Source organism: Mesorhizobium sp. P3_A8 (assembly GCF_056402995.1).
Genome location: NZ_JBFUGI010000001.1, coordinates 456796 through 566696, shown reverse-complemented (window position 1 = coordinate 566696; position 109901 = coordinate 456796). Strand labels below are relative to the sequence as shown.

The 109901-nt window shown below is 62.6% G+C and carries 114 protein-coding genes, 1 tRNA gene and 1 pseudogene (2 of these 116 only partly in view); 45 read left to right on the top strand and 71 right to left on the bottom strand.

The features are described 5' to 3' along the window. The 4 genes in view from truA to def are tightly spaced (at most 23 nt apart) and all read right to left on the bottom strand, a layout consistent with a single transcriptional unit that may run on beyond the window. Positions 1-242 carry the 5' portion of a tRNA pseudouridine(38-40) synthase TruA gene (gene truA / locus AC1DX4_RS02635; protein ID WP_477218829.1) on the bottom strand. 505 nt of this gene lie to the left of the window's left edge, so 242 of the gene's 747 nt are visible here — the first part of the coding sequence; the start codon lies at positions 240-242; its stop codon lies beyond the left edge, outside the window. Between the two features lie 23 nt (positions 243-265). Next, positions 266-772 (bottom strand): GNAT family N-acetyltransferase, encoded by a 507-nt coding sequence (locus AC1DX4_RS02630; RefSeq protein ID WP_477218828.1) that lies wholly within the window; start codon positions 770-772, stop codon positions 266-268. Next, on the bottom strand, positions 769-1722 hold the full coding sequence (gene fmt, locus AC1DX4_RS02625; protein WP_477218827.1) for a methionyl-tRNA formyltransferase: 954 nt from the start codon (positions 1720-1722) through the stop codon (positions 769-771). Before fmt ends, AC1DX4_RS02630 begins: the two co-directional genes overlap by 4 nt. Positions 1723-1728: 6 nt before the next feature. Beyond that, entirely contained in the window at positions 1729-2259 is a 531-nt protein-coding gene (gene def / locus AC1DX4_RS02620; protein ID WP_477218826.1) for a peptide deformylase, read from the bottom strand. A 103-nt stretch (positions 2260-2362) separates the two neighbouring features. On the opposite strand from def, the gene AC1DX4_RS02615 reads away from it, so the two are divergent. Then, a complete protein-coding gene (locus AC1DX4_RS02615; protein WP_477218825.1) occupies positions 2363-3631 on the top strand; it encodes a DNA recombination protein RmuC in 1269 nt (422 codons plus the stop codon). Positions 3632-3653: 22 nt separating this feature from the next. On the opposite strand, the gene AC1DX4_RS02610 is transcribed toward AC1DX4_RS02615, so the two are convergent. The 4 genes from AC1DX4_RS02610 to AC1DX4_RS02595 form a co-directional block, all read right to left on the bottom strand. Continuing rightward, a complete protein-coding gene (locus tag AC1DX4_RS02610; protein WP_477219106.1) occupies positions 3654-4466 on the bottom strand; it encodes a class I SAM-dependent methyltransferase in 813 nt (270 codons plus the stop codon). Between the two features lie 80 nt (positions 4467-4546). Beyond that, positions 4547-4951, bottom strand: coding sequence for a GFA family protein (locus tag AC1DX4_RS02605; RefSeq protein WP_477218824.1), 405 nt, complete (start codon positions 4949-4951; stop codon positions 4547-4549). A 78-nt stretch (positions 4952-5029) separates the two neighbouring features. After that, a complete protein-coding gene (locus tag AC1DX4_RS02600) occupies positions 5030-5983 on the bottom strand; it encodes a cation diffusion facilitator family transporter (protein ID WP_477218823.1) in 954 nt (317 codons plus the stop codon). Between the two features lie 122 nt (positions 5984-6105). Further along, on the bottom strand, positions 6106-6915 hold the full coding sequence (locus AC1DX4_RS02595; protein ID WP_477218822.1) for a transglutaminase-like domain-containing protein: 810 nt from the start codon (positions 6913-6915) through the stop codon (positions 6106-6108). Positions 6916-7129: 214 nt separating this feature from the next. Between AC1DX4_RS02595 and AC1DX4_RS02590 the strand changes: the two genes are divergently transcribed. Together AC1DX4_RS02590 and sugE are read left to right on the top strand one after the other, a co-directional pair. After that, a complete protein-coding gene (locus AC1DX4_RS02590; protein ID WP_023772267.1) occupies positions 7130-7255 on the top strand; it encodes a hypothetical protein in 126 nt (41 codons plus the stop codon). A 203-nt stretch (positions 7256-7458) separates the two neighbouring features. Then, the gene (sugE, locus tag AC1DX4_RS02585; RefSeq protein WP_064990686.1) at positions 7459-7773 is read left to right on the top strand and encodes a quaternary ammonium compound efflux SMR transporter SugE; all 315 of its coding nucleotides are present in this window, start codon (positions 7459-7461) and stop codon (positions 7771-7773) included. A 158-nt stretch (positions 7774-7931) separates the two neighbouring features. On the opposite strand, the gene AC1DX4_RS02580 is transcribed toward sugE, so the two are convergent. Then, positions 7932-8360 (bottom strand): DUF6481 family protein, encoded by a 429-nt coding sequence (locus AC1DX4_RS02580; RefSeq protein ID WP_477218821.1) that lies wholly within the window; start codon positions 8358-8360, stop codon positions 7932-7934. 219 nt (positions 8361-8579) lie between these two features. On the opposite strand from AC1DX4_RS02580, the gene AC1DX4_RS02575 reads away from it, so the two are divergent. The 5 genes from AC1DX4_RS02575 to AC1DX4_RS02555 all read left to right on the top strand — a co-directional run bounded on the left by AC1DX4_RS02575 (position 8580) and on the right by AC1DX4_RS02555 (position 13715). Beyond that, entirely contained in the window at positions 8580-9641 is a 1062-nt protein-coding gene (locus tag AC1DX4_RS02575; RefSeq protein ID WP_477218820.1) for an LLM class flavin-dependent oxidoreductase, read from the top strand. Between the two features lie 121 nt (positions 9642-9762). After that, positions 9763-10932, top strand: a complete 1170-nt coding sequence (locus AC1DX4_RS02570; protein WP_477218819.1) for an AI-2E family transporter — start codon at positions 9763-9765, stop codon at positions 10930-10932. 73 nt (positions 10933-11005) lie between these two features. After that, complete coding sequence (locus tag AC1DX4_RS02565; RefSeq protein ID WP_477218818.1) at positions 11006-11839, top strand: arylamine N-acetyltransferase family protein; 834 nt, start codon at positions 11006-11008, stop codon at positions 11837-11839. After that, the gene (locus AC1DX4_RS02560; protein ID WP_477218817.1) at positions 11836-12837 is read left to right on the top strand and encodes an LLM class flavin-dependent oxidoreductase; all 1002 of its coding nucleotides are present in this window, start codon (positions 11836-11838) and stop codon (positions 12835-12837) included. Before AC1DX4_RS02565 ends, AC1DX4_RS02560 begins: the two co-directional genes overlap by 4 nt. Before the next feature lie 83 nt (positions 12838-12920). Next, the gene (locus AC1DX4_RS02555; protein WP_477218816.1) at positions 12921-13715 is read left to right on the top strand and encodes an inositol monophosphatase family protein; all 795 of its coding nucleotides are present in this window, start codon (positions 12921-12923) and stop codon (positions 13713-13715) included. A gap of 32 nt (positions 13716-13747) precedes the next feature. Here the strand turns inward: AC1DX4_RS02555 and AC1DX4_RS02550 are convergent, their stop codons facing one another. The 6 genes from AC1DX4_RS02550 to AC1DX4_RS02525 are packed head-to-tail and all read right to left on the bottom strand — an operon-like array spanning position 13748 to position 20992. Then, positions 13748-14209 (bottom strand): MarR family winged helix-turn-helix transcriptional regulator, encoded by a 462-nt coding sequence (locus tag AC1DX4_RS02550; protein ID WP_477218815.1) that lies wholly within the window; start codon positions 14207-14209, stop codon positions 13748-13750. Beyond that, positions 14206-14790: an amino acid synthesis family protein gene (locus tag AC1DX4_RS02545; RefSeq protein ID WP_477218814.1), complete on the bottom strand. Its 585-nt coding sequence runs from the start codon at positions 14788-14790 to the stop codon at positions 14206-14208. The genes AC1DX4_RS02550 and AC1DX4_RS02545 overlap by 4 nt, the downstream gene beginning before the upstream one ends. After that, a complete protein-coding gene (locus tag AC1DX4_RS02540; protein ID WP_477218813.1) occupies positions 14783-15667 on the bottom strand; it encodes a UPF0280 family protein in 885 nt (294 codons plus the stop codon). Before AC1DX4_RS02540 ends, AC1DX4_RS02545 begins: the two co-directional genes overlap by 8 nt. Beyond that, entirely contained in the window at positions 15667-17208 is a 1542-nt protein-coding gene (locus tag AC1DX4_RS02535; protein WP_477218812.1) for a 6-hydroxynicotinate reductase, read from the bottom strand. Before AC1DX4_RS02535 ends, AC1DX4_RS02540 begins: the two co-directional genes overlap by 1 nt. Continuing rightward, a complete protein-coding gene (locus AC1DX4_RS02530) occupies positions 17205-20039 on the bottom strand; it encodes a molybdopterin-dependent oxidoreductase (RefSeq protein ID WP_477218811.1) in 2835 nt (944 codons plus the stop codon). Before AC1DX4_RS02530 ends, AC1DX4_RS02535 begins: the two co-directional genes overlap by 4 nt. Beyond that, on the bottom strand, positions 20036-20992 hold the full coding sequence (locus tag AC1DX4_RS02525; protein ID WP_477218810.1) for an FAD binding domain-containing protein: 957 nt from the start codon (positions 20990-20992) through the stop codon (positions 20036-20038). The genes AC1DX4_RS02530 and AC1DX4_RS02525 overlap by 4 nt, the downstream gene beginning before the upstream one ends. A 178-nt stretch (positions 20993-21170) precedes the next feature. On the opposite strand from AC1DX4_RS02525, the gene pncA reads away from it, so the two are divergent. Further along, positions 21171-21785, top strand: a complete 615-nt coding sequence (gene pncA / locus AC1DX4_RS02520; protein WP_477218809.1) for a bifunctional nicotinamidase/pyrazinamidase — start codon at positions 21171-21173, stop codon at positions 21783-21785. A 157-nt stretch (positions 21786-21942) separates the two neighbouring features. Further along, complete coding sequence (locus AC1DX4_RS02515) at positions 21943-23385, top strand: sodium:proton antiporter (protein WP_477218808.1); 1443 nt, start codon at positions 21943-21945, stop codon at positions 23383-23385. Here AC1DX4_RS02515 and AC1DX4_RS02510 read toward each other — a convergent pair whose 3' ends face one another. The 8 genes from AC1DX4_RS02510 to gcvA (AC1DX4_RS02475) all read right to left on the bottom strand — a co-directional run bounded on the left by AC1DX4_RS02510 (position 23386) and on the right by gcvA (AC1DX4_RS02475) (position 32380). After that, positions 23386-24108, bottom strand: a complete 723-nt coding sequence (locus tag AC1DX4_RS02510; protein ID WP_477218807.1) for an ABC transporter ATP-binding protein — start codon at positions 24106-24108, stop codon at positions 23386-23388. After that, complete coding sequence (locus AC1DX4_RS02505) at positions 24105-24830, bottom strand: ABC transporter ATP-binding protein (protein ID WP_477218806.1); 726 nt, start codon at positions 24828-24830, stop codon at positions 24105-24107. Before AC1DX4_RS02505 ends, AC1DX4_RS02510 begins: the two co-directional genes overlap by 4 nt. After that, positions 24827-25789, bottom strand: coding sequence for a branched-chain amino acid ABC transporter permease (locus tag AC1DX4_RS02500; RefSeq protein ID WP_477218805.1), 963 nt, complete (start codon positions 25787-25789; stop codon positions 24827-24829). The genes AC1DX4_RS02505 and AC1DX4_RS02500 overlap by 4 nt, the downstream gene beginning before the upstream one ends. Further along, complete coding sequence (locus AC1DX4_RS02495) at positions 25786-26667, bottom strand: branched-chain amino acid ABC transporter permease (protein WP_477218804.1); 882 nt, start codon at positions 26665-26667, stop codon at positions 25786-25788. The genes AC1DX4_RS02500 and AC1DX4_RS02495 overlap by 4 nt, the downstream gene beginning before the upstream one ends. Positions 26668-26848: 181 nt before the next feature. Beyond that, positions 26849-28171 carry an ABC transporter substrate-binding protein gene (locus AC1DX4_RS02490; RefSeq protein WP_477218803.1) on the bottom strand — a complete coding sequence of 441 codons (1323 nt, stop codon included), beginning with the start codon at positions 28169-28171 and terminating at the stop codon, positions 26849-26851. 154 nt (positions 28172-28325) lie between these two features. Further along, positions 28326-29765, bottom strand: a complete 1440-nt coding sequence (locus AC1DX4_RS02485) for a hypothetical protein (protein WP_477218802.1) — start codon at positions 29763-29765, stop codon at positions 28326-28328. A gap of 199 nt (positions 29766-29964) precedes the next feature. Then, positions 29965-31269, bottom strand: coding sequence for a nicotinate phosphoribosyltransferase (gene pncB / locus AC1DX4_RS02480; protein ID WP_477218801.1), 1305 nt, complete (start codon positions 31267-31269; stop codon positions 29965-29967). A gap of 136 nt (positions 31270-31405) precedes the next feature. Then, positions 31406-32380, bottom strand: a complete 975-nt coding sequence (gcvA, locus tag AC1DX4_RS02475) for a transcriptional regulator GcvA (RefSeq protein WP_477218800.1) — start codon at positions 32378-32380, stop codon at positions 31406-31408. A gap of 208 nt (positions 32381-32588) precedes the next feature. Between gcvA (AC1DX4_RS02475) and speB the strand changes: the two genes are divergently transcribed. The 8 genes and pseudogenes from speB to AC1DX4_RS02435 form a co-directional block, all read left to right on the top strand. Then, positions 32589-33650: an agmatinase gene (gene speB, locus AC1DX4_RS02470; RefSeq protein ID WP_477218799.1), complete on the top strand. Its 1062-nt coding sequence runs from the start codon at positions 32589-32591 to the stop codon at positions 33648-33650. A gap of 80 nt (positions 33651-33730) precedes the next feature. After that, a complete protein-coding gene (locus AC1DX4_RS02465; RefSeq protein ID WP_477218798.1) occupies positions 33731-34540 on the top strand; it encodes a transporter substrate-binding domain-containing protein in 810 nt (269 codons plus the stop codon). A gap of 6 nt (positions 34541-34546) precedes the next feature. After that, complete coding sequence (locus tag AC1DX4_RS02460; RefSeq protein ID WP_477218797.1) at positions 34547-35203, top strand: amino acid ABC transporter permease; 657 nt, start codon at positions 34547-34549, stop codon at positions 35201-35203. Beyond that, complete coding sequence (locus AC1DX4_RS02455) at positions 35200-35847, top strand: amino acid ABC transporter permease (protein ID WP_477218796.1); 648 nt, start codon at positions 35200-35202, stop codon at positions 35845-35847. Before AC1DX4_RS02460 ends, AC1DX4_RS02455 begins: the two co-directional genes overlap by 4 nt. Before the next feature lie 188 nt (positions 35848-36035). After that, complete coding sequence (locus AC1DX4_RS02450; RefSeq protein WP_477218795.1) at positions 36036-36938, top strand: VOC family protein; 903 nt, start codon at positions 36036-36038, stop codon at positions 36936-36938. A 34-nt stretch (positions 36939-36972) separates the two neighbouring features. Beyond that, positions 36973-37575: a sulfotransferase family protein gene (locus tag AC1DX4_RS02445; protein ID WP_477218794.1), complete on the top strand. Its 603-nt coding sequence runs from the start codon at positions 36973-36975 to the stop codon at positions 37573-37575. Between the two features lie 162 nt (positions 37576-37737). Next, entirely contained in the window at positions 37738-38601 is an 864-nt protein-coding gene (locus tag AC1DX4_RS02440) for a dienelactone hydrolase family protein (protein ID WP_477218793.1), read from the top strand. Between the two features lie 48 nt (positions 38602-38649). Further along, positions 38650-38892 (top strand): annotated as a pseudogene (locus AC1DX4_RS02435) (amino acid ABC transporter permease); the annotation flags it as partial. 181 nt (positions 38893-39073) lie between these two features. On the opposite strand, the gene AC1DX4_RS02430 reads toward AC1DX4_RS02435, so the two are convergent. From AC1DX4_RS02430 to AC1DX4_RS02420, 3 genes are all read right to left on the bottom strand, one after another. Next, the gene (locus AC1DX4_RS02430) at positions 39074-39802 is read right to left on the bottom strand and encodes a hypothetical protein (protein ID WP_477218792.1); all 729 of its coding nucleotides are present in this window, start codon (positions 39800-39802) and stop codon (positions 39074-39076) included. Positions 39803-39808: 6 nt separating this feature from the next. Beyond that, positions 39809-43183, bottom strand: a complete 3375-nt coding sequence (locus AC1DX4_RS02425) for an HsdM family class I SAM-dependent methyltransferase (protein WP_477218791.1) — start codon at positions 43181-43183, stop codon at positions 39809-39811. Positions 43184-43728: 545 nt separating this feature from the next. Further along, positions 43729-45132 (bottom strand): MATE family efflux transporter, encoded by a 1404-nt coding sequence (locus AC1DX4_RS02420; protein ID WP_477218790.1) that lies wholly within the window; start codon positions 45130-45132, stop codon positions 43729-43731. A 308-nt stretch (positions 45133-45440) separates the two neighbouring features. Between AC1DX4_RS02420 and AC1DX4_RS02415 the strand changes: the two genes are divergently transcribed. The 6 genes from AC1DX4_RS02415 (at position 45441) to AC1DX4_RS02390 (ending at position 51809) form a co-directional block, all read left to right on the top strand. Next, a complete protein-coding gene (locus tag AC1DX4_RS02415) occupies positions 45441-46358 on the top strand; it encodes an AraC family transcriptional regulator (protein WP_477218789.1) in 918 nt (305 codons plus the stop codon). Between the two features lie 241 nt (positions 46359-46599). Then, positions 46600-47871: an ABC transporter substrate-binding protein gene (locus AC1DX4_RS02410; RefSeq protein WP_477218788.1), complete on the top strand. Its 1272-nt coding sequence runs from the start codon at positions 46600-46602 to the stop codon at positions 47869-47871. Positions 47872-47983: 112 nt separating this feature from the next. After that, entirely contained in the window at positions 47984-48850 is an 867-nt protein-coding gene (locus tag AC1DX4_RS02405) for a carbohydrate ABC transporter permease (protein ID WP_477218787.1), read from the top strand. After that, positions 48847-49659, top strand: coding sequence for a carbohydrate ABC transporter permease (locus AC1DX4_RS02400; RefSeq protein ID WP_172221141.1), 813 nt, complete (start codon positions 48847-48849; stop codon positions 49657-49659). The genes AC1DX4_RS02405 and AC1DX4_RS02400 overlap by 4 nt, the downstream gene beginning before the upstream one ends. Before the next feature lie 15 nt (positions 49660-49674). After that, on the top strand, positions 49675-50721 hold the full coding sequence (locus AC1DX4_RS02395) for an NAD(P)-dependent alcohol dehydrogenase (protein ID WP_477218786.1): 1047 nt from the start codon (positions 49675-49677) through the stop codon (positions 50719-50721). A gap of 2 nt (positions 50722-50723) precedes the next feature. Further along, positions 50724-51809: an ABC transporter ATP-binding protein gene (locus AC1DX4_RS02390; protein ID WP_477218785.1), complete on the top strand. Its 1086-nt coding sequence runs from the start codon at positions 50724-50726 to the stop codon at positions 51807-51809. A gap of 9 nt (positions 51810-51818) precedes the next feature. Here AC1DX4_RS02390 and AC1DX4_RS02385 read toward each other — a convergent pair whose 3' ends face one another. The 9 genes from AC1DX4_RS02385 to gcvA (AC1DX4_RS02345) form a co-directional block, all read right to left on the bottom strand. After that, positions 51819-53405, bottom strand: a complete 1587-nt coding sequence (locus AC1DX4_RS02385; protein ID WP_477218784.1) for an FGGY-family carbohydrate kinase — start codon at positions 53403-53405, stop codon at positions 51819-51821. Next, on the bottom strand, positions 53402-54085 hold the full coding sequence (locus AC1DX4_RS02380; RefSeq protein ID WP_477218783.1) for an HAD family hydrolase: 684 nt from the start codon (positions 54083-54085) through the stop codon (positions 53402-53404). Before AC1DX4_RS02380 ends, AC1DX4_RS02385 begins: the two co-directional genes overlap by 4 nt. 15 nt (positions 54086-54100) lie before the next feature. Further along, positions 54101-55579 carry a mannitol dehydrogenase family protein gene (locus AC1DX4_RS02375; protein WP_477218782.1) on the bottom strand — a complete coding sequence of 493 codons (1479 nt, stop codon included), beginning with the start codon at positions 55577-55579 and terminating at the stop codon, positions 54101-54103. 157 nt (positions 55580-55736) lie between these two features. Further along, complete coding sequence (locus tag AC1DX4_RS02370) at positions 55737-56507, bottom strand: L-iditol 2-dehydrogenase (protein ID WP_477219105.1); 771 nt, start codon at positions 56505-56507, stop codon at positions 55737-55739. A 2-nt stretch (positions 56508-56509) separates the two neighbouring features. Then, positions 56510-57508 carry an ABC transporter ATP-binding protein gene (locus tag AC1DX4_RS02365; protein ID WP_477218781.1) on the bottom strand — a complete coding sequence of 333 codons (999 nt, stop codon included), beginning with the start codon at positions 57506-57508 and terminating at the stop codon, positions 56510-56512. Positions 57509-57559: 51 nt separating this feature from the next. Continuing rightward, positions 57560-58384, bottom strand: coding sequence for a carbohydrate ABC transporter permease (locus AC1DX4_RS02360; protein WP_477218780.1), 825 nt, complete (start codon positions 58382-58384; stop codon positions 57560-57562). A gap of 11 nt (positions 58385-58395) precedes the next feature. Continuing rightward, positions 58396-59268: a carbohydrate ABC transporter permease gene (locus AC1DX4_RS02355; protein ID WP_477218779.1), complete on the bottom strand. Its 873-nt coding sequence runs from the start codon at positions 59266-59268 to the stop codon at positions 58396-58398. A 124-nt stretch (positions 59269-59392) separates the two neighbouring features. Next, complete coding sequence (locus AC1DX4_RS02350) at positions 59393-60703, bottom strand: ABC transporter substrate-binding protein (protein WP_477218778.1); 1311 nt, start codon at positions 60701-60703, stop codon at positions 59393-59395. A 222-nt stretch (positions 60704-60925) separates the two neighbouring features. Further along, complete coding sequence (gene gcvA, locus AC1DX4_RS02345) at positions 60926-61831, bottom strand: transcriptional regulator GcvA (RefSeq protein WP_477218777.1); 906 nt, start codon at positions 61829-61831, stop codon at positions 60926-60928. A 109-nt stretch (positions 61832-61940) separates the two neighbouring features. On the opposite strand from gcvA (AC1DX4_RS02345), the gene AC1DX4_RS02340 reads away from it, so the two are divergent. Then, positions 61941-62126: a hypothetical protein gene (locus AC1DX4_RS02340; RefSeq protein ID WP_477218776.1), complete on the top strand. Its 186-nt coding sequence runs from the start codon at positions 61941-61943 to the stop codon at positions 62124-62126. Between the two features lie 43 nt (positions 62127-62169). Here AC1DX4_RS02340 and AC1DX4_RS02335 read toward each other — a convergent pair whose 3' ends face one another. Next, positions 62170-63129 carry a sugar-binding transcriptional regulator gene (locus AC1DX4_RS02335; RefSeq protein WP_096452553.1) on the bottom strand — a complete coding sequence of 320 codons (960 nt, stop codon included), beginning with the start codon at positions 63127-63129 and terminating at the stop codon, positions 62170-62172. Between the two features lie 246 nt (positions 63130-63375). Here AC1DX4_RS02335 and AC1DX4_RS02330 point away from each other — a divergent pair, with 246 nt between their 5' ends. Further along, entirely contained in the window at positions 63376-64008 is a 633-nt protein-coding gene (locus AC1DX4_RS02330; RefSeq protein WP_477218775.1) for an HAD family hydrolase, read from the top strand. On the opposite strand, the gene AC1DX4_RS02325 is transcribed toward AC1DX4_RS02330, so the two are convergent. The 9 genes from AC1DX4_RS02325 to ureC all read right to left on the bottom strand — a co-directional run bounded on the left by AC1DX4_RS02325 (position 64005) and on the right by ureC (position 70719). After that, positions 64005-64772 (bottom strand): class II aldolase and adducin N-terminal domain-containing protein, encoded by a 768-nt coding sequence (locus AC1DX4_RS02325; protein ID WP_477218774.1) that lies wholly within the window; start codon positions 64770-64772, stop codon positions 64005-64007. The two genes, AC1DX4_RS02330 and AC1DX4_RS02325, sit on opposite strands and share 4 nt — an antisense overlap. 87 nt (positions 64773-64859) lie before the next feature. Continuing rightward, on the bottom strand, positions 64860-65501 hold the full coding sequence (gene ureG, locus AC1DX4_RS02320; protein ID WP_477218773.1) for an urease accessory protein UreG: 642 nt from the start codon (positions 65499-65501) through the stop codon (positions 64860-64862). Continuing rightward, positions 65498-65938, bottom strand: coding sequence for a DUF3995 domain-containing protein (locus AC1DX4_RS02315; protein ID WP_477218772.1), 441 nt, complete (start codon positions 65936-65938; stop codon positions 65498-65500). The genes ureG and AC1DX4_RS02315 overlap by 4 nt, the downstream gene beginning before the upstream one ends. Then, a complete protein-coding gene (locus AC1DX4_RS02310) occupies positions 65935-66606 on the bottom strand; it encodes an urease accessory protein UreF (protein ID WP_477218771.1) in 672 nt (223 codons plus the stop codon). Before AC1DX4_RS02310 ends, AC1DX4_RS02315 begins: the two co-directional genes overlap by 4 nt. Continuing rightward, positions 66599-67207 (bottom strand): urease accessory protein UreE, encoded by a 609-nt coding sequence (gene ureE / locus AC1DX4_RS02305; protein WP_477218770.1) that lies wholly within the window; start codon positions 67205-67207, stop codon positions 66599-66601. The genes AC1DX4_RS02310 and ureE overlap by 8 nt, the downstream gene beginning before the upstream one ends. Then, a complete protein-coding gene (locus tag AC1DX4_RS02300) occupies positions 67204-67809 on the bottom strand; it encodes a glutathione S-transferase family protein (RefSeq protein WP_477218769.1) in 606 nt (201 codons plus the stop codon). The genes ureE and AC1DX4_RS02300 overlap by 4 nt, the downstream gene beginning before the upstream one ends. 44 nt (positions 67810-67853) lie before the next feature. Beyond that, a complete protein-coding gene (locus tag AC1DX4_RS02295) occupies positions 67854-68447 on the bottom strand; it encodes a hypothetical protein (RefSeq protein WP_019862533.1) in 594 nt (197 codons plus the stop codon). A gap of 3 nt (positions 68448-68450) precedes the next feature. Next, on the bottom strand, positions 68451-68945 hold the full coding sequence (locus tag AC1DX4_RS02290) for a DUF29 domain-containing protein (RefSeq protein ID WP_477218768.1): 495 nt from the start codon (positions 68943-68945) through the stop codon (positions 68451-68453). 61 nt (positions 68946-69006) lie between these two features. Continuing rightward, entirely contained in the window at positions 69007-70719 is a 1713-nt protein-coding gene (gene ureC / locus AC1DX4_RS02285) for an urease subunit alpha (RefSeq protein WP_477218767.1), read from the bottom strand. A 161-nt stretch (positions 70720-70880) separates the two neighbouring features. Here ureC and AC1DX4_RS02280 point away from each other — a divergent pair, with 161 nt between their 5' ends. Then, entirely contained in the window at positions 70881-71258 is a 378-nt protein-coding gene (locus AC1DX4_RS02280; protein ID WP_477218766.1) for a hypothetical protein, read from the top strand. Between the two features lie 123 nt (positions 71259-71381). Continuing rightward, the gene (locus AC1DX4_RS02275) at positions 71382-71876 is read left to right on the top strand and encodes a hypothetical protein (RefSeq protein WP_477218765.1); all 495 of its coding nucleotides are present in this window, start codon (positions 71382-71384) and stop codon (positions 71874-71876) included. A gap of 80 nt (positions 71877-71956) precedes the next feature. Here AC1DX4_RS02275 and AC1DX4_RS02270 read toward each other — a convergent pair whose 3' ends face one another. From AC1DX4_RS02270 to AC1DX4_RS02250, 5 genes are read right to left on the bottom strand one after another with little or no spacing between them, the layout of a single operon-like run. Beyond that, positions 71957-72262 (bottom strand): urease subunit beta, encoded by a 306-nt coding sequence (locus AC1DX4_RS02270; RefSeq protein WP_258588070.1) that lies wholly within the window; start codon positions 72260-72262, stop codon positions 71957-71959. Between the two features lie 6 nt (positions 72263-72268). After that, positions 72269-72856, bottom strand: coding sequence for a HupE/UreJ family protein (locus AC1DX4_RS02265; protein ID WP_477218764.1), 588 nt, complete (start codon positions 72854-72856; stop codon positions 72269-72271). A gap of 34 nt (positions 72857-72890) precedes the next feature. After that, positions 72891-73145, bottom strand: coding sequence for a DUF1272 domain-containing protein (locus AC1DX4_RS02260; RefSeq protein ID WP_477218763.1), 255 nt, complete (start codon positions 73143-73145; stop codon positions 72891-72893). A gap of 10 nt (positions 73146-73155) precedes the next feature. After that, positions 73156-73458 (bottom strand): urease subunit gamma, encoded by a 303-nt coding sequence (locus AC1DX4_RS02255; RefSeq protein WP_477218762.1) that lies wholly within the window; start codon positions 73456-73458, stop codon positions 73156-73158. Between the two features lie 28 nt (positions 73459-73486). Further along, a complete protein-coding gene (locus AC1DX4_RS02250; protein ID WP_477218761.1) occupies positions 73487-74320 on the bottom strand; it encodes an urease accessory protein UreD in 834 nt (277 codons plus the stop codon). 210 nt (positions 74321-74530) lie between these two features. On the opposite strand from AC1DX4_RS02250, the gene AC1DX4_RS02245 reads away from it, so the two are divergent. From AC1DX4_RS02245 to AC1DX4_RS02235, 3 genes are all read left to right on the top strand, one after another. Further along, on the top strand, positions 74531-74785 hold the full coding sequence (locus AC1DX4_RS02245; RefSeq protein ID WP_477218760.1) for an acyl carrier protein: 255 nt from the start codon (positions 74531-74533) through the stop codon (positions 74783-74785). Between the two features lie 4 nt (positions 74786-74789). Further along, positions 74790-75998, top strand: a complete 1209-nt coding sequence (locus AC1DX4_RS02240) for a beta-ketoacyl-[acyl-carrier-protein] synthase family protein (RefSeq protein ID WP_477218759.1) — start codon at positions 74790-74792, stop codon at positions 75996-75998. A gap of 228 nt (positions 75999-76226) precedes the next feature. Continuing rightward, positions 76227-76931 carry a glutathione S-transferase family protein gene (locus AC1DX4_RS02235; RefSeq protein ID WP_477218758.1) on the top strand — a complete coding sequence of 235 codons (705 nt, stop codon included), beginning with the start codon at positions 76227-76229 and terminating at the stop codon, positions 76929-76931. Between the two features lie 57 nt (positions 76932-76988). Here AC1DX4_RS02235 and AC1DX4_RS02230 read toward each other — a convergent pair whose 3' ends face one another. The 4 genes from AC1DX4_RS02230 to AC1DX4_RS02215 all read right to left on the bottom strand — a co-directional run bounded on the left by AC1DX4_RS02230 (position 76989) and on the right by AC1DX4_RS02215 (position 81098). Continuing rightward, the gene (locus AC1DX4_RS02230) at positions 76989-77297 is read right to left on the bottom strand and encodes a hypothetical protein (RefSeq protein WP_477218757.1); all 309 of its coding nucleotides are present in this window, start codon (positions 77295-77297) and stop codon (positions 76989-76991) included. A gap of 93 nt (positions 77298-77390) precedes the next feature. Then, on the bottom strand, positions 77391-78002 hold the full coding sequence (locus tag AC1DX4_RS02225; RefSeq protein WP_477218756.1) for a nucleoside triphosphate hydrolase: 612 nt from the start codon (positions 78000-78002) through the stop codon (positions 77391-77393). 97 nt (positions 78003-78099) lie between these two features. Beyond that, a complete protein-coding gene (locus tag AC1DX4_RS02220) occupies positions 78100-79200 on the bottom strand; it encodes a hypothetical protein (RefSeq protein ID WP_477218755.1) in 1101 nt (366 codons plus the stop codon). An 83-nt stretch (positions 79201-79283) separates the two neighbouring features. Continuing rightward, the gene (locus AC1DX4_RS02215; RefSeq protein ID WP_477218754.1) at positions 79284-81098 is read right to left on the bottom strand and encodes a methyl-accepting chemotaxis protein; all 1815 of its coding nucleotides are present in this window, start codon (positions 81096-81098) and stop codon (positions 79284-79286) included. A 397-nt stretch (positions 81099-81495) separates the two neighbouring features. On the opposite strand from AC1DX4_RS02215, the gene AC1DX4_RS02210 reads away from it, so the two are divergent. The 4 genes from AC1DX4_RS02210 (at position 81496) to AC1DX4_RS02195 (ending at position 85068) form a co-directional block, all read left to right on the top strand. Further along, positions 81496-82389 (top strand): D-alanyl-D-alanine carboxypeptidase family protein, encoded by an 894-nt coding sequence (locus AC1DX4_RS02210; RefSeq protein ID WP_477218753.1) that lies wholly within the window; start codon positions 81496-81498, stop codon positions 82387-82389. 431 nt (positions 82390-82820) lie between these two features. Then, the gene (locus AC1DX4_RS02205; protein ID WP_477218752.1) at positions 82821-83747 is read left to right on the top strand and encodes a DUF1003 domain-containing protein; all 927 of its coding nucleotides are present in this window, start codon (positions 82821-82823) and stop codon (positions 83745-83747) included. A gap of 373 nt (positions 83748-84120) precedes the next feature. Next, a tRNA-Arg gene (locus AC1DX4_RS02200) sits at positions 84121-84197 on the top strand. 118 nt (positions 84198-84315) lie between these two features. After that, positions 84316-85068, top strand: a complete 753-nt coding sequence (locus tag AC1DX4_RS02195; protein WP_477218751.1) for a DUF5131 family protein — start codon at positions 84316-84318, stop codon at positions 85066-85068. Here AC1DX4_RS02195 and AC1DX4_RS02190 read toward each other — a convergent pair. The 4 genes from AC1DX4_RS02190 to AC1DX4_RS02175 all read right to left on the bottom strand — a co-directional run bounded on the left by AC1DX4_RS02190 (position 85065) and on the right by AC1DX4_RS02175 (position 87122). Next, positions 85065-85889: a three-Cys-motif partner protein TcmP gene (locus AC1DX4_RS02190; RefSeq protein WP_477218750.1), complete on the bottom strand. Its 825-nt coding sequence runs from the start codon at positions 85887-85889 to the stop codon at positions 85065-85067. The two genes, AC1DX4_RS02195 and AC1DX4_RS02190, sit on opposite strands and share 4 nt — an antisense overlap. Before the next feature lie 39 nt (positions 85890-85928). Further along, entirely contained in the window at positions 85929-86357 is a 429-nt protein-coding gene (locus AC1DX4_RS02185; protein ID WP_477218749.1) for an N-acetyltransferase, read from the bottom strand. A gap of 34 nt (positions 86358-86391) precedes the next feature. Continuing rightward, positions 86392-86643: a hypothetical protein gene (locus tag AC1DX4_RS02180; protein WP_477218748.1), complete on the bottom strand. Its 252-nt coding sequence runs from the start codon at positions 86641-86643 to the stop codon at positions 86392-86394. A 263-nt stretch (positions 86644-86906) separates the two neighbouring features. Continuing rightward, on the bottom strand, positions 86907-87122 hold the full coding sequence (locus tag AC1DX4_RS02175) for a hypothetical protein (protein ID WP_477218747.1): 216 nt from the start codon (positions 87120-87122) through the stop codon (positions 86907-86909). Positions 87123-87211: 89 nt separating this feature from the next. Here AC1DX4_RS02175 and AC1DX4_RS02170 point away from each other — a divergent pair, with 89 nt between their 5' ends. From AC1DX4_RS02170 to AC1DX4_RS02155, 4 genes are read left to right on the top strand one after another with little or no spacing between them, the layout of a single operon-like run. Further along, entirely contained in the window at positions 87212-88096 is an 885-nt protein-coding gene (locus AC1DX4_RS02170) for an ATP-dependent DNA ligase (RefSeq protein ID WP_477218746.1), read from the top strand. Further along, a complete protein-coding gene (locus AC1DX4_RS02165; RefSeq protein ID WP_477218745.1) occupies positions 88071-88280 on the top strand; it encodes a hypothetical protein in 210 nt (69 codons plus the stop codon). The genes AC1DX4_RS02170 and AC1DX4_RS02165 overlap by 26 nt, the downstream gene beginning before the upstream one ends. Before the next feature lie 13 nt (positions 88281-88293). Further along, positions 88294-88527, top strand: coding sequence for a hypothetical protein (locus AC1DX4_RS02160; protein WP_477218744.1), 234 nt, complete (start codon positions 88294-88296; stop codon positions 88525-88527). 24 nt (positions 88528-88551) lie between these two features. After that, positions 88552-88773: a DUF768 domain-containing protein gene (locus AC1DX4_RS02155; protein WP_477218743.1), complete on the top strand. Its 222-nt coding sequence runs from the start codon at positions 88552-88554 to the stop codon at positions 88771-88773. Between the two features lie 191 nt (positions 88774-88964). Here AC1DX4_RS02155 and AC1DX4_RS02150 read toward each other — a convergent pair whose 3' ends face one another. After that, positions 88965-89657 carry an SOS response-associated peptidase gene (locus AC1DX4_RS02150; RefSeq protein WP_477218742.1) on the bottom strand — a complete coding sequence of 231 codons (693 nt, stop codon included), beginning with the start codon at positions 89655-89657 and terminating at the stop codon, positions 88965-88967. Then, positions 89597-89959, bottom strand: a complete 363-nt coding sequence (locus AC1DX4_RS02145; RefSeq protein WP_477218741.1) for a hypothetical protein — start codon at positions 89957-89959, stop codon at positions 89597-89599. The genes AC1DX4_RS02150 and AC1DX4_RS02145 overlap by 61 nt, the downstream gene beginning before the upstream one ends. 121 nt (positions 89960-90080) lie before the next feature. On the opposite strand from AC1DX4_RS02145, the gene AC1DX4_RS02140 reads away from it, so the two are divergent. After that, positions 90081-90290 carry a hypothetical protein gene (locus tag AC1DX4_RS02140; protein ID WP_477218740.1) on the top strand — a complete coding sequence of 70 codons (210 nt, stop codon included), beginning with the start codon at positions 90081-90083 and terminating at the stop codon, positions 90288-90290. After that, entirely contained in the window at positions 90291-90752 is a 462-nt protein-coding gene (locus tag AC1DX4_RS02135; RefSeq protein WP_477218739.1) for a hypothetical protein, read from the top strand. Positions 90753-91088: 336 nt separating this feature from the next. Here AC1DX4_RS02135 and AC1DX4_RS02130 read toward each other — a convergent pair whose 3' ends face one another. The 5 genes from AC1DX4_RS02130 to AC1DX4_RS02110 form a co-directional block, all read right to left on the bottom strand. After that, positions 91089-91544: a Ros/MucR family transcriptional regulator gene (locus AC1DX4_RS02130; protein WP_477218738.1), complete on the bottom strand. Its 456-nt coding sequence runs from the start codon at positions 91542-91544 to the stop codon at positions 91089-91091. Between the two features lie 106 nt (positions 91545-91650). Then, positions 91651-92946, bottom strand: coding sequence for a hypothetical protein (locus AC1DX4_RS02125; RefSeq protein WP_477218737.1), 1296 nt, complete (start codon positions 92944-92946; stop codon positions 91651-91653). Positions 92947-93126: 180 nt separating this feature from the next. Then, positions 93127-93540, bottom strand: a complete 414-nt coding sequence (locus AC1DX4_RS02120) for a Rap1a/Tai family immunity protein (protein ID WP_477218736.1) — start codon at positions 93538-93540, stop codon at positions 93127-93129. Beyond that, positions 93537-93869, bottom strand: coding sequence for a hypothetical protein (locus tag AC1DX4_RS02115; RefSeq protein ID WP_477218735.1), 333 nt, complete (start codon positions 93867-93869; stop codon positions 93537-93539). Before AC1DX4_RS02115 ends, AC1DX4_RS02120 begins: the two co-directional genes overlap by 4 nt. Before the next feature lie 61 nt (positions 93870-93930). Beyond that, complete coding sequence (locus tag AC1DX4_RS02110; RefSeq protein ID WP_477218734.1) at positions 93931-97080, bottom strand: hypothetical protein; 3150 nt, start codon at positions 97078-97080, stop codon at positions 93931-93933. A 1129-nt stretch (positions 97081-98209) separates the two neighbouring features. Between AC1DX4_RS02110 and AC1DX4_RS02105 the strand changes: the two genes are divergently transcribed. Further along, positions 98210-99313: a tyrosine-type recombinase/integrase gene (locus tag AC1DX4_RS02105; protein ID WP_477218733.1), complete on the top strand. Its 1104-nt coding sequence runs from the start codon at positions 98210-98212 to the stop codon at positions 99311-99313. 544 nt (positions 99314-99857) lie between these two features. On the opposite strand, the gene AC1DX4_RS02100 is transcribed toward AC1DX4_RS02105, so the two are convergent. The 6 genes from AC1DX4_RS02100 to AC1DX4_RS02075 form a co-directional block, all read right to left on the bottom strand. Continuing rightward, positions 99858-100169, bottom strand: coding sequence for a hypothetical protein (locus AC1DX4_RS02100; protein WP_477218732.1), 312 nt, complete (start codon positions 100167-100169; stop codon positions 99858-99860). Then, entirely contained in the window at positions 100166-100732 is a 567-nt protein-coding gene (locus AC1DX4_RS02095) for a hypothetical protein (protein WP_477218731.1), read from the bottom strand. Before AC1DX4_RS02095 ends, AC1DX4_RS02100 begins: the two co-directional genes overlap by 4 nt. 358 nt (positions 100733-101090) lie before the next feature. Continuing rightward, positions 101091-103778 carry a DUF5906 domain-containing protein gene (locus AC1DX4_RS02090; RefSeq protein ID WP_477218730.1) on the bottom strand — a complete coding sequence of 896 codons (2688 nt, stop codon included), beginning with the start codon at positions 103776-103778 and terminating at the stop codon, positions 101091-101093. Between the two features lie 94 nt (positions 103779-103872). After that, positions 103873-104232: a hypothetical protein gene (locus AC1DX4_RS02085; protein ID WP_477218729.1), complete on the bottom strand. Its 360-nt coding sequence runs from the start codon at positions 104230-104232 to the stop codon at positions 103873-103875. Between the two features lie 11 nt (positions 104233-104243). Further along, positions 104244-104558 carry a hypothetical protein gene (locus AC1DX4_RS02080; protein ID WP_477218728.1) on the bottom strand — a complete coding sequence of 105 codons (315 nt, stop codon included), beginning with the start codon at positions 104556-104558 and terminating at the stop codon, positions 104244-104246. Between the two features lie 239 nt (positions 104559-104797). Beyond that, positions 104798-105994, bottom strand: coding sequence for an integrase (locus AC1DX4_RS02075; protein ID WP_477218727.1), 1197 nt, complete (start codon positions 105992-105994; stop codon positions 104798-104800). 794 nt (positions 105995-106788) lie between these two features. Here AC1DX4_RS02075 and AC1DX4_RS02070 point away from each other — a divergent pair. The 3 genes in view from AC1DX4_RS02070 to AC1DX4_RS02060 are tightly spaced (each overlapping or abutting the next) and all read left to right on the top strand, a layout consistent with a single transcriptional unit that may run on beyond the window. Beyond that, positions 106789-108438 (top strand): type I restriction-modification system subunit M, encoded by a 1650-nt coding sequence (locus tag AC1DX4_RS02070; RefSeq protein ID WP_477218726.1) that lies wholly within the window; start codon positions 106789-106791, stop codon positions 108436-108438. Further along, positions 108428-109750 (top strand): restriction endonuclease subunit S, encoded by a 1323-nt coding sequence (locus AC1DX4_RS02065; protein ID WP_477218725.1) that lies wholly within the window; start codon positions 108428-108430, stop codon positions 109748-109750. The genes AC1DX4_RS02070 and AC1DX4_RS02065 overlap by 11 nt, the downstream gene beginning before the upstream one ends. Continuing rightward, positions 109747-109901, top strand: partial view of a hypothetical protein gene (locus AC1DX4_RS02060; RefSeq protein WP_477218724.1) — the start only. It continues 397 nt past the right edge of the window; the window shows 155 of its 552 coding nt (coding positions 1-155); its start codon is at positions 109747-109749; the stop codon falls past the right edge of the window. The genes AC1DX4_RS02065 and AC1DX4_RS02060 overlap by 4 nt, the downstream gene beginning before the upstream one ends.

The window sequence follows — 109901 nt, the reverse complement described above, 5'->3', positions numbered from 1 at the left end:
GCGTTGATGGCATCGCGCACCTTGTCTTCAGGCCATGCCTTGGCGAGGTCGACATGTGCGACCTGGGCGGTCGCATGCACGCCGGCATCGGTGCGGCCGGCGGCGCGCATCCGCACCGCCTCGCCACTGAATTTTTCGATGGCCTGCTCGATCGCCTGCTGCACCGAAGGCTGATCGGCCTGGTGCTGCCAGCCGGCAAACAGGCGGCCGTCATATTCGATGTCGAGGCGAAAACGCGGCATGCCGGAGCGCTATACGCACTCGCCTACGCGGCGAGTGCGGTGAAGGCGGAAGCGTAGACCAGCCGGCCGGCCTCCGGAGCGTCGCCCCAGGTCAACGCCTGCAGCGCTTCGCCCTGGTATTCGCTCTCGAACTTTTCGGCACGCGCATGGCTGTAGCCGAAACGGCCGTAATAGGCCGGGTCGCCTAGCACCACGGCCAGCGTCTCGCCGGCATCCCTGAGACGGATATGCGCCTCGCGGATCAGCGCGCCGCCAATGCCGCTGCCATGGAACGACGGCTCCACCGCCAGCGGCGCCAGCGCCACGGCCGCAAAGCTCTTGCCGCCATTGCTGACGAACAGCCGCGAAAACAGGATATGGCCGACCACCTGGCCGTCTTCTTCCGCCACCAGCTCGACGACGGCGTCGCCGCCAGTCACCAACGCGTCGACCAGCCCGGCCTCCGCCTGTTGGCCGAAAGCGTGTTCTTCGACGAGGCGAATGGCCTCGCGATCCCGCGGCGTTGCCGCGCGTATCGACATCATGCTCATGAGAACTTCATTCCTTTTACGATCTTGGCTCCGCGCAGGAATTCCGACGCGGCGGCGGGCTTTCCGCCCGCACGTTGAACTTCGACCAGCCTGACCGCGCCTGTTCCGCAGGCGACCGTCAGCCGGTCATCGAGAATTCCTCCCGACTCGCCCAAATCTTCCGAAAGCGACAAGCCATCGGACAGTGTTGAGCGAAGCAGTTTCAGCCGTTCCATGCGGCCGCCAATTTCAATTTCGGACCAGGCGCCGGGAAAGGGCGACAGGCCACGAATGTGGTTATGAACCTCGGCCGCAGGCCGCGTCCAGTCCACGTGCGTCTCGGATTTATCGATTTTTCTGGCGTAAGTCACCCCTTCCGCCGCTTGCGCGGTAAATGTCAGGGTATTCCTTTCCAGCCGCGCCAGCGCTTCCACCATCAGGGCAGCACCGACACTCATCAACCGATCATGCAGATCGCCGGCAGTCATATCGGGTTCGATGGCGCATTTTTCAAGCAATCCCACCGGTCCGGTGTCCAGCCCCTCTTCCATGCGCATCACCATCATGCCGCTTTCCAGGTCTCCAGCCATGATGGCGCGCTGGATGGGGGCGGCACCGCGCCAGCGCGGCAAAAGCGACGCATGGCCGTTGATGCAGCCAAGCCGGGGTGCGTCGAGAACAGCCTTCGGCAACAGCAAACCATAGGCGACGACCACGGCGATATCGGCGCCGAGGGCGCTGAAGGCCGCCTGCTCGGCCTCGCTCTTGAGGGATGTCGGCGTACGTACCTCGATGCCCAGCCGTTCGGCCTCGCGCTGCACCGGCGACGTCGTCAGCTCCAGCCCGCGCCGGCCGGCGGCGCGCGGCGGCTGCGTGTAGACGGCTGAAATCTCATGTCCGGCCTCGGCGATCGCGCGCAGCGTCGGCACCGAAAACTCCGGCGTGCCCATGAAGATGACGCGAAGGGGCATTTTCCCCTATCCCACCAGCTTGCCCGGCGCCTTGTCCTTGGCGAGCTTCTTGAACTTCTTCACCACCATGTCGCGCTTCAGCTTCGAGATGTGGTCGATGAACAGAACGCCGTTGAGATGGTCAATCTCATGCTGCAGGCAGGTGGCCATCAGGCCTTCGGCCTCCATCTCCTGCAGCTTGCCGTCGCGATCGAGATATTTCACGCGAACGGAAGCCGGGCGTTCGACCTCGGCGTAATAGTCGGGGATCGACAGGCAGCCTTCCTCGTAGACCGAACGCGCGTCGGCGCTGCTCAGCACCTCCGGGTTGATGAAGACATGCGGCGCCGGCGTTTCGTCTTCCTTGGCGAGGTCGATCACCAGCATGCGCACGGGCTCGCCGATCTGGATTGCCGCCAGCCCGATGCCGGGCGCGTCATACATGGTCGCCAGCATGTCGTCGGCGAGTTTGCGCAAAGGAGCGTCGACGCGCTCCACCGGCTTGGAAAGCTGGCGCAGGATGGGATCGGGAAGGATGATGAGCGGCTTGATCGGCATGGCGTCCCACGTAAGACGTCCAGCGAAAAGCGTCAACCGGGGCATCCAAGCCGTGTTCTTGTTTTGATCTGTGCGATCAGGCCGAATCGGCTATGCTGTCCACATGAATGATCTGAGTAGCATCCTTTCGCAGCCTGTCGCCCGGCTTGGCGCCTCGACAATCACGCTCGGCCACGCCCTGGCCTTCGGCGCCTTGCTGTTTCTCGGCCTGTTCGTGGCGCTGGTCATCGCGCTGTGGCGGTCGGCCAAGGCGCGCGCGGTCGCTGCCGCGGAAGCCGCCGACCATGCCCGCGACGCCGAGGCGCGGATGGCCGGCATATTGCAAAGCCAGGCCGAGATGCAGGGCCGCATGGGCGCCATCGCCGAAGTGTTCGGCGCGCGCCAGGCCGAGCTGACGCAGTCGATCGGCCAGCGGCTCGACGCCATGACCGGCCGGCTCGGCCAGACCATGACCGAGCAGACCAAATCCACGCATGAGAGCCTGGCCAAACTGCAGGAGCGGCTGGCGATCATCGACGTCGCGCAAGGCAACATCCAGTCGCTTGCCGGCCAGGTCGTGCAGTTGCAGGCGATCCTCTCCAACAAGCAGACGCGTGGCGCCTTCGGTCAGTCACGCATGGAGGCGATCGTCGCCGACGGCCTGCCGATGGGCGCCTACGAATTCCAGGCGACGCTGTCGAACGGCAGCCGGCCGGATTGCCTGGTGAAGATGCCCAACGGCGCGCCGTCGCTGGCCATCGACGCAAAATTTCCACTGGAAGCCTGGAATGCCATCCGCGCCGCCGACGGCGCCGATCTGCAGAAGGTTGCTTCGCAGGCTTTCCGCCGCGACATCGAGATCCATGTCCGCGATATCTCGGAGAAATACCTGATCCAGGGCGAGACGCAGGACACCGCCTTCATGTTCGTGCCGTCGGAATCGGTGTTCGCCGAGATCCACGAAAACTTCGAGGCGATCATCCACAAGGCGCACCGCGCCCGAATTGTCATCGTCTCGCCATCGCTGCTGATGCTGTCGATCCAGGTCATCCAGGCGATACTCAAGGATGCCCGCATGCGCGAACAGGCGCATCTGATCCAGGGCGAGGTGATCCGGCTGATGGAGGATGTCGCGCGTGTCGACGAACGCGTGCGCAAGCTGCAGGTCCATTTCGGCCAGTCGGCCAAGGACATCGATGACATCCTTGTCTCGACATCGAAGGTGACCAAGCGCGGCCAGAAGATCGAGGCGCTGGAGTTCGGCGTGCAGCCCGATGGCGATGCGGCCCCGGAGACACCGTCAAGGGCACCTGCCAAACTTGACCCCGGCCCGCGCGTTGCCGATTCAAAGACCGGACAGCTCAGGCTGCGGGTCGTCGAGGGCGACGACTGAACCCGTTTCGACGCGATGCGCTTTAGGCCACAGCCACGATGACATGTGCCTGAATTTTGGCGGCAACCTCGCCGCTGCCATGCCTGGCCGCAATCGCGGCTGCGGCATAGTCCGTGGCGGCGTCGAGTTTCCCCGGATCACGGGCCACGATCTCGGTGCGAAGCACGGTTCCCTGACAATAGGCAACGGCCGGAATGCGCGGCGAGGGCGCACGGCTTTGTTCAGCCCTCGTCTCGATCGCCACGCTGGAAAAACCTGCCTCCTCAAGGTCGCTGCGGATCAATGCCGTATCGTGGTAGCCGTGCGGCGTGCGGGCCAGAAAGCGGGGTGGATCGTTCGGAAACATCCTGGCCAAGGCATTCGTCACATCATCGGCAAACACATTCTCTTCGATGCGATCCCATACGTTGAACAGAAAATGGCCGCCGGGCTTCAGCACCCGCCTTGCCTCGCGGTAGGCGGCGGGGCGGCTGGGAAAGAACATCGCACCGAACTGGCAGCAAACGAGATCGAAGGCCGCATCTTCAAATGGCAGCGCCATGGCGTCAGCCTGGCGCCATCGGATGCGACTGTCGGGCGCTTGACGCGACGCAGCGTAGTCGAGCATCGGCTGGTTGAGGTCGGTCACGACATAGCTTGCGTCAGGGGATAGTTTTGGCGCCAGGGCTCGGGTGACGACGCCGGTGCCCGCGGCGACTTCCAGCACGGCGCTGGGCGAGAGGGACGCGGCTCGCCGGGCAAGGTCCGCGGCAAACGGCTCGAAAATCAGCGGCACCATATAGCGGTCGTAGTTTTCCGGGATCGAGCCGGCAAACAACTTGTCCGTTTCCAACATCGCTATCCCCGCCCGTTTGATGGCGAGTGACGCTAGCACATAATTGCGTGTCTGGGCGGCTTTCGACCCGAGAAACGGGGCTACTGCTCCTCCACGGTTGCCATGCCTTCGAATTCCGGAAGCCAGTGCAGAGCCGATCTGTGCCACTTCTGTTGTCTTGGGGTCAAATCCTGGCGTTGCCGCGCGGTGCCGACCCTGATCCCATAGATTTTCGGGCCATCGCCGACCGACGTTGCGTAAAGATGTGAACCGCAGTCGGCGCAGAAGGCCTGAACGCGCTTGGCGCCACTCGCTACGGTTTTGATATAGACTTTCGGCGTCCCCCGGGTGATCCGATAATGTTCCTCAGGCGCGGGAACGGTGACGCGAAAGGCCGTGCCGGTCAGTTGCTGGCAGTCAGTGCAATGGCAGATCGAGGTCTTTGCCGGGTCGACTTCCGCTTCGTAGGTGATGGCGCCGCAATGGCACCCGCCATCGATCTTCATGGTTGTTCCTCCAAAAATCCACCCACTGATCTTAGCGGAGCAAGGCGCCGGAGCAAACGATGCACCTGTGGTCCAGGACTAGTTGGACGCGGCTTCGATCAGCTTGCGCCGCTGCTCCCAGGTGCCTGTCGTCTGCGGCTTGACGAACAGCCGCGTGATCTCCGGCATCTCCTTCTTCAGCAGTGCCTCGAGGCGCTCGACACAGGCTTCGATCTCGGGCGCCGTCAGATGGTCCTCGAACTCGATGCTCAAGCCGGCAACGATCTCTTGCGGTCCCATGTGGACGGTCAGCACGCCGTTGGCCCGCTGCACCGCCGGATCCTGCTGGACGATCGCCAGCACCTTTTTCTGCACCTCGGGGGAAGCCGGCTCGCCGATGAGCAGCCCCTTGCTTTCGCGGGCCAGGAAGATCGCTGTTGCACCGAGGATGAGTGCGATGCCGATCGAGGCGGCGCCGTCGAGCTCCGGCATCTCCAGCAACTCCGCCGCCAATATGCCGACAAAGGCGACGATCAGGCCGAGAAGCGCCGCACTGTCCTCGAACAGCACCGTATAGACGCTCGGATCCTTGCTCGATTGTACGGCCTGCAGCCAGCCCTGCTTGCCCTTCTCTCGGCGAAATTCCTTCAGCGCCACCATCCAGGAGCTGCCTTCGAACAGGAAGGACAGGCCGAGAACGATATAATTGACCTTGGCGTTGGCGACAGGTTCCGGCGCCATGATGTGGATGATGCCCTCGTAGAACGACACGCCGGCGCCCAGCGCGAACACCAGCAGGGCAACGATGAAGCTCCAGAAGTAAAGTTCGCGGCCGTGGCCGAGCGGATGCGTGCGGTCGGCCGGTCGCGCGGCCCGGTGCATGCCGTAGAGCAGCAGGCCGCCATTGCCGGTATCGACCAGCGAGTGCACGCCTTCCGACAGCATCGCCGAGCTGCCGGTGAAGAAGGCGGCGGCGAATTTGGTCAGCGCGATCGCCAGATTACCGGCGAGCGCCGCGTAGATAACCGTTTTCGAGCCACCATGCCCGGCCATGCAGTCTTGTCCCCTTCAGCATGCCCATTGTAACGGCCCTGCCGCCGAAGCTCCACAGGCAGCACAACGCGCGAACCGTCCAGCCGTTCAGACGGTTGAAGACTTGCGAGCAGGAACGCCTTCTATTCGACGATCTCGTCGGTCCACACCTTGAAGCCGGCAAGTGTCCCTGGTCCGAAAATATGGGTTAGCGGCACATCTGCCGCATCGCGCCCGGAGGCGATCAGGATGCGACCGATGCGCGGTGCGTTGTTGCGCGGGTCGAAAGCGTGCCAGCGGCCGCCGAGATAGACCTCCATCCAGGCGCAGAAATCCATGCTCGACCACGGCTTCGGCATGCCAATATCGCTGATGTAACCGGTGCAGTAACGCGTCGGGATGTTGAGTGCCCGGCAGAAGGTGACGGCGAGATGCGCGTAGTCGCGACACACGCCGCTCTGCTCGCGATAGGCTTCCGCCGCGGTGCGCGTCGGCCGCGCGTTGCCGTAATTGAAGATGATGTGGTTGTGGACGAAATCGCACACCGCCTGCACGCGCGGGATGCCGAGCGGCGTATGGCCGAACAGCCGCCACGCTTCGCTGGCCAAAAGGTCGCTCTCGCAAAACCGGCTGGGCAGCAGGAACAGCAGCGTTTCCGCCGGCAGGTCGCGCACCTCGTGCTGCCAGGCCATCAGTTCGCTCATCTCGAATGTGCCGGGCGCGCGGATGACCGCATCGGTGCCGAATGTGAACCGGCCGGGTGGAGCAACGAAGCGGTTGCACCAATTGCCGAAACTGTCGCGGTAGCTCTCGATCGGCACCGGCGGATTCGATGTCAGAAAATCCGGGCGCTCGAGATCGGAGGCGCGGGAATAGTGGACATTGAGCATCGCGATCAGCGGCGTTTCCTGCGGGAAGTCGAAACTCATCTCGCAGCCAATGTGGATCCGCATTGTCGTCCTGACCGGCCTGCCCAGCGATCACCCGGCGAAAGCGCGGGTCGATGCTGCAGTGCGAAGATGAGAATGGCACGGACCGCCATGGTTTACGAGCAAATTAGAAACCGGTTGAAAGCAGCCTGCCGGCCGCCGCGACGGGCGCGCTGCCCCCTTGCAGCAAAGCGTTTCTCTTGTTTCACTCTGCATCCCGCAACTGGAGGAACGAATCATGGCTAAAGGTGCGATGAAGGCAGGCAAGGAAGCCCGCAAGCCGAAGAAGGATGCCAAGAAGCCGGTAGCCGCTCCCGCCCTGAAGGCGCCGCCGGTCAAGGCGATGCGCATCAAGGAAAAGTAGGCTCGGCAAGTCAGGCGCGGCAAAATCCCGCCGGCGGCGTCAGACAATGCCGCCGGGTTGATCGGGCGTTTGGGCAATCCTATATCTATGGCGCGGGGACGACCCCGCGCCTCCCCGAAAATTCGGTCGGGACGACCCGCCATTATGATCAGCATCTCAGGAGCGGATTTGTCTCCGGCCTGATGCTGGATGGAGCGTTCCCGATGTCATGGATTCTTCTGTTTTTCGCCGGCCTGTTCGAAATCGGCTGGGCGATCGGGCTCAAATACACCGATGGCTTCTCGAAACTGGTGCCGACGGTCCTCACCGTCGCTTCGATGATCGTCAGCCTTACTTTGCTTGGCCTGGCGCTGAAGGCGCTTCCCGTCGGCACCGCCTATGCGGTGTGGACCGGCATCGGCACCGTCGGCACGGCGCTGCTCGGCATCTGGCTGCTCGGCGAGCCGGCCACCGCGATCAGGCTCGCCTGCATCGCGCTGATCGTCTGCGGCATCATGGGACTGAAGTTCGCGGCCTGATTGCGTCCGGGCGTTCGTCCTCGGGCTTGGCCCGAGGGGGCGCGGCCGCCGACATGACCTGCCTCGGAGACGCTCAAAGCCTTGCTTTCACGCAAACGCCTTCAGGGCCGCTGCAAGGCGACCCTGGTTCCAAATTTCGAAGCTTGGCCGCTAAGGCGTTAGCGGGCTGAGAAGCCTGGAGGCGTTCTGCCGGTGCGCTGCTTGCGCGCCGCATAGCGTGCGTCGCGTTTTGCTTTGCGTTCGGCTTCGTCGGCCAGCAAACGGGCGATGCGCTCGTTCTCTTCGGCTTCCTTGATCTTCGCTTCAGCCTGTGACGCTTCTTCGGCCGCAATGCGTGCCGCTTCGGCCGCTGCCTCGCGCTCGGCCTTCTCGACCGCCTCGCGTGCCAGCTTCTCCTGCTTCAGCCTTGCCTTTTCAGCTTCGCGAATCTCGCGGGCCTCGAGGATTGCCTTGCGTTCGGCCTGTCGCGCCACGACTGCAGGGTCATCTGCCGCCGGCTTCGACTTGAAGCGCTCCAGAAGCGCCTTCTTTGCCTCGTTCGCGGCATTGCGCCGCTCGAAAATGTCTTTTTCCCTGTAGATAGCCAAGTCCACTTCCCTGAAGTCAATTCGCGACGCTTACATACGCGCGAATGCCGAGAGTTCAAGCGCCAAAACGGTATGCCAGCCATGAAATTCCGCGATGTTGCGCGCGGGAGACGCCTTTTTCACCAAATCAACATGCACTGTTCACCGCCAGCCCCTCTGGCGGCGAGGCGGGGCGGTGGCTACTTCTAGCGGCAAAACCCAACACCAGGATGACATCACATGGAACTCGGTCTCTACACCTTTGCCGACGTCAGCCCGCAGCCGGGCCCCGGCGCCATCGGGCCGCATGAGCGGCTGCGCAACCTGATCGAGGAGGTCGAACTGGCCGACCAGGTCGGTCTCGACGTCTTCGGTCTGGGCGAGCATCACCGGCCTGACTATGCCGCCTCTGCGCCGGTCGTGGCCCTGGCGGCGGCTGCCGAACGCTCGAAACGCATCAAGCTGACCAGCGCGGTCACCGTGCTCTCCTCGGACGATCCGGTGCGCGTGTTCCAGCAGTTCGCCACGCTCGATCTTCTGTCGGGCGGCCGTGCCGAGATCATGGCCGGGCGCGGTTCGTTCATCGAATCCTTCCCGCTGTTCGGCTACAATCTTGAAGACTATGACGAACTCTTCGCCGAAAAGCTCGATCTGCTGCTTGCCATCCGCGATCAGGTGAAGGTCACCTGGTCCGGCAATCTGCGTGCACCGATCAACGATCGTGGCGTCTATCCCCGGCCGTTTCAGGACAGGTTGCCGGTCTGGATCGCCATTGGCGGGACGCCACAGTCCGCTGCCCGCGCCGGCGCGCTCGGCTTGCCGCTGGCGCTCGCCATCATCGGCGGCGAACCGGCGCGCTTCGCGCCGCTGTTCGATCTTTACCGCGAAGCTGCCAAGCGCGCCGGCAGTGACCCGGCAGGGCTTGCCACCAGCATCAACGTGCACGGCTTCATTGCCGAGACGACCGAGCAGGCTGCCGACGATTTCTACGGTCCGCAGGCCGAAGTGATGAACCGCATAGGCCGTGAGCGTGGCTGGGGCCCGACATCGCGAGCGCATTTCGACCAGTCGCGTGGTCCCAATGGCGCGCTGTTCGTCGGCAGTCCGGAGCAGGTGGCCGAAAAGATCGTCGCCCAGCACAGAATCTTCAACAATGACCGCTTCCTGCTGCAGATGGCGATCGGCACCATGCCGCATGCCAAGACCATGAAGGCGATCGAACTTTACGGGACCAAGGTGGCGCCGATCGTGCGCAAGGAAACGGCGAAAACCGCGCCGGCCGTGGCAGCGCCCGTCGCTTGAGTTACGTGAGCAACGGCTAGGGCTGCGGACGCGGGCCTGCCGGCTAACGGAACCTTGAGGCCACGCTAGCGTTTTCGGTCAACGGTTTGCACCAATTGCGGTGCGCCGCTGAGGGACCGTGATGAAAGCCGAACCCGCCGTTCTGGGCACAGGCGTTGCCGAGGCCGAAGAATCGCGCGAGGTGGCGCGTGCCGATACGCATCTGATGCGCACGCTGCTGGTCGGCATTTTCATCTTCATGACCGTTTATACGCTCTATTTCGCCCGCGCCTTCTTCATGCCGGTCATGCTGGCCTTCCTGCTGGCGCTGACATTGACGCCGATCGTGCGGCTGCTGCGCAAACGCGGCATTCCCGAAGCGGTGTCGGCGACCTTGCTGGTGCTGCTGTCCATCTGCGTCTTCGCCAGCGCCGGCTATTTGCTCTCAGGCCCGGTCATCGATCTCCTCAACAACACCTCGTCGATCGGCCAGCAGCTCACCGAGCGGCTGGCGCAGTTGCGGCGGCCGCTGGAAAAGATCATGCAGGTCTCGCATCAGATCGAGCAAATGACCGAGACCTCGCAGGAGCCGGGCATCCAGAAGGTGGCGGTCGCCCAGTCCGGTATTCTGTCGGCGGCCGCCAGCAACATCCTCTCGGCGGGCACAAGCCTCACCATCATCTTCGTGCTGTCGCTGTTCCTGCTCGCCTCGGGCACGATGTTCTACGAGAAGATCATCCAGTCCTTCGCCAGCCTCAGCGAGAAGAAGCGGGCGTTGCGCGTCGTCTATGACGTCGAGCGCGAAATCTCGCACTATCTGCTCACCGTCACCATCATCAATGTCGGCCTCGGTGCCGTCATCGGCCTTGGCCTGTGGGCGCTCGGCATGCCCAACCCGCTGGTCTGGGGCGTCGCCGCCGCGCTGTTCAACTTCCTGCCCTATGTCGGCGCGCTGCTGACCATCGTTTTGGTCGCGGTGATGGCGCTGATCAGCTTCGACACCATTTCCTACGCGCTGCTGGCGCCGGCCTTCGTGCTGTTGTGCGATATTGTCGAAGGCCAGTTCGTGACACCGATGGTGGTCGGCAGGCGCCTGGAGATCAACGCCGTGGCGATCTTCATCGCCATCGCCTTCTGGTCATGGCTGTGGGGTTTCGTCGGCGCCCTGATGGCGGTGCCGCTGCTGGTCGTCATAAAAGTGTTCTGCGACCATTTCGAGGGGCTCGGCCCTGTCGGCAATTTCCTCGCCGCGCAGCAAACCGTCGTGGTGGAGGACGAGCCCGCCGAGGAGAATGGCAAGGCCGCCGCCTAACCGGCTAGCCGTGTTTGCGGCGCCCGGAGCGAATGCCTATATCCGGCCGGACAATGGCCGGTGCTCCTTCCCGATGAACGACGCTTCCTTCGACCTCGACGCCTATCTCGCTCGCATCGGCTACGCCGGTCCGCGTGACGCATCGCTGGACACGCTGAAGGCGCTGCATCTCCTGCATCCGCAGGCGATCCCCTTCGAGAACATCGATCCGTTTCTTGGCCGCCCGGTCCGGCTCGACCTTGCCGCTATGCAGGACAAGATCATCCTTGGCGGGCGTGGCGGCTATTGCTTCGAGCACAACCTCCTCCTCATGCACGCGCTGAAGGCGCTTGGCTTTCAGGTCATCGGCCTGGCCGCACGCGTGCTTTGGGGCCAGCCGGAAGATGCCATCACCGCGCGCAGCCACATGCTTTTGCGCATCGAGCTTGATGGCCGGACCTATATCGCCGATGTCGGCTTCGGCGGCCTGACCCTGACCGCGCCGCTGCTGCTCGAGCCAGGCCTGGAGCAAAAGACCCCGCACGAGACATTCCGCATCGTCGAGGCCGACGATCATTTCCGCCTGCAGGCTTCAATCGGTGGCGACTGGCGCTCGCTCTACCGCTTCGACCTGCAGCCGCAACACGAGGTCGACTATTCCGTCACCAACTACTTCCTGTCGACCAGCCCGACATCGCATTTCCTGTCCACCGTCATTGCGGCACGCGCCACACCGGACCGGCGCTACGCGTTGCGCGGCGTCAAGCTGTCGATCCATCACCTTGGCGGCCGCACCGAGCAGACAGAGATAACCACCGCCGCCCAACTCGCCGACACGCTGGAAGACCAGCTCGGCATCATCATTCCCGACCGCACGGCTTTCGAGGCCAAGGTGCGTGAGAAGAAGATCGTGGAGACCAACGTATGACCGAACTGTCCGTTCTCGACCTGTCGCCGATCGTCGAAGGCAGCAATGCCTCGCAGTCGCTGGCCAACTCGCTCGATCTCGCCCGCCATGCCGAACAGCTGGGTTACAAGCGCTACTGGCTGGCCGAGCACCACAACATGCCGGGCATCGCCAGTGCAGCAACGGCCGTGGTCATCGCCCATGTCGCCGGCGGCACCAAAACCATTCGCGTTGGTGCGGGCGGCATCATGCTGCCCAACCATGCGCCGCTGGTCATTGCCGAGCAGTTCGGCACGCTGGCCGCCTTGTTTCCCGGCCGTATCGATCTCGGCCTCGGCCGGGCCCCCGGCACCGACATGAACACCGCGCGCGCCTTGCGCCGCAACCTTGAGGCCGGCGTCGACAATTTTCCGCAGGATGTCGTCGAGCTGATGGGCTATTTCCTCCCCGCAGAGGAAGGCCAGCGCCTCAGGGCCGTGCCGGGCGAGGGCCAGTCCGTACCGATCTGGATCCTCGGTTCCAGCCTTTATGGCGCGCAGCTCGCCGCCATGCTCGGCCTGCCCTATGCCTTCGCCTCGCATTTCGCGCCGGCCGAGCTCGATCATGCGCTGGACATCTACCGCTCGCGCTTCCAGCCGTCGGAACAGCTCGACAGGCCGCATGTCATGCTCGGCCTCAATGTCTTTGCAGCACCCACCGATGCCGAGGCGCGTCTGCTGTTCACCTCGCTGCAGCAGGCTTTCGTCAATCTGCGCACCGGCCGGCCCGGACGCTTGCCGCCGCCGGTCGAGAATTATGACCGCGATCTCGATCCGATGGCGAAAACCATGCTGGGCCAGGCGCTGTCCTGCGCCGTTGTCGGTTCTCCCGAAACGGTCCGCCAGGGCATCGACGCCTTCGTGCGCCGCACCGGCGCCGATGAAGTGATGGTCACCGCGCAAATCTTCGACCACGCGGCGCGGGTGCGGTCGTTCGAGATCCTGGCCGACGCGCACAAATCGCTGTCGCAGGCGGCCTGACATTTTGTCTCTCGCCGGGTCCTTTTGCCGGTAGCGATGCTCTGCTAAGTGCGGAGCATCCAGAGGCAAGAGCGAGCTTTCCCGTGACCCATGATCTTGACGCCCGCACGCAGTTTGCCATCGATCTGGCGCGGCGGGCAGGCGAACTCGGCCTCAAATATTTCCGCGATCTGGAAAGCCTGACCATCGAGAGCAAGGGCCATCAGGACCTGGTCTCGCAAGCCGACCGCGAAGTCGAGCTGTTCATCCGCGCGGCCATCGCCGCCGATTACCCGCAGGACGGCATCGTCGGCGAGGAGCATGCCTCGGTCACTGGTTCGACCGGCTATGTCTGGGTCATCGACCCCATCGACGGCACCGCCAATTTCGTACGCGGTATTCCGGCCTGGTGCGTGGTGATCGCTTGCGCAAAGGACGGGGAGACGGTCGTCGGCGTCATCCACGAGCCATCGACCGGTGAAACCTTCCACGGCAGGCTCGGCGGCGGCGCCTTCGTCAATGGCAGGCCGATCAAGACAAGTGCCGCGACCAGCCTGGAGGAAGGCTCGGTGGGAACCGGATTTTCAAACCGGGCTGAGGCCGAGAACATCGCCGTGCTGATCAGCAGGATCCTCGCCGAAGGTGGCGTCTTCTTCCGCAACGCATCCGGCGCGCTGATGTTGGCCTATGTGGCCTCGGGCCGGCTGCTTGGTTATGTCGAAGAGCATATGAACGCCTGGGACTGCCTGGCCGGGATGCTGTTGATCGAGGAGGCCGGCGGCACTGTTCTGAAGGCCGATCCGAAGACGGTGCTGCAGAGCGGGACGCAAGTCATCACGGGCGGCAAGGGCGTCTTTTCGAAACTGCAGGCGCTTTGTTCCGGGGTGTTCAGGCCCTGATCAGGATCGATACGGCAGATATCTGATAGACCTCACGCAAGCTTCGCCAGCAGCTTCGTGAAGGTGGTGATCTCCTTGGCCGAGAGCGGCGCCAGCGTTTCTCTGGTGATATCGCGCGCCAGGGGTATCAGGCGTTCGATGGCGTCGCGGCCTTCGGGGGTCAAATTGACCAGCAGCCGCCTTTTGTCGACCTCGTGCTTGGAAAGCTCGACCAGGCCGCGCGCCTTTAGGCGGTCGATGACGCCCTTCACTGTTGCCGCATCCATGGCGATCAGCGTGCCAAGCTGGTTCTGCGAGGTCTCGCCGACATCGCGCAGCTTGGCCAGTGCCGCGAATTGCGGTGGCGTCAGGTCGCCGATATGCGCGGCGAAGATCGAGACATGGCGCTGATGCGCCTTGCGCAGGATGAAGCCGACCTGCTCCTGCAGGAGATAATCCTGATCGTCCGGCGCCTCGACCTCGACCAGCTTGAGCAGATTATCCTCGCCGCTCACCGCAGCCCGTCCCAGGCCTTGATGCCGTCGGCCGCAAGGCCGCCCATGCGGTTGTGGATGCGCGGCCCGCAGGTCATGGCCAGACAAAAAAGAATCTCATCGGGGCGCGGACCATCGCTGATGCCGACTTCCATGGCGTCGAAATGGCTGCGCACATAGGCGGCGTTGATGTGGCCGAGCGGCACGTCGAGCTTCGAGCCGAAGGCGCCGACCTTCTTGGCCGAGGGAACGATCGCCTTGGCGTCGCCGAGCCGCTCACGCATGGCGTAGCCGCCCGGCACATGCCACAGCGCGCCGTGCTCCAGTTCGCCCGCAATGCCGACGATGGCGCCCTTGCCGTACCCGTCGATCTGTTTGACGTCGCCGCCGAGCGCTGCGATCAGGCGGTCGGAAAGCAGCAGGCCGAGCGGCTTCAGATCGTCCATGGCGCTCTGCAAATCCTCGACATAGCGCCCGGCGAACGGGTTCCTGACCACGGCCATGGCCGCAGCACGCCGGCGCGGCACGTCCGCGACCGGACCGCCCTCGTGAAAGATCTCTTCGCTCAGCACCGCGATCTTGCGGATCGGAAACTCAGGCATGGGCAACTTCCTCCCTCGGATTTTTGTTGGGCGCGGCAAGCGCAACCGAGCCACTGATGCGGGCCTCACCGCCAAGAAACAGCGCCGATGCGGCAATCAGGCCGCGCCGGCGAAAATCTTCGGCGACAGCAAGGCCGTTGTCCAGCGCCCGCGCCACTTCGCCAAGTGCAAGCGTGCCGACGCCTTGTGTCACCAGCCGCTCGCCGAGATCGCTGTCGGGCGACAGTTCATGTGCGGCAATGCGCCTGATTGCGGGATTGCCGGGCAGGTCTACCGCGTTGGCAATGAGCGTCGCCGCAGCATCGGCCTCGGCACCGGTCCGCGCCAGCACGGTGACGGCGTCGGCAATGCCAAGCGAGAAGGAGCGGCCGCGCCAACCGCTGGTGGCGACGCCGCCAACGCCATCTTCCGCGCGGATCGTGATCCGGTCGGCCATGCCATTGCCGGTGCCGGCCACCGCCAGACCCATCGACTGGCCCGTGCCGATATGGAGAGCGCTGTCGCCGCCATTGTTGACATAGGCGCGCTCGAGCTTGCGACCGGTAAGCAATGCGGCGAGCATTTCGTCGGCTACCGATCCGGCAACGGCGGCCATCGGTGTTATGAAGCATTCCGCCAGGGGCATGACGGCTGCTTCCATGCGGCGCGCCGTCGGGCCGGCAAAGGTGCGTGGCGCCAGGAAAAATGCCGGGAGCCGCAATTCGGGAAGCTCCTCGACCAACTCGATCAGGATCGTCTGGAAGCGTGCAATCGCCTGCTCATAGGCCAGCTGGCATTCGTGCGCCTCGCCAAAGGCCTCGACGATCAGGTCGATCGGCCCGTGGTTGAGATGCAGCCGCTTGCCGTCCTGCAGCCAATGCGCTTGCGGGCCGTCCATCATCCGGTCCCGTTTGAAGCATCGCGCCGCAACTGCGCCAGCGGCGGCCATGGATTGCTGGCCGCGGCACCGGTGCCGCTGCGTGCATTGAGGTATTCGCCGCCCTTGGCGACGATGTCCTCGACGCTGCGGATTTCGGCTTCGTAGCCGCCGAGCCTGATATAGTCGTCACGGCGCAAGGTGAATTCAATCGGCGCCACCAGCGCCGGCGTCGGCACATAGCCGAAGGCACCTTCAGGCACGCGCGTGACATCGACCATCAGCGTGATGCCGCCGCCGGGCCAGACATAGACCGGCGCGCCGCCGACCGTCACATAAGTCTTCAAGCCTTGTACTGAGCGGGTGAGGTTGACCGGGTTTTCGGTGACGCCGGCGCGCAGCGAGCCACCGGCGCCGCCGATGAACAGCACGGTGCACAAAGCCGGCTCGCAATTGTCCTCGATCAGATTGACTGACTTCTGCAGCCGCTCCGGGAACGGTTTCTCGACCGGCTTCAGCTCGTCGTCGAGCTCGTAATAGGCGAACTGCTCGCCTGTCGTCGAAACCATCAGCAGCGACAGCCCCGGCCGCGCTCCCTTCTTGGCGTTCCAGTCGCCAAGGATCGACAACGGGTCGGAAATCGAGGTGCCGCCCCAGCCGAGGCCGGGCTCGGAAACCTTGAAATAGCGGCCGGGCGTCGAACGCCGGCCGACGATTTTTATGCCCGTATCCTGCCAGCCCAAGACCTTGCCAGCCTGGTGCTCGGAAACCACGCCGGTGATGTGGTCGTCAACCACCACCACCTCGTCGACCAGCCCGCGCCATTGCGTGGCGAACATGCCGATGGTGGCCGAGCCGCAGCCGACGCGCATGCGGTGTTCCTGCTTGCCATCGATGACGGGTGGTTTGCCGGCTTCGACGATGATCGTGGCGCCGCCATCGATGATGAGTTCCACCGGCTTGCGGTTGCACAGATTGAGCAGCGCGTCGCAAGTCGCGCGGCCTTCCGACTTGGAGCCGCCGGTCAAATGATGCACACCGCCGAGCGACAGCATCTGCGAGCCATACTCGCCTGTTGTGACATGCCCGATCGCCTCGCCTTGCGAACGCACGACAGCCGTTTCCGGGCCAAGGTGACGGTCGGTGTCGATCTTCACCTTGACGCCGCAATACGAGAAAATGCCTTCGGTGACGACGGTGACGAGATCGACGCCCTCGACCTCCTGGCTGACGATGAACGGCGCCGGCTTGTAGTCGGGATAGGTGGTGCCGGCGCCGATTGCCGTGACGAAGCGACGGCCGGTGTTGACCAGTTCGCCATCCCATGCCTCGCCCTCGGCAATGAAGGGCACCATAGCCGCGCCAGTCTCGGCCGCATGGTCGAGGATGGTCAGCGGGTCCATGCGCACGATCCGGCCGCCGGTATTGCCGTAGCGGTCGCAGGCGCCGGTGCGGCCATCGGCGATGTAGCACATCACCGGGCAGGCATCGCAGCGGATCTTCTCCGCCACCAGCTTCTCGCCGGGATCATGGGTTTCGAAACGTTCGGCAAGCTCGCTCATTGGCGTGCCTCCTTTTCGCGGATGCCATCTTTTTCACGAATGCCAGCGCGGATACGCGTCGGCGTCGCCGGAACCTTGGTGACCAGGACGCCGGTGGCGTGGCGGATGGCGTTGAGGATCGCCGGCGCCGTCGGGATCAGTACATGCTCGCCCAGCCCCTTGGCGCCGAACGGCCCTTCGGGATCGGGAACCTCGACCAGAATGGTCTCGATCGGCGGCACGTCGCCGATGGTCGGGATGAGATAATCGTGCAGGTTCTCGGTGCGGCCGGGAATGTATTCTTCCATCAGCGCCATGCCGATGCCTTGGGCGATGCCGCCTTCGATCTGGCCTTCGACCAATAGCGGGTTGATCGCCTTGCCGACATCGTGCGCCGCGGTGATTTTCAGCAGCTTCACCGTGCCGAGCTTGAGATCGACCTCGAGTTCGGCGATCTGCGCGCCGTAGCCATAGAGGGCGTAGGGCTTGCCCTGGCCCTTGGCATCGAGCGGCAGCGTCGGCGGGTCGTAAGTCTCCTCGGCGCGGAAGACGAAGCCGTCGGCATCGGCGTCGAGTGAGGCGAGATCGATGCGGCGGGTGGCGTCACCCTCGCGAATGACGATCGCCGCACCGTCCAGTTGCAGGGATGCCTTGTCGGAGACATTGGCGAAGCGCAGGATCTTTTCACGCAAGGCGCGGCCGGCTTTTTCGGCCGCCTTGCCGGTGACAAAAGTCTGGCGCGAGGCCGAGGTCTTGCCGGCGTCCGGGCTGATCGCCGTATCGGCGCTCTTCAGCCGGAATCTTTCCAGCGGCAGGCCAAGTGCATCGGCGCAGATCTGGGTGATGACGGTGTTCGAACCCTGGCCGATATCGACGGCGCCCTGGTGCAGGATGACGTCACCCGAAGCCACAATGCCGACGCGGATGGTCGACGGGTTGGGCAGCGAAGTGTTGCCGCAGCCATACCAGCACGAAGCGATGCCAACGCCGCGCTTTTTGTCCACATGAGCACTGTTGAAAACGTCTGTGTCAGCCGTCGCGCGCGCCCAATGCGGCTGCAGCGCCTCAAGGCATTCGGCAATGCCGACACCGGACTCCAGCCTCTGTCCGGTGACCGTTTCGGAACCGTTCCGAAGGCAGTTTCTCAAGCGGAAGTCGAGCCGGTCGATGCCGAGCTTGTCGGCCAGCTCATCATAGAGCGTCTCCTGCATGATGGTCGCCTGTGGCACGCCGAAGCCACGGAAGGCGCCGGAGATCGGACCATGCGTGTGGATGGCGCGGCCCTCGGCGCGGTAGTTCGGCGTCGCATAGGGGCCGGATGCATGTACCGGCACGCGGTTGGCCACGGTCGGTCCCCAACTGGCATAGGCGCCGGTGTTGAAATCGCCGGCAAAGATCATGCCGGTGACATGGCCGTCGGCATCGGCGCCGATGGTCGCTTTCATTTCCGAGGGATGGCGCTTCGTGGTCGACATCATCGATTCGTTACGGGTGTAGGTGAGCGCCGCCGGCCGTCCGGTCTTCAGCGCCACGAGGCCGATCAGCGGTTGCAGCGAGACATCGAGTTTCGAGCCGAAGCCGCCGCCTGTGGCGGTCGGCACGATACGCACCCTGTCGACGGCAAGGCCGAGCACCTTCGCCGTGTCGTCGCGGTCCATGTAGGGCGCCTGGGTGCAGGCGACGACGACCAGCGTGTCGCCGTCCATATAGGCATGGCCGGCCTCCGGCTCGATATAGGCGTGCTCGACATAGGAGGTGTCGATGGCGCCGGAAACCGTGATGGCGGCGGCAGCAAGCGCCGCCTCGGGATCGCCGCGTTCGACAAAACCGGAGGTCAGCAGGTTCGAAGGGCGATTTGCATGGATCAGCGCGGCGCCGTCAGCCTGGGCTTCGGCAGGCTGGAGAAAATGCGGCAGTTCGGTCCAGCGGATCGGAAAATCCGACAAATCGAGATCGAGCATCGCCTCGCGCTCGCCGGCGACCAGCGCCACCGCTTCGCCGCGCAGGCGCGCAAAGCCTTCGGCGAGCGCCGGCTGGTCGGCGAAAGGGCCGATGACGCCAAAACAGTTCTTTCCCGGAATATCGGCTGCCGTGAAGACACCGACGATACCGGGACGCGCCTTGGCCCAGCCGTCGAGATCACCAAAGGCGAAGCTGGCGTGATAATGCGGCGAGCGGATCACCAGCACCGCAAGCGCATCGGCGGGGAAGGAATCGCCGCCGAATTTCTCAGCGCCGGTGACCTTCGGCACGCCGTCGAGCCTGACGGGTGACGCGCCAACGGCGTGGCCGGACTGGGGCAGGCAGAAATCGAGGCTGGCTGCCTGCAAGGAGGCCTCCATCACCGCCGCGATGATCTTCCGGTAGCCGGTGCAGCGGCACAAAATACCGCCCAGCGCATCCTGCACCTCGGTCTCGGTGGGTCTCGGTTTGGTGTCCAACAGCGCTGTTGCCGCGACCAGCAGCGCCGGCGTGCAGATGCCGCATTGCGCCGCGCCATGGGCGAGAAAGGAGGCCTGCAACGCTGAAAGCCGGTCATTGGCAAGCCCCTCGACTGTCGTCACCGATGCGCCGGCGGCCGAGGCCGCCGACATCAGGCAGGCGCAGACGGGGTCGCCGTCGACCAGCACCGTGCAGGCGCCGCAATCACCGGCGTCGCAGCCGACCTTGGTGCCGGTGAGTTGCAATTCATCGCGCAGCACCTGGGACAGCCGGCGCAGCGGTGGCACATTGACCGAGACGGCTGCGCCATTGACCGCGAAGGCGATATCGGCGCGTTCAAGGCCGAGGCCAAGTTGGACACCGCTCGGATAGAGCAGAGCTTCACTGACTTCAGGCAGAACCTGGCTCATGCTGCCACCATATGGTCGTTCATCGGTCCGGCGGCCATCAATACGGCCCGGGCAACAATCTCGCGCACCGCATCCAGCCGGTATTCGGCGCTGCCGCGAACATCGGCGATCGGCGACAGCTCGGTCATCGGCGCGGACTGAACCGCAGCCGCGAGCCCGCCATCTGCCGGCAACCCGCGTATCGCGGCCTCGACACCGGCAAGCCGTTTGGCGACAGCCGAACACGATCCCACGGCAATCGCTGCTTCAATGACAGTGCCGTTTTCCACGACCAGACGGGCCGCCACCATGGCGATGGAAATGACGAGATAGCGCCGGGCGCCGAGCTTGACGAAAGCGGACGTGCCGCTGGCGGCAGGTTTTGGCACACGGATAGCCGTGACCATTTCACCTGGCTGCAAGGCCGTGCGGCGATTGCCGAGAATGAAATCCGGCAAGGGCAGATGGCGCGTCGTCGTTGCCGAGCGCAGTTCGACCTCGGCATCAAGGATAAGCAGGCCCGGCACACCGTCGGCGGCTGGCGAGGCGTTGCAGAGATTGCCGGCGACGGAAGCGACATTCTGGATCTGCGGCGAACCCACCTCGCGCGCCGACTGCTTCAGCGCGTCGAAGGCGGGAGGCAAGGGGTGGCGGATGATGTCGGTCCATGTCGTGCGCGCGCCGATGACGAAATGGTCATCCGTCTCGGCGATGCCGCGCAGCGCCGCGAGGCCATTGATGTCGAGGACATTGTCGCGGAACGGCTTCGCGCCCTGCGCCGGATAGAAATCCGTGCCGCCGGCAAGCATGCGCCAGGCGCCCTCGCCAAGCAGCGCGAGCGCCTCGTCGACCGTGGTGGGTTTCGCGTAACGGATCACGCTTTGCCTTCCCAGAGATGGGGCCTTCCCCTGAATTGGCCCACCCAGGGCGTTTACCCCGGGATTGTCTTGCCGGTTTTGAAACCGGAAATTCATTCGTATGCAAATGATATCAAGCCGGCAGAAATTGTCAAAGCCAGAGTTTGCCGCAACTACACCGCCACGCATTTGTTATACCGCCAGAGGTTGACGCAGCCGGCCATCTGGTCAAGTTTCTGCCTCCGGTCGCGTTCGCGGCATTTCCACTGGAGCATGACATAGAAGAGGGAAGCCCATGGCCGACGAAGCGCTTGTTGTCATCGACCTGCAGAACGACTTTTGCCCGGGCGGCGCGTTGGCCGTGACCGGCGGCGACGAGATCGTGCCGCTGGTCAACGATATGATCCGCCACGCCGACCATATCGTGCTGACGCAGGACTGGCACCCCGCCGGCCATTCCAGCTTTGCCTCCAGCCATCCGGGTGCGCAGCCTTTCACGATGATCGAAATGCCCTATGGCCAGCAGACATTGTGGCCGGATCATTGCATCCAGGGCAGCCTCGGCTCGGATTTTCATTCCGGCCTTGCCTGGACCAAGGCCGAACTGGTCATCCGCAAGGGATTTCGCCCCGCCATCGACAGCTATTCGGCCTTCTTCGAGAACGACCATTCGACGTCGACCGGCCTCGGTGGCTATCTCAGGGAGCGCGGCATCGACACCATCACCCTGGTCGGCCTGGCGACCGATTTCTGCGTCGGTTTTTCGGCGCTGGACGCCGTCAGCCAGGGGTTCAAAACCACCGTCCGGCTCGATGCCTGCCGTGGCATCGACCTCAACGGCTCGCTCGATGCCATGCTGCAGCGCATGCGCGAAGCCGGCGTGACGCTTGAAGACCATCTGTCGGACTGATCCGTCCTTTGGGAAAGAACCCCCTCACCCGGATTGCCAACCGAATTGCGAAAAGCAATTCGGGGCAATCCGACCTCTCCCCGAGGGGAGAGGAGATGGCGAGCGCTGACGCCAGTCTCTTCTCCCCTCGGGGAGAAGGTGGCCGTGTAGCGGCCGGATGAGGGGGCCTTTTTCATATTCGCTCCCCCTGCGCGCGGCATGCGTCGTGGCCGTCGCTATGCTGGTCCCGGGAGCAGCCTTCGCGGCCGAGGAACACGCGCTGCCCGGAGCCTCGATGTCTCTATGGTGGGCGCTGCCCTTTGCCGGCCTGCTGCTGTCAATCGCCACCGGCCCGCTGCTGTTTCCCCACGTCTGGGAGCATCACTACGGCAAGATCGCGGCCCTTTGGGCGGCGCTGGTGATCGTGCCGCTGGCGCTCGCCTTCGGTGTCCCCTCGGCGACCGAGGCGGTGCTGCATGCGCTGCTCACCGAGTACATGTCGTTCATCATCCTGCTGTTTGCGCTGTTCACCATTTCGGGCGGCATCCTGGTCGCCGGCAACATCCACGGCACTCCGCTGGTCAATGCCGGGCTGCTGCTGGTCGGCGCGCTGCTTGCCTCGGTCATCGGCACGACCGGCGCCTCGATGATCCTGATCCGGCCGATCATCCGCGCCAACGACAACAGGCCGTTCAACGCCCATGTCGTCATCTTCTTCATCTTCCTGGTGTCCAACATCGGCGGCTCGCTGACGCCTTTGGGTGACCCGCCGCTGTTCGTCGGCTTCCTGCGCGGCGTCGACTTCTTCTGGACGACCGCGAACCTCTGGCACGAGACGCTGTTCGTTGGCGGCCTGGTGCTTGCGGCGTTCCTGGCGATCGACATCATCCTGCACCGGCGCGAAAACGGCGCGCCGAAGATCAAGGATCCGACGCCGGATTCGAAAATACGCATCCGCGGCCTGCCCAACGTTCCGCTGCTGGCCGGCGTCATCGGCGCCATCCTGCTGTCGGCGACATGGAAGCCGGAGGTCAGCGTCTCCATTCAAGGCGTGACCCTCGAATTGCAGAACCTGGTGCGCGATGCCGTCATCCTGGCGCTGGCCTTCGTTTCGCTGGCGATTTCCAGCCGGGAGTACCGCGAAGCGAACGGCTTCAACTGGGGACCGATCGCGGAAGTGGCAAAATTGTTTGCCGGCATCTTCATCTGCATCGTGCCGGTCATCGCCATCCTGAGGGCCGGTCATGACGGCGCGCTGGCGCCGCTGGTCGCGCTCGTCACCTCAGCGCAAGGCACACCCAACGACCTCGCCTATTTCTGGCTGACCGGGGCGCTGTCGTCTTTCCTCGACAACGCGCCGACCTATCTGGTGTTCTTCGAGCTGGCCGGCGGCGATCCACACCACCTGATGACGGAGTTTGCCTCGACGCTTGCCGCGATCTCGGCGGGCGCCGTGTTCATGGGCGCCAACACCTATATCGGCAATGCGCCCAACTTCATGGTCTATGCCATCGCCCGGCAGCGCGGCGTCGAGATGCCCGGCTTCTTCGGCTATATGCTGTGGTCCGGACTGGTGCTGATCCCGACCTTCTTGATCGCGGGCTTTCTGTTTTTCGGCTGATCAGCCGACGCCGACATAGCGCCTGACCGCCGATGGATCGGCGCGCAATTCCTCGACATCCACCGTTTCGCGGTTGCGGCCGTTCTCAATGAACGAGACCCGGTCGGCGACCGACAGCACCGCGTCGACGCGCTGTTCGACCAGGATGGTCGAGACGCCCATGTCGCGCAGCTTCGCCACCGTCTCGCGGATTTTTGCGATCATCGACGGCATCAGACCTTCGGTCGGCTCGTCGAGCAGCAGCACTTGCGGTTCGAGGCAGAGAGCGCGCGCCATGGCCAGCATCTGCTGCTCGCCGCCCGACAATGTGCCCGAGCGCTGCCGCAGCCGCTGGCGCAGCAATGGGAAGAGGTCGAGCACGGTTTCCCGTGTCGTCTTGCCCTTGCCGCGCGCCATCAGCCCGATCTCGATGTTTTCGGCCACAGTCATCTCGGCGAACAGCCGCCTGCCCTGCGGCACATAGGCGACGCCGGCCTTCGGCACCTCATGCGCCGGCAGGCCGGTCAGTTCCTGGCCGGCGAGTTTGATCGAGCCGGCACTTGAGGGAACCAGGCCCATGATCGCCTTCAGCGTCGTCGTCTTGCCGGCGCCGTTGCGGCCGAACAGGCACAGCACCTCGCCCTTGTTCAGCACGAGGTCGAGCCCGTACAGCACTTGGACCTCGCCATAGAAGCATTCCAGTCCCGCGATCCGCAATGCTTCCGCCTTGTTCGTCTCAATCATGGGGCGGTCCCCAGATAGGCTTCCTGCACCGCCGCGTTTTCGCGGATCGCCTCGGGCGTGCCTTCAGCCAGGATCTTGCCGGCATTGAAGACGGTGATGCGGTCGGCTAGCTGCATGACGACAGGCATGTTGTGCTCGATCAGGAGCACGGTGGCGTTTTTCGCGATCTCGCGCACCAAGGTGATGAAATTGTCGATCTCAGAGTCGGCCAGGCCTTGCGTCGGCTCGTCGAGGATCAAAAGGCGTGGCTTCAGCGCCAGGCCCATCGCCACCTCCAGCAGACGCTGGTGGCCATAGGACAATTGCCCCGCCGGCATATGGGCGCGATCGGCTAATCCCGTGCGTTCGAGCGCTGTCATGACGCCGGCCCTGACCGCGCCTTTCGAGCGGCCATCGCTCAGTGTCCGTTGCACCGGCAGCGCGACGTTCTCGTAGGCGCTGAGATTGGCGAAGACACTGGTGATCTGGAAGGTGTAGGCGATGCCCTGGCGCACCCGGATATACGCCGGCAGGCCGGTAATGTCGGCGCCGTCGAAGACGATCGCACCCGAAGAGGGCTGGATGCGGCCGCTGACCAGGCTGACGAAGGTCGTCTTCCCCGCCCCGTTGGGACCGATGACAGCGCGGATCTCACCGGGCATCAAGGTGAAGTCGACGCCATCGACGGCGCGCAGGCCGCCGAAATTGCGTGACAGGCCCTTTGTGGTCAAAAGCGGCGTCATGGCAGCCACCCGAGCCAGCGCTGGCGAATGGTGCCAAGAATGCCTTTGGGGAAAAACAGCACCAGCAGGATCAGCGCAACGCCGACGATCAGCAGATAGGCCGATGTGTAGCCGCTGGTGACGTCGATGACATAGTACATGAAGACCGTGCCGATCAGCGGCCCGAGCGTTGTGGCAGCACCCCCGAGCAAGACCCAGAGCAGCGGCAGGATCGAATATTGCACCGATGCGAAGCTCGATCCGACATAGCCGAACAGCAGCGCATAGGCGGCACCCGACGCCGCACAGATCGTACCGGAGACGACCACGGCTATGAGCTTGTTGGAGAAGGTGTCGTAGCCCAGCATCTTCGTCCTCTCTTCGTTCTCACGAATGGCGACCAGCACGCGGCCATAGCGGGAGCGCACGATCGCCAGTGTGATCAGCAGCACGATCGAGAACAGCGCCAGCGCGCTCATGTAGCGCACGGTCGGATTGGTGAGATCGAGCGAGGCCGCACCGAAAGTGAGAACGCGCGCCGGCTGCGGCACAACCTGACCCTGATCGCCGCCGGTCCAGGCCGCGAAATAGAGGATCAGGAGATAAAACACCTGCGCGAACATCATGGTGACGATCATGAAGGCGACGCCCGTGGTGCGCAGCGCCAGCAGGCCGATCACCAGCGCCAGCACCGCGCCGCAGGCAATCCCGCTGAGGAAGGCCAGTGGCACACCCCAACCAAGCTGGATGATGGCAAGGCCGGCGCCGTAGAGCCCGGCGCCGAAGAACATGGCATGGCCGAGGCTGAGCAGGCCGACATAGCCAAACAGCATGTTGTAACCCATGGCGAACACTGCCAGCACCATGATGCGGGCGAGCAGGCCGTGATAGTAATCCGGCAGCAGGAAGCTCAGCACGAAGAGCAGGGCGATGACGCCGAGATGCAGCGCATAGGCCTTTGCCGGCGAAGCTTCGCTCATCGCGACGCCGTCCCGAACAGGCCTTGCGGCCGGAACACCAGCACCATGGCGACCAGCAGCGTGGCGATGATCTTGGCCAAGGTCGGCGAGAAGAACATCGAGATGATGCCGTCCGACATGCCGATCAGCACGGCGGCACCGACCGTGCCGCGCAGCGAGCCGAGACCGCCAATGATGACGACGATGAAGGACAGCAGCAGCGGATCCTGTCCCATCAGATAATGCGCCTGGCTGATCGGCACGATCAACACCGCGGCGATCGCCGCCAGCATGGCGCCAAGCGCGAAGACGCCGCCATAGACGCGGCCGACCGGGATGCCGAAGGCCTGCGCCGTCTCGCTGTCATATTGCGTGGCGCGCATGACGAGGCCGATCTTCGTGCGCGTCAGCACCAGCCATGTCGCGATCAGGAGAAGCGCGGAAGCGGCAATGATCGACAGCTTGTAGCCGGAATAGCCGAACCACGGCAAAAGGATGCGGTAGTTGAACGGCGGCTCGACGGGCCGCGCTTCCGGACCATAGAAGGTCAGCGCCAATTGCTGGATGATGTAGAGCATGCCGATGGTGGCAACGATGGTGGCTTCCGGATTGTAATTCAGCCGACGCAGCACCAACCGCTCGGCGACCAGCGCGATGGCGCCGACGATCAGCGGCGCGATCACCAGTGCCGCCAGGAAGCCGAGCGCCGGATGGCCGCCGATCGCCGTGGTGATCGCCCAGGCGAGCACGGCACCCAGCATGAAGAACTCGCCATGCGCGACATTGACAACCCGCATGACGCCGAACACCAGCGACAGCCCCAGCGCCGTCAGCGCCAGCACGGCTGAGGTGACGAGGCCTTCGAGGGCGGCAAGGAGGAGGTGAGGTCCGAAGTGCATCGGCTAGGCACCGAGGGATGCGCGAGGCACCCCCCTTGCGGGGGGTGAGAAGTGGTCCGCGTAGCGGACGGAAAGCCAATTGCTTGGCTTTCCGAACGACGAACGCCCGGAGCGACAGCGAAGGGCCGGGTCCGGCAGGACAGAGGGGGGTGCCTTGGCGCTCACGCTGCTGGAGCTAAGCTCACAGCGCCTGCGTCGTATAATCCCCCTCGGCCTCGTAAAACCCGTCTTCGATCTTGGTCTTGTGCACAACCTTCAGCTTGCCGCCTTCGACCTTGGAGATGTTCTGGATGCCAAAGCACTGGTGGATCTTGCCGTTGAAGGTTTTCGCGCCTTGCGGATGCTCAGGGCCTTCGGCGAAGGCGGTCAGGGCTTCGGTGGCCTCAACCAGCTTGGCGCGGTCTTCCGGGCCCTTGTAGCCGGCGTCTTCCATCGCCTTCTTGACGACATAGAGCGTTTCCCAGCAGCCGAACATATGCGCGGCGGTGGAAACGTCCTTTGGGTCGCCGACGGCGGCGCCATTGTCGTCGATGCCGACAGCGGCGCGATAGGCCTTTTGCGCTTCGCTGTCATCGGCCTGCGCGTAGCGCGGAGAGCCTTCCCAGAAATGGCTGCCGTCCAAAAATTCCAGGCCGGGGCTGTTGATGTCGGTGGCCTCGAGCGAATCGATGAAGCCGAACAGCTGCGGCCGGTTGGAGCCGTAGAACTCGCCGAGTTCCTTGACGAAGGTGAGCACCGCCGGGCCGACCATGACATGGTAGATCACTTCGGTCTCGGGCGGGATCTGCGGAAAATATTTGGTGAAGGACGATTCCGTCGGCGGGATGGCAATCTGGGCGATGACCTCAGCGCCCTGCGCCTTCAGCGCCGGCGGCAGGTAGTCGCGGTGGTCGTAGCCGAAGGCGAAATCGGGGAAGATCTGCGTCACCTTCTTGCCGGCATTGGCCGCGATCCACGGCGCCATCGACTGGATCTGGCTCTTCACGTCGGTGATGCCGGGCTGGAAGACGTAGCGGTTGAGCTTGGTCGAAGCGACATGGTGGCCTTCGCTGACGACGAAATAGGGCATCTTGTTTTCGCCGGCGGCGGGCGCCGAGCCGATCACGACATGCGAGAACAGCGTGCCGAAGACGATGTCGGTCTTGTGCTGGGTGGCGAACTTGCCGACCACTTCGGCGCCGCGTCCGGGATCGGTGCCGTCATCCTCGATGATGACCTCGACCTGACGGCCATTGATGCCGCCGGCGGCGTTGATCGCCTTGACGGCGGCAGCGGTGGTCTTCTCGTACCAGCGGCCATAGGCAGCGCCGATGCCGGTGCGGTGCGACTGGAAGCCGATCTTGATCGGCGCCGAGCTCTGCGCCTGGGAATAGCGAACGAAACCTGGCGCCACGGCAAGGCCGGCGCCTGCGGCCAGGCCCTTCAGCGCCGTGCGGCGGGTGAGGCCAGTCTTGGAGGTGAAGGCGGTCTTGGAGAGGTCGAAAAATCCGTTCTTGTCAGCCATGTTCGTTCCCCTGTTTTTCGGTTTTGACCAACGATAAGGCGGCTTCGGCATCCTCGCTCAGAGGGTGCAAAAAATTGCATGTGTACAAACTAAATCACCAAAGCCTTGATGTGGCAAGCGAGCTTTCCCCAACGACATCGGGGCCGCCCTTTTCTCATCCGGCGGTCGGCGTGGCAAGCAACCAGAGGCCGAAGACGGTGTAGGCGATCATCAGCAGGGTGAGCGGAAACTGGCTGAGTGCGGCGCGGGCAGGCTGCGGATGCAGGCGCCAGGCAAAGCCGTGGGCGATGAGGACGGCGAGCACATGGCCCAGGATGATGGCGCCGGCCTGGATGTTCCACAGCCACCACGCCGACTCCGCGCCGGCGACGATGCCGGCCTCGACCTGGATGTCGGCGGTACCGAACAGGTTCCAACCCAACGCGAACGGGTCGGACAGGGAGGCTAGCGCATACTGGCCGTCGACCAGAAGCGCCGTCAGATAGTGCGCGACGTGATAGGCGAGTGCGATCGGCACGATCGACCACACCAGCAGGCCGGCCGCTTGTCCGAGTGGCTGATCACTGCCCGCAAGACGCTGGCCGAGGATGACGGCGAGAAGGAACACCGCCACCAGCAGAACGAATGTCAAAACGAGCCCGAAAGTGGCGCTGCCGATCACGGCGGTGCGGCCGGGGAATTCGAGCGGATTGACGCCGAACAGGCCGAGCCAGAAGAAGGTTTTCGACAGGCCGTCGAAGGAGACCGAGGACAGGGCCAGCAGCAGGAAGGCGATGCCGCTGGACGAAAGTGGCTCCGCCGCGAGCAGCTTGGCGCCCGGCCAGCACAGTGCAAGCCGGCCTTCCTCGTCGCGCTCAACCGGCGCAAAGCGCGCCACCATCGCGAAGAAGATGGTCAGGAACTCGCCGCTGCGGCTCCACTGGGGATAGCCGAATACCAGCATCGCCAGGAAAGAGAACAGCCAGTAGAGACCGGCGGCCCATGCAAGGCGGGCCGGATCGTCAGGCGCCGGATCGATGAGTTCGAACCAGGCAAAGGCGAAAAACAGGATGACGGCAGGCCAGCAGCCGAGCCATCGAGGGAGGCGCCATGGTCCCTCATCGTTTGTGCCGAGCAGGCGAGAGGCGAGGCGCCATGGCCCATGCCAGGGATTGAGCCATAACCAGAGGTCGCCGAAGACGCCTTGCAGCAGCGTGCCGCCGGCCCACAGCAGCGTCCAGATCACTAGAGGCAGCGGGTTGGAGAGCGGGTCGCGGCTGCCGAAAAAGCCGGCGGCAATGAGAATTGCAAAGCCGGCAAAGGATGCCAGGCTGATGGCGGTGCGAGCGTTGTCACCGAAGGCGAAAAGCGGCCGGCGCCGACGCCAGAATTTGTCGAGCGAAGCCGCCGGCAGCAGCGCCAGCACGAGGAAGCTGACGGCCACGGCGAAGGCGCCGCCGATCAGATAGTAGCCTGTTGGCAGGAGCAGGACGTGGCCTCGATCGGAGGCGTGGGCGAAGGCGGGGGTGGGGGATATGAGCGATACGGCGGTAAGCAATAAGGCCAACGACAGAGGGCCGCGCTCTACGGCGCCCCCCTCTGTCCTGCCGGACATCTCCCCCACGAGGGGGGAGATTGGCAGYTCGCGCGATCGGCGCCTCTCTAGCGACGTTGCAGATTGGCGAAGGCGGAGATGAAGTCCAATCTCCCCCCAAGTGGGGGAGATGTCCGGCAGGACAGAGGGGGGCGCCAAGGAACTCAGCCTATCCAATTTTGCGGTCTCGTGTGGCGATGCCGGAAGCACCGGTCGCCCCTCACACCTTGACCAGTTGCTCCACGCGGTCCTTCTGGCCAAAAATCCTGATATAGCGCTCTATCTCCTTCTTATCCCCCGTCGCTTTGGCCGGGTTGTCGGATAGCTTCACCGCCGGCCTGCCATTGGCCTCGGTGACCTTGCAGACCAGCGATATCGCATCGAGGCTGTTGGTTTCGATCGGCGCGCAGCCTTCGAAATCATTGGTCAGGTTGGTGCCCCAGCCGAAGGACATGCGCACCTTGCCCTTGAAATGACGGTAGGTCTCCTCGATGGTTTCCACCTCAAGCCCGTCGGAGAAGATCAGCAGCTTCTGCTTGGGGTCCTTGCCCTTCTCGCGCCACCACGACAGGATTTTTTCGCCGCCCTCGATCGGCGGTGCGCTGTCGGGACGGAAGCCGGTCCAGTCGGCCACCCAGTCCGGCGCGTCGCGCAGGAAGGAGGCGGTGCCGAAAGCATCGGGCAGCACGATCAAGAGGTTGCCGCCATAGTAGCGCTGCCAGTCCTGCAGCACCTTGTAGGGCGACTGTTTCAGCTCTTTCTCGGACTTGGCAAGGGCGGCAAACACCATCGGCAGTTCATGCGCGTTGGTGCCGAGCGCTTCGAGGTCGTTGTCCATGGCCAGCAGCACGTTGGAGGTGCCGGTGAAGGCCTCGCCGATGCCTTCCTTCAGCGCTTCGACGCACCAGCGCTGCCACAGGAAGGAATGGCGCCGGCGCGTGCCGAAATCCGATATGCGGATGCCGGGCAGAGCCTTCAGCCGCTCTGTCTTGGCCCACATCTTGGCCTTGGCGCGGGCATAGAGCACATCGAGCGCGAACGGCCCGAAGGCCCGCATGGCCGCGCGAGATCGGAGTTCGTTGATGATGGCGAGCGCCGGGATTTCCCACAGCGTGGTGTACATCCACGGCCCGCTGAAGGTCAGCTCATACTGGCCGTCGCGCTTCGACAGCTCGTAGTCCGGCAGCCGGAAGCCTTCCAGCCAGGCCAGGAATTCCGGTTCGAAGATCTGTTTGCGGCCATAGAAATTGTTACCGCCGAGCCAGATCATCTCCTTCTTGGAGAAGCGCAGCGTGCGGGCATGGTCGAGCTGTTCGCGCAACTCGCCTTCATCGATCTCGTCGGCCAGGTGCACCGAGGTTGTGCGGTTGATCAGCGAGAAGGTGGTCTCCACCTTGGGGTACATGCCCCAGATCATCTGCAGCATCAAAAGCTTGTAGAAGTCCGTGTCGAGCAGGCTGCGCACGATCGGGTCGAGCTTCCAGGTGTGGTTGTAGACGCGCCGCGCAATATCGGTCTTTGCCATGTCTGGTTACCGCCTTCGCTGCCTGCCACCCACAATCGCGACAGGCCTCATAGCATCGAATTGGCCAGAACGCTGCCCGCTTTCAAGCTGGCCCGACAAAAAGAACGGCCTGCATATGGCTGTGGACAGGCCAATCTCAGCTCCCGGTCTTTGCGCCGATGACCTTGAGTTGCGGACGCTTGCGGCGGCTGATGATGCGGCCGGCGACCGGAGCGTCGGCGCGGCCGTCATCCCCGGCCTTTTCGGCGAACAGCCAGTCGATGAACACCTGCACGATCGGCGTCGTCCGCATTTCGTTGCGGCAGACGATGTAGAATTCGTCGACCGCCGGCACCGACAGGCTGAATGGCGCGACCAGCATGCCCCTGGCCAGCAGCGCGCTTGCCGTTACGGAATCGCCCAGCGCCACGCCATGGCCGTGCACCGCGGCCTCGGTCGCCATGCGTGCGTCACCCAGATAATGGCGGCGGCCGCGCTCGAGATCCAATGCATCGGCGGTTGCCAGCCAGGTGTGCCATTCGCGTCCGTCATCGCCATGCAGGAAGACATGATCGGCGAGATCGCGAACGCTGCGGATCGGCCGGTTGTTGATCAAGGTCGGGCTGACCACGGGAAACAGTTCGAGACCGGACCATTTGCGCATCCAGCAATCGGCCCAGCTGCCATTGCCATAGTGTACGCAGACATCGATATGCGGCGCGCGGATATCCCTGGGATCGTTGGAGGGGATGAGCGTCAGCTGGATGTCGGGATATTGCGCGGTGAAGCTGCCCAGCCTCGGCGTCATCCACAAAAGCAGCAATGCCGGCACGCAGGACACCGACAGCGCGCCGCTGCTGGCCGGCCGTGTCAGCCGCTGGGTGGCGGCGGCGATGCCGTCGAAGGCTGTCGACACCGCCGGCAAGAGCTCGGCGCCATGCGGCGTCAGTTTGACCCGTTGGCCGACACGCTCGAACAGCTTGACACCGAGCGACTGTTCCAGCGCCTTGATCTGGTGGCTGATGGCGCCATGCGTGACATTCAGCTCACCCGCCGCCTTGGTCAGCGAGCCATGGCGCGCCGTGGCCTCGAAGGCGCGCAGTGGGTTCAGGGGTGGCAGGCGCTTGGCCATGATGCTCCACTTCTTTGTGAGATTTTCTCACAGAAAACACCCTAACAATATCAATTGATTTTTCAATGCGGCTGCCGGACACTTCAGCCCGGAACAGCATCAAGACGTGAAATCTGCAGGCAGCCAGCGGGACAGCGACCCGGCCGGATGACGGTCAGTTCGCCTGGGGTCGCCGACGGTCATACAGCATCAGCCAGGAGGAACGGATATGGGTTACGATCGCGGCAAGCTCGACGCGTTGCGTCGCAAGTATGGCGAGAGCCATGGCGGCGAAATGTTCGACCCGAAGTTCCGCAAGGTCGCCGACAAGATCTTCTCCAAGAGCGGCACCAGGCTGGCGCCCTATTCCGGCATTCCGACCTTCCTCGCCGCGCCCTACCGTGAAATCGCTGCGGAGAATCCGGATTTCGGCGACCTGCAGGTGGCCATCATCGGCGTGCCGATGGACCTCGGCGTCACCAACCGGCCGGGCTCCCGCTTTGGGCCGCGGGCGCTGCGCGCCATCGAACGTATCGGCCCCTACAATCACGTGCTGGAATGCGCCCCGACGCATGAGCTTCGGGTGGCCGACATCGGCGACACGCCGTTCCGCAGCCGTTACCGGCTGGAGATCAGCCATGAGGATATCGAGCGCCGCACCAACCAGATCGTCGATGCCGGCGTCATTCCACTGTCGGTCGGCGGCGATCATTCGATCAGCCATCCGATCCTGAAGGCCGTCGGCAAGAAGGCCCCGGTCGGCCTCATCCACATCGACGCCCATTGCGACACCAGCGGCCTGTTCGACATGACCAAGTTCCACCACGGCGGACCGTTCCGCAACGCGGTGCTCGATGGCGTGCTCGATCCGACCCGCACCATCCAGATCGGCATTCGCGGCTCGGCCGAATATCTGTGGGAGTTCACCTACGAGTCCGGCATGACCGTGGTCCACGCCGAGGAGGTGACCGGTCTCGGCATACCCGCCATCATCGAGAAGGCGCGCAAGATCGTCGGCGACGGCCCGACCTATGTCTCCTTCGATATCGACAGCGTCGACCCGGCCTTCGCGCCGGGCACCGGCACGCCGGAAGTCGGCGGCCTGACGACGCGCGAGGTGCTCGAACTGCTGCGCGGCCTCAAAGGCATCAACATCGTCGGCGGTGACGTCGTCGAGGTGGCGCCGCAATATGACGCCACCACCAACACCGCGCACGCCGGCGCCCAGGTGCTGTTCGAAATCCTGAGCCTGATGGTGTTCAGCCCGGCCATTACGGGCAAGGGAGCCTGACGACCAAAACCAAGGCGGCCGCCGCGCTGGAGCCGGCGGTCGACCCAGACAATCAAAAAGCTTCCAGAAGGGGAATACCAATGACAATCCAAAAAACACTCAAATCATCCATCGCCGCCATCCTGGTGCTGGGCGCCGCCGGTTTCGGCTTCGCCACGCAGGCCGCCAATGCCGACGCGCTGGCGGATATCACCAAGGCCGGCACCATCAATGTCGGCGTCTTCGCCGATTTCCCGCCCTTCTCCTCGGCCAGCGCCGATATGAGCCTCAAGGGCTATGACATGGATGTCGCGCAGTACATCGCCGACACGCTCAAGGTGAAGCTCAACCCGGTCGCCGTCACCGGCCAGAACCGCATCCCCTATCTGAACGACCATCGCGTCGACATACTGATGAGCGTCGGCTACTCGAAGGAGCGTGAGCAGGTCATCGACTTCGCCGCTGCCTACGCACCCTATTACATCGCGGTGATCGGGCCGGCGGCGATGACGGTCAAAGGCAAGGAAGACCTTGCCGACAAGTCGATCGCCGTCAACCGTGGCACGCTCGAGGACACCTCGCTCACCGAGGCAGCACCGGCCTCGGCCGACATCAAGCGCTTCGACAACTACAATTCGGTCATCCAGGCCTTCATCTCCGGCCAGACCCAGCTGATGGTCGTCGGCAACGATGTCGGCGCCCAGGTGCTGGCCAAGCAGGATGCGCTGAAGCCGGAGCAAAAATTCCAGCTGCTGACCTCGCCCTCGCATATCGGCCTCAACAAGAACGAGGACGGCTTGAAGAAGGCGGTCAACGACGCCATCGCCAAGATGCTGGCCGACGGCAAGCTGGACGAAAGCTCGAAGGCCTGGCTGAAGACGCCGCTCAACCCCGACAATCTCAAGGATTGAGTTTCCGTGGCCTTTGCCTGGCTCCCGGGTGCTGTGGGCGACATCGCGCATGGCGCGGTGACGACGATCCTGCTGATCGCCGTCACCACGCTGGCGGGGACGCTGCTCAGCATCCTCGGCGCCGCCGGACGGCGCAACGGCCCCGTGCTGCTCAAGCGGGCCATCGCCTGGTATGTCGAGGTGATGCGCAACACACCGTTCCTGGTGCAGTTGTTCTTCATCTTCTTCGGCCTGCCCAGCCTCGGCATCAGGCTCGACCCGATCCTGGCCGCCATGCTGGCGATGACGCTCAACATGGCAGCCTATACGATCGAGATCGTCGGCGCCGGGCTTGATGCCGTGCCGGGCGGGCAGACGGAAGCCGCCCTGGCGCTGGGTTTGAGGCCCCGCCAGGTCTTCATCAAGATCGTGCTGCCTCAGGCGCTCAAGATCATCTATCCGGCGCTGACCAGCCAGATCGTCATCATGATGCTGGAATCGGCCGTGGTCTCGCAGATCGCGGTGCGCGAGCTGACCTATGAGGCCGACATGCTGCAGGCGCGCACCTTCCGTTCCTTCGAGACCTATTTCGTCGTGACGCTGGTCTACCTCGCTCTGTCGATGGCCTTGCGACGGCTGCTGGTCACCGGTGGGCGCCGTGTTCTCGGAGCTGGTGTGTCATGATCGAATTCACCTTCTGGGACATCGTGCGCAACCTTCTGCTCGCCGCCCGCTGGACGGTGCTGCTGTCGCTGGCCGCCTTTGTCGGCGGCGCTGCCGTCGGAATGGCGGTGCTGTTCCTGAGGATATCCAAGAATAAATGGAGCCGGCGCTTTGCCTCCGGCTACATCGCCCTGTTCCAGGGAACGCCGCTGCTGATGCAGCTTTTCCTGATGTTCTTTGGGCTTCCCATGCTCGGCCTGCGCATCGAACCGTGGACCGCGGCGGTGCTCGGCCTGACCTTCTTCGCCAGCGCCTACCTCGCCGAGATCTGGCGTTCCGGCGTCGACGCGCTGCCGCGCGGCCAGTGGGATGCCGGCGCCAGCTTAGGCCTGCACTATCTCCAGGAACTCAGGCTGATCATCCTGCCGCAAGCCTTCTCGATCACCCGCGCGCCGACGGTCGGCTTCCTGGTGCAGCTGATCAAATCGACGGCGCTAACCTCGATCATCGGCTTCGAGGAGCTGGTCAGGACCTCCAACGCCATCAACAACGCCACCTTCGAACCCTTCAAGGTCTATGGGTTGGTGGCGCTGATCTTCTTCCTCATGTGCTTCCCGCTGACGCAATACGCCCGTTCGCTGGAGAAGCAGGCGGCGGCGCGCTGAGCAGAAGGCATGTTGTGTTCTGCAACATCGACGGCGACTAACGCCGGATATCGGAAGTGACAGCAGGGCCGACAACGACCCGCCTGCCCCAGGTGAATACGCGCCCGGTGGCGGTCGTCCCCAACTATGCGCAAGACAGGTATATCATTCACGGCTAATGTTATCCCGCTGCAGGGAGACAACGGCCGATGAAGAGCCAAGAAACTCTGGCCACCACCACCCGTCTCGGCCCGGTTCATTTGCGCGTCGTCGACATTCCAGCCGCTTTGCCGGTCTGGCGTGACGTCATCGGGCTCTCGACGCTGACCAGGGATGGCGGGATCGTCGAACTCGGCGTCGACGGCAAGACCCTTATTGTGTTGCACGCCGGAGCAACAACCGTCCTGCCGCCAAAGTCCCGCGATCTGTTTCATGTCGCCATTCATGTCACGAGACGCAAGGAACTGGCCCGGGTCGCCGCCCGGCTGCGTGCCTCCGGCCTGAGGCACGGCGCCCAGGATCATCTGATCTCGGAATCGCTCTACGTTTCCGACCCTTCGGGCAACGGGATCGAGATCTGCTTCGACACGCCCGGGCGCCTCGCCTCCAGGGAAGAGACGGCTGGCGGCGGTGTTTCGCTTGTCGCCAAGGACGGTACAAGGCATTCCGGTCTCGAGCCCCTGGATGTCGATCGATTGCTGCAGGAGCTCGGCACGGCGGACCGTGCCAAGGTTCCGCTGGCGGTGGACAGCTTCATCGGTCACGTTCATATGCGCGCGCGGTCGCCCGAAACGCTGATGGCGTTCTACCTCGGCGTGCTTGGCTTCAGGCCACATATCCAGTCCGCAACGTTTGGCCTGTTCGACTGTGGTACCGAGGAACGCCCACACATGGTGGCGTTCAACATCTGGGCGCGCGGCGAGCTGAAGGAGCCACCCCTTGGCGCGGCAGGTCTGGAGCATTTTACCGTTGTGCTTCCGAGCCGGGGAGACCTCGCCGCCGTCACGCGTCGTCTCCGCGATGCGCAGGTGCCCTGGCTGGAAACGGAAGGTGCGCTGGACCTCGCCGATCCCGAGGGAAACCGCCTGCGGATGGTGTTCGCAAGGGGCTGATCTGGCTGCGGGCCTGAACCCCGGGAGGGGGACAATGGTGATAAGGGTAATCGGAACGGGCTTTGGCCGGACAGGAACGGACTCGATGCGCGAGGCGCTGACGATCCTTGGTTTCGGCCCCTGTCACCATATGTTCGAAGTCATGGCCAATGAAGACCAGAAGCGGCTTTGGCGGGCTCTGGCGAAGGGCGCGGCACCAGACTGGAATCAACTGTTTGCCGGCTACGCCTCCTGCATCGATTGGCCCTCGGCGCACTATTGGCGTGATCTGATTGAGTTCTATCCGGACGCCCGGGTCATCCTGACATACCGTTCGCCGGAAAGCTGGTGGGAAAGCTTCGAGAAAACGATCGTGGCAGGCATCAGCCAGAGCACGGATCAGGAATCGCTGGGTCTTGCCTTGATCTCCAGGCAGGTCTTCGGCGGCCGGCCGCACGATCGCGCCCATGCCATAGCCGTCTACGAAGCCAATATAGGCGCGGTCATTGCGACAGTGCCGCCGGCTCGGCTGCTGGTTCACAATCTGGGAGATGGATGGGAGTCGCTTTGCCTGCATCTCGGTGTGTCGGTGCCGGACCAGCCATATCCCAATCGCAACAACACCAAGGACTTTCAGTCGACTCTCGCACTGAATTAGTTCCTCGCGTCTGCAAGGGCTGATGACCACCTCGCAACTGCGGACGTCGATGTTGGCCTGGTTGGTCTCGTCCTTCCTTTGCCACGCAACCGTGATTTGCGGTCAGTCGAAGTCCGCCTCACTGTGAGCATAACGGCTTTCGGCGGGGAGGGCGCTTCAGCGATGCAGGCGAAACATCTTGTCGCTCTCGCGGGCCTGTTTGCCTTTTGGATGGCACAGCCGGCTACGGCCGCCAGCCAGGAACCCGATCGCGTCAGCATTCCGGCCGACGGCAAGAACGAGCCGGCGACACTGGACGCAATGCTGTTCAAGCCGCAAGGGCAAGGGCCGTTTCCGGCAATCGTCGCCATGCATGGCTGCAGCGGCCTGTGGAGCAGCAAGAACGACGCGGAGCTCAGTCCGCGCCATGCCGATTGGGGCCAGCGCCTGGCCGCTCTCGGCTATGTCGTGATCTTTCCGGACAGCTATGGTTCCCGGGGACTGGGCCCGCAATGCAAGAACGGCGACCGCGAGGTGGAGCCGTATCGCGAGCGGGTGGAGGATGCCAACGCCGCCCGCCGCTATCTGCAGACGCTGTCCTATGTGAAGTCAGCCGCCATCGCCTTGCTCGGCTGGTCGAATGGCGGCTCGACCGTCCTTTACACGGTCCGGCCGAAGGACCGGCCAAAGGCTGGCTCGCTTGACTTCCGCGCTGCGGTCGCTTTTTACCCCGGCTGCACGGCTTCGGTCGAAAAAGGCGATTGGGCGACCCGTGTGCCGCTTCTCATTGTAATGGGCGAGGCGGACGACTGGACTCCGGCCGCGCCGTGCAAGAAGCTGGCGGACGCCAACGCCGACAGCGTGAAGCTCATCCTCTATCCCGGCGCCTATCATGATTTCGACAATGAGGCGCAGAAACTGCACGAACTGCATGGGTTGGCCTACACGGCCAATGGCAACGGCGTTGCGCATGCCGGACTGAACCCGGCAGCCCATGCGGCGGCGCTCAAGGACGTGCCCGATTTCCTCGCCGTGCTGAAACAGTAGGGGGACATCAGATTAACCTGACTGTCGCCGGGCAGATGCCGCTTTCGATCACGCGCGCCGACCGTCGGCTTGCTGGTGCAGCTGATCAAATCGATGGCGCTGACCTCAATCATCGGCTTCGAGGAACTGCTGCGGACCTCCAACGCCGTCAACAACGCGACCTTCGAACCGTTCAAGGTCTACAGACTGGCGGCGCTGACCTTCTTCGTCATGTGCTTCCCGCTGATGCGATACGCGCGTTCGATCGAGAAGCGGGCGCCGGTGCGCTGGGCCGCGAGTATGATTTCTTGACGGGCGTCGACGGCAATTACAAACGATGAAGCTGTCTCTGCGGCAGCGCTCGAATGGGCCCTTTGGGGTCAGAGCCGGAATTGGCGAATGGCAGGCCCTGACCCTGTAGGCGAACTTTCTGAAGCTCACCCAACAGCGGCTTTGCGCCTCGCGCGGTGACAAATCCGGCAGCAGGTGCACCTCAAGATGATGACCGGAGATCGACCCAAAAATGATGGAGTTCAAAGGGTGACATCGCGTCTAGCCGGGTCAGATCATGCGAGGCAAAATGCAATACCGAGGATTCGGAAAATAGACCCGGTTTAGGGAGCGCCGTGAGGCCTGCCTGAGCGAGTTCCTGCGTGACTTCACTCCAGATCGGCTCGACATCCATCGACTGAACATAACCGATCATGGCGCCTCCGATGTCGTCCTTCCCATAGAGGTGAGATTGATCGACAAATCGGTTGACGCCGTGGGCGACATAGTTCGCGTTCAATGCCCATGTTCCGATCGCTTGACCTAGGCGTTTGCACTCGACGACATATGCGCGTGTCGCACGAGCAAGATCCTCTGCCTGATCGTCCTGAAAGCTCCACTGAAAGTCTGGGCGTTTATTTTCACGCGGCGTTCTTTCCGGGTCGTCTGGGCTCGGCTGATTATTGGCCTCAGCCGCTGGCGCGAGTGTCCATGTATGTTCGCGGCTCAGCGTCGGGCGCGGAAGGATATTGAAGAGCGCCTTCTGCCGTTCAGCGGCAATGCGATGCATTCGGAAAAATAGATCGCGGTTGAGATCGTTTTCGCATGAGTTACCGAAGCCGCTGTCGTCCGCCGCCGCGGCGAGACTCTCAAGCCCCGCACGAACGACGTCCTCGACTTTCTCGACGAACGACGGCCATAAATTGATCGCAATAGCGGCCAACCCGGTCATTCGCGGTCACCCATTGGTACGCGAAGCCAGCTGAAAGAATAACGCTTCTGCGTCCTCACGCGCAGTGCTGGCGGTCCATAGTCGTCGTGCATTTTGTCTGACGATAATGAAACTGTCTGCCGACACCGTCCTAATGGCACGCTTCGTGTAGAAAGCCGGCGAAAGCGGTTGGTCGAGAGCGTCTGCGCAACGAGTGACGACAGATCGCCAAAAGTCGGCGTCCTGCTCCTTTTCGTGCCGGGGAGCGGCCAGGGAAAATACGACCGCGATTGCGTCGCGACTTGGCGAGGCAATCGCCTGCCAATGCAGTTCGGAACCCTTTGGCAATTGGGCGTTCCACGCATCCAAAAACGCTCGGAGATAAGGCTGCAGTCCGCCGCGTAAAGGGGCCTTCGGAAGATCGGCGCCGGTTCCATGTGCGACCTTGGGGAATGACAGACGGTTTGTCGATTTCGCTTCTGCCCCTTTCCAATACAGGTCGTGACTCTCGGCCCAGAAGTCTTCAACTAAGTCCCGCTCTGCCTGGGAAAGCTCAAACAGGTCAAAAATGGCGTTATCAAGCTGGCAGAGCCACGGCTCTTCAGGTACTTTTTGCGGAAGAATGACGAATAGGCCAGATGTCGAACGGGATTGCGGTGGAAGTTCGCGCAACTGATCTACCGCCCGCACGACGCGTTTTGCCGCATCGTTATGTTCCGATCTGGACATGCCCCAGGAGGGCCTGAGCCGAACAGGAACGCGCAGCAGGTCGCGTGCCGTCACCTTGTCGTGCCATCCGCCCCAGCTTCCTGCAGTCATGAACAGAAGATACCGTCCGAGCGAGGACCACAACACACCCAGCGCCAGCTTCGCCTCAGTTTCGGAGAGATGCGGCAGTGGAATGCAATAAAAGCTGTGGCGGAATGAGAATTCCTGGCTTTCGAGCCTGGCTACAGGGCCGATCGGTTCTCTGACTCCGTGGGTGATTACTAGACGCTGCCCGTCATAGATTCGCTGATCGGGATCCCGTTTGATCCCAGTCGGCGGCGGGAGAAACCAGCTGTCATCTAAAGGGCCAAAACGCTCAACCTTTCTGTTATTAAGCTCAAGCAAGACCGCGAGCTTCCCCGTCGGCGCGGTGCTGCCACGCTGCCAACCGTAGCTTGGCTTCGGCTCCGTACCCTTGACGACCTCCCCAAGTGACCGCTCGAGCATAAGTCTGGACACCAGCGCCGCATCATGATGCCCGCCCCACCAGAAGACTTTCCAGAGATGATCCCCGTCTGCCAGGTCGCGTTGCGCCACGACCCGCCGGTCGAGCGGGACGGCAGCCATGGACCGCAATCGCGCGACAGGCCCCGCCCGCCTCGCGTTCCAGAGCACTACCCTCTCATCGGGGGAGGGGGAACGGTTCTCGGCCAGAAGAAAGGCGAAGGGCGCGACGGCCTTCGCGAAAAATACGCGCCGCACATGTGCCATGTTCACCACCTGCCTGAGCGCCGCGCGCTCAAGGAGATTTTGGCGAAACCCCCTGCTCGTATCCCGGTCGTTCCAAAATATCTTCATGCCGATGAGCAGGCCAAGGGTCCCGCCTTGCCGTAGCATCGTGAGGGAGCGATGAATGAATAGCTGGGAATACGACCCTTCGCCTGCGGGGAACTTGAATGCGGCTGCCCAAAGGCGGGGAATCGATTTCTCGGATGGCGCCTCTTGCCAAGGTGGGTTCCCAACCACCACGTCGAAGCTGCCGAGAGAGAGATCGAGTGTTCCGCCGCTGGCGAGCAGGCGGCTGTCGTCCGCACGACCTTTATAGGCCTTGTTGGCCTTTACACGCTCGGTAAGGAGCTGTTGCTCGCCAACAGTAAGGGCAAAGGCGTCCGAGACCAGAAGAATGCCATAGTGGCTCTCGTCGCGCACGCCGCTGTGCAGGAGATGGGGCAGGGGACCGCCCGAGGCGATGTCGGGTGGCTCCTGTTGGTCCAGCAACGCCAGATACAGGCTGAAGGCGGCTACGCGTGCGGCCTCCGCATTGATCTCCACCCCGAAGATGCGATTCTGCAGAATATGGCGTAACTCGTCGGGCGAAAGATTGCGTTTTCGCCCCTGTGCTTCGTAGCGAACAATCCGCCGAAAGGCCTCCACGAGAAATATGCCTGATCCGCAGGCCGGATCAAGGATCGTCGGTTTGAGTGCCAGACACGCCGGCGTCAGGGTGCGGCGCAACGCATCGTGAACAAGGTTTGCGGGCGTATAGTGGGTACCGGCGCCGTGCTTAAGCTCATCTTCCTCGGGCGCATCCTCTTCAAGCACCTCCTCAATATGCTCGACGAAGGATATCTTCGACTCGGACTGAACGTCTCGGCTACTCTCACCTTCCCCCGGAGCGGCCTCGTCGCCCGGCTTTTGACTGAGGGAGTCGTGATAGAATTGCTCGTAGATGCTGCTGATAAGTGCGAGAGGAACTACTTCAAAATCATAGGCCCAGAAAAAGAGAGGCTGCTGCCCGGCTTGTATTTCTCCAAGAAGAAATGCCCGTAACAGCTGCAACGCGGCATCGTCAAACCGTTTCTCCCGCGCCTCTCCAAGCGCAAATAGGTCACCGTTGAAATCGTGAGCCAAGCTCTCGAACAACGCGTGCGTGAAGCCTGCGTCACGAAGCACCCTGTCATATAGACGCTGCTTTCCCGGTGGTCCAAGCACAGGTATGGCGCCCTCATCGTTAAGCACACGCTGCCAGGCTACGTGTTTGCCAGCCACCCGCTCGAAATAAGCCCGCGTCAGTACTCCGCGATCCTCCAAGTACCGCACGAGGATGGATCGACCGATAAGCGCATGGGCCTCAGCCATAGACAGGCCTGTCGACTCTAGCTGCGCGCGCACATGCCTCAGGTCCTCGATCAGCCGGCGGTCAGCACGCGCAGGTGCGGAACCGCCCACTTCCATGAGCCCCTGCAGATCGGGACCATATTCGTCGATTTCTCGCGTAAGGCTAAGCACGTCAGCAGCTGAGGACAGCACCCGCCACGGATCTTTTGGGGGGCTTCCGCGCCTAGGCGGCAAATTGAGATCGTAGATGCGAAGCTCGTTGGGAAGTGCCACGAACAGGCAACGCGGCTCTGACATGCACCAAGCACGTCGATAAAGCTCACCCAGTGCTGCTTCATCCGGCGCCCTGCGGGCATCAGTGAACACCGCAACAGGATCGCCGCGAACAAAGAGCACCTTTTCGGCACCGAGTCTTTCAGCGAGGCTCAGCCAATCGCCGAGGTCAGTCCAGCGCTCAACGGAACTGTCGTGTTCGCGAAGCGCATTGGGTTCTGACACCGCATCAAGGAGGTCGTCCGACCGATCCGAAAAGCTGCTGTATATCTGATCAAGGAGCGTACGGCCTTGGTTATTCACGGTGTGCTCCCGTCGCGAACTGCATGGCTCGCTGTTCCCTCAGATGGGGCCGCCATCCAGAAAGATGGGCGGTGTGCTCAGCGATCTGCATCATGTCCGGTCCGCAGGACCAGCGGGAGTTGTTTCGTTTCATCGCATCCAAGAGGCGAACGAGGGCTTACTCCACGAGAGCCTCGGGCACCGTGCGAGATCCCAATGGCCGTGGTCTTCGCATCTAAGCTGACGGAAACCTCACTTTGGAAGATATGCTGATCAACCCGATATGCTGCACTATGCACCACTATGGTGACGAAGGGAATCCCGTTTCCTGAGCCGCGCCTATGCTGTTCGGAAACTTTGCGGCTGGTAAACAGCGCAAGACCGAGCGACGCGGATTGTTCGGGTCGAGTTGCTCAGCCACAGCAAAGGAAGCGGAGACGGCCCAAAAGGCGAGGTTAGGATGGCCGCGTCGGGCGCTTGCCGGATGGCTTTCGCAGGCCGATCAGAAGGCGCCGTATGATGAGCCGCATTGTCAGGAGATGACGGCTACGCGGCAGCCGTTTCGTTCAATGCCCGAACGCCAACGGCGGCGCGATGCGGTCGCGCCGCAGCCAGCGCCCCAGCAGCAGCGCCGCTACCACCGCCAGCCCCGTCGACAGGCCCATCCAGATGCCGACGCCATGGAAGCCGAAATGGAAGGCGAGCAGCACGCCGAGCGGCAGGCCGACGCCCCAATAGCCGATCGCGGCGTAGATCATCGGCACCTTGGTGTCGTGCAGGCCACGCAGCATGCCGGCGGCGACCGCCTGTGCGCCGTCGAAGACCTGGAAAAGCGCTGCAAAGGCCAGGAACGACACGGCAAGCGCGATCACCCTGGCATTGGCCGGGTTGCTCAGATCGATGAAGGCACTGATCAGCGGATGCGGCCACAGGATCATCACCAGCCCCATCAGCGCCATGAACGACACGCCGATGACGAAAGCGGTCCAGCCGGCACGCGACACGCCCTCCGGATTGCCGGCGCCATGCGCAAGCCCGACGCGCACCGTCACCGCCTGGTTGAGGCCGAGCGGCACCATGAAGGAGATCGAAGCGATCTGGATGGCGATCGCATGTGCGGCCAGCGAATCAGCGTCGATCAGGCCCATCAGCAGCGCGGCCGCATTGAAGATCGTCACCTCGAAAGCCAGGATGCCGGCGATCGGCAGGCCAAGCCGCAGCAGCCCCTTGAAGCGCGGCCAGTCGGAGCGCCAGAAGCGGCCGAAGAGATGGTAGCGCCGGAACCTCTTCTCCAGCATCACCACCGCTGCCATGCCGACGAACATCAGTGTGCTGGACAGCGACGTGGCAAGGCCGGAGCCGGAGATGCCCATGGCCGGAAAGCCGAGATTGCCGAACATGAACACCCAGTTGAAGAAGACGTTGCAAGCGACGGCGACGAAGACGATGACCAGCGCCCAGCCTGGCCGTTCCAGAGCCGAAATGAACGAGCGCAGCACGATATAGCCGTAGAAAGGCAGCACCGCCCATTCGAGCCAGCGCAGATAGATGCCGGCCTGATGCGCCAGTGCCGGCTCCTGGCCCATCGCCAGCAGAATGGCCTCGCCATGCCAAAGCACGAGCCAGATCGGGATCGAGATCAGGATCGCCAGCCACAAGCCCTGGCGCACGGTGCGGCGCAGGTCGCGCACCGAATAGCGACGACGGCCGAGCTCGGTCGCGATCATCGGCGAGGTTGCCAGCATCAGGCCAAGCCCGAAGATCAGCGGCATGAAATAGAGGTTGGCACCCAGCGCGCCGCTGGCCAGCGTATCCGCTCCGAGACGTCCCATCATCATGACGTCTGTGGCCGTCATCGCGGTCTGGCCGAGATTGGTCAGCACCATCGGCCAGGCCAGCGCCAGCGTCGCCCTGATTTCCTGACGCCAAAGGTTTTCCGGCGCGCGAGCGCCGGCTTCGATCGCAGACATTGTTCCGCTCTTTCCAGATACGGCACGTCGGCAAAGCGCCGGAAGCCGCATGTCAAACGGCAAAACCTTCGGTTCCGCAGCGTTTGCGTCAGCTTTTGGACGAAACGCGACATGAAGGCAAGGGAGGAGGAGCGGGCACCGATTGAGCCAGCCTGACGCCAGCAGAGCCGGCGACTGCCGCATCCAGCGCCGAATGGCTCGCCATTGCCGGGAACCAACGTCCATTTCACATGCGCGCCATGGGCTGCTACGGATTGAGTGGAGGAGCGAGGGTATCGTCACGGATCCCGGATTTTCCAGGAGGCAGCATGCAGTTCAAGCGCAGGAGGAACCCGGTTGCCACGCTGCGCACGGCGCCGGCCTTCGAACATATCGTCACCGAGGCGAGCGACAGTTTTCTGTGGCGGCTCGACGACTATCCCTGGGAACGCAATGTCTGGAACTTCCATCCGGAATTCGAAATCCATTTGCTAAAAAAATCGTCCGGCGTGGTCCTGGTCGGCGATCACATCGGTGAGTTCGGCCCGGGCTATCTCTCTATTGTCGGTGGCGGCCTGCCGCATGACTGGGTGACGGCGGTGCAGCCGGGCGAGCTGATCGAAGGCCGCGACATCGTCCTGCAATTCGATGCGCAGCGGCTGCGCGGCTCGGCAGGCCTGTTGCCGGAACTGCGCGAACTCGAGCCGTTCCTCGAACGGTCACTGCGCGGCATCGTCTTTCACGGCCGCACCGCTCTGGAAGGCGCCGAACTGATGGAGCGCATGGGAACGGTGCATGGGCTCGCCCGCCTCTGCCTGTTCCTCGAACTGGTCGACCTCCTGGCGAGGACCGACGAATATGAGCTCTTGTCCTCGCCGGATTTCTCGCCGGTTCTCGACGCCGCTTCGCTCGACATCATCCAGCGCACGCTGACCTATCTGTTCCAGCATTTCGCCGAGGATCTGAAGCTGCCCGATGTGGCCGAATTGGCCGGAATGACCGAGAGCACATTCTCGCGCTTCTTCCAGAAGAACACCGGCAACGCCTTCAGCGACCACCTCGCCAAGCTCCGGCTCTGGCAGGCCTGCAAGCTGCTTGCCGACACCGATGTTGCGATCACCGACATCTGTTTCCAGGTCGGCTACATGAACATCTCGAACTTCAACCGCGCCTTTTTGCGCAAGCACAAGATGACGCCGTCCTCCTATCGCAAACTGTCGCGCCAGCGGCTGACGCTACGCGCATAAGCGCGCCCTAAAATCAACGGCTTAGGCGGGATCGATACTCGTGTGAAGGACTTCGCCGCGAGGCGCCGCATTTTGCGCTGCACAATGCATAAAAGTACAGGTTTGCTGCAACGGGGCTTCTAGCTTGCCCTGATTGAACTCCTCATTTTGGCGATGGGTGGCATGTCGTTCGGGCGATGGTGAGGATCGCATGACCCGAGGACTTGCGCTTCCTGCGAATATTCCTGGAGGAGAAAAGATCATGAAACCAGTTAGGCTCGCTGCCAGCCTCGGCGCAGCTTTCGTGCTTTCCGCTACCGTTTCCACCATCGCCTTGGCGCAGGCGCCGGTCTGCTCTGCGCCGGTCAAGGTGCTGGCGCAGCCACGTGACGGCCTGACGCTTCTGGAGGACTCCAAGGCCGAGTTCCAGAAGCTTGCCGGCGCCAGCTTCCAGATCGACTATCTCAACGAGAACGACCGCCGGGCAAAGTCGCGCGCCGATGCGTCCACCGTCGGCAATTACAACGTCTATTATGTCGACGAAGCCAATGTCGCTTTGTTTGCGTCGTCGAAATGGATCGTGCCGCTGACCGATTATTATCCGGCTGACTATGATTATGCCGACTTCGATCCCGGCCGCCAGAAGGTCGCCACCTATGACGGCAAGGTCTGGTTCGCGCCGCTGACCGGCGGCGGCGACCTGATGGTCTACCGCAAGGATGTGCTCGAGGCCGCCGGCATCCAGCCGCCCAAGACGTTGGACGAGCTGATCGCCGACGTGCCGAAGCTGACCAATCCGGACAAGGGCATGTACGGCATCGCGCTGCGTGGCGCACGCGGTTCGGGCGCCAATGTCTGGCGCTGGATGCCCTTCTTCAAGGCCTATGGCGGTAAATGGTTCGACGGCGACAAGCCGGCTTTCAATTCGGAAGCGGCCGTCAAGGCGACCGAGACCTATCTGAAGCTGTTCAAGGACTCGGCCCCCGGCACGCAGACCGGCAGCTGGGATGAATCGACCGGCGCCTTCCTGTCGGGCCAGGTGGCGATCCTCGTCGAATCGACGCCGCTGTCGGGCATGGCGGTCGATCCGAAAACCTCGCAGGTGGTCGGCAAGATCGGCTTCCTGCCCCCACCGTCACCGCTCACCGGCGGCGGCTATGGCCATGGCCTGGCTATCGCGGCAAAGGCCAATGCCGACGACGCCTCGAAGAAATGCGCCGGCCTGTTCATCGCCTGGGCGACATCGAAGGAAAACGAGAAGCGCCGGCTCGACGCCCATCAGTTCGGGGAACTGAACCGCACCAGCATCCTGTCCAGCAAGGAATTCGCCGACATCTATGGTGCCGATCTCGGCCAGGCGCTGGCCGAGACCGGTAAGGTCACGGCGGTCAACTTCTGGCAGGATCCGCGCTGGCCCGATCTCGGCGATCGCTGGGGCATCATCCTTGAGGAACTGGTCACCGGCACCCGCACCGACGTCAAGGGCGGCCTCAACGAACTCGAGGCCTATGCCAACGAGCTGGTGAAAAAATAAGCCATCCTCCCCCTGCGGCGCGCGATCCGCGGCATTCAAGCGAATGTCGGGATCTGTGCGCCGCAGGTCTCCCTTTTTTCGTCGCTGCCGAGACGCAGCCAGGGATAGACAGATGCCTCGACGCTCTTCCTTGCCGGTCACTTTCGTCGTGCCGACGCTCGCCATCCTGCTGGTCCTGTCGATGGTGCCGACGCTCTACGCGATCGTCATCGCCTTGCAGAACCGCGAGCTCTCCTCGACAACCTATTCCTATGTCTGGTTCTCGAACTTTTATGACCTGTTCTTCGACCGCCGTTTTCTCAATGCCGTCTGGGTGTCGGTGAAGTGGGAGTTCGTCACGGTCATCGCGACGATGGTCGTAGCCATCGGGCTCGGCGTGCTGATGTTCGAGGTCGCCAGCCCGCGCCTGCGCAACGTCTACTGCCTGCTGTTCATCATCCCGGTGCTTTTGCCGCGCGTTTCGGCGGCCTTCGTCTGGAAGTTTGCCTACCATCCGCTCTACGGCATCGCCACCTATCCCTACAGGCTGATCACCGGCGGGTTGATCTTCGATCCGCTGTCGAAGCCGGCGACGGCCTTGTTCGCCGTCGCGTCGGTCGATGTCTGGCAGTGGGGCCTGTTCTTCGCCGTCATCGTGCTGAAGCTGCTCGAAACCCTGCCGCCGCAGCCGATCGAGGCGGCACGGCTCGACCACGCCAAACGCTGGCAGATCCACGCTTATGTGACCTTGCCGATGCTGAAAGCGCCGCTGATCAGCCTGATGTTCGTCAAAATGATCGAGTCGTTGCGCTCCTTCGACCTGATCTATGTGATGACCCGTGGCGGCCCCGGCGTGGCCACCGAAACGCTCGACATGTACGCCTTCTCGCAAGGCTTCATCGAATCCGGCAAGGTCTCCTACGCCTCGGCGATGGCAGTGCTGATGATGATTGCCACCGTCATCACCTTCACCATGCTGTGGAAGCGGGTGCAGGCATGAGGCCGGGACGTCTGATCGGCAGGATCGTGCTGGCATTTGCCGGCTTCATGGCCGTGTTTCCGCTGCTGTGGACCGCGCTCAATGCGCTGAAGAACAATGTCGACATCATCACGCGCGTGCCGCGCCTGGTGTTCACGCCGACACTGGCCAACATCAGCTACATCATCGGCCGCGACAGCGTGCTCACCGGGCTCTACAACTCGGTCGTCGCTTGCGGCTCGGCCGTGCTGATCGGTGTCGTGCTCGGCCTGCCGGCAGCCTACGCCGTGGCGCGCTATCCCAACCGCTGGGCCGGCGACATTCAGTTCTTCGTGCTGTCGCTGCGCTTCCTGCCGCCGGTGGCGGTCGCCATCCCGCTGATGGTGATCTGGCTGCAGGTCGGCCTCTACGACACTTTGCCGGCGCTGATCATCACCTATTCGCTGCTCACCATCTCGGTGATCATGTGGCTCGCCATCCCCGCCTTCCAAAGCGTGCCGAAGGAAATCGAGGAAGCAGCCTTCGTCGACGGCTACGGCGCCTATTCGGTGTTCTGGCGGATCGCGTTGCCCGTGGCCGCCCGCTCCCTGGCAGGGGCGGTCGCCTTCAGTTTCGTTTTGGTCTGGAACGAGTTCCTGATCGCGCTGATGCTGTCGAGTTCCAACGCCAAGACCTTGCCGATCGTCGCCTCCGAACTCTCCCAGCAAGGCATGAATGTGCCGTGGGGCATTCTCAACGCGTCGGTCGTGCTGCTGTCACTGCCGCCGCTGCTGTTCCTCGGCGTGCTCAGCGGCTTCCTGAATTCCGTTTTTCGACAAAAAAAGACTTGATGCGAGGATTACCCGATGCGGGCTTTGGTGCTTGAGAAAAAAGGCGAACTGTCGCTGCGCGAGATCGCGTTGCCGCTCGATGTCGGGCCTGACGACGTCAAGATCGCCATCCACACGGTCGGCGTCTGCGGCAGCGACGTGCACTATTACACGCATGGCGCCATCGGCAGCTATGTCGTGCGCGCGCCCATGGTGCTCGGTCACGAAGCCGCGGGAACGGTTGTCGAGACCGGCGCCAATGTCGAGACGTTCAAGGTCGGCGACCGCGTCTGCATGGAGCCGGGCGTGCCGAACCTGTCGTCGCGCGCGACAAAGCTCGGCATTTACAATGTCGACCCCGACGTCAGTTTCTGGGCGACGCCGCCGGTGCATGGCGTGCTCGCGCCCTACGCCGTGCATCCGGCCGCCTTCACCTACAAACTGCCGGACAATGTCTCCTTCGCCGAGGGCGCAATGGTCGAGCCCTTCGCCATCGGCATGCAGGCGGCAAGCCGTGCCCGCATCGTCCCAGGCGATGTCGCTGTCGTCGTTGGCTGCGGCCCGATCGGCATCATGATCGCGCTCGCCGCGCTTGCCGGCGGCTGTTCGAAAGTCCTGATTTCCGATTTTTCCGCGCCCAAGCTGAAGATCGCCGCGCAATATGCCGGCATCGTGCCGGTCAATATCGGCGAGCAGTCGCTGGTCGATGCCGTCGCGGCCGCGACCGACAATTGGGGTGCCGACATCGTCTTCGAGGCCAGCGGCAGCCCGAAGGCCTTCGCCAACCTGTTCGATGTCGTACGGCCGGGTGGCGCGGTGGTGCTGGTCGGGCTGCCGGTGGAGCCGGTGGTCCTCAACGTGCCGGCGGCGATCTCGAAGGAGGTGCGCATCGAGACGGTGTTCCGCTACGCCAACATCTTCGACCGCGCCTTGCAGCTGATCGCCTCCGCCAAGGTCGACCTCAAACCGCTGATCACCGGCACCTATGATTTCGCCGACAGCATCAAGGCATTCGAGCGGGCTGCCCAAGGCAAGCCGGAAGACGTCAAGCTGCAGATCCTGCTCACTGGCGAGAAGGGCTGACCATGTCCGCGATTGTTTGCTCCCATGTCGACAAGGCCTATGGCGCCACATCAGTCATCCGCGATCTCAACCTCACCATCGAGGAGCACGAATTCGTCGTCTTCCTCGGCCCGTCCGGCTGCGGCAAGTCGACCTTGCTGCGCATGCTGGCGGGGCTGGAGGATATCAGCGGCGGCGAGGTCTCGATTGGCGGCAAGGTGGTCAACGACCTCGATCCGGGCGACCGCGGCATCGCCATGGTGTTCCAGAACTACGCGCTCTATCCGCACATGACGATCTTCGACAACATCGCCTTCGGGTTGCGGCGCCAGAAGGTGCCGGCGGCCGAGATCCGGAAGCGGGTCGAAGCGGTGTCGGGGACGCTCGGGCTGGAGCCCTATCTCGGCCGCAAGCCCGCCGAACTCTCCGGCGGCCAGCAGCAGCGCGTAGCGATCGCACGGGCCATGATCAAGACGCCCAAAGTGTTCCTGTTCGATGAGCCGTTGTCCAATCTCGACGCCAAATTGCGCAACCATATGCGCGTCGAGATCGCGCGCCTGCACCAGTCGCTGAAGACCACCACCGTCTACGTCACCCATGACCAGCTGGAAGCAATGACGCTCGCCGACCGCATCGTGCTGCTCAAGGAAGGCGTCATCGAGCAGATCGGCTCGCCGGCGGAAATCTACCGCCGGCCCGGCAACATGTTCGTGGCCGGCTTCATCGGCACGCCGAACATGAATTTCGTCGAGGTCACGGTCAGCCGGGCCGGCAACGGCTGGACACTGACCGGCGCGGGAACGGTGCTGTCGATAGACGGCTCAGGCTTTCATCTCGAGGCAGGCCATCGCGCCGTGCTGGGGATCCGGCCGCCGGACCTGAAGACGGCCGGCGCCGGGGTCGCCGGCATCTTGCAAGGCACGGCCGATCTCATTGAATTCCACGGCAATGATGCGCTGGTGACATTCGGCTCCGGCGGCAAGGAGGTCAGCGCGCTGGTTCCGGCACGCGAATGCCCGCTGCTGAATGCCCCTGTCCGCTACACCTTCGAGGAAGAAAGCATCCATTTGTTCGACGCGACGTCAGGCGCGTCGCTGCGCAAGCAATAGCGCAAAAAACTACCGAATCGCGTCGAGTGCCTGTCGCTGGCGGTGCATCTCCAGGAAAATCCGGTAGTCGCGATCGAAGCGGGCGCCGGCAGCCGGGTTGGCGGCGCGCCTCTTGCCGCCCTGCTGCATGGCAAGGCAGGCGGCGTTGAGGTCGGGGAACAGCCCGGCGGCGGTCGCGGCAACCATACCGGTGCCGAGCAGCACCGCCTCGTCGGCCAGTGGCTCGACCACCGTGCAGCCGGTGGCGTCGGCATAGAGCTCCATCAGCAGCGGGTTCTTGGTGTGGCCGCCGGTGACGTGCAGCGTGTCGATCAGGTAACCGTTCTCGTTCAGCGCCTCCAGCACATGGCGCACGCCGAGCGCGATTCCGACGGCGGTGCGCCAGTAAAGTTTGCACAGGCTGTCGAAGGAGGAATCCAGCGTCAGCCCGCTGACGACGCCGACGGCGTGCGGATCGGCGAGCGGCGACCGGTTGCCGTGAAAGTCAGGCAGCACATGCAGGCGTGCGGCGAGGTTCTCGCCCTCGGTGGCGCGCAGTTCGGCGACACGCCCGGCGATCTTGGCATGCATGGCGGCGTCCGGCTCGCCGCCGGCGCCGTGCCAGCGGATGATGTGGTCGAGCAAGGCGCCGGTGGCCGACTGGCCGCCTTCCGACAGCCACAGCTTCGGAAGGGCTGCGCCGTAATAGGGACCCCATACGCCGGCGAAAGGTTGCGGGTCGGGCGACATCGCCATGACGCAGCTCGATGTTCCGGCGATCAGCGCCAGATGCCGGCCGATATCCTGATCGTCACCGGCAAAGCCGCCGAGCACGCCAAGCGCGCCGGCATAGGCATCGATGACGCCGGCGCCGACCCGGCAGTTTTCCGTCAAGCCGAGCTCCGCCGCCGCTTGCGCCGTCAGCGGACCAATGTCGGCGCCGACCGGACTGGCCCGCTCCGGCAAATTGCCGTGTTCAAAGAGATCGTCGAGGCCAACGATTTCGAAGAAATCGCGCTGCCATGCGTTTTCCTCATGCGCCAGATAGGTCCACTTCGCTGTCAGCGTGCATTGCGAGCGAGCCAGCGAGCCGGTCGCCTGCCAGGTCAGGAAATCGGCGAGGTCAAATAGGTAGCCGGCTTCATTCCAGCTCTTTCGCAAATTGCGCTTCAGCCACATCAGCTTCGGCGTCGCCATCTCCGGCGACATGACGCCGCCGATATAGTTGAGCACTTCGTGGCTGCTCGCCGTGCATTCGTCGGCTTCGGCAATGGCGCGGTGGTCGAGCCAGACTATGGTGTCCCAGCGCTTGTCGCCGGTGGTCGAAACGCTGAGCTGTTCGCCGTGCCGGTCGCGCACGACCAGCGAGCAGGTGGCATCAAACGAGATGCCGACAATATCTTGCGCCGCAACGCCGGCTTTTTCGCGGGCGGCACGTACTGCAACGCAGACCGCCGACCAGATATCGCGCGAATCATGCTCGGCGTGATCAGGCTTTGGCTGGTTCATGGCGATCGGCCGATCGGCACGGCCGAGCAAGCTACCACTGGCGTCGAGAATGCCCGCACGAGCGCTCCCGGTGCCGACATCGACCGCGCAAACAAATTGTTTCGTCAAGATGCTCTAACTCTCGCTCCCAGGCCTGCAATCAGATCGGGCAATTGCAGCATGTCAGCGAATATAAAGTCCGGTTCACTCGACGCAAGCCGCGCTTTTAGTGCGGGGTTGCCGGCATGGGCGCCGCCGGTGAAGGCAAGGACGCGCATACCTGCCGCGCGCGCCGCCGCGACGCCGGCCGGACTGTCCTCGATGACGACGCATTCGCGCGGATGGGCCTTCATGCTGGCAGCGGCGTGGAGGAAAAGATCCGGCGCCGGCTTTCCCTTGGCCACCATGGCGGCGCTGAACAGATGCGGCTCCATCAGCCCGAGCAGGCCGGTGACGTCGAGCGCATAGCGGATGCGCTCCAGCGTGCCGGAGGAGGCGACGCAGAACGGCAGGCCGAGCTTGGGCAACATCTCCTTGACGCCGGGGATCGGCTTCAACTCCTCACGGAATTTGCGCATCAGGTCGACACGCATGGCGGTCAGATGCTGATCGCTGATCTCCAGGCCGAAGTTGCGGCGGAGAATCTCGCGCACGCTTTTCATGCTCTTGCCGAGGAAATGCTCGTAGGCGGCGTCTTCGTCGACGCTGCCGCCGGCAAGTTCGATCATGCCGAGCAGCGCCGAGACGGAAAGCGCTTCGCTGTCGACCAGCACGCCATCGCAGTCGAAGATGACCAGTTCAGGCGTCATGATGCCTGATAGCTCTCAGAGCTTGCCGGCGATGTAGCGCGTCAGCGTGGCGCGGGCGCCATTGGCCCACAACACGTTGAGCGCATGGCCGAAGGCCTCGACGAAGGCTGTGGCGCGGCCGACATCGCCATAGATGTCCTCCATCGCCAGCCACGCGGCGGGCACATCCTTTGCCGCCTTCGCTGTCGCCTGCAAACGGTCCCAGCTCGGGTCGTTGGGTTCGATGACGGCACCGCTGTCTGATGTACCGAAGCAATAGCGACACCACAGCGCCGATTCCAGCGCCAGCCCGGAGACACTCTTTCCCGCCTTCAGACGGTCGGCGATGGTCGGGATGATGAATTTCGGCTGGCGGTTGGAGCCGTCGAGGCAGAGCCGGCGGATGGTGTCGCCGATCTTGGGATTGGAGAAGCGCTTCTCGATGAGCTGGTAATACTCCTCCAGCACCGTGTCCGGCACCGGCGGCACCGTCGGAATGATCTCGTCATGCTCGAGCTTGTCGAGAAAGCTACGCACCAGCGGCTCCTGCATCGCCTCATGGACGAAATGGATGTCCATCAGCCCAGCCGGGTAGGCGATGGTGGCGTGGCCGCCATTGAGGATGCGGATCTTCATCAATTCGTACGGCGCGACGTCCTTGACGAACTGCACGCCGACCTTTTCCAGCGGCGGACGGCCGTCGGTGAAATGGTCTTCCAGCACCCACTGCCGGAACGGCTCGCAGAACACCGGCCAGTTGTCCTCGACGCCAAAATCCTTGGCCAGGATGCCGCGTTCGCGATCCGTGGTGGCAGGGGTGATGCGATCCACCATGCCGTTCGGGAAGGCGACGTGCTCGCTGACCCAGTTGGCCAGATCCTCGTCGATCAGCCGTGCCAGACCAATGACGCCGTCCGACGTGACATGGCCGTTGTGAGGGATGTTGTCGCAGGACATCACGGTGAACGGCACGGTGCCCTCGTCGCGCCGGCGCACCAGCCCGGCTAGAATGAGGCCGAACACCGTTTTCGGCGTGGCGCCCGGCTGCGCGTCGGCGACGATGTCGGGATGGGCGGGGTTGAAGACGCCCGACGCCGGGTCGATGAAATAGCCGCCTTCGGTGATGGTCAATGAGACGATCTTGATCGCCGGGTCGGCAAGCCTTTCGATGATGCCGGCCGCATCCCCCGGCATCAGGAAGTCGATCATGGCGCCGGTGACACGGGCGCTCATATGGCCGTCATCCTGCTCGACCACCGTGGTCAACCAGTCCTGCTCTTCCAGCTTGCCGCGGCCGATCTTCTCGCCGTCGAACACACCGGCGCCGACCAGCGCCCAGTCATGGCCGATGCCTGCATTGAACAGATCGTCGAGATAGACGGCCTGGTGCGAGCGATGGAAATTGCCGACGCCGAAATGCACGATGCCGGCCCTCAGCTTGGCACGGTCATATTTCGGACCGGCGACCTTGGCGGGGAGGTTGGCGAGAGTGGCGGAAGAGAGTTTCACGGTCATCTGTTTTACCCTTTGGCCGGGCTTCGGCCTCGTTACTCCGCCTCTCCCCGTCCCATCGGGAGAGGGCAAGGGCGGCACATGCCTTGCGAGGCCGATGCGGCCTCTGATGTTGGCCTCTGCTTCTCGCGGAGGAACGAGAAGCAGAGGCCGGCCCCCCTCAACTCATCCACTGGCCGCCATCGACATTGTAGGTCTGGGCGACGATGTATTCGGCTTCATCGCTGGCCAGGAACACGGCCATGCCGGCGAGGTCCTCGGGCTTGCCCATGCGGCCGTAAGGCACCCCTTCGCCGACGAGCCTCTTCTTCTCGCCCTTCGGCCGGTTCTCGTATTTGGCGAACAGGGCGTCGACCTGGTCCCACATGTCGCTGTCCACGACCCCGGGCGCGATGCCGTTGACGTTGATGCGGTGCTTGATCAAGTCGAGCCCCGCTGACTGGGTCAGCGAGATGACGGCTGCCTTGGTGGCGCAATAGACACCGACCAGCGCCTCGCCGCGCCGCCCGGCCTGGCTTGCCATGTTGATGATCTTGCCGCCCTTGCCCCGCGCGATCATCGAGCGGGCGGCCGCCTGCAGCATGAACAGCGTGCCGGCGACATTGACGGAGAACAGTTTCTCGTAGCTCGCCCGCGATATCTCGATGATCGGCGCCAGGTCGAACAAAGCGGCGTTGTTGATCAAGATATCGAGCCCGCCGGCCTTGCTTTCCACCGTCTTCACCGCGGCATCGATCGATGCCTGGTCGGTGACATCGAGTTTCACCGCATAGGCTTTGCCGCCGATCTCGCCGGCTGTCTTCTCGGCGGCTTCCGGGTTGATGTCGGCAATTGCCACGACAGCACCTTCGCGCGCATAGGCCTCGGCGAACGCTTTGCCAATGCCACGGGCCGAACCCGTGATCAGCGCCGATTTGCCGGCCAGGCGCATGCTCACATCGCCTTTCCGTCGGCACCGAACCGGTGCAGCTTGGCCTTGTCGGGCGTCAGGTAGATGGTGTCGCCGTGATGGACGGCGAGCTCGCCATCGGCGCGCACCGTCAGCGGCCCGACGCCGTCAGCTTGAACGTGCAGGAACGTGTCGGAGCCCAGATGTTCGGCGACGCCGACGGTGGCCTTCCATTCGCCTGCCGTGGTCGAGATTTCCATGTGTTCCGGACGGATGCCGATGGTCTTGGTGCCGTGTTTGGCGGCCGGCGCGCCTTCGATCAGGTTCATCTTCGGCGAGCCGATGAAGCCGGCGACGAACAGGTTCTTCGGCGTCTTGTAGAGTTCCATCGGCGAACCGACCTGCTCGATATTGCCGGCATTCAGCACGACGATCTTGTCGGCCATGGTCATGGCTTCGACCTGGTCGTGGGTGACGTAGATCATCGTCGTCTTGAGCTGATGGTGCAGCTCGCTGATCTCCAGGCGCATCGTGCCGCGCAGTGCGGCATCGAGGTTGGACAGCGGTTCGTCGAACAGGAATGCGGTCGGCTGACGCACGATGGCACGACCGATGGCGACGCGCTGGCGCTGGCCGCCGGAAAGCTGGCCGGGCCGGCGTTCCAGATAGTTGGTAAGGTTGAGCACGCGCGCCGCGTCTCCCACCTTCTTCTCGATGGTGGCCTTGTCTTCGCCGGCCATCTTCAGCGGGAAGCCGATGTTCTTGGCCACCGTCATATGCGGGTAGAGCGCGTAGGACTGGAACACCATGGCCAGCTTGCGCTTGGCCGGTGCTTCGCCGGTGACGTCACGGCCGTCGATGTTGATGGTGCCGCCGCTGGTGTCTTCGAGACCGGCGATCAGCCGCAGCAGCGTTGACTTGCCGCAACCCGACGGGCCGACGAAGACGACGAACTCGCCATTCTCGATCACCAGGTCGAGGCCGGGGATGATGGACGTCGATCCGAAGGACTTGGAGACGTTCTTGAGCGTGATGTTTCCCATGGTTTCCTCCCCGAGGGGTTATGTCCTGCCGATTGCTTCAGGCAAATTCCGTTACTTCACGGCACCGAATGTCAGGCCGCGCACCAGCTGCTTCTGGCTGAACCAGCCCATGATCAGGATCGGTGCGATGGCCAGCGTCGAGGCCGCCGAAAGCTTGGCCCAGAACAGGCCTTGCGGGCTGGAGAACGAACTGATGAAGGCGGTGAGCGGTGCAGCTTCGGTGGTCGTCAGCCGGATCGTCCAGAACGCTTCGTTCCAGGCCAGGATGATGTTGAGCAGCATGGTCGAGGCGATGCCCGGCACCGCCATCGGTGTCAGCACATAGACGATCTCGTTCCACAGCGAAGCTCCGTCCATGCGCGCCGCTTCCAGGATTTCGCCGGGGATTTCGCGGAAGTAGGTGTAGAGCATCCACACCACGATCGGCAGGTTGATCAGCATCAGCATGATCATCAGGCCGATGCGGCTGTCGAGCAGGCCGAGATTGCGGAAGATCAGGTAGATCGGGAACAGCACGGCGACCGCAGGCATCATCTTGGTGGACAGCATCCACATCAATATGTCCTTGGTCCGCTTGGTCGGCGAGAACGCCATCGACCATGCCGCCGGAATGGCGACCAGCAAGGCCAGGATGGTCGAGCCGACCGAGAGCAGCACCGAGTTCAGGAAGAACTTGAAGTAGCCGCTCTGCGCCTGAACCTCGGTATAGCTCTCGAATGTCCCCGACGGGATCATGCTGAAGCCCTGGATGGCTTCCTGCTCTGACTTCAACGAGGTGATGATCGTATAGAGGATCGGGAAGAAGATCAGCAAAGCGACGATCCAGGCCGCAACGGTCGCGATTGTCTTGTGCTGGGTGGTGACTGAGCGTGCCATCGTGTCCTCCCTTACTTGTCCAGGTTCTTGCCGACGGCGCGCATGGCGAAGAAGGCAACGATGTTGGCGAGAATGACAGCGATGATGCCGCCGGCGGATGCCTGGCCGATTTTGAACTCGAGCAAGGCCTTCTGGTAGACGAGGAAGGGCAGGTTGGTGGAGGCGTATCCCGGACCGCCATTGGTGGTGACGAGGATCTCGGCGTAGACGGAGAGCAGGAAGATCGTCTGGATCAGGATGACGACGGTGATGGCGCGCGACATGTGCGGCAGCGTCAGATGGATGAATCGGCTGACAAAGCCGGCGCCGTCCATCTCGGCGGCTTCCTTCTGCTCACCGTCGAGCGACTGCAGGGCGGTCAACAGGATCAGCGTTGCAAAGGGCAGCCATTGCCAGGCGACGATGATGATGATCGCCAGCATCGGATGCTGCCCGAACCAGTCGATCGGTTGCGCCCCGAAGAAGCGCGCTATATCGGCGAAAACGCCATATTGCGGATGCATGATCATGTTCTTCCAGACCAGTGCGGCCACCGGCGGCATGACGAAGAACGGCGAGATGACGAGGATGCGCACGATCCCCTGTCCCCACATCGGCTGATCGATCAAAAGCGCCAGCAGGATACCGCCGATCACCGTGATCAGCAGCACGCTGATCACGAGGGTAAGCGTGTTGAGGATCGACTGCAGGAAGGCCGGGTTGGAATAGAACAGCGCGTAGTTCGACAGGCCGACAAAGCCATCACGAACCGGGTTGAGCGGATTGTACTGCTGGAAGGAGAACCACAGCGTGAGTGCCAGTGGAACAACCATCCAGACCAGCAGCAGGACGACAGATGGCGCCATCATGAAACGGGCAAGCGAACGGGTCTGCTGAGTAGCCATGACGGTCACCCTTCAATGGTCAGACGGAATTTTCAGAGGCGTTGGAAAGGCGGCCGCCCGAACTGGGATTCGGGCGGCCGTTGCCGGTCAAGGAGGCGACCGGCATTCGGCACCGGGAGGAGCCTTACTTGATGTAACCGCCTTCGGTCATGGTCGCGGTGGCCGCGTCCTGTGCCTGCTTCAAGGCATCGTCGACGCTCGACTGGCCGGCAAGAGCCGCCGAGAAGAGCTGACCGACGGTGGTGCCAAGGCCCTGGAACTCAGGGATGGCGACGAACTGGACGCCGACATAGGGCACCGGCTTCACGGTCGGATGCGTCGGGTCGGCAGCGTTGATGGAGTCCAGCGTCATCTTGGCGAACGGAGCCGCCTTCTGGTACTCGGCATTGGCATAGAGCGAGGAGCGCGTGCCCGGAGGAACATTGGCCCAGCCTTCCTTCGAAGCGACGAGCTCGGCATAGTGCTTGCTGGTCGCCCACGAGACGAACTTCTCGGCGGCGTCAGCTTTCTGCGTGCCGGCCGGAATGGCCAGCGACCATGCCCACAGCCAGTTGCCGCGCTTGCCGAGCCCATTGTCGGGCGCCAGGGCGTAGCCAACCTTGTCGGCGACGGTCGAGTTCTTCGGGTCCGAAACGAAGGACGCGGCGACGGTGGCGTCGATCCACATGCCGCACTTGCCCTGCTGGAACAGCGCCAGGTTTTCGTTGAAGCCGTTGGAGGATGCGCCCTCGGGGCCGTCGGCCTTCATCAGGTCGACATAGAACTGCAGTGTCTTCTTCCACTCGGGCTGGTCGAACTGCGGCTTCCAGTTCTCGTCGAACCAGCGGGCGCCGAAGGAGTTCGACATGGCGGTCAGGAAGGCCATGTTCTCGCCCCAGCCGGCCTTGCCGCGCAGGCACACACCGTTCACGCCATTGGCGCGATCGGTCATCTTGTCGGCGGCCTGGCGGATGAAGTCCCAGGTCGGTGCGTCGGGCATCTTCAGCCCGGCCTTGTCCATCAAATCCTTGCGGTACATGACGAAGGAGCTTTCGCCGTAGAAGGGCGCGGCATAGAGCTTGCCGTCGACCGAAAGGCCGCCGGCGATGGCCGGGATGATGTCCTTGGCGTCGTAGTCGTCGCCGAGCTTGTCGAGCGGCAACAGCCAGCTCTGCTTGGCCCAGATCGGAACCTCGTAGGTGCCGATGGTCATCACGTCGTACTGGCCACCCTTGGTGGCGATGTCGGTGGTGACGCGCTCGCGCAGCACGTTTTCTTCGAGCGTCACCCAGTTCAGCGTGATGTCGGGGTTAGCCTTGGTGAAGTCTTCGGTCAGCTTCTGCATGCGGACCATATCGCCATTGTTGACGGTGGCGATGGTGATGGATTCGGCATGTGCGGCAAAAGCGAGAGCGCTGGCCGACAACAAGCCCAGGGTGAGCGTGCGCAGTTTCATCAAATTCCTCCCATGAACCAAGATGAGCATTTGCCTTGGCTCTGAGCAATTACTCACTTGCCGTGAATTATGTCAAGCCGGATTCGATGCTGCAGCGCAGCACTCGGCCTTGCCGGCGCACGACGCAGGCATGGAAATTTGGGACGGCAGGCCGCGCCCGCGCCGGATATCAGGCGACGGGGCAGGAAGGCGTGGAAGCTTGGATCGGGTGAAACGGGCCTGTCAGCAGGCGATCTCGGCCAGCAGCCAGTCGCGGAAGGCGCGGATCTTCGGCACGTTGCGGCGCGCTTCGGGATAGACCAGCCAGTAGGCATGGCCATCGTCGCCGACCAGGTCGAAGGGCTGGATCAGGCGACCTTCGGCGAGTTCGGCCTTGAACAGCGCCCGGGTCAGGATCGCCACGCCATGGCCGGCGATAGCCGCATTGGCCTCATAGGCTTGCGCGCCCATGCTGCTGCCGGGCCGCTTGGCAAGATCGTGCGCATGGACGCCCGCGGTCTCGAACCATTGCGACCACCAGACGTCGCCCGGATCGAGGATCGGCAGCCGCAACAGGTCGGCCGGCTCCTTGACGCCGCCAATGCTCGCCGCGAGCTTCGGGCTCAGCATCGGCGTGAAATCGGCATCGAGCAGCTTGTGCGCTTCCAGCCCCGGCCATTTGCCGCCGCCCGAGCGGATGGCGATATCGGTATCCTCGCGGGCGAAATCCGTCAGTCGGCTCGATGTCTCGAGCCGAACAGCAAGGGCTGGATGGGCCATCTGGAAGGAGCCCAGATGATGCGCCAGCCAGTTCGAGGCGAAGGTCAGCACCGTGGTGACGCACAATAGCCCGTCGGCGCCGCCGCGCGCCGCGGCATAGGCCTGGCCAAGAATGGCAAAGGCCTCGCTGACCGCCGGCGCCAGCCGTTGCCCGGCTTCGGTCAACTCGATCTGCCGCGGCCGGCGCAGGAACAGCGGTGAACCGACACGCTCTTCCAGCACCTTGATCTGATAGCTGACGGCAGCCTGCGTCATGCCGAGTTCGACGGCGGCCTTGGTGAAGGAAAGATGCCGCGCCACCGCTTCGAACACCCGGATCGCCTGCAGCGGGGGGAGTTGCGAAAGCTGTGGCGAGCTCAGATCCGGCATAAGGCCTCCTTATGGGTCCTTATCGACGTTCGATTGGCAAAGCTGGCCGGCAAGACCGACATTCCTGTCAACCCGTCATTCGGGTTCAGGATAGCGAAGGTTGACGATCATGACCATGACGCAGCAAAAATGCACTCCGGCTCCCGATCACCGCTGGATTTCGTGGCTTACGGACGGATTCGGCTGGTTCGCGATAAGGAAAAGGGCACATCTCGACATCAGGGACCTGTCGCCGCATCTGCAACGCGACGTCGGTTTCCTCGATGGCAACGACCCCTTTGGCAGGCACAGATAGACTTGTTGGCTTTATCGCAAAAGCACGCGGCAGGGCTTACCGGTCAGATGCTGGCCAGCAGGGCGGTCGCCGTCCGCTCATCGGTGATCAGCCCATTGACCAGCCGGCGGTTCACGGCCGCCAGGATCCCCGGCAGCTTGCGCTCGCCCATGGCCAGCGCAATCACCAGTGATTTTTCGCGCGACGGCAGCGACGCCGACGACACCCGGTCATTGGTGATGCCCTCGATCATGCGGCCATCGCGATCGAACACCCAGCCGACGATCTCGGCGATGCCGCCCGCTTTCTGCAAGGCCTTCAACTCGCTTTCGGAAATGAAACCGTCCTCATAGAGCGGCGCCTTCGGGCCGAGGTCGCCGATGCCGATGAAGGTGACGTCGGCTTCCGCCGCAAGCGCCAGCGTCGGCTGGATCATCGGCTGATTGAGCAGCATCTCGCGCTCCTGCGGTGAGGAAGCGATGACCGGCAATGGCATCGGGAAGGAGCGTGCCTTGACCCGGTCGGCCATGGTGAAGATGACGTTGTAGAAGGCGGCCGAACCATCCGGCGAGATGTTGCCGGTCAAAGACACCACCTTGTGCTGCGGGCATTCCATCGGCGGCAATTGCTCGATCGCCGCCTTCAGCGTGCGCCCGGTGCCGATGCCCATGACGATCGGCGTCGGCGAGCGCAGCCGCCGCTCGATCTCGGCGGCCGCCGCCTCGGCGATGCCGATGGTGGTGGAGGATGAATTCGGATCGCTCGGCACCACTTCGACCAGGTCGAGCGCGAAGCGCGATCTCAGCCGGGCCGCCAGGTCAAGGCAGTTGGCGATCGGATGGTCGACACGAACCTTGATCAAGCCTTCCGACACCGCCAGCGACACCAGCCGCTGCGCCGTCTGCCGCGAAATGCCGAGCGTGGCGGCGATCTGGTCCTGTGTGTTGCCGGCAACATAATAAAGCCAGCCGGCGCGCGCCGCGTCGTCCAGCCTGTTGCTGCCGCCATCCTGCCGGGTATTCACGTCCTGCCTCCCCAAGGCCGCCGGTTATCAAGGCGGTCCGCTCTTAGTTTCGCAGGGAACGGCAGTCTGCGCAATTGTCAATATCAAGGGCAATTGTTCGCAACTGCGAGACAGGGATTGTCCCGCCGACAATCTTTGGCTGGAGAAAGCAAGGCGGCTTCGGCTCCAGTCGCAGCCACCTTCTGTGATCCCGACGGTTTATCTCCCGGCGCAAACCCTTTAAGGGGATCGCAAAAGGAGCGCTGCATGACACCGAAGGCGGTTTTCTGGGACATGGACGGCACGCTGGTCGACAGCGAGCCGCTGCACGAGGCGGCCCTGGTGGCAGCGATGCGCAATGTCGGTCTAAAGCCGCCGACCGACCTGCATGAGCGCGTGCTCGGCGTCGCCGCCTGGCCGGTCTACGAGATGATGCGCGACGAGTTCGGCCTGGACTTGGCCTTCGACGATTGGATCATGCGCAAATACGAGCACTATCTGCCGCTGGTCGAGGGCCTGAAGCCGCGCCCGGGCGCAATCGAGGTCTTCAACGAATTGCGGGCGCTTGGCGTGCAGCAGGCGGTGGTTTCCAATTCGGACCGGATGATCGTCGACGCCAATCTGCGCATGGTCGGCCTCATCTATCCCGGCATGAAAACGATCAGCCGCAACGATGTGCGCGAAGGCAAGCCGCACGCCGAACCCTTCCTGCGCGCCGCCTATCTGGCTGACGTCGATCCAGCGCACGCGGTCGCGGTCGACGACAGCTGGCCGGGCGCCATGGCGGGTCTGGCGGCGGGCATGAAGACGATCTTCTGGCCGGAAAAGCCGATGGAAGGACCGCCCGGCGCCGTCGTCATCAACAGCGCCGAGGAATTGCGGGCCGAGCTCGGTCTTTAATTCCGGTAGACGGGTTCCTGCTCGTCGAGGATCGCCTTCAACTCGGCGAGATGACGCTCGGCCTGGCCGGGATAATCATCCATCTCGCTGGCCGCCTTCTCGGCGATCGCGTCGGACAGCGTGCGCAGCGGGCGGCCGGTCCACAGCGCCTTGATGTAGGTCTCGGCGGCACGCTCAAAATAGAACATGCGGTTGAAGGCATCGGCGACCGTGTCGCCGATGACCATCACACCGTGATTACCCATCACCATCACCTTGACCTTGGGATCGGTCAGAAGCTGCGAGCAGCGCTCGCCCTCTTCCTCGAAGGCCAGCCCGCCATAATGGGCGTCGACGACATGGCGCTTGAAGAACATCGCCGAATTCTGGTCGATCGGCGGCAGAGTTGAATCCGCAAGCGAGGCCAGCACCGTGGCGTGGATGGAATGCACATGCATGGCGCAGCGCGCATGCGGCACGTTGCGGTGGATGGCGCCGTGCAGGCCCCAGGCGGTCGGATCGGGCGCGTTGGGGCCGGTCAGCGTTTCGGGATCGTTGGCGTCAATCAGCAGCAGGTCACTCGCCTTGATGCGCGAGAAATGCACCTGGTTGGGGTTCATCAGGAATTGCGTGCCGTCCTCGTTGACCGACAGCGAGAAATGATTGGCCACCGCCTCATGCATGTTGAGCCGCGCCGTCCAGCGGAAGGCCGCGGCGAGATCGACGCGCTCCTCGTAGTAGGGCAGATTGGTCAGCGTTTCCTTCTGCAGGCGGGCAATGCTCATCGAAAATCCTCCGGTTTTGGCCAGAATGCCGCGACCGACGGCCACCCGCAACGGGTTTTGGTTGGTGCAGGGAGAGCTTCTTGTCTGTCAGGCTGCGGTACTGGTGACCGTCGCAACCCTCAGACCGCCATGCTCGACGATGAAATCGATCACTTCCTGCAACCCCTTGCCACGTGAAAGGTCGGTGAAGCCGAACGGCCGCTTGCCGCGCATGCGGCCGGCGTCGCTCTCCATGACGTCGAGGTTGACGTTCACATAGGGCGCCAGGTCGCTCTTGTTGATGATCAGGAAATCGGAACGGGTGATCGCCGGTCCGCCCTTCCTCGGGATCTCCTCGCCCTGGCAGACCGAGATGACATAGAGCGTCAGGTCCGCAAGGTCCGGCGAGAACGTGGCGGCAAGGTTGTCGCCGCCGGATTCGATGAAGATGATGTCGAGATCGGGGAATTTCCGATTGAGTTCGGCGATCGCCTGCAAATTGATCGAAGCGTCCTCGCGGATGGCGGTATGCGGGCAGCCGCCGGTCTCGACGCCGACGATGCGGTCTTCCGGCAGTGCCTGCAGCCGGGCCAGCATCATGGCGTCTTCCCTGGTGTAGATATCGTTGGTGACGACGGCGATGGAAAACTCATCGCGCAGCGCCTTGCAGAGTTTTTCGGTGAGCGTCGTCTTGCCGGAGCCGACAGGGCCGCCAATGCCGATGCGCAGCGGGCCATTTTTCTGTGTCATGTCGGGAACTCCATGATGGCAAGGATGGCGAAGCCTAGCCCGATCAACAGGCAGAGCGGCGAATAATAACGGACATCGAGCCGGGCGAAAGGTTGCTCGGGCGCCAGCCGCCGCCACCACGGCGTGAAGCCGGCAATGCCGCGCCCCAGGAACACCAGCCCGATGAGCAGTGAGGTTGCGGCAAGGCCTTCCCTGGGGAAGGGCGAAGCAAAGAAGCCGATGAGCGCCAGCGGCCAGAGCGTCGCCAGACCGAGACAGGCGGCAACGGCGAAACTGGCAAAAGGCGTCGGCATTTCGTCGACACCGCGAAAACCGACAACGGCGCGGGCGCAAGAGGCGCCGTCCGTACCCGGCCAGATGCCGCCAATGCCCCAGTAGACATGCAGCGCCGTGATCAGCAGCAGAACAATGGACAGTGCAAAGGCGAGGAGGATCATGAGCGGAACAGCCGCGAGTACTGGGTTTCGTGCTTCATCGCCACGACGTCGGAGACGAAGGCGCAACCGCCGAGATCGTCCAATGTCGATCCGGATGCTCGGGCGGCGGTCGATAGCGCCAGCGGCTCGAAGCCGGCCAGCAACGTGGTGGCCTCGCTCTGTCCGACGACACTGAGCCTGATCGCCGCCTGAACGAGATTGGAGAAGAAGGCTTGCAGGAAGGCGGCCAGGGCGTCCTGAAGTGCAATGCCATGGCCGCCGGCAACAGCGCCGACAGCGACGCAATAGGCGCATTCTGCCGGCAAGCGCTCCAGCACGGGATTGGGCCAGGCGGCGGCGGCCTTGAGGAAGGCTGAACCTTGCAGCATGGTCTCGGTGTGGCGTTCGCGCGAGCCGGCGAGCGCCTCGGCCAGGGAGGCGACTTCATCGAGATCGCCGCCTTCGCGGGCGCGACACCAGCTCTCGGAAAACAGCACCGCATCGTTCCAGCCCGAACCCATTTCAACCAGCGTTTCCAGCCAGGCAGCCAGGCTCCCGGCATCGACAACCAGCCCGTCATGCACCGCGCGCTCCAGGCCATGGCTGTAGGCAAAGCCGCCGACCGGGAAGGCCGGCGACAGCCACGCCATCAGCCGCAGCAGGGCGATGTTCGAAGGTTGGTCAGTCATGGTCGTGGTGATGACCGTCGTGGGAATGGCTGTGGGAATGAGAATGCGATTCGCTGTGCGCGTGAGAGTGCGCTTCACCGTGGCCATGCGCATGCGCCTCGGCGTGGCCGTGATCGTGGCCATGCCCGCCACCATGGCCGGAATAGGCGCCGCGCACCGGCTTGAACGGTTCGGAAACCTCGCGCACCGTGGCGCCAAGCCCTTCCAGCATCGCCTTGATGACGTGGTCGCGCAGGATGACGATGCGATCCGCCTCGATGCCCGCCGCGAGGTGGCGGTTGCCAATATGCCAGGCAAGTTCGGTCAGATGCACGCCGTCGCGGGCGCGGATGTCATAGACTTCTTCCGGCGCGGCAAGGATCTCGACATGACGGCCATCCTCCAGCACCAGCCGGTCGCCATCGTTGAGGGCAACAGGCTCGGGCAGATCGACCAGTACCTTGCTGCCGTCTGACAATTCGATGGCGCGGCGGCGCAGATGCCGCTCGTCGTGAGGGAGAACCGCTTGGCCGGAGGGCGCTGTGGATCCCACACTGCCAGCGGGCAGCACGGAGACGGCGCGCGGGAATTTGGTGAAGTCGGTGTTGAGGTTGAGTTTCATTTCGTGGCTCCGCCATTTGCTTGTGCCCGTGCGCGGGCGGGCCGCGAAAGCACGCGGTCGAGATAGGCGTTGACGCGCTCGGACTCGATCGGGAATTTTCCGGCGCGAGCCCAACTGCCCATGTCGCCCAGCAACACGTCGACGGCGGAAAATCGGTCGCCAAGCGCAAAATTTTTGTCGCCAAGCCGGCGGTCCAGCGCCTTGGCTTCCGAAGCGAAATCATAGGCCGCGGCGGGGCCGACATCGACCCGCACCTCCTTCGGCAGCAGGAAGCGGTGGCGCAATTTGTTCCACAGCGGAGCCTCGAACTCGCTCTGGGCAAAATGCATCCAGGAATCCAGCTCTGCACGGCCGGCGACGCCCGGATTGGCGCCCATCCCCTTGTCGGCGTGCTTGTCGGCCAGATAGACGCAGATCGCCGCCGAATCCGTTACCGTCAGCTCGCCGTCGATGAGGATCGGCACCTTGCCCGACGGGTTGAGCGCATAGGCTTCCGGCGAGCGCAGTTTCACTTCGACGAATTCATAGGGCTGCCCGAGTTCCTCGAGCATCCAGAGAACGCGGCTGACCCGGGATCCGCGCGATCCAATGGCCTTGTACATAGTAAAATCCTGCCTTTCCCCAGACTCTAGACCATCCGCTATGGTCATACGATCGTGTCGAAGAGCCGCAGGATGAACGATATCTGGTAGATCAGCGCCGCCGCGACGAAGGCGATATGGAAGCGGCGGTCGCGCACCAGGATTGCGGCAATGCACAGTGCCACGAAGACCGGCGTGCGGAACAGATATTCGTTGCCGAAGCGGGCGAAATGCTCCGGCCCTTTCAGCAGCGTATCGATGACGTCGAGCAGATAGGTCGCGGCCAGCAGGCCGAAGAACCAGCCCCGGCGCGAATAGAAGAAATCCTCATAGCTGGTGTAGTCCAGCATCGAATCCGGAAACAGCAGCGCGCAGAGCAGGAACAGCGTGATCGCGTAGAAGATGATGAAAAGGTATTTGCCGAAGGTCCAGGTCTCGATGGCGTAGAGGCCGAACTCCCACCACCAGAAATGCACCAGCATCAACAGCACCGAGGCGACCCAGGCCAGGTGCACGGGATAGAGCCGGTACTGGCCGGGATGCTGGACGATCCGCGCCACCCCTGACAGCAGGCGGGCGACGCCAAGTCCGATCACCATGCCCATGACGATGCGGATATGCGGGAAGATATCGTGGGGGGAGGCGATTTCGGTGGCCATGCCCTAGTCGCGAATGAGTTGATCCGGCAACCAAGGCGCGCCAGGGAAAAATTCCTGATTGAGCACGTCGGCAATTTGATAAGGACAATCGACGGGGAAATTCCTTTCGGGCATACCCGTTTCGTCAATCGCTTTCAGTCGGGCAAACTCGAATTCGCCAGAAAGCTGCGTTCCCGGATAGGTCTTGAGGCTTGGACTTTCATCGATCAGCTTCTTGATCTGATACCGCTGCTCTCGAATGGTGAGCAACCAACCTGCCTTGCGTCGTTCCGCCTGGAACTGCCACTTCAGCAGATGCAAAAGCAGCGTGCCAAGTCTGTTCGCAATCTCCCTCTTGTCACTCCGCCCCAAACTCTCGATCTCCTCGGCAAGATTCTCGCGATCGAGGTCGGAAAGAAGACCTTCGCGCAATAGCGCGCCCTGTTCGGCGCACCACTGAGCATAGTCTGTCTCAATGGGTGTAGACTTATGCCGCCGCTGTATCTGGATCTTGTTCATGGTCGCATAATGCGCCGTTTTCGATCCCAAGCCAATCGTTACCCGCCAATCACTATTCGCATCAAAACAGAAAATACCGCTGCGCCATCGGCAATACCGTAGCCGGCTCGCAGGTCAGCAATTCACCGTCGGCACGGACCTCGTAGGTCTCGGGATCGACCTCGACATGCGGCGTGGCGTCGTTGAGCACCATCGAATGCTTGCCGATGCCGCCGCGGGTGTTTTCGACAGCGACGAACTGCTTGTCGACGCCAAGCCGGCCATGCAGCCCCGACTCCAGTGCTGCCTTCGAAACGAACGTCACCGACGAATTGGTCCTGGCCTTGCCATAGGCGCCGAACATCGGCCGGTAGTGCATCGGCTGCGGGGTCGGGATCGAGGCGTTGGGGTCACCCATCGGGGCGGCGGCAATCATGCCGCCGATCAGCACCATGTCCGGCTTGACGCCGAAGAAGGCCGGGTTCCACAGCACGAGATCGGCGCGTTTGCCGACGGCAATCGAGCCGATGTCTTTCGACAGTCCATGCGCGATGGCCGGGTTGATGGTGTATTTGGCGATGTAGCGGCGGACACGGAAATTGTCGTTGTTACCGGTTTCCTGCGGCAGCGAGCCGCGCTGGCGCTTCATCTTGTCGGCGGTCTGCCAGGTGCGGATCGCCACCTCGCCGACACGGCCCATCGCCTGGCTGTCCGACGAGATGATCGAGAAGGCGCCGATATCGTGCAGGATATCCTCCGCCGCGATCGTCTCCTTGCGGATCCGGCTTTCGGCGAAGGCGATGTCCTCGGGGATCGACGGCGACAGATGGTGGCAGACCATCAGCATGTCGAGATGCTCGGCCAGCGTGTTGACGGTGTAGGGCCGCGTCGGATTGGTCGACGACGGGATGACATTGGGCAGGCCGCAGACCTTGATGATATCAGGCGCATGGCCACCGCCCGCACCCTCGGTGTGGAAGGCATGGATGGTGCGGCCCTTGATCGCCGCGACGGTGTTTTCGACAAAGCCGGATTCGTTCAGCGTATCGGTGTGGATCATCACCTGCACGTCGTACTCGTCGGCCACCGACAGGCAGCAGTCGATCGCCGCCGGCGTCGTGCCCCAATCCTCGTGCAGCTTCAGTGAGCAGGCGCCGCCCAGCACCATTTCCTCCAGTGCCGCCGGCAACGAAGCATTGCCCTTGCCCGACAGGCCAATATTCATCGGAAAGGCATCGAAGGACTGGATCATGCGCGCCATGTGCCATGGTCCCGGCGTGCAGGTGGTGGCCAGCGTGCCATGCGCCGGGCCGGTGCCGCCGCCGAGCATGGTGGTGATGCCGCTCATCAGCGCTTCCTCGATCTGCTGCGGGCAGATGAAGTGGATATGCGCGTCGAAGCCCCCGGCGGTGAGGATCTTGCCCTCGCCGGCGATGATTTCGGTACCGGGGCCGATGATGATGGTGACGCCATCTTGCATGTCCGGATTGCCGGCCTTGCCGATCGAAGCGATGCGGCCATCCCTGAGGCCGATATCGGCCTTGAAGATACCGGCGCTGGCGTCGACCACCAGGGCGTTGGTGATGACGGTGTCGACCGCGCCCTGGGCGCGCGACACCTGGCTTTGGCCCATGCCGTCGCGGATCACCTTGCCGCCGCCGAATTTTACCTCTTCACCGTGAATGGTGAGGTCCTTTTCAACCTCGATGAAGAGTTCGGTGTCGGCCAGCCTGACCTTGTCGCCGACTGTCGGGCCATACATCTGGGCGTAGGCGGCGCGGGTGATTCTGGCCATCAGCGATTGCTCCCGAAATGCGATTTGGTTGAGCTGCACATTGCCGCCATCCAATGGTCATTCAATGACCCGCTGGGCGACACCTTCTGATCCCATTTGGCGGTTGAGGTTGACAGGTCACCCCGAAACGACCGTTTGCCAAATCGATGGAAGGAAAATCCATGCGCAAAACGATAGTTCTTGCCGCCGCTGCCAGCCTGATGCTGGCCGGTGCCGCCAGTGCCCAGCAGCAACCTGCTCCGGCCACGCCTGCCCCCGCTCCAACCACGCCCGCTCCCGGCGGTCAGCAGGCCGCGCCGGCAATCCAGAGCGTCAACATTGTCGACATCACCGAGCTGCCAAAGGACACCCAGACGCAGGTCAATCAGGTCATCGCCCAGCGCGGCGATGAAGGCCTGCAGAAACTGCGCAGCTCGATCGACGCCACCCCCAAGGTGAAGTCCGCTCTCAAGGCCAAGGGGATCACCTCGGCGCAAGTGGTCGCGGCCAGCATGGAGCCTAACGGCGCGCTGACCCTGATCACCAAGAAGGCCAGCTGACGAAGCGGCGCGGCGGGCCGGTATCCGGCCCGCCGGCCGTATCGCGAAGGGAACCGTGGCAGGGCTGGAGTCGTTTCGCTTCCTGATTGTTCTGATTGTTGAAACAAACTGCGAAAGCGAATGATGAGCTCCACCACTCTCTCCGATGCCCGATGGCTGCATGCCGTTGCGGCGGCCGCGTTCCTGGCAGCGAGCCTGCCTCAGGCCGCGTTGAACGCGCAGGGCCTTGAAAGCCCGGAGACTGTCGACCGCATCGTCGGCTCGCAAATCAACGAGGAACAGGCCAAGACGACAGCTGAAATCGGAAAAGTCAGTTCGGCGATCGACCGCACGCGTGACAACATCGGCACGGTGCGCAAGACCTCCAAGCTCGATAAGGTCGACATCGTGTTCCTGACCGACTCGGCGCGCAGCGAAGGCGGTCCGCCGGCAATCATCCAGAACAAGGTCCGGCAGCATCGGGACGATGTCGCGGAATTGCGCAAGGAGATCGAGGCCAACGCCCTGCTCTTCAACGCAATCGATTCGCGGCGCGTGGCTGCGCAGGACATTCTCGCCGTCGAGTTCGACGACCCCGGAAAGATCGTCATCTATGCGGCCGCCAAGCCGTCGAACTGAGCCGAAAGCAACGCTCGCTTTCGGGTTTGCCCCGAAGCCGGTCGCCATCCTTACGCGCCAGGCATGAGACGCCACCGGTCTCACAGCTTGCCCATCACCTTCTGCTGGAACCCATAGACCTCGCGTTTGCCGCCAAGCGGCACCAGCGTCACGTCGCGTTCTTGTCCCGGCTCGAAGCGCATGGCGGTGCCGGCGGCGATGTCGAGGCGCATGCCGCGCGCTCGTTCGCGGTCGAATTTCAGCCCCTCATTGGTTTCGAAGAAATGGTAGTGGCTGCCGACCTGGATAGGCCGGTCGCCACTGTTGGCGACTTTCAGGGTGATGGTCGGCAAACCCTTGTTGAGCTCGATGTCGCCTTGAACGGGGATGATTTCGCCGGGGATCATCTGAGATCACACGACGCCGAAGGCGAGGCCGACGCCGATCGCCGCGCAGGCAGCGCCCGCGACACGAGCCAGACCACGGAACCTGAGACCGAGGCTCAGGCCAGCGGCGATGCCGGTGGCATGAAGCAGCGCGGTGGCGACGGCAAAGCCGGCCATGTACTCGAGCCCGCCGGCATTTTCCGGCACTTCGGTGCCATGGGCGTGACCGTGAAACAGCGCGAACAGGCCGATGATGGCGACACCGGCCGAGACGGGCAGATCGATGGCCAGCGCCACCAGCAGGCCAAGCGCCACGACGGAGGCGAGTATGCCCGGCTCGACGAAGGGCACCGGCACATGCGCCATGCCAAGGGCAGCGCCGCCCAGCATGACCCCGACAAAAGCAGCCGGCCACGCCCAGATCGCCCTGCCGCCCTTGAGGGCCGCCCACAGGCCAACGGCGATCATCACGGTCATATGATCAAGGCCGGACAAGGGATGCATGAAGCCGGCCGTGAAGGACGACGTCGTACCGATGCCGACATGGGCGTAGGCGGGCATGGCCGCAGCCAGAAACAGGATCGCCGAGAGGGACAGTCGTTTGGCAGGGATCATTTCTATTTGCCTTCCGTTTCCAGTATCACGGTATTCATGCGGCTCTGCGCGGGCCGCAGCCCTCGGCCTTGAGGACGCGCTTGGTCGAAGCCGGATATTTTTTCAGCATCGCGGCGGGACGGGTCGGCCGGGCCGAAAAATTGCCGCCGCAATTGGGGCAGACGCCGTCCAGCACATGTTCCACGCAATCGGCACAGAAGGTGCACTCGAAGGTGCAGATCAGCGCATCCGCCGCCTCGGGCGGCAGGTCCTTGTCGCAGCACTCGCAGTTTGGCCGCAGCTCAAGCATCCCGGTCTCCTCACCTGATGGGCTCGTGCACGGTCACCAGTTTGGTGCCGTCGGGGAATGTCGCTTCAACCTGCACGTCATGGATCATTTCGGCGATGCCTTGCATCACCTGCGCGCGGGTGACGACATGGGCGCCGGCCTCCATCAGGTCGGCGACCGGGCGGCCGTCGCGAGCGCCTTCGACGACGAAATCGGTGATCAGCGCGATCGCTTCCGGATGGTTGAGCTTGACGCCGCGCTCCAGCCGCTTGCGCGCCACGATCGCCGCCATGGCAATCAGCAGCTTGTCTTTTTCCCTCGGCGTCAGGTTCATGCGGTTTCCAAAGATGAGGCAGACAGGATCACAGTGACCATAATTTGGGCAGCCCCGCCTTTCCGTTGAGCAATCCGACAAGCGGAACCAGCCGCTGGCGCAGGTGGTAGCTGTCCACGGCGTAAAGCCTCGCAAGAAGCTTGCCAGTTGCCTTGGCACTCCAGGCACTGGCGCCGCCCTGGTCGCCGACGATCTCCCGGACCGGGTCGAGCAAAGCCTCGGCCCGCGTCGACACCAGCAGCAGCGTTGCCACCGCGATTGCGCCGCCGGCGCTGGCCGCGCGTGCCAGGGCACCAGTGATGTCGGGCCCGATGCGAAAATCCTCGGCATGGATGAGGACACCATCCCTGCGAACACGCCAGCGGTCGTGGAAAGTGCCCTGCGCGGCGCGTTCGCCCATGGCCAGGCGACCGAAGACAGTGGCCTCCAGCACCAGCGCCTCGGCCCCCGCTGCAAGCTCGACATCCAATGTGCGGGCAAAGGCCGCCCGGTCGAAGACGATGGTTTCTTGCGGCAGCCAGGCGATGCGGCCGTTTTCGCCGACGCTCAGCCTGACCCGCACCTGGGCATGGTCGGATGCGGCGCGATAGACCTTCTCGCAGGCCTGGGTCGTTATCGACACCGAGGCTCCTGCACCGACATCCACATCCCAGCCGATGCGGTCGCCGCCGGTCAATCCGCCGGCGGTGTTGATCAGCACCGCCTCCAGCGGATCGGCCGAAACCGCCGGCAGCCTTATCTTGGCGGAGCCGTCCTGGTAGAGGCGCCGCAGCCGCGTGCGGCCGTCCGCGCTGGCGCAGCCCAGCTGCGCCAGACCCGCGGCGCGCTGAGCCAAAGGGGCCGAAAACTTGGTATATTCCATCGTATCCACCCCGTCAGGTTAAGCACTGTGGCGGTTTTGTCGACATATAGCTTGTTGCTTGATGGCGTTTCCGTTTCTATAGAGAGAGCCACCTCGGTACGGTCAGGCGATGCTTGGCGGAGGTAGAAGGCGACGATCGCGGCCTGATATCGAGGACAAGAAGGCGCTGTTAAGTTGGCGTCGGGAAACGAAAAGTGGGGAAGAGACCGAATGGCCGACCAACTGGCAGCGGATATCATCGAAAAGATCAAGGCCCATGCCGAGCCGGGCGGTGAAGAAATCACCACCGGCACCGAATTGACGTCGCTCGGCATCCATTCGCTCGAGCTGACCGAGATCATCTTCGATCTCGAGGAGCAATATGGCATCGAGATCGAGATGAATACGGTCGATGCCTGGAGCAATCTGAAGAATGTCGGCGACATGGTCGAGGCCGTTCGCGCGCTGATCGCCAAAAAAGCCTGACCGAATGCTGAAACGCGTCGTCATCACCGGTCTTGGCGGGATATGCGGGCTCGGCACCGATGTGCCGGCCATCTGGGGTGAGATGCGTGCTGGCCGTTCGGCGATAGGTCCGATCGAAAATCATTCCTTGCACGATCTGAAGGTCAGGACCGGTTGCGAGATCAAGGCGCTGCCCGATCACGGCATCGAGCGCAAGCAGCTGGTGTCGATGGACCGCTTCAGCCTGCTGGCCACGATTGCCGCCCGCGAAGCCATGCGGCAGTCCGGATTGGCTGCGCACGCCGACAACACCTACCGTATGGGAACCATTGTCGGCGTTGGCGTCGCCGGATTCGAGACGGTCGAGGAGAACTATCGCGCCATCCTGGTCGAGGGCAAGAATCGCGCCGGGATCTTCACCGTGCCCAGGGTCATGCCGGGCGCCGCCGCCGGCCAGGTCAGCATGCATCTAGGCCTGCGTGGGCCGGTCTTCGGCGTTACGTCGGCCTGCTCGTCGGCCAATCATGCCATCGCCTCGGCGGCGGACCAGATCAGGCTCGGCCGCGCCGATGTCATGGTCGCCGGCGGCACCGATGCGCCGCTGGTGTGGGGCGTGCTCAAGGGCTGGGAAGCGTTGCGCGTGCTGTCGCCCGACACCTGCCGGCCGTTTTCGGCCGACCGCCAGGGGCTGGTGCTCGGCGAAGGCGCCGGCATGGCGGTTCTGGAAAGCTACGATCACGCCATGGCGCGTGGCGCCACCATTCTCGCCGAAATCGCCGGCGCCGGCCTTTCGGCCGATGCCTCCGACATCGTCGCTCCGACCGTAGAGGGACCCGAAGCGGCGATGCGCTTCTGTCTTGCCGATGCCGGGCTCAATCCCGAGGACGTCGATTATCTCAACGCCCACGGCACCGGCACCAAGGCCAACGACCAGATCGAGACCACCGCGATCAAGCGCGTCTTTGGCGAGCATGCGCGCTCGCTGTCGATCTCCTCGACCAAGTCGATGCATGCCCATTGCCTGGGCGCGTCGGGCGGACTGGAGATGATCGCCTGCGTCATGGCGATCCGCGAAGGCGTCGTGCCGCCGACCGCGAATTACCGCGAACCCGATCCCGATTGCGATCTCGACGTGACGCCCAATGTGGCGCGCGAGCGCAAGGTGCGCGCCGCGATCAGCAACGGTTTCGCCTTCGGCGGCACCAACGCGGTGCTGGCGTTCAAAGCGATCTGAACCCAGGCGGGGTCACCAACGCCTCAGGCGGTTACCACCGCCCCGGGCGGTTACCACCGCCCCGGGCGGTCTTGAGCGCGCTTGACCATCCGCCGCGTTCGATCCGGTTGACTGTCCGTGCATGGCGAAACTGTCGCCGCCATATTGATCACACCCGGCCGCGCGCCTAATTCTTTGCAGACCCGCCAGCACTGCGCCCTCTGCGCGCATCCCCATTCAGGAGTTACCATGGCCGACCTGTCCGCCTTTCCGATCACCGCGCGCTGGCCAGCCAAGCACCCGGACCAGATCCAGCTCTATTCGGCAACGACGCCGAACGGCGTGAAGGTCTCGATCGCCCTGGAAGAGATCGGCCTGCCCTATGAGCCGCACCTGGTCAACATCGGCAAGGATGAAAGCTGGACGCCGGAATTCCTGTCGCTCAATCCCAATGGCAAGATCCCGGCGATCATCGATCCGAACGGTCCGGACGGCAAGCCGATCGGCCTGTTCGAATCCGGCGCCATCCTGCTCTATCTCGCCGAAAAGACCGGCCTGCTCATGCCTGTGGACGCGGCGCGGCGCTACGAGACGATCCAGTGGGTGTTCTTCCAGATGGCGTCGGTCGGGCCGATGTTCGGCCAGGTCGGCTTCTTCCACAAATTCGCCGGCCGCGAGATCGCCGACAAGCGGCCGCTGGAGCGCTATCGCGACGAATCGAGGCGGCTGCTCGGCGTGCTTGATCGCAGGCTCAAGGGCCGTAAATGGATCATGGACAATGACTATACCATCGCCGACATCTCGCTGCTCGGCTGGGTGCGCAACCTGATCGGCTTCTACGAAGCACGCGACCTCGTCGGTTTCGATGATTTCGCCAATGTCGCTGCATGGCTGGAGCGCGGCCTGGCCCGGCCGGCGGTGCAGAAAGGCCTGACCATTCCAGCAAGGGGCTGAATGCCCCTCGCCATAGGCGATTGCTTTGGCGGGCCTACTCTAACTAAGCAGCCTGTGCTACTTCGCCTTGGCTTTCGAACCGCCTCTGCCCATCACGGAGGCTGCGAGCGAAGCAGCGCCGCGCGCGGTTGCGACCACGGCGCCGGCTGCAATATTCGCCGCCGTCCGAACAGCACCGGGTTTGGCCGGCGCGGGTTTGCGCGGGCTGGCGGTCTTCGCGGCCGCGACGACCTTCCTGGGTGCGGCCTTGCCGAAAGCGCCCTTGGCGTCTTTCGAGCGTTCGGCGATCGCTGGGCCAGCACCGGCCTTCGCCTGAGTTGCCTTCGCAGGCCTCGTCTTTGCGGGTTTTTTTGCGTTGGTTGCCATTGGAAAATCCCTTACGCCGAACAAACGGGTTGTCAGGCATAACGGCGTGAAACTCTTAAGGTTCCCGTCCAAAAATACCGAAAATTAAGCGTGTTAACCAATGACCAGGTCGGCGGCCCGGCGCCGGGCCAGCACGCGCTCGATGTTGGGCATGTCATTGGAGGCGATCCAGGCGCGCGCATCCTCGTCGGAACGGCCATGGCCGTGCCAGCGCTCCATCAGGCGGCGCTCGAGTTCATTGCGCGGCACGTCGACGAAGATCGAGAAATCGAACAGCGGCGCCAGCCGCGACCACGGCTCCTCGTCGAGAAGCAGGTAATTGCCTTCGACCAGGATGAATTTGGTCTCGGTGCTGACGATTGCCGCGGCGGCGCGCGACAGTTCCATGCCGCGGTCGAAGACGGGAATGGCGATGTCGGGTTCAACGGCCCGGATGCGCTTCATCAGGGTTTCGAAACCGGCGAAGTCGAAGGTTTCCGGTGCGCCCTTCCTCGCGCGCAGCCCGCGTGCGTTGAGCACGATGTCGTCATAGTGGAAGCCGTCCATCGGCACGACTTCCACCGCCCCTTCCGGCAAAAGGTCATGCAAGCCGGCCGACAGCGTCGATTTTCCCGACCCCGGCGGCCCGGCAATGGCGACAATGAAGCGCTTTGCCTTGCCGGCGCGCTTGAAGATGGTGGCGGCGAGGTGGGCGATTTCGGACATAGGGGCCTCACTTGCCCTGATAACAGGCACGATGTTCCGCCGCATCTTGGCGGCAGTCGGTGGAAATTTCAAACCCCGCGCTCGCGCAATCCCCGCTCTAGCCGGCGACAGGCTGACCAATGCGCAGGAACGCGCTGTCGAACGGCACTTCACTGGTCGAGCCGCCGGCCGAGAGCCGCATCTGGCCATCGGCCGTGGTGATTTCCTGCGGCGGTTGGCCACCGGAGAGCGGAATGGCGCCGATGACGTGGCGGAACGAAAAGCTGCGGCCTTCACCGAGGGCAAAGGCGGTTGCCACGCCTTCGCGCTTCAGCCAGTTGTCGCCGATCGATGCGGCATGGCCGACAGCGGCGCGACCGTCCTCGATGCCGAGCACGCCCAGGTGACGCCCGCTCCAGGGCGCGTAGTCGCGCCCGCCATTGCTGAGCCACAGCATTGTGATCGGCAGCTCGGCCGGGTTTTTCAGCACCAGCACCAGATCGTCCTCGGCCTGGCGCGCCAGCGCCGTCCAGCCCGGTCCGCCATGGTCGGCCTCGACCAGGGTGATGAAATCCTCGCGCCGGTCGTCCATGCGGTATTGCGTCAAGTCGGCCGTGCCGCCGGCGGCGGTGGGAAAATGGTTGAGGTCCGTGGACCGCGCTGGATAGGCCAGCATGAAGCGGCCACGCGCGGGATCGGACTCCAGCGGATCGTCCAGCGTTGCGGCGAACCGCTTGCGCGAAAAGGCCAGTCTGCCACCGCCTTTCATCACCGTCATCGGGTGATGGGCGACGGAGATTGCGCCGGACCCGCCGGAAAACACATGTTCCTGATAGAGGAAGGGATGGCCGTCGATGAGTGTAAAGATCTTGTCGACGCTGGCGCCCATGACCGTGTGCCGCAGCCGGAAGACCGCGCGCCAGCCGCCATCCGTCGCGCCGCTCTCGGTGACATCCCAGGCGCTGTTGGCGGTCCAGCCATGCAGCGGCGCCTCCTCGACATCGCTGCGCGAAAACGGCGCGCAGAGGAAATCGCCGGACAGCCGGACGCTGCCTTGCGGCAGGTCCTGCGGCAGCGTCTCGCCTGCGTCGACCCAGGGCGCGCGGTGCAACGGCTTCAGCTGGCGCCCGCCACTCTCGACGACCATGTCGGCGATGTGGCCGACGGTGAGATCGAGCGAAACCGAAATACCCCGGGCCTTGATCGTGCTGATGGTCATTGCGCTCTCACCGATTCTGAAGCCGGAAACAGAACCTGTTTGGCGTCCGTTGCGCAAGCACCGCAGCTCGCATTTCGCATCAGCTACTGCCGCTTGTATTCCCGCACCGGCGATTTCGTGCCGTCGGTGTAGGTGACCTGCACCGACATCGATTTCACGCTGTCGGCGACCTTGAAATAGCCCTTGGCGTCGTAGGGGATGGCGTAGGGGTCCTTCTTGTCGCAAGGCGGTATCTCGAGCGACTTGTCGAGCGCGGCGCCGTTCAGGCTGTAATGAACCTCCTTGATGGCGCAGCGGTAGGACAGCATCTGCGTGAAATAGACCAGGCCGTGATTGCCGCCGGAGTCGAAGGCGATCCACGACGTCCAGAACTGGTCGAGGATCTGCTTGTCACCTTGCTGCAGGGCGGCATCCGGATCGAAGCGTATGTCGAACGGGCCGGTCTCGCGGCCTCTGATGTCGAGATACTTGATCGCGATCGTGGTCGCCGTGGTGCTGTCGGGCAATTCGAAGCTCGGATTGGCCATCGGCTTGCCGGTGGTCTGGTCGTTCATCGCCAGGAAGCCGGTGTCGGTGAAGGGACCGCTGCTGCCGAGGCGCCAGGAGATCGCGGTCGCCGGCTCGGGCAGCGAAATGGTCATCGACCAGCCCTGGTTGGAGCGCATCGGCGTCAGCGAAGGCGCAAAGCGCGCGGGGTCGAGCACGTCGCCAAGCGCCGCCAGCCGGCTGCGGCTGCGGTCCAGCCAGTCGGCCAACTGCGTCTGGTCGACGAAATATTTGAGCAGCCCGCCGTCCTTTTCGTAGGAGACGAATTTGGTCAGCGCCTGGGCTTCGTTGCGCTTGTCGGCCAGCGTCTGGCTGCCGAGGCGGTCTTCCGAAAACTCCTGCGCCTTGAGGTAATAGGCCGGCGCGTAGTCGGGATTGGCCGCGATGAAGGCGTTGAGCTTGTCGAGCCGCTGCGCATCGTCGAACTGCAGCAGGTGGACCAGCTTGATCGACGGCGCCTTGGCCTTCTCCGCCAGTTGCCCGAACACTTCGCGGGCGCCAGCCTTGCCGTCCTGCACCCGAAGCAGCGTGGCAAAGCGCGTATAGGGGTCGATGGCGTCGACGTCGAAGCCGGCAAAGGCGAGGTAGGAGCGCCGCGCGTTGAGCATGTCGCCGGACAATTCGTAGACGCGGGCATTGTGGTAGAACTCATCCGGCCGCTTCGGCTCGGCGATCGCCCCGCCCTGCGCCGCCAGCTGGGCAAACCCCTTGGCGATGGTGTCGATCGAGGCGGCGATCTGTTCGGTCGTCGCCTGCAGTTTTTCCGTCTGGGCCTGCTGCTGTTGCTGGCCGGCGGCGAGCGTCTCGGTCGTCTGCTTGACCGCCTCGACTGTCTTTTGCGTCTGCGCCCCCTGCTGCGTCTGTTGCTGCTGGGCGGACGCGATCTGGTCGGTCTTCTGCGCCACCGTGTCGGTCGATTTCTTGACCTCTTCGACGGTTTTCTGCGTCTGCGTCACCGTCTGCTCGATCTTCGCCACCTTCTCAGTGACGATGCCGATCGACTGCTGCAGCTGCGCGATTGCCGGCACCAGGCCAGCGATCACCCCGTTTTGCGAATTGGTCTCCTGCTGCACCGCATAGACACCGCCGGCGACCGCCGCCGCACTGGTGGCGAACACCAGCGCCGGCAGCGCCTTGGCCGCCAGCACCAGCCGCAGCACGATGGCAATGGCGATGATGGCCGCCGCTACCGCCGCGACCAGCGCGATATAGGCGGCGAACGGCGCCAGCGGATTGAGCACGTCGCCAACGGCGCCGCTGATGAAAGCGACGCTGCCGGCCCATTTGCCGGTGCGGCTAAGCGATGCCTTGATAAGCGAGGGCGCTGCGCCCCCGGCCCCGATGTCAGTCATGCCACCCCCCAAGCCAGCCGATACCACGCCCCTTCCCACAGGAAACGCGGTTTTGGCAAGGAAAGACAGGAAACGGGCGATTTCGGGGCGGCCTCGCAGGCTTTTCCTCGCCCCTGCCGAAGGCGGGGGAGAGGTGGCCGCGAAGCGGCCGGAGAGGGGGCCTTCGTAGGGCGCCGTCCGTTAAACGTTCCGATCATCTGTCGCTGTCGGCGCAGCCCCCTCTCCGTCTCGGCTTCGCCGAGCCACCTCTCCCCCACTTTTGTGGGGGCGAGGAACCCAAGTCCTGCGAGGGCTCGACAATCCCTTGTATGACCGCCATTAACCAAATGGACGCATCAGTCGCGTTACGTTAGCTTCGCCTCATCTCAGCAACAGCATCGCCAGAACAGTCCTGCCCTTGTCCAACCTGCGTCCCTTTCCGCTCCTCCAGAGAGTTTTCGTCGCCCTCGGCCTGTTGCTGCTGGTCGCCGGCTGCTCGACCACGACCCCGCCGGACTCCGTGCTGACCGTGCCGGCGCCGCCGCAGAAATATGCGGCTATCGTCGTCGACGCCAAGACCGGCAAGCAGATGTTCGAGGTCAACTCGACGGCGCAGCGCTATCCGGCCTCGCTGACCAAGATGATGACGCTCTATCTGCTGTTCGAGGCGATGGAGTCCGGCCGCGTCACCAAGGAAACGCAGATCCCGGTCTCCGACCACGCCGCCTCGCAGCCGCCGACCAAGATGCGCTTCCGGCGCGGCGAGACGATCGATGTCGATTCCGCCATCCGCGCCATCGTCGTCAAATCCGCCAATGACGTGGCGGTGGCGGTCGGCGAATATCTCGGCGGCTCGGAAGACCAGTTCGCCGCCATGATGACCTCCAAGGCGCGCTCGCTCGGCATGTCCAGCACCACCTTCCGCAACGCATCCGGCCTGCCCGACGACAGCCAGATGACGACGGCGCGCGACATGGCGGTGCTCGGCCTGGCGCTGCGCCAGCGCTTTCCCCAGCATTTCCACTATTTCTCCGAAAGCGACTTCATGTTCCGCGGCAGATTGGTGCGCGGCCACAACGACATGCTCGGCCGTGTGCGCGGCGTCGACGGCATCAAGACCGGCTACATCAGGGCGTCGGGCTTCAACATCGTCACCTCCTACAATGCCGACGGCCGCCAGCTGATCGTGGTGGTGATGGGCGCCGACTCCGCCCGCCAGCGCAACGACCATGTCGAGGCCCTGATCCAGCGCAGCCTGTCGCCGACGACAGATGGAACCAAGACCAGACTGATGTTTGCCGAGCAGCAGTGAGGAGTGAGCCGCGAGGAGCGGAGCCACCCCTCGCTTCGTCATCCACGGGCGGAGCAAGGAGCGCAGCGACGCAGCGCAGACCCGAGGATCCATGCCGCGACCTCCGAGCGCTGCCACGGTTCAGAATTCTGCACCGCTGCACCCTTCGACCAAGGTCGCGGCATGGATCCCAGGGTCTCCGCGACGCCGCTGCGCGGCTGCTTCGCCCTAGGATGACGAAGTTGGGGACGCCTCGGCCAATCGTGAATGTCCTTGATAGCCCAGCGCGATGAACCCGTGAAACGCCCCCAAAGAACCCGCAGCCGGCTATTGTTTCACGACTGTCACGCAATCGTTGGGAAGCCATGGCATAGGCTGCGAAAACCGACGGTGGATATGCCCCGCCACCTCGGCGTATCCTCATATTCAGCGCCACAGCAGGAGCCCGCACCATGAGCACTGTCCCCAAAACGCCAGAGCAGAAGGCGGCGGACAATGAGAACGACAGCGGCGGCGAATATTTCGAGGCGCCGACCACTGAACAAGACCTGCACGAGGTTTCGGACGAGCATTTCGACACGCCCGAAGTGCCGGACTCCGAACCATCAGGCCCCGGCGCATCGCGGATAAAGGCCAGGAAAAAACCGTCGGCGATCTCAGGCCGCAAATTCCGCAAGCGCGATCTCGTGCGCATCGACACGCTGCGCCCAAGCCTCGCCGACCGCATTCATTCGGACCACCCGGACCTGCCCAAGGGCGCCCGCATCAGCCGCGAGGAGCTCGGCCGCTACCGCATGCGCTACATGGAGGAACTGCTGCAGCAGGAGCACGGCGAATTCTCCGAGCTCGACCGCCAGGTGGTGGAATCGATCGCCCGGCAGGACACGATTTCCGAAAACTCGGAGGAGGAGTTCGAGGAGCACCGCACGTTCCCCGACCGCGTCTCCGACAACATGGCCGCCTTCGGTGGCAGCTGGTGGTTCCTGATCTCCTTTGCCAGCGTGCTGCTGGTCTGGATCGGCATCAACCTGTTCGAGGGTTTGAATGGCGCCTTCGACCCCTATCCCTTCATCCTGCTCAACCTGCTGCTCTCCTGCATCGCCGCCATCCAGGCGCCGATCATCATGATGAGCCAGAAGCGCCAGGAGGTGAAAGACCGCCTGCGCTCCTTCAACGAATACCGCGTCAACCTCAAAGCCGAGCTCGAAGTGCGCCATCTGCACGAAAAACTCGACTACCTCATCTCGCGCCAGTGGACGCGGCTGGCGGAGATGCAGCAGATGCAGCTCGATGCGATGAACGAGCTTGCGGGGGCGAAGAAGGTGAAGCGGGCGGTGCGCGGGGTGCGGAGAAGGACGGTGAAGGGAGAGGCGGGGTAGTGATGCCTGAAGGGCAGGGAGCCTGCGAAGGGCTGGATGCGATCATGACAGCGAGCTCGCGATCGGTTGCCCGGTGACGGCAATTATGCTATAAATTCGCCCATGGTGCTGATTTGCGCCAGCGACCCGCCGCCGAGGCGGGTTTTTCGTTTCAGGCGCCATCTTCCGGCAGGCTTGTGCACCTTGGCTTCTCGGATTCTTCGAGAGGGGCTTGATCAAGGGACGTCCATGGCATCAGCAATGCCGAAAGCGCGTTAATCCGAGTTTCCCGCCTTGCAGCCCGCCAATTGCCCGTTGAAGCCCGCGCCGGCTTCCGCTAAGAAGCCGTGACTTGCCGGTTCACCGGCTGGTTCGTTTTCCGGAACACCGGGAAGCACCCGTAGCTCAGCTGGATAGAGCGCTGCCCTCCGAAGGCAGAGGTCACAGGTTCGAATCCTGTCGGGTGCGCCAATAAAATCAATAGGTTAAGGCTTGAAGTGGTTCCCGTCCCACATTCGTTTCCCACACAGGGGCATAAACGGAATGTCAATCGCCATCGATTAACCATTCTCGGGCTGGAGAATTTGATATGGCCGAGACGTCGATCGAATGGACGGACGCGACGTGGAACCCGGTGGCGGGTTGCACGATCCTGACTGCCGGATGCACCAATTGTTACGCGATGCGGATGGCGGCGCGCCTCGAAGCGATGGGCATGGAGAAATACCAGGGGCTCACGCGCAAAACCGGCGGCCGCGCAAAATGGACAGGCAAGGTCGTGACTGACCCGAAGTCTCTGGCGACCCCCGCCTCATGGGCGAAGCCGCGCCGGGTTTTCGTCAACTCGATGTCGGACCTGTTTCATGTCGATGTGCCGGCTGACTTCATCCGGCAAGTCTGGACCGTGATGGAGGAAACGCCGCGGCATACCTACCAAATTTTGACCAAGCGGCCTGAGGTCATGGCGAGCGTCCTGACCCGCGGCGACTTCCCGGTCCTGCCTAATGTGTGGCTGGGAACCAGTGTCGAAGATAGCCGCGTGCTAGATCGGCTCGACGACTTGCGCCGCGTGCCCGCCGCGATCCGCTTCGTCTCTCTCGAGCCGCTGATCGGTTCCGTCGCCGGCGCCAATCTCAAGGCAATTCAATGGGCGATCGTCGGCGGCGAATCTGGACCAGGCGCCCGTCACATGGATCCGCGCTGGGTTGACGAGATTGAGACAATGTGCCGCCGTAGCGGGACGGCATTCTTCTTCAAGCAGTGGGGTGGTCGCAACAAGAAGGCGACGGGCCGAACGCTAAACGGCCGAACCTATGACGAGATGCCGACGGCCACAATTTAGAAGAGCGATCCCTGCCTAGACTTGTTGGAAGCCACTTTCCAAAACGCGTGCGCAAGTTGGTGCCGTGCGACCAATGTCAGCCAATATAGGTGTTGACCTCGGCTGCCCGTTATAAGCTCCATGTCTGTTGAAGCGCCGATTCCTAGGCTCGCGACCTTCTGCTTCCAAAAGCTAAACACATCACGACGAATGGCTGGTTGCGACTGTCTCAGATCCACAGCCGATCTCCAGCCGGGCGCAAACGTGTCGAATGCCGACTGCTGCGCCTTCACGTTGATACCGAGGTTGCGTTGAAGGTCCATCTTGCTCACGTGAACCAAAATGTCGATGTACCTGAGTTTCGCCAGTTCCTGCATCACGCCGAAGTCGAATGACGCCAGATTGTAGGGGTCGAGAAACGCGAAGTGCAGGCCTTGGGGCTTAAGCCTCGACATCGCCGCATGGATGGAAATCGCTGCATCTCCGCGAACTTCTATCACGGGCGCTTTGAGCCGCCGGAGGCGTTGAGCGGCAAGACCGCGGCGCTCGTCATCTGCATCGGCGATGATCACCTCAGAGAACGGCGTTCCTCCGTTGACGCTGGCAGTCCAGGCCGCAACACAGCTGCCATCGATAAACTCGCCCGTCCGTCGGACCTTTGCGCGTCCAGGGCCGCAGAAGAGATCGATGTAGGTAGCACCGGCTTTCCCTGGGTCGAGCCATTTCGAACGGACGCCTCTGGAAATGTCGACATAGCGCGATAGCGATTGATGCTTGTCTTTCGCCCATGCGCCGACCTCTTCGACCTGAAGGCCGTCATCGCCGTCTACCAGTTCCCCCACCGCAAACGCCCTCCCGCGCTCCTCGCCTAGACCAAAAGGCTAGGTGTTTCCGAACAGATCGTTGATTGACCAGATCGGCAATATCATCAGCGGGAATTGGTCTTCGTCTGGCGCTACGGCGAAACCATATTTCTTATAAAGCGCGGTGGTCTTGTCATTCAGCGAACGCAGGCCGACGCCGTAGAAGGCCACGTTCTGCGATACCCAATAGGCGCGCCGAAGCGAATCCATCAACAGGAGCGTGCCAAGGCCGCAATTCTGGCACGTACGCTGAACAGCCAGGTATTGAAGATAGATCAGTGGAACGCCGCTTCCCCAAATTTGGCGGTCCTGCTTGCCGGCAAGCTTATTACGATCTTCGCTGGAGAACGAGAGCGAGTAGAAGCCCATTGCCTTCTGATTACCGAGCGTATGGGCGATGAACAATCGCGCTTTGTTTTGCTCTGACCACTTGGGGGATTTGCTCACCCACTTGTCGATATCGGACTCACCACAATTGAATTTATGGATGGCGTCCTTTGACGAGAGTGGGGAGATGCGGATTTGACTCAGGTCCAAGGAAGGTACCGGTATCGTCGTTGTAATTCTTTTGATAAAATTCGTAGGCCTTACGCAATTCAGGCGTGACGCCGTTGTTGGCGTTATAGACCTTCCTACAAAATTCGTAAGCTTCTTTTTCAGTCTGAAAGACTGGCTTCGGCTTGCTAGGCCCGCCGTGGAAGAATCTAAGGATATCTCTAAGGCTGAATGCCATTTGGTTTTCTCGTTGGTGCTGGCCCATACGGAGCACTACGAATCACCTGTCAAGCGGCCATAGCACATTAATCACCAGTTTCAAGCGTACCACAACGCGAACAAAACCTGAAACCTGTTCCTATTGGAACTCTCGGGATGGTTACTTGTTCCGGGGACGTGGCCACTCGGGGCCGTCGGCGCCGTCCGCCGGATCATCAACTGACGACAGCCTTCTGTGCCCATTCATTCAATCAACCCGCTGGCTCCGGCCCGCGGGCTTTTTCATTTTCGTCGCGGGAACTCAAGGACCTTCGCCTCGGGCTCGGGCTGCAGCGGATCGTGGCCCGGCTCCTCGTGCCAGAACACCTGGCGCAAATCGCGCTGGTCGACCTTCTGACCGCAGTTCGGGCAGTTGTAGAAATGGCCCTCTTCGCGGATCAGGTCGCCGCCGTGCAGCTTGCCGGGGATAGGTGGGCCGAGGTCGGATAGCTTCGTCATGACCGATCGAACTTCCAATTCGTCTAAAATGTTCCGGAACTATTTTAGCACATGCTGATTGAATCGCGGTTTCGTGTTTGAGTACCAGCATGCGTTTGAAGTTCGTCCCGCCTTTGATGCCGACCCTTGTCGAGCAACCGCCGGAAGGCGACGACTGGATTCACGAGGTCAAGTTCGACGGGTACCGATCGCAACTGATCATCGATGAGGACGGCACCAGGATCTACACGCGCAACGGCCACGACTGGACGACGAAGTATCGCGACCTGGTGAGGGAGGCTGCGAGCCTCGGCGCCCAAAGCGCTATCGTTGACGGCGAGATCATTGTACTCAACGACAAGGGCCTATCCGACTTTGGTGAGTTGCGAAAGGCGATCACCCGCCGGCAGCACGACCTGTACTTCGTTGCCTTCGACCTTCTCCACCTCAATGGCCACGGTCTGCGCGACATGGCGCTGGAGGAGCGGCGCGAGATCCTGGCCAGCATGATCGAGCCCGGCGGCCGGATACAGTTCAGTGAGCCTTTGCCGGGCGAAGCGAAAGCAATTTTCCACCTGCTCGACCAAGCCGGACTGGAGGGCATGGTCTCGAAGCGGCGTGATAGCAAATACCGCAGCGGACCGTCGACCAATTGGCTGAAAGCGAAATGCTACTCGATCGATGAATTCGAACTACTCGGCGTCGAGCGTGAAGCGGGCAAACCGGCCTTTGCCCTGATGGCCGATCGGGAGACCGGTCGCTATGTCGGTTCCGCCTTCATCAATTCGAGCCAGGCGATCCGAGAGCGGCTTTGGAAGAGGGTCCAGGAGCACGCCGGGCCGGCGCCCAAGGGCATGAAGCGGCCGGCGACGCAATGGGTCAAGCCCGGCATCATCGGTCGGGTAAAGCACTTGCGTGGCGAAGAGGATCTGCGGCACGCTTCGCTGCAGGACTTCAGGGAGGAAATCGATGCCAATACGCACCAAGGCGAATGAGGCCGGCATTTTCGACCCATCAGAGTTGGCTCTGCTCGCCAGGGTCTTTGAGCATTTGAGGCTCGACAATCAGCAGCCGGAAGCGCGAGCCGCCATGGCCTCCCGTATCATTGCCAACTACATGGCCGGGATCAAAGACGAGGCTGAACTTGTCTCGCTTTCAAAACAGCCCTTGGGGCGTTAGCGGGAGGAAGACAGTGGCAGTCGCAAAGAAAGACCAGGAACGCGCCAACTATGCCTGGATGTACGGAGCACAGGCGCGGAAAGACGGCAAAGAGCGTGACGTTCCCGATTTCTGGCAGCAGCATGCCGACGTTTGGCTAGAGGGCTTCGACGACGTGCCCGGGGGCGGTCAGGTCAAATCTGTTCGCCCCGATATGGAAGCGGAGGTCGACGAGGCCGCCGTTGGCAACCCGGATGCCGGAACCTAAGCGACTGGCCGAGCTTATCGCGTCATGAGCACACGCGGAATCAACTTCCTGGACCGATGGCTGGCCAACAACGTGCCCGAGTCGACGAAGGCCGATGTCATCTCAGTCGACGAACTCACGCACAAGCTGATCGCCGACGCGAAAGCCCTGGGGATCAAGCGCATTGAGATCGACGAAGAAGTGGACAGCCTCTATCGCACGATCCTCGACGCGATTGTTCACTACGAGCCGGGTTTGCCCGAGTAGCCTTCGCTAAAGGTGCCGATCGCCTTCTGCGCGATGCTCGAAGCAAAACCAGTGCGGTTCACTGCGCGGACGCGCGAAGCCCCATCCGGCGACCGCGCCGCAACCGTGATGCTCGCATGTGTGGCCGAGCACTCTGGCGCGGTCGCGCGTCATTGCCGTCATGCCTTCGGGGAGTTTGAGCGGTTCGTCACTCATAGCGGATTAATCGGCCCGACCAAGGCAGGGTGGTCGTTCGGCTGCTTGTTGATGACTGTCGAATTGACGTCGCGGCCGACGCGATTGAACTGCAGTTGCCCGTCGATATCGTGGCTCAGAACGTCCTTCAGATAATCCTTCGGCGTAGCCGGGTCGAGCCAAGCGTCATAGTAGGCCGGGTCGAGAATTAGGGGCTGCCGATCGTGTAGGTTGTTCATCGGATTGCCGGCCGGCTCGGTGATTATTGTGCAACTCGTGATGTCGAGGTTTGAGTTGTGCGCCCAGAGACCTGCAAACGAAAAAGGCGCGTGGCCGGGCAGATAGATGTGCCAAGGGTCTTTCTTGCCGTCGGCCGGCGAGATTGTCCACTCGTAGAACCCGTCAGCCGGGATCAGGCAGCGCTTCGATTTGAAGGCGTCGCGAAACGCCGGTGCGGTGTCGACACCTTCAATCCTGGCGTTGAACATGGCCGCCTTGGGCATCTCCTTTGCCCAAAATGGAACGAGCCACCAGCGACCCTCACGCAAGCGGTGATTGCCGTCCTCGCCGGCCGTAACGAAAGGCACGTCCTGTGTCGGCGCGATGTTGTAGCGCGGCTCGTCATTGCGGCCGGTCTCTGCCGGCGCCGTTAGCCGGTAGAGCCGGTGGATTTCCGACCAGGAGAGATATCGGGTGTAACGGCCGCACATGCATCAATCATCCAATTCGAGGAAGAGATAGTTTGCCGGCACTGCATCCGGGGGCCAGTCGGCGCAGCACGCGGCGATAGCGGCCTTTTGGCCTCCATCCAGACATCGGCTGCTTTATCCTCTTCCGCGGTGGGTTCTTCATCCGCGGCAAAGCTGGCATCATCCCAGCCCTCCAGCGCAGACATTCCATCGGCAGCCTGTGCGGCAGATATGCCTGTCGCGGCAAACACGGCCATGGCCGCCTCGATGCCGCGCTTTTGCTCTTCCGGCGAAGCGTTCTCGATCTCCAAGCGAAGCTTCATCGCGTCGCCTCCTGTGGCTATCCTGCCGACAGTGAACAAAAAGAGAACACAAGAGTCAATACCCCTTGACCTGACAGGAATATGTTCCCTATTCCTCTCCGTATCTGAGCAGGAAAGGGCTATGGGAAAGCGCCAAAACGCGCCGGCCGGCGAAGCTATGTCGGAACTTGAGTTGGCGGCCCAGCAGGCGCTTGCTGCTGCCGACGGCGATGCTGTGGTTGCCTTGCTGAACGTCCTGGCCAAGTGCGCGTGGCTCGAGCGCGAGCTTGCCCTGTCGCGCGCTGCGGTCTCAAGCGGATTTTCCCGCGGCTGGCACAAGGCGCGTCCCTAGATGGTGGACACAGCCGAGGACAATTTCCGGATCGAGGTTTGGGATAGCGAGGAGAAGACTCACCTCGAAACGATCTGCCGGTCTCCGGATGCGATGGTCAGCCAGGCGGCATGGCAAGCGGCGATACGCCGTCGGCCGGGCATGCTGCTGATCCACTACAACAGCCGGCACGTTATGGAAAAGATCCTGACGCCAGGCGAGGTCAAGATCCCGCCTCAGACGATCATCGACGGAAGCGTCTATGCAGGGCTCGACGTCTCGCTAGGTGATCTGCGCGAGTGGCACAGGTTGCGAGCCTGGTGCAAAAACTGTTCTCATCATGCCGAGGTGAAGGCGGCAGCACTCATCCGGCGATATGGCAAGGACGCGCTGTTCAGCACCGTCGAACCGGCGCTTTTTTGTACGAGTTGCAAGAAGGGTGGCCCGGTCCGGCTGGAGATCCACAAGCTGCCGCGGGGATAGAAAGGCCGGCGCCTACAGGGGGGCTGTTGGGTAAAAGGCACCGGCCGAGCGGACAATCAGGTCCGCCGCATTTCAGGGCATGACGGATTCTTGGGGGCGACGATATGGTGCGATCACGGAAGCTCGCTACGGCTGGATAGCGCACGCAGTAGCCGGTGCGATCCCTAGAAAACCGCACCATCGCGCGGCCATCTTATGAACAGCGGATAATCGCCATGAAAAAGGCCGGCGCCCTCGATGGGAGGTTGCCCGAATGGCGCCGGCCCGACGGTCCTAATCAGGTCCGCCGCACCTTAGACATAGCTGAGTCGTTCCGTTACGTCAGGTGGAGACGAACTACGCTCTGGCTTTCCGCTTCGCAGGTGCCTTCTTGGCTGGCGCGACGGGGGCAGCCTTGCGGCCGAGCCCAATCGATTTCGCCAGGATCGACCGCGTTGCGGAATAATTCGGTGCCACCATCGGGTAATCGTGAGGCAAGCCCCACTTGGCGCGGTATTGGTCGGGGGTCATGCCCAGCAAGCCGAGATGGCGCTTCATCGATTTGAATTTGCGTCCATCTTCCAGGCTAACGATGTGGTCTGGAAACACCGACTTCTTCGGGTTGACCGCAGGTGTTTGCGGCTCAACGGCCGGCGTGATCGGTGAGCCAAGTCCGGAGAGGGAAACGTGAACCGACGAGATCAGATCCGCCAAGTTTGAGACTGGCACCGAATTGTTGCTCACGAATGCCGAGACAATATCAGCGGTGAATTCGATAAGTTCGATAGCGTTCTGGTCTTTCTGGTCCGGCATTTGTTCGTTCGTCCTAGGTGAATTGCGGGGGTCTCCTGTGATGAAGGAACCTGGAGGTCGATGCAAGCTTGATGCGATGCCGGCGGCCCCCAAAGGTTGGCGCTCCCTAACTGCTCGCAATGATTTTCCAATTGGTGGCATTGCTCACCAACAGCGCCCAGGCCCCCGCGGTCGCCGGCAAAATGGCTGTTCCGGCAGCGCCGCCGGCTCTCGGCACGACGTTGGAAGTAGCAGACGTCAGGGTCTGCGCCTGTTCGCTGTTGAAGAATAGTTCACGCCCTGGGAAGGACGCCGCAGACGGAAGAGTCGCGACACAACCGCTTCCTGATTTATTGTTGATCAGATGGTTTTCGGTCGCCGCGACTGTGAAGTCGGCTGTCTTCGTGACCGGCGCGCCGCGGGAAATTGCCCCGGTGAACGTGGCCAAGCCGTCGTTGCCGAGCTTCAGAACTTCGGCGAGCGCCGTTGAGCCGTTGAGTGTCGTAAAGAACCGGATCTGCGTCCCGTAATTGCCGGCCGACCAGGTTTGCGCAGCCTCGAGCAAAAAGGCCGCGCCTTGGGCGGCACTGGCGAAGCCGGCGCCATCGTAGCCATAGCCCCTGAAACCCAGGAGGGTATCGCCAGACTGCGTGGCCGTTGGCGTGACCCTGGTGCCTCTTGCCTTGCGCCCAAAGAAAACGGGCGCGTTGGCCGTGCTTGCATACCTGGTCGCACGAAACACCCCATTGCCTTCTTCGAGATCGATCTCAAGGGCAATCTTTGTCCCGCCGGGGTCGGATATCTGGATCAGTTGCGAGTCGGTGAACGTGTTAGCGCCAGGACCGACGGGGCCGCTTGGACCGGTCGGTCCCGTTGCGCCAACTGACCCGGCTACTCCCGTTGGACCCGTAGGGCCGGTCAATCCCGTGACGCCAGTAGGTCCCGTTGCACCGGTCAGGCCAATGACACCGGTCGGACCGGTAGCACCCGTGAGCCCGGTTACGCCCGTCGGACCGGTGGCGCCGGTCAGTCCGGTCACGCCCGTAGGCCCTGTCGAACCCGTGATGCCGGTCGCGCCCGCGGGGCCGGTCGCACCGGTTGACCCGGGGGCGCCTTGTGGGCCTGTCGCTCCGGTCGCTCCCACCGCGCCTGACGGCCCCGTCGCGCCACCACCAGCCGGACCGCTCGGCCCGGTGGGTCCGGTCGCGCCGTCGCCGCGCAGCAGCGCCAAAACCGCCGGCGAAAGGCTGTCGGGAGTGACGATCTCGTTGTTGAGCGCACCGTCGGAGCGGCGCACATCGGCCAGAGCGTCGATGGTGTCGTCGACCCCGCGCACCAGCTCGGCCAGGTCGTTGTCGAGCTGCGATCCGTAGGGCAGGTATTGATAGCTGAAATCGATAACGGGCTTCTCGGGATTCGGCATCTTACATCACTCGCAACACGGCTTCCCGATCGGTGCCTTCCGCTTGGGGACGACAATTTCTCAACAATGATGAGATCGATTTGGAAGCTGGTTGATCGAAGCCCTGGTTAGCCAAGGCGGGTGATGCGAATGCCCGAGTTTCGCGCGGTTCCGGCGGATTTAAATTAGCACAGAATCAGATTAGGGGCAGGGGAATTTCTCGGCTAAGGCCTGCCTTACGAGGAAGTAAGCACCTAGACTTCGTTTCTCGGGGCGCTCATCAAGATAGCGGGCGACGACTTCGACCGCGTCGTTGGCGTTTACTTCTTCGGACAAACAAAAGCGGCCGATATTTTCCACCGGTGGTGCACCAAGTGAGGCCATTACCCCGAAGTGGTCGATAACGCCGACAACGAAACCGTAGCACTCCCCGGCGCCCCAAGATTGCTCGCTGAATTTGGCCACGCCGGTTCGTCTGACTTCCATAAACGCCCTGCAGTCTTTGGTCAGAGCCTCGCCCGTCATGTAAAGAAGAACGGGCGCCGCCTTGGCCACGCCCGCGACGATGAGGAAACCGCAACAGAACACTAGTTTCAGTGAGCTGCCTCGTCTCATTTCACTGTGGCTCGATAGACCTTCAATTCGCCATACGGAGTCGGCTTGCCCAGCCCGCATTCCCAATCAGAACGGGCCAAGCCGGGGTCGCCGTGCGCGTAGGCTGCGCCATTGACCCAATCTCGACAAGCGCCGACCGACTTTAGGCCGGCTTGTTGCTGAACCTCATAGAGATTGCCGCGGTTCGGGTAGTAGAAAGCGTCAACCGTTTCCCAAGGTGCGGCATCATCCGGCCACAAATAATTGGCCACGGTTCTGGGCGGATCGCCCAAAACAAACCAGCCGCCCACCAACACGACCACCAGGAACAACCCGCCGCCGTTCTCCATATTTTCGCCCTCCCAAGGAGGCCACAATCGCGCAGGGCGGCATATCCCGCAAGTGCAGGTTTCAACGTGCCCCACGTGGGTCAGCAAGCGTGCCGCCCGTCTGCAGAGCCGAGCGACCGGCCGCAGCCCCGAAGTTGATCTTCGGGCTGGCGTTCGCCGCGGCGCGGATAAGATCCACGGAAGCCGGGTCGATAAACAAATCGGCAAGGCTGCTCAAGTTTCGACGAAGGGTGGTCCGCTTCACGGCGTCGCCCGCCTTTACGTATGTAGCACCGAGCGACTTCACGAGCCCTGCCAAAGCGCCTGCCGGCGACGAGCCGCTCAGGCTGTCATTGATGGTTCGATTGAACTCGGTCGCGCTGCCGATTTGCTTCCGTCGGCCGGTTGCATGGAGGACTTCTAGAATCTCCGGCAGGACAACTGCTGCCTTCCCTTCCGGCAGAGCACCGACAACAGCTTTCAAAACTTCTTCGCGTTGCGCGTTGCCCGCAACCTCTTTCCGGAACTTTGCCCCGGCGAATTCCCGCGAACCCTCTTGGGTCTCGGTCGCCGCTTTGCTGTAGCGATCGGCAAGATTCTGCCGAACCAGCGAGGACGCCGTACCGGGATCCTGTTGCGCAATGCGCTTCAACGCGTCCGCCGTCTCCTGGGCGGATCCTGTCATTGGATTTTGCGGCAGGACCGCGTTGCTGGCAGCAGAAGTGTCTTTCGCCGCGGCCACCTGCCCGAGCGGGCCGGCGCGCACCGGGGCAGTTGCGGCGTTGGTGTCGACAACGCGCCGCAGCCGGTCGGCGACCGCGGGGAACTGCGAAAGCATATCCTGGTTATCGCGCAGAGCGATTGCGAGGCGATCACCATCCACGACGCCCTTTGCGTTCGTCACGGTGTCCAGAATTTGTGTGGCCAAATGGTTTTCGTAGGCGATACGCGCTTCGGTCGGCGCCACGCCTTTAAATGCCGCTGCCGCGGTCGGTCCGCCCGCATCGATCGCGCCGGGCACCTTTTCGATTGGCGTCGCAAACGTCCGGTTATGGGCATCGCGGCGAACGACGTCGGCGATGGCCGGATTCTCGAATGGCGCCAGCGGCGCGCTGGCTGCGCGGAAGCCTTCTCGTGCATGGGCGTATTCCGGGACGCTTCCGAGCGCCTGATCGAGATGACCTTGCACGTTGCGCAGCGCTTCGGCCGTCTGGCCGTCACCGTCCTGCACGGCTCGCGAGATCATCCCATTGATGTTGCCGCGCAGATTGTCGAGCCCGGTGACACCAGTGTCGGCGCCGTTCGGTCCCATAATGTTGCTGCGCACGGTCGTTAGGGCGTCCGCAGTCGTGCCACGGGCGTTCGAAAGGGCCTCGTCGATGTAGCGAAGCACCGGACGCGGATCGACTTGAATGGCCTCCTGGCCCGTGCGGCTCTCGAGCGCGATCGGCTGCGGCGGAACGTCAACGCGTGTCGGCTGCATGGATGCGGCTTGACCTGCCGCTTCGCCGCCAGACGTAGGCCGGATCGAATATACCGGACGGTTTGCCGCAACGGCTTCTGGCTGCAAGCCGGGAACCTCGATACCAGGCTGCGCGGCGCGTGCTGCGGCGTAGTCGCGATCGCCCAACGCGTCCCGCATGCCGTCGCGGCGTTCGAAGATGTCGCGCAATGGCTGCTGAATAGCCTGGCCGGCCTGAAGGGGAGTCGTCCGCGGTCCAGCGCCGAAGATGGCATCAACAAGGTCTTGCCCTTCCGGGGTCGCGGCAATGGCCCGTTCAGCGGCATTGGCCGCGCGAGGGCCAAGCGTCGACGGTTGCGCGCTCTGCGGTCCGATCTCATCCAGCATACTGCCGACGGCACGGTCGACCTGGCCGGGCCTGGCGGCGAAGAAGGCCGCAGTGCGCCCACGGCCGGCAACCGAGCCTTCAACGACCCGCTGAAGGTTCGGCAATGCGCTGGCGCCGCCGGTCGCTTGCGCTATCGCTTCCGGGCCAGTCAGCTTAACCCCCGTTTGATTATTCTGGAGACGTTGAGCGGCGGCCCACTGCTCGGGCGTCGTGCCTTCGGTGGCGCGGCGCAACTCCGCTTCGGGCGCTTTGAAGCTCCGAACTGAGGCCACACCAGCGTTGCCGAACAGCGCGCCGAGAAAACGCATCATGCCCTCATAGGGCGTTCCTTCAGTCGCTTGGCCGGCGCCTTCGGAAACGACTGCCGGGGCGACGACGTTGCCAAGCGCTTCTTCCGCGTAGCGGCCGGCTTTGGCCGCGATGCCGGGAGCCGAACGCGCGGCTTTGCTCGGCAAGCCGCCCGGCGCCATGAATTCGCCAACGGTGCCTGCGACCTTGCCGAGCGTCGTCTGCGGCTTGTGCAGCACGGCGTCCATGACCTCGCGCGTCTTGTCTTGGGCATCGTAAATGCCGGTTCGCACGTCGGCTTGGTCGTTGCCGGTGACTTTCTGCAGGGCGGTGTTCACCAGCCCCGTCAGCGGGTTGATCATCATGTCCTTGAAATGGTCATGCTCGGGACCGGGAACGGCCGGATCCATGCCGAGCGCGGAACGGATCGGGCCTTCGGCCTTGTCGTAGAGCCAGCCGCTCGCATCGCTCGCCATGCGGTTGAGCGACACCGGCGCCATGGCGGTTTCGACGATGCCACGCGGCACGCCGGAAACGAAGGATTCGCCGACGTCCTTTGCGGTCGAGATCGGCTGTTCTGTCACCGGAATCCCGGCAAACCGGGGCTTCGGCTGCGCTTGCGGGTCGACGGTGACTGGCGTTCCTGCGAAACGAGGCATCACGGCTTGTGCTTTCGGCAATGAAGCAAGCGCGTCCGAAATCTCCGCGTCGGAGAAATCGTCAGGAAACTCGACGCGCTGGCCCTCAAATTCGACGACCTTAAAACCCGCAGGAATCTCGCTCTGCTTGGCGTCCGGGAACGCGCTCCAAGGATCGGCCGGCGCCGCGGCTGGCGCGTCGGGGAAGCTCGCCCAAGGGTCAGCACCAGGCAGGGGTGTCTTGGTGCTAGTGTTGGCGAATTTGGTCCATGGGCCTTGCTTGACGGCAGGAGGGTCGAACTGGTCGAAGACATTGGCGGCAGGGGCGTCGAACTGATCAAAGACGTTGGCAGCCGGCTGATGCACCACCCGAAAACCAGGCGGAGTATCGCTCGACTGATACTTCGTCCAAGGTCCGGCAGCAGGAAGGCGATCTTGTTTCGCGTCGGCTGGCATGGGGGCGCTCCAAGACTTCAAGAACCGCAGCGCCGATCGGGCGCGAAAAAGAGGTTCGTTGAGAGGGGCCAAGCTGAGGCTCGGCGGTGGCGCGGGCGCCCGAGTTCCGCAGTTTTTCCGGCCAGCCAATCATAGCGAAAGTTCGGCACGAATGCCAGTGACTTTGCGGCCGGTCGGGATGTCCAAAAGTTCCACGGCGGCGCAAATTCCTAGCGTCGTCCGCCGAGGATCCCGGCCCGCGCGTTGGACTATACCGGGGGGTGACACCGGCCCCGGCCAGGGTGCGCCGCCGGGGCTGCGTTCGGCCTTTGCCGCGACGCGCCGGTGCGGCCCGGCCGGCGCGCCGCGCACCGGCTGCCGCTCGGGCAGCTCGCGACACCCCCCACCAGGTGGATTGTTTGAGCGTCCGAAGCGCGCCAACAGTGTTACTTACACAGTGAACGGAGAAAGGATTTCAGATAGTTAGGCAGGGTTCTTGGTAGCGCATTGATAGCGGAGGGCCAAAATCGGCCAAAAAACCAGAGACCAAAACGCGAAAAAGGGGCGCCCTGGCGCCCCTTCGTCTTCTTCTCTGTTTTCGAGCGTCAACCGGCCCGTGCAGTTCTTAACCCGCCGACCAGTTCTTTTGCGCGGCGCCTGATCAGTGGATTAACGCCAAACATAGCGTGGTCTTCGATTTTCTGGGTAAACGCTTCAACGTTCGAAGCGTTTGCCCTCACCGCCTTGCGGAGGGCAGAGCTGGCGGCCCAAAAGGCTGTGATCTCTAGTGACCTGAATTCGTTTGTCATGTTCACTTGCTGTCGCTTTCTGCCGAGATTCAATCGGCGTACGGCGCCCCGGGGTGAATCGACCGACAGCTTCGGTCTTCACACGCCTTTGGGCTTGCGCCTTGGACATTCGCGCGTGACCCCGGGACTAAATTTGAAAATAACTGTATACCAGCGATTCAAGCTGTGAGAGCACACTACAGCAATTCCGCCCGGCGTCAACCGCCTTTTTTAAAATGTGGTCAAACTTGTCAATAGATGTCGTTTGTCATTCTTTACATCAACTCTGCATTTGAAATTAATATTGATAGAACGAAAGTGATATGGCAAATTAAGAGCCATCTTTAACACCGATATCGCCCGTGACTACTTCAACGCCCTATCTTAGACGCGCCGAGAACGGAATCTGGTACGTCCACTGGACCGAAGACCGGATCGGCAAACGCGTCACCACGCACGAATACGACATAGTAAACGCGCGGAAGATTTTAGGCGCTTACCTCCTGGAAGGCGGGCCAACAGCATCCCCCAGGCTCTCGAAGATTTGGGCGATCTACTGCGAAAAACATGTGGCTGTTAAATTGGCTTCGCCAGACACTGCGCATCGCGCGTGGAAACAGCTCTTCCCTTATTTCGGCTCACTGCGAGCGGCCGATCTCAACCAAGATGCGGTTGACGAATACGTCACAAAGCGGACCAGCGGACGTTTAGGGCGGAAAGTTACACCGCAGACCGTCTTATGCGAGCTGGTGTATTTACGCGCCGCGCTGCGGTTTTGCGCCGATCGCGGCTTCGTACCATCAAAATACGTGCGCAAACTGGAGTTGCCCGAGCCCGGAGAACCGCGCCAACGTTGGTTACGGGACGACGAAATTGCCCGCCTCAAAGAGGCCGCCAGGGCGCACCGAAAACAGAAAGGCGGGCGCCGCGGGCACCGGCTTTCTCGCATTGAACGCTTTATCGCTCTCGCGCTGGAGACTGGAGCGCGGCAGCAGGCGCTACTTGACCTCACGTGGGACCGGGTCGACTTTGAAATTGGCACGATCGACCTTGACGTTCCTGGGCGCCGCAAAACCAAGAAAAGGCGTGCAACCCTGCCAATCTCGGACGCATTGTTACCGGTTTTGGAGAGGGCGTATTCAGAGCGTAACTGCGACTTTGTACTCGACAATCAAGGCGCCATCTGGCCGGGGCTTCAGCGCGTTGCCCTCGACGCCGCACTGGTGGTGGATGAGGGTAACAGGTCGAAAAAGCGTAAGAACCCGAAGGCCACCGGGGTATCAGCCAATGTTTTCCGACACACGGCGGCGACCATCATGGCACGCCACGGCGCACCTATTTTCAAGATCGCAAAAATACTCGGCAACTCGCCGCGGATGATTGAGCGCGTGTACGCAAAGCACCAGCCCGAAGACCTGCGGGAAGTGGTGAATTTGATATCAAACGATCCCAAAAAGGCGAAGTGATATTCGAAAACGCTGCACTACTGGGATCTCCGGCGCAAACAACGCGGAGACGAGGCGGCGTAGCCGCTTCGGCGAAATTCGACATGCCCGCTTAAACTTGCTAGTCCAATCTGCGAGGGGTAGGCAAAATGAAATCGGCGCAAGTTCTGATCGTGTTAGCGCTGCTGTCCGGTTGTCAAACTGGCGCTGAGTACGATGCGCAAATACAAGCGGCCCTCGATAGTCGACTTTCCGCTTACCAGGGCGCCACTATGGCCGAATTCACCGCTCGGACGGGACTGTTACCCTCCAACATGTATCCGGTCGAAGGTGGGCGTGTTTTCGTAATCGTGGGGCCGCCTGTATTTCTCACCACTCCAGCTACGCAATGGACCCCTGCGATAACGCAATCTTCCGCGTGTCAGTTGCTGGTGCGGACAGTGCCGATCGGGCAAGAACCGACCGCTGATAATTGGAAAATAATAGGTACTCAGCGGAGCGGACCGTGCAACAACCTGCCTGTCTAACCGACGATCGTGTTCGCGTGCCAAGCTCGGCTTGACGATCAGTCGAAAACGCCGTCGTCAGCGGCACGACGGCCGGCAAGATCCCGCTTCAACGTATCGAGTGCGTCGACTAGCTCCTCCGGGCTCATCTCTGCCTGCGACTTCTCGGGTCGAGCGGCATCCTTGCTGCTCGTCGAGATCATGCCAGCGGCGCGTAGCAATGACGTCCCCGCCGTCGCCCTGGCGGGAGGCGGCGCCTTCGCATCACCCGCCACAGCGATCAATGAATCGACTGCGACCTCGATGCCGATCGTCTTTAGCTTGTGGCTGACGCGGGCGAAGGCCTCACGCTCTTTGTCTTTGGAGCTCATCCGAAAACCCCTTTCCTAAATTCCATCTCGAGCAGTTCGGCTTTCAGTTCGTCGATCTCTGTCTGAAGAGCCTGGACCTCTGGCGAGGGCGCCGGCGGCTCCGTAGACAGCAGAATGCGAGTTTCCTTCGCCTGGCGTCGATATTCGCGTTGACGTTCGCGCGCGGCCGCGCTGCCAGGCTGATGGGCCTTTTGCCATGCCCTGTATGCCGCCAGCTCGCCAGGCGTCATGCGCTTGAGCCGCTGTGCCCGCTTCTTCGCTGCGCGATCGAGACGGGCCAATTTCTTGTTCAGTTTGGCGCTCGCGTTCGGGGCGTCGCGGTGCGGCCAAACGGGCATGTGGTAGCCATCGCCGGAAGGAACCGCTCCCCCGTGGTAAAAACAGCGTCCGTTTGCCATGGCGATTTGAGCGCATGGCCCCCCGTGGCTCTTCGCTTTGGCGCCGCATTTCGGCTGGAGATGGCGCCTTGCGTTCCAGACGCGCAACGATGCACGCCCCACCGCGATCTGCTGCGCCGAGCCGCGCCAACCGCCCGCATGCTTGTGGGTGCCGGCGCGTCTCAAAGCCGCCCCCCGGTTATGCGCACATGAGTTATCGGGTTTTGACGGCGCACCCCGCCACCTCCGGACCTTCTGTCCGGTCCAAGCTGGTCCAACCGCCTTTCGCCGCCTGGACCGCTTAACCCATTGAAATATAAGGGCTGGTCCAAGTGGTCCAGGTGGTCCGGGTCAAAACGGTAAATTCGTTTCACACGCGACATGCGTGCATGTGTCTCGTGTATGTCGATATGAGAATATTTCCGTCCTATATCAATTTCATTTTTTACTTGGACCACTTGGACCACCTGGACCAAGCCTTGTAGCGCAAGGGTTTCGTGGTCCACATTCGGTCCAAGTGGTCCGGGTAAAACGCCGTTTTCCATCAGTTCGACTCCCAATCGAGGCGCGTTCCGAGCATTTCACTGAAAGCATCACGGCAGACGGTCAGCTCGGGAAGATTGAAAACACGGGGGCGCGCCTCTCCCTTGCGCGGGCGCCTTTCGCCGATCCCTGGACAAATGCGACGGATTGAACGCCCGAACTCGGCTTCGTGCATTGGTCGTGCAATCTTGGCCGTAGGCCTTTCATAGTCTGCGTAGAACTCTGCCTTACTAATCTCTTCCGGCCAGCCCTCCGAATACTGGAAGGTTCCGCTTTGAAGTCTGCTCAGCCACCAGCGCTCCAACGGCTCGAGGCTTGCCAGCTTCTGGTCGAGCAGCGCCTCGGTCGCTGGTATGTGGCGGAGATTAACAGAGCCCAAATCGTAGGCCTGAAGGAAATGCAGAAGCCCACCCAAGCCGCCACTGGCCATTTCCGCCGCGATGGCGCCGAAGTAATTTGTATCCTGCTTCCGGTGGTCGGCAACGTCGAGCACGGCGAAGCGCCTTTCGTCGACACCAGCCGGAACAGCCCATTTCGAATTCGTTGTGATGAGCACCCGGACATTGTTTCGAACCTGGATCGTGTCGATGCCTTTGCGCTCGATCCTCATGTGATCGCTGGTAATGAGATCCTTCAACGCACCACCGGCGGCCACCCTGTCGCCCGCCCAGAAGGCTTCCTCGGCCTGGACAAGAATGGCTCTTTCCAGATGAGAGTTGAAACGGCCGGTCAGGTGATCGGGCTGAGACACGATTACGTGGTGCGCAGGAAACAGGGCGCCGACGTATTTGCCGACAATGGATTTGCCCGTGCCCTGGCCGCCGCGGAGCACCAGTGCCACGCCAGGCTTCTCGCCCGGCCGCTGCACCATCTGAGCGAAGAACGAAATAACCCAAGCATATAGCTGGGAATCGCCGCCGCAGACGTTGGCACGCACGTGTTCGAGGAAGAGCCGGCAAGAGGCCGCTATATCCGGTTTGACGGCGAAGCCACGCCAAAGATTGAAGCTGCGCGCCGGGCCGCCCTCCGGTGCGAACACGACTTGTTCGTACTGTCGGCGAAGCGGGCTTTGAAGCCAAACCTCAAACACGGTCGCCGGTTTCTTGTTTTGGATAATGGTGTCGTTGGCGTACCAGTCGCGGATATTCGCGACCGTCCCGAAAGATACTTCGCCGTCAGCGGCTTCCGTGATGATGAGAGCTTTTCCGCCTTGCCTGACAACAGCATGGCGGTCGTTAAGCCGTTGAACAGCAACCGTAGCTGGGTCGGTGGGCGACACGGTTTCGGCGGGCAGATCGATAGTGGCGGGGTCAACAAACCAGTGGGCGGGGTTCCGCACTAGCCGATAATGGATGCCGCCATGAGCATGCGAATATATCCGAGCTTCGCTGCTGCTCTCCGCATACAGAATCGCCAAGTTTCGCCCGTTGCCATAATTAGGCTCGAACGGATCCGGCCCGGTCAGGCCATGGTAGCGGGCTGGGTTGTCCATAATTTCGGCGACAGTGGCGGAACTTCCGTTATCGAAATCCAGGGTAAAGTCTTCGGTCAACACGTGCTGCTCAACGGCAAGGCCGACGGCCTTCGCTGCACGATCGGCCGGAACGCCTTTGGCCACGAGGGCCGCTTGGCGGTCGGCGCGCCAGCGCGCGCGAACGGGCGCCGCCTGCGGCTCCAGTTCGGCCACGATCGTTGCTTCGATAGCCCCCAGCTGAGCGCGCTGCTCGTCCGTGAGTTTTGGCAGTAGGCTGGTGTCGAGAAGTCCGCCATTGGGATTTACAATTTTCGGCACCCGCACATTGGGATCGTGCTGCAGGTCGACCGCCTCGAGATGGGCGTTGGCCTCATACCAGTAGCGACTGTAGTCTTGGCTCGCCGATCGATCGATCAGCGTCTTGGTTATGACCCTGCCGGCCGCGTTGACGACACCGAACCCGAAACCCGCCAGAACGAGGTGATCGTGCAGCCGCGCCGCGAAACCTTCATCGCCTTCCACGTCCGAACCGGACTTTGCGAAGTAGAAGCGATGTTGGCCCGAGTTGGGCCCTGTTTTGTGGCCGGTCTTCCTGTTGCAGATGCCTGCCGACACTGACGGCCGCTGCACATAGGTTGCGGCACCCAAGGCGGGAAACACGCTCCGCAGAGCGCCGGAGATGTCCTGGTATTCTGCCAGTCGCCGCAGCAGAAACTCGGGCCAAGTCTTTATGTCGAGATCGAGGCCGACTAAGGCAGCACCTGTAGGGGCCGGGAAGTTTACCTTTGTCTTCGCAATCGCGCCTTCGTTTTGACCGATCTCTCCCATCGGAACGACCGCCCAGGAATGTTTAGCTGCGGGCGGAGGTGCCAGAACCAATGCTTGATTCACCGTCAGCCCTGCCAGAATTGATGCAAAGCCTGTGGCTATCGCCGCGCTATCGCCGCTGACCGTCGTCCGGTCAGCTTTCGCGCGGCGGGGTACACCAGGTGCGTCCTTCTGAATTGGTGCCCCCGCTACATCGGCGGTGAATGCCTTTGTCAGACGGGCCTCACCGGTCATGATGGTGAACGCAACGGCGTGCGGTTCCGCAGGCAGAGGCTCTGGGGGCGCGAAATCCGCAAACAGTTTAGGGTGCGCCGCGGGCCGGGGTTTGGCCAATAGGTCGCCAATGTGGAGAGGTTGCGCCGGAAGCGCTTTGACTGTAAGGTTCATTTCGGTTCCGATACGATCTTAGCGCCGACCTTGCCGTTTCCGCGGCGGTCGGCTTTTTCGTTTCAAATTCGTGTCGGTCGATTTGGTCGTCGGGCTAGGAAGACGTGCGGTTTTCTGCCAGTTCGCCCATGGCAGGGGCGTACCAGAGATATTTCGCCATCATGTCGCGGAACTTCGACGCCTGTCGCAGCTTCTCGAGCACTCGTCGCACGTTGGGGCCGGTGTTTGCCCGCTCGCTCGGCGGCAGTGATATCGCCAGTTCGAAGAACATCTCTCCAGGACGTCCGTCCTGATTGGCGCCTCGCGCCGTGAACATCACCATGCCAGGCGTCATCGCCTCGCCTGGGAATAATTCGGCAACTGTCAGCGGACGCAGATCGCAAAACACCGGCGGCCGATCGAGCACCGTCAGATGGCCAAGCCGCAAAGCTCGGCGGCGCTCAGCGCGGGACATCAACGCGGCCGTCAAGCTTCCCACCCTGCGCGAGCACGCTCTTGGCGCTTGGCGCGCGCTGCTGAGCCGCGGTCGGAAGGTGTCCAAGTGTCCGCGTTGTCGATCAGCTTAATGATGGTGCCGACCGCGACGAGAGTCCGGCCACCGAGCCGATTGAAGGATAATTTGCCTTCGGCCTCAAGGCGATACAGCGACGAGGGGGAAAGACCGAGCAGTTCGGCAGCAGTCACGAGCGGGAGGAATGGCCGCTGGCGCCAGGGGATTTCCGGTTTTGGGGTTTTGGTGCGATCGGCGCGCGACGGCGCGGCTGCAGCTTGGACTGCCATCTGACTTGCCTTTCAACGAAGCGCTACGCGCTCATTTTTCGGGAGGGGGTGCGTCGCGCCACTCCGGGCCAGCCAGTTCATCAGGTTCGCAAAATCAAATGCAACGCAAATGCACTCTATCAGGGTTCAGTATGATGTCAAGCCTAAACGGACATCAGTACTTGCGTACAATGCGATGGTTGTTCATCACATCGCACCGATACTAATTCGTATGTCGTTTTTATTTGTGTATGTCGAAACTAGAATCTCAACGCGGCCCGACGCGATAGCTCTTCGGTGGCGTCAACAATGAAGGCCGAATAATGCTTCTCGATCATTTCGCTGCTCGTATCGTGAAGCGCCGCCACCAAACGGACGGGCAGGCCGGCTTTCAACCCGCGAACAATCGACGAATGTCGGAAAGCATACATAATAGTGTCCGTCGGCAAGCCGGCCTTTGCGATGGTTGCGGACCAAAATTTGTCGACTTCGTAGGCCGGCCCCCAGGCCCGCCGACGGTCCTTCTCCCACTTCACCGGCCCGACGCTGCGGTATGCCCAGCGCTCAAGCAGTGGCGCGTCGGCCTCGCGGTTGGCCAGCGCCGGCTGCAGCCGCTCCACGACTTCGGCCGCAACCGGTGTCGATACTGCGGGCCTGGCCTTTGCAGAGCGGCCTTTCGAGGATCCGGGCATCATCAACCGGGAATGTTCGATCTGGACGTCGCCGACCCGGAGCAGCCGCATTTGCGAGTGGCGTGCGCCAGTCGACGCCGCCACGAGAGCCAAGCGGCCGAAGTCGGTGTCAACCTCAAATGCCGCATCGACGGCCGACCTGATTTGTTTGTCGGTTAGCAATTGCTTCCGGGCATCGGCGGTCACGCTCAGCGCCCGAGTCCCGACTTTAATCTCCATAGGTAGATGGGCCGGCAGCTCGCGCCTATGGCGTTCAGCGGCCGAGTTGAGGGCCGCTCGCAGGTCATTCAGCAGCCTGTTCAATGTCGACGGTGTAATCGGCTCTGGGGCACCTTCGGCCGGTGTGACTTCGCCCTGGTCGCGGACAGACAACCTAGCTCGCCATTCCTCGATGATGCTGGCCCGGAGTTTCGAAAGACGCGTCCCGGCAAATTTGTGATCGGACAGAACATGGCGGGTCAGGCGCCCTTCGGCGTTGCCGCCTTCACGCACCGATCGCTTTTTCCGCTCGGCTACATAGGCCGCCACTGCGGATCGAACTGTCGGACCATCCGAGCCGGCTGCAGATGTTTGGCTGGCCTCGTATTGTCGTTTGCTCCAGTCGAGGGCAGCGGTGACGGCAGCTCGATATGTCAGCGTGCCGCCCGCCGGCGTTCCGTCATCATCGGAGGCGCCGAGCTTCTCCTCAACGCGATGGCCCTCGGCAACGATCTTGGCTATCCAAACGCCGGCGCCGCAGGCCGGCTTGCGATACCCCAGGCTCACGCCGCCGCGGCCGCCACTGACCCCTTGCCAATAGGGATTCTTCCGCGGCGCTAGACGACCGCGCTTGGACGGGCTATCGATGTCAGAAATTCGCCGTCCCACAGAGCGTCCCACACAGATTGGAGAGATGACTGTGATAAGCATAACGGCAAGTGGCCGGGATACAAGGCTTTCAGGATATCATCTTTATCCGGCACGGACCTGAGCATCGCCCTCCGAAGGCAGAGGTCACAGGTTCGAATCCTGTCGGGTGCGCCAACGTACATTCGCAAATCGACCACGTTTCGCTTTTTTCGGTTGTCGGAACGTTGATATTTGAAGGCCGGTGCCGATCCCGCCCGTCGCCTGCGTTGAAACCTCATTTCCGAGTTGGACAGACGAGAATGGACCGCTAGTGTAGCGATTCAACGACAATGAAGCTGGGCGGCTTATGTATAAACAGGGGGTACCATCGCCGAAGCGCTCGGTCGTAGTCAGACGAAAAGCTACGTCTTGCCCGCACCTCACGCGAACATCTTGCCAAACTTGCAACTGCGAGCACGAAAAGCGAGCGAAAATGCCCCGTAAACGGCCTTGGGCTCACTTCCTCGAAGCTGTGCTCCAACCCCACTGCCGCATCATGCACGAACTGGGCAACCTCCCAGTCGATCTGCAAGATTTTAGATCTGTCTACGCCGCGAGCCGAGACCGCCACGGATCAGGCTAACCGAAACGCTCGGTCGCCTGGTCCCAGCCTCGACGGCACCCGTCGCGGCAGAAGGACAGTTTAACTATCCATCGTTACCGATCACACCTTGAAGTCAGGAATTGCAGTGCCACGAGGACGTAAACCCGGGACGAAGAGTGCGGCTCCCAAGCCGGAAAAAGTAGCACCACCGATTGCGACAACGCTCTGGGCTGCAGCCGACAAGCTGCGGGGCAACATGGATGCTGGCGAATACAAGCACGTTGCGCTTGGCCTGATATTCCTGAAATACATCTCGGACCGATTCGACGCCCGCCGCAAAGCTGCGCTCACCGACCCTGAAGAACGAGATCTTGTCGACGACCGCGACCTCTATCTCGCCGACGGGATCTTTTACGTCCCCGATCGCTCGCGCTGGGACTTTCTCAAAGAAAACGCGACCAGCACCAAGCCCACAGTCGGCGAGTTGCTGGATCAAGCTATGCTCGACATCGAAGCTGAGAATTCCAGCCTTCGCGGCGTCCTGACTAAGAACTATGCGCGCCAGGAACTGGATCAGACCAAGCTCGGCGAGGTCCTGAAGCTGTTCTCCGACATCAAGTTTGACGACTCCCACAAGGGGCAAGACGTTCTAGGCCGTGTCTACGAATACTTTCTCGGCGAGTTCGCCAAGATGGAGGGCAAGCGTGGCGGGCAGTACTACACCGCCGGCTGCGTGGTGAAGCTGCTAGTCGAGATGCTGGAGCCGTTCAAAGGCCGCGTCTATGACCCTTGCTGTGGTTCCGGCGGCATGTTCGTGCAGTCCGAGCGTTTCGTGGAAGAGCACGGCGGCCGGCTCAACGAAATCTCCGTCTACGGTCAGGAGTCCAACGCAACGACGTGGCGCCTCGCAAAGATGAACCTTGCTATCCGTAGCATCGAAGCCAATCTCGGCCCCAAATGGGCGGACACCTTTCACGAGGATCTTCATAAGGGCCTGATGGCGAAATACATCCTAGCCAACCCGCCGTTCAACGATAGTGACTGGGGCGGTGAAAAACTGAAAGGTGACGGCCGCTGGAAGTATGGTGTCCCACCCGTAGGAAACGCCAACTTCGCCTGGCTCCAGCATATTATCCACCATCTTGCGCCAGATGGATACGCAGGCGTGGTGCTGGCCAACGGTTCCCTCTCGAGTCAACAATCGGGGGAAGGTGACATCCGCCGGGCCATGATCGAGGGGAGTGAGATCGCGGAACCGAATGGAACGAAGACACTCCTTCCAGGGCTCGTTGACTGCATTGTGGCCCTCCCCGGCCAGCTCTTCTCCACGACGCAAATCCCTGTCTGCCTCTGGTTCCTCACGCGCGACAAATCCAACGGTATCTCACGCGACAAGAAGTTACGAAACCGTACAGGTGAGATCCTTTTCATCGACGCGCGCGGGCTCGGCACGATGGTCTCGCGGACGCTGAAGGAACTGACCGACCAGGACGTCGCCAAGGTCGCTGATACCTATCATGCCTGGCGCGAGGTTGGCGGTCGTTATGAAGACGTGCCTGGTTTCGCGCGAGCTGCCAACGTCAAGGAAGTGGCCGATCAAGGGTATGTTCTGACACCGGGACGTTACGTTGGAACTCGGGAAAGCGACATCAAAGAAGAACCCTTCGACTTCAAGATGGGGAAGTTGATCGAGGCGCTGCGCGAGCAGGTGGATAAAGGCGCCATGCTCGACGATCGCATCCGAAAGTCTCTGGCGGGAATTGGCTATGGCTGGTGATTGGCAACCAGTTCCGTTGGGATCATTGGCGGCAGACCACGAGGGTGCAATTGCAATTGGCCCTTTTGGCTCGGCGATGAAAGCTGAACTTTATACTTCGAATGGCGTCCCGGTCATCCGGGGAACGAACATCAAATCCAGTCGCAAATTGGGCGGGGACTGGGTTTTCATTCCAGAAGATTTTGCTGACGCAATGCCGCGCTGTGTTGTCCGTGAGGGTGATCTCGTGTTCCCTCATAGGGGTGCGATCGGCGAAGTCGCACTCGTACCCGGAAACCGGGATCGGTATTTTCTATCGACGAGCTTCATGAAAATCACGCTGGATCGGGAGAAGGTCGATCCCAGATATGCCGCTTACTACTTCAGGTCGGCCGTAGGGCGCTCGGAGATTATGCGGTTTGCGTCGCAAGTGGGCACCCCTGGAATCGGGCAACCGCTGACATCGCTTCGCCAGTTTGTCATCCCAGCGCCTCCGGTGTCGATACAGCGCGCAATTGCGGACCTACTATCGGCCCTCGAAGACAAGATTGAGCTAAGCCAAGAAATGGCGGCAACCTTGGAAGAGACAGCGCGGGCGTTGTTTAACAGCTGGTTTGTAGACTTCGATGCAGTTCGCGCCAAGGCCGAAGGACGCGACCCCGGGCTTTCAGTTAAGACGAGTGCGCTCTTTCCGGAGCGCTTCGGAGCAGATGGCTTGCCTGAAGGGTGGGTGAAGCGGCCGCTCCTTCAATTCGCGCGTCTGATTTCGGGAGGGACCCCCAAGACTGACGAGCCAGCTTATTGGAATGGCCTGCTGTCTTGGGCTAGCGCCAAGGACGTAAGCCAGTGTCCCGATCGATTTCTGATCGGGACTGAACGAACTATTACAAAAAGGGGCCTAGACGAAAGCGCAACCCGTATCGTGCCTGCGTTTTCGACCGTCTTCGTCGCCAGAGGTGCAACTACAGGAAGACATTGTCTGTTGGGGCGTGAAATGGCTATGAATCAGACGTGCTACGCGCTCGATTCGATTAAAGAGACACCCTTCTGGCTGGCCTGCGCCTTCACGCACCTGGTGGATGAATTGGTGCAGAGCGCGCACGGCTCTGTATTCGACACGATTACCACCACAACGCTAGGTACCGCCAACGTTATTGATGGTGGGCAGGCATTAATGGGCGCGTTTGAGATATCGGTTCAGCCACTGTATCAGCGCATACTTGGGCTCATTGAAGAGGCCGCTATACTGCGTACTCTCCGCGACACGCTGGCACCCAAGCTGATCTCCGGCGAGCTTCGGATCAAGGACGCCGAGAAGGCGGTGGCCGCATGAACGAACGAGGCGTCGACTTTGCCTGGTCCATATTTTCAGACCTACCTGATGAGCCAGAAACCAAATACGGCGCAATGCTGGTCAATTGGAACGGTCAGACGGGCCGGACGACATACGACATGGCGCAATCCTACAAGACAGCCGCCTTCCG

What these genes read in the sequence shown, in the direction of transcription:
- AC1DX4_RS02630 (WP_477218828.1), bottom strand. Translation starts at nt 772, where the DNA reads ATGAGCATGATGTCGATACGCGCGGCAACGCCGCGGGATCGCGAGGCC.
- fmt (WP_477218827.1), bottom strand. Translation starts at nt 1,722, where the DNA reads ATGCCCCTTCGCGTCATCTTCATGGGCACGCCGGAGTTTTCGGTGCCG.
- def (WP_477218826.1), bottom strand. Translation starts at nt 2,259, where the DNA reads ATGCCGATCAAGCCGCTCATCATCCTTCCCGATCCCATCCTGCGCCAG.
- AC1DX4_RS02615 (WP_477218825.1), top strand. Translation starts at nt 2,363, where the DNA reads ATGAATGATCTGAGTAGCATCCTTTCGCAGCCTGTCGCCCGGCTTGGC.
- AC1DX4_RS02610 (WP_477219106.1), bottom strand. Translation starts at nt 4,466, where the DNA reads ATGTTGGAAACGGACAAGTTGTTTGCCGGCTCGATCCCGGAAAACTAC.
- AC1DX4_RS02605 (WP_477218824.1), bottom strand. Translation starts at nt 4,951, where the DNA reads ATGAAGATCGATGGCGGGTGCCATTGCGGCGCCATCACCTACGAAGCG.
- AC1DX4_RS02600 (WP_477218823.1), bottom strand. Translation starts at nt 5,983, where the DNA reads ATGGCCGGGCATGGTGGCTCGAAAACGGTTATCTACGCGGCGCTCGCC.
- AC1DX4_RS02595 (WP_477218822.1), bottom strand. Translation starts at nt 6,915, where the DNA reads ATGCGGATCCACATTGGCTGCGAGATGAGTTTCGACTTCCCGCAGGAA.
- AC1DX4_RS02590 (WP_023772267.1), top strand. Translation starts at nt 7,130, where the DNA reads ATGGCTAAAGGTGCGATGAAGGCAGGCAAGGAAGCCCGCAAGCCGAAG.
- sugE (WP_064990686.1), top strand. Translation starts at nt 7,459, where the DNA reads ATGTCATGGATTCTTCTGTTTTTCGCCGGCCTGTTCGAAATCGGCTGG.
- AC1DX4_RS02575 (WP_477218820.1), top strand. Translation starts at nt 8,580, where the DNA reads ATGGAACTCGGTCTCTACACCTTTGCCGACGTCAGCCCGCAGCCGGGC.
- AC1DX4_RS02570 (WP_477218819.1), top strand. Translation starts at nt 9,763, where the DNA reads ATGAAAGCCGAACCCGCCGTTCTGGGCACAGGCGTTGCCGAGGCCGAA.
- AC1DX4_RS02565 (WP_477218818.1), top strand. Translation starts at nt 11,006, where the DNA reads ATGAACGACGCTTCCTTCGACCTCGACGCCTATCTCGCTCGCATCGGC.
- AC1DX4_RS02560 (WP_477218817.1), top strand. Translation starts at nt 11,836, where the DNA reads ATGACCGAACTGTCCGTTCTCGACCTGTCGCCGATCGTCGAAGGCAGC.
- AC1DX4_RS02545 (WP_477218814.1), bottom strand. Translation starts at nt 14,790, where the DNA reads ATGCCTGAGTTTCCGATCCGCAAGATCGCGGTGCTGAGCGAAGAGATC.
- AC1DX4_RS02540 (WP_477218813.1), bottom strand. Translation starts at nt 15,667, where the DNA reads ATGGACGGCCCGCAAGCGCATTGGCTGCAGGACGGCAAGCGGCTGCAT.
- AC1DX4_RS02535 (WP_477218812.1), bottom strand. Translation starts at nt 17,208, where the DNA reads ATGAGCGAGCTTGCCGAACGTTTCGAAACCCATGATCCCGGCGAGAAG.
- AC1DX4_RS02530 (WP_477218811.1), bottom strand. Translation starts at nt 20,039, where the DNA reads ATGAGCCAGGTTCTGCCTGAAGTCAGTGAAGCTCTGCTCTATCCGAGC.
- AC1DX4_RS02525 (WP_477218810.1), bottom strand. Translation starts at nt 20,992, where the DNA reads ATGAATTTCCGGTTTCAAAACCGGCAAGACAATCCCGGGGTAAACGCC.
- pncA (WP_477218809.1), top strand. Translation starts at nt 21,171, where the DNA reads ATGGCCGACGAAGCGCTTGTTGTCATCGACCTGCAGAACGACTTTTGC.
- AC1DX4_RS02515 (WP_477218808.1), top strand. Translation starts at nt 21,943, where the DNA reads ATGAGGGGGCCTTTTTCATATTCGCTCCCCCTGCGCGCGGCATGCGTC.
- AC1DX4_RS02510 (WP_477218807.1), bottom strand. Translation starts at nt 24,108, where the DNA reads ATGATTGAGACGAACAAGGCGGAAGCATTGCGGATCGCGGGACTGGAA.
- AC1DX4_RS02505 (WP_477218806.1), bottom strand. Translation starts at nt 24,830, where the DNA reads ATGACGCCGCTTTTGACCACAAAGGGCCTGTCACGCAATTTCGGCGGC.
- AC1DX4_RS02500 (WP_477218805.1), bottom strand. Translation starts at nt 25,789, where the DNA reads ATGAGCGAAGCTTCGCCGGCAAAGGCCTATGCGCTGCATCTCGGCGTC.
- AC1DX4_RS02495 (WP_477218804.1), bottom strand. Translation starts at nt 26,667, where the DNA reads ATGCACTTCGGACCTCACCTCCTCCTTGCCGCCCTCGAAGGCCTCGTC.
- AC1DX4_RS02490 (WP_477218803.1), bottom strand. Translation starts at nt 28,171, where the DNA reads ATGGCTGACAAGAACGGATTTTTCGACCTCTCCAAGACCGCCTTCACC.
- AC1DX4_RS02485 (WP_477218802.1), bottom strand. Translation starts at nt 29,765, where the DNA reads ATGTCCGGCAGGACAGAGGGGGGCGCCGTAGAGCGCGGCCCTCTGTCG.
- pncB (WP_477218801.1), bottom strand. Translation starts at nt 31,269, where the DNA reads ATGGCAAAGACCGATATTGCGCGGCGCGTCTACAACCACACCTGGAAG.
- gcvA (WP_477218800.1), bottom strand. Translation starts at nt 32,380, where the DNA reads ATGGCCAAGCGCCTGCCACCCCTGAACCCACTGCGCGCCTTCGAGGCC.
- speB (WP_477218799.1), top strand. Translation starts at nt 32,589, where the DNA reads ATGGGTTACGATCGCGGCAAGCTCGACGCGTTGCGTCGCAAGTATGGC.
- AC1DX4_RS02465 (WP_477218798.1), top strand. Translation starts at nt 33,731, where the DNA reads ATGACAATCCAAAAAACACTCAAATCATCCATCGCCGCCATCCTGGTG.
- AC1DX4_RS02455 (WP_477218796.1), top strand. Translation starts at nt 35,200, where the DNA reads ATGATCGAATTCACCTTCTGGGACATCGTGCGCAACCTTCTGCTCGCC.
- AC1DX4_RS02450 (WP_477218795.1), top strand. Translation starts at nt 36,036, where the DNA reads ATGAAGAGCCAAGAAACTCTGGCCACCACCACCCGTCTCGGCCCGGTT.
- AC1DX4_RS02445 (WP_477218794.1), top strand. Translation starts at nt 36,973, where the DNA reads ATGGTGATAAGGGTAATCGGAACGGGCTTTGGCCGGACAGGAACGGAC.
- AC1DX4_RS02440 (WP_477218793.1), top strand. Translation starts at nt 37,738, where the DNA reads ATGCAGGCGAAACATCTTGTCGCTCTCGCGGGCCTGTTTGCCTTTTGG.
- AC1DX4_RS02430 (WP_477218792.1), bottom strand. Translation starts at nt 39,802, where the DNA reads ATGACCGGGTTGGCCGCTATTGCGATCAATTTATGGCCGTCGTTCGTC.
- AC1DX4_RS02420 (WP_477218790.1), bottom strand. Translation starts at nt 45,132, where the DNA reads ATGTCTGCGATCGAAGCCGGCGCTCGCGCGCCGGAAAACCTTTGGCGT.
- AC1DX4_RS02415 (WP_477218789.1), top strand. Translation starts at nt 45,441, where the DNA reads ATGCAGTTCAAGCGCAGGAGGAACCCGGTTGCCACGCTGCGCACGGCG.
- AC1DX4_RS02410 (WP_477218788.1), top strand. Translation starts at nt 46,600, where the DNA reads ATGAAACCAGTTAGGCTCGCTGCCAGCCTCGGCGCAGCTTTCGTGCTT.
- AC1DX4_RS02405 (WP_477218787.1), top strand. Translation starts at nt 47,984, where the DNA reads ATGCCTCGACGCTCTTCCTTGCCGGTCACTTTCGTCGTGCCGACGCTC.
- AC1DX4_RS02400 (WP_172221141.1), top strand. Translation starts at nt 48,847, where the DNA reads ATGAGGCCGGGACGTCTGATCGGCAGGATCGTGCTGGCATTTGCCGGC.
- AC1DX4_RS02395 (WP_477218786.1), top strand. Translation starts at nt 49,675, where the DNA reads ATGCGGGCTTTGGTGCTTGAGAAAAAAGGCGAACTGTCGCTGCGCGAG.
- AC1DX4_RS02390 (WP_477218785.1), top strand. Translation starts at nt 50,724, where the DNA reads ATGTCCGCGATTGTTTGCTCCCATGTCGACAAGGCCTATGGCGCCACA.
- AC1DX4_RS02380 (WP_477218783.1), bottom strand. Translation starts at nt 54,085, where the DNA reads ATGACGCCTGAACTGGTCATCTTCGACTGCGATGGCGTGCTGGTCGAC.
- AC1DX4_RS02375 (WP_477218782.1), bottom strand. Translation starts at nt 55,579, where the DNA reads ATGACCGTGAAACTCTCTTCCGCCACTCTCGCCAACCTCCCCGCCAAG.
- AC1DX4_RS02370 (WP_477219105.1), bottom strand. Translation starts at nt 56,507, where the DNA reads ATGCGCCTGGCCGGCAAATCGGCGCTGATCACGGGTTCGGCCCGTGGC.
- AC1DX4_RS02365 (WP_477218781.1), bottom strand. Translation starts at nt 57,508, where the DNA reads ATGGGAAACATCACGCTCAAGAACGTCTCCAAGTCCTTCGGATCGACG.
- AC1DX4_RS02360 (WP_477218780.1), bottom strand. Translation starts at nt 58,384, where the DNA reads ATGGCACGCTCAGTCACCACCCAGCACAAGACAATCGCGACCGTTGCG.
- AC1DX4_RS02355 (WP_477218779.1), bottom strand. Translation starts at nt 59,268, where the DNA reads ATGGCTACTCAGCAGACCCGTTCGCTTGCCCGTTTCATGATGGCGCCA.
- AC1DX4_RS02350 (WP_477218778.1), bottom strand. Translation starts at nt 60,703, where the DNA reads ATGAAACTGCGCACGCTCACCCTGGGCTTGTTGTCGGCCAGCGCTCTC.
- gcvA (WP_477218777.1), bottom strand. Translation starts at nt 61,831, where the DNA reads ATGCCGGATCTGAGCTCGCCACAGCTTTCGCAACTCCCCCCGCTGCAG.
- AC1DX4_RS02340 (WP_477218776.1), top strand. Translation starts at nt 61,941, where the DNA reads ATGACCATGACGCAGCAAAAATGCACTCCGGCTCCCGATCACCGCTGG.
- AC1DX4_RS02330 (WP_477218775.1), top strand. Translation starts at nt 63,376, where the DNA reads ATGACACCGAAGGCGGTTTTCTGGGACATGGACGGCACGCTGGTCGAC.
- AC1DX4_RS02325 (WP_477218774.1), bottom strand. Translation starts at nt 64,772, where the DNA reads ATGAGCATTGCCCGCCTGCAGAAGGAAACGCTGACCAATCTGCCCTAC.
- ureG (WP_477218773.1), bottom strand. Translation starts at nt 65,501, where the DNA reads ATGACACAGAAAAATGGCCCGCTGCGCATCGGCATTGGCGGCCCTGTC.
- AC1DX4_RS02315 (WP_477218772.1), bottom strand. Translation starts at nt 65,938, where the DNA reads ATGATCCTCCTCGCCTTTGCACTGTCCATTGTTCTGCTGCTGATCACG.
- AC1DX4_RS02310 (WP_477218771.1), bottom strand. Translation starts at nt 66,606, where the DNA reads ATGACTGACCAACCTTCGAACATCGCCCTGCTGCGGCTGATGGCGTGG.
- ureE (WP_477218770.1), bottom strand. Translation starts at nt 67,207, where the DNA reads ATGAAACTCAACCTCAACACCGACTTCACCAAATTCCCGCGCGCCGTC.
- AC1DX4_RS02300 (WP_477218769.1), bottom strand. Translation starts at nt 67,809, where the DNA reads ATGTACAAGGCCATTGGATCGCGCGGATCCCGGGTCAGCCGCGTTCTC.
- AC1DX4_RS02295 (WP_019862533.1), bottom strand. Translation starts at nt 68,447, where the DNA reads ATGGCCACCGAAATCGCCTCCCCCCACGATATCTTCCCGCATATCCGC.
- AC1DX4_RS02290 (WP_477218768.1), bottom strand. Translation starts at nt 68,945, where the DNA reads ATGAACAAGATCCAGATACAGCGGCGGCATAAGTCTACACCCATTGAG.
- ureC (WP_477218767.1), bottom strand. Translation starts at nt 70,719, where the DNA reads ATGGCCAGAATCACCCGCGCCGCCTACGCCCAGATGTATGGCCCGACA.
- AC1DX4_RS02280 (WP_477218766.1), top strand. Translation starts at nt 70,881, where the DNA reads ATGCGCAAAACGATAGTTCTTGCCGCCGCTGCCAGCCTGATGCTGGCC.
- AC1DX4_RS02275 (WP_477218765.1), top strand. Translation starts at nt 71,382, where the DNA reads ATGAGCTCCACCACTCTCTCCGATGCCCGATGGCTGCATGCCGTTGCG.
- AC1DX4_RS02270 (WP_258588070.1), bottom strand. Translation starts at nt 72,262, where the DNA reads ATGATCCCCGGCGAAATCATCCCCGTTCAAGGCGACATCGAGCTCAAC.
- AC1DX4_RS02265 (WP_477218764.1), bottom strand. Translation starts at nt 72,856, where the DNA reads ATGATCCCTGCCAAACGACTGTCCCTCTCGGCGATCCTGTTTCTGGCT.
- AC1DX4_RS02260 (WP_477218763.1), bottom strand. Translation starts at nt 73,145, where the DNA reads ATGCTTGAGCTGCGGCCAAACTGCGAGTGCTGCGACAAGGACCTGCCG.
- AC1DX4_RS02255 (WP_477218762.1), bottom strand. Translation starts at nt 73,458, where the DNA reads ATGAACCTGACGCCGAGGGAAAAAGACAAGCTGCTGATTGCCATGGCG.
- AC1DX4_RS02250 (WP_477218761.1), bottom strand. Translation starts at nt 74,320, where the DNA reads ATGGAATATACCAAGTTTTCGGCCCCTTTGGCTCAGCGCGCCGCGGGT.
- AC1DX4_RS02245 (WP_477218760.1), top strand. Translation starts at nt 74,531, where the DNA reads ATGGCCGACCAACTGGCAGCGGATATCATCGAAAAGATCAAGGCCCAT.
- AC1DX4_RS02240 (WP_477218759.1), top strand. Translation starts at nt 74,790, where the DNA reads ATGCTGAAACGCGTCGTCATCACCGGTCTTGGCGGGATATGCGGGCTC.
- AC1DX4_RS02235 (WP_477218758.1), top strand. Translation starts at nt 76,227, where the DNA reads ATGGCCGACCTGTCCGCCTTTCCGATCACCGCGCGCTGGCCAGCCAAG.
- AC1DX4_RS02230 (WP_477218757.1), bottom strand. Translation starts at nt 77,297, where the DNA reads ATGGCAACCAACGCAAAAAAACCCGCAAAGACGAGGCCTGCGAAGGCA.
- AC1DX4_RS02225 (WP_477218756.1), bottom strand. Translation starts at nt 78,002, where the DNA reads ATGTCCGAAATCGCCCACCTCGCCGCCACCATCTTCAAGCGCGCCGGC.
- AC1DX4_RS02220 (WP_477218755.1), bottom strand. Translation starts at nt 79,200, where the DNA reads ATGACCATCAGCACGATCAAGGCCCGGGGTATTTCGGTTTCGCTCGAT.
- AC1DX4_RS02215 (WP_477218754.1), bottom strand. Translation starts at nt 81,098, where the DNA reads ATGACTGACATCGGGGCCGGGGGCGCAGCGCCCTCGCTTATCAAGGCA.
- AC1DX4_RS02205 (WP_477218752.1), top strand. Translation starts at nt 82,821, where the DNA reads ATGAGCACTGTCCCCAAAACGCCAGAGCAGAAGGCGGCGGACAATGAG.
- AC1DX4_RS02195 (WP_477218751.1), top strand. Translation starts at nt 84,316, where the DNA reads ATGGCCGAGACGTCGATCGAATGGACGGACGCGACGTGGAACCCGGTG.
- AC1DX4_RS02180 (WP_477218748.1), bottom strand. Translation starts at nt 86,643, where the DNA reads ATGGCATTCAGCCTTAGAGATATCCTTAGATTCTTCCACGGCGGGCCT.
- AC1DX4_RS02175 (WP_477218747.1), bottom strand. Translation starts at nt 87,122, where the DNA reads ATGACGAAGCTATCCGACCTCGGCCCACCTATCCCCGGCAAGCTGCAC.
- AC1DX4_RS02170 (WP_477218746.1), top strand. Translation starts at nt 87,212, where the DNA reads ATGCGTTTGAAGTTCGTCCCGCCTTTGATGCCGACCCTTGTCGAGCAA.
- AC1DX4_RS02165 (WP_477218745.1), top strand. Translation starts at nt 88,071, where the DNA reads ATGCCAATACGCACCAAGGCGAATGAGGCCGGCATTTTCGACCCATCA.
- AC1DX4_RS02155 (WP_477218743.1), top strand. Translation starts at nt 88,552, where the DNA reads ATGAGCACACGCGGAATCAACTTCCTGGACCGATGGCTGGCCAACAAC.
- AC1DX4_RS02150 (WP_477218742.1), bottom strand. Translation starts at nt 89,657, where the DNA reads ATGTGCGGCCGTTACACCCGATATCTCTCCTGGTCGGAAATCCACCGG.
- AC1DX4_RS02145 (WP_477218741.1), bottom strand. Translation starts at nt 89,959, where the DNA reads ATGAAGCTTCGCTTGGAGATCGAGAACGCTTCGCCGGAAGAGCAAAAG.
- AC1DX4_RS02140 (WP_477218740.1), top strand. Translation starts at nt 90,081, where the DNA reads ATGGGAAAGCGCCAAAACGCGCCGGCCGGCGAAGCTATGTCGGAACTT.
- AC1DX4_RS02135 (WP_477218739.1), top strand. Translation starts at nt 90,291, where the DNA reads ATGGTGGACACAGCCGAGGACAATTTCCGGATCGAGGTTTGGGATAGC.
- AC1DX4_RS02130 (WP_477218738.1), bottom strand. Translation starts at nt 91,544, where the DNA reads ATGCCGGACCAGAAAGACCAGAACGCTATCGAACTTATCGAATTCACC.
- AC1DX4_RS02125 (WP_477218737.1), bottom strand. Translation starts at nt 92,946, where the DNA reads ATGCCGAATCCCGAGAAGCCCGTTATCGATTTCAGCTATCAATACCTG.
- AC1DX4_RS02120 (WP_477218736.1), bottom strand. Translation starts at nt 93,540, where the DNA reads ATGAGACGAGGCAGCTCACTGAAACTAGTGTTCTGTTGCGGTTTCCTC.
- AC1DX4_RS02115 (WP_477218735.1), bottom strand. Translation starts at nt 93,869, where the DNA reads ATGGAGAACGGCGGCGGGTTGTTCCTGGTGGTCGTGTTGGTGGGCGGC.
- AC1DX4_RS02110 (WP_477218734.1), bottom strand. Translation starts at nt 97,080, where the DNA reads ATGCCAGCCGACGCGAAACAAGATCGCCTTCCTGCTGCCGGACCTTGG.
- AC1DX4_RS02100 (WP_477218732.1), bottom strand. Translation starts at nt 100,169, where the DNA reads ATGAGCTCCAAAGACAAAGAGCGTGAGGCCTTCGCCCGCGTCAGCCAC.
- AC1DX4_RS02090 (WP_477218730.1), bottom strand. Translation starts at nt 103,778, where the DNA reads ATGAACCTTACAGTCAAAGCGCTTCCGGCGCAACCTCTCCACATTGGC.
- AC1DX4_RS02085 (WP_477218729.1), bottom strand. Translation starts at nt 104,232, where the DNA reads ATGTCCCGCGCTGAGCGCCGCCGAGCTTTGCGGCTTGGCCATCTGACG.
- AC1DX4_RS02080 (WP_477218728.1), bottom strand. Translation starts at nt 104,558, where the DNA reads ATGGCAGTCCAAGCTGCAGCCGCGCCGTCGCGCGCCGATCGCACCAAA.
- AC1DX4_RS02065 (WP_477218725.1), top strand. Translation starts at nt 108,428, where the DNA reads ATGGCTGGTGATTGGCAACCAGTTCCGTTGGGATCATTGGCGGCAGAC.